The 115,343-nt window shown below is 46.1% G+C and carries 101 protein-coding genes and 1 pseudogene (1 of these 102 running past the window's edge); 52 read left to right on the top strand and 50 right to left on the bottom strand.

What is annotated here, in order from left to right; genetic code table 11:
* From acs to MSG35_RS20430, 3 genes are all read right to left on the bottom strand, one after another.
* A protein-coding gene (acs, locus tag MSG35_RS20440) for an acetate--CoA ligase (RefSeq protein ID WP_009844693.1) crosses the window boundary here: on the bottom strand, nt 1–1,364 show its 5' portion. The gene continues 586 nt to the left of window position 1, outside the view; 1,364 of the gene's 1,950 nt are visible here — the first part of the coding sequence; the start codon lies at nt 1,362–1,364; its stop codon lies beyond the left edge, outside the window.
* Nucleotides 1,365–1,582: 218 nt separating this feature from the next.
* Nucleotides 1,583–2,215, bottom strand: a complete 633-nt coding sequence (locus tag MSG35_RS20435) for a 3'-5' exonuclease (RefSeq protein ID WP_017062708.1) — start codon at nt 2,213–2,215, stop codon at nt 1,583–1,585.
* A gap of 11 nt (nt 2,216–2,226) precedes the next feature.
* Entirely contained in the window at nt 2,227–4,059 is a 1,833-nt protein-coding gene (locus MSG35_RS20430; protein WP_248384906.1) for a DUF294 nucleotidyltransferase-like domain-containing protein, read from the bottom strand.
* Between the two features lie 232 nt (nt 4,060–4,291).
* On the opposite strand from MSG35_RS20430, the gene MSG35_RS20425 reads away from it, so the two are divergent.
* Nucleotides 4,292–5,488, top strand: a complete 1,197-nt coding sequence (locus MSG35_RS20425; protein WP_248384900.1) for a 3-phenylpropionate MFS transporter — start codon at nt 4,292–4,294, stop codon at nt 5,486–5,488.
* 118 nt (nt 5,489–5,606) lie between these two features.
* Complete coding sequence (locus tag MSG35_RS20420) at nt 5,607–9,038, top strand: PAS domain-containing hybrid sensor histidine kinase/response regulator (protein WP_248384899.1); 3,432 nt, start codon at nt 5,607–5,609, stop codon at nt 9,036–9,038.
* An 85-nt stretch (nt 9,039–9,123) separates the two neighbouring features.
* Here MSG35_RS20420 and MSG35_RS20415 read toward each other — a convergent pair whose 3' ends face one another.
* The 4 genes from MSG35_RS20415 to MSG35_RS20400 all read right to left on the bottom strand — a co-directional run bounded on the left by MSG35_RS20415 (nt 9,124) and on the right by MSG35_RS20400 (nt 13,085).
* The gene (locus MSG35_RS20415) at nt 9,124–10,509 is read right to left on the bottom strand and encodes a class II fumarate hydratase (protein WP_248384898.1); all 1,386 of its coding nucleotides are present in this window, start codon (nt 10,507–10,509) and stop codon (nt 9,124–9,126) included.
* Nucleotides 10,510–10,521: 12 nt separating this feature from the next.
* Nucleotides 10,522–10,905 carry a hypothetical protein gene (locus MSG35_RS20410; RefSeq protein WP_009844699.1) on the bottom strand — a complete coding sequence of 128 codons (384 nt, stop codon included), beginning with the start codon at nt 10,903–10,905 and terminating at the stop codon, nt 10,522–10,524.
* 199 nt (nt 10,906–11,104) lie between these two features.
* Nucleotides 11,105–12,808 (bottom strand): sodium:solute symporter family protein, encoded by a 1,704-nt coding sequence (locus MSG35_RS20405; RefSeq protein WP_065677172.1) that lies wholly within the window; start codon nt 12,806–12,808, stop codon nt 11,105–11,107.
* 10 nt (nt 12,809–12,818) lie between these two features.
* A complete protein-coding gene (locus MSG35_RS20400; RefSeq protein WP_010435433.1) occupies nt 12,819–13,085 on the bottom strand; it encodes a DUF4212 domain-containing protein in 267 nt (88 codons plus the stop codon).
* A gap of 413 nt (nt 13,086–13,498) precedes the next feature.
* Between MSG35_RS20400 and MSG35_RS20395 the strand changes: the two genes are divergently transcribed.
* On the top strand, nt 13,499–15,250 hold the full coding sequence (locus MSG35_RS20395; protein ID WP_048612387.1) for a potassium/proton antiporter: 1,752 nt from the start codon (nt 13,499–13,501) through the stop codon (nt 15,248–15,250).
* Here MSG35_RS20395 and MSG35_RS20390 read toward each other — a convergent pair.
* The 11 genes from MSG35_RS20390 to aspA all read right to left on the bottom strand — a co-directional run bounded on the left by MSG35_RS20390 (nt 15,247) and on the right by aspA (nt 29,874).
* Nucleotides 15,247–15,876 carry a response regulator transcription factor gene (locus MSG35_RS20390; protein ID WP_048605445.1) on the bottom strand — a complete coding sequence of 210 codons (630 nt, stop codon included), beginning with the start codon at nt 15,874–15,876 and terminating at the stop codon, nt 15,247–15,249. The genes MSG35_RS20395 and MSG35_RS20390 overlap by 4 nt on opposite strands.
* A 212-nt stretch (nt 15,877–16,088) precedes the next feature.
* Complete coding sequence (locus MSG35_RS20385; protein ID WP_248384897.1) at nt 16,089–17,951, bottom strand: protein-disulfide reductase DsbD; 1,863 nt, start codon at nt 17,949–17,951, stop codon at nt 16,089–16,091.
* Nucleotides 17,952–18,126: 175 nt separating this feature from the next.
* Nucleotides 18,127–18,615, bottom strand: a complete 489-nt coding sequence (locus tag MSG35_RS20380; protein WP_048659199.1) for an arginine repressor — start codon at nt 18,613–18,615, stop codon at nt 18,127–18,129.
* 327 nt (nt 18,616–18,942) lie between these two features.
* The gene (pyrI, locus tag MSG35_RS20375; RefSeq protein WP_248384896.1) at nt 18,943–19,407 is read right to left on the bottom strand and encodes an aspartate carbamoyltransferase regulatory subunit; all 465 of its coding nucleotides are present in this window, start codon (nt 19,405–19,407) and stop codon (nt 18,943–18,945) included.
* Between the two features lie 15 nt (nt 19,408–19,422).
* Entirely contained in the window at nt 19,423–20,352 is a 930-nt protein-coding gene (pyrB, locus tag MSG35_RS20370; RefSeq protein ID WP_017062721.1) for an aspartate carbamoyltransferase, read from the bottom strand.
* A gap of 465 nt (nt 20,353–20,817) precedes the next feature.
* On the bottom strand, nt 20,818–21,828 hold the full coding sequence (locus tag MSG35_RS20365; protein WP_048663019.1) for an ornithine carbamoyltransferase: 1,011 nt from the start codon (nt 21,826–21,828) through the stop codon (nt 20,818–20,820).
* A gap of 148 nt (nt 21,829–21,976) precedes the next feature.
* Entirely contained in the window at nt 21,977–22,888 is a 912-nt protein-coding gene (gene arcC / locus MSG35_RS20360) for a carbamate kinase (protein WP_248384895.1), read from the bottom strand.
* A gap of 72 nt (nt 22,889–22,960) precedes the next feature.
* Nucleotides 22,961–24,184 (bottom strand): arginine deiminase, encoded by a 1,224-nt coding sequence (arcA, locus tag MSG35_RS20355; protein WP_017062724.1) that lies wholly within the window; start codon nt 24,182–24,184, stop codon nt 22,961–22,963.
* An 803-nt stretch (nt 24,185–24,987) separates the two neighbouring features.
* Entirely contained in the window at nt 24,988–26,436 is a 1,449-nt protein-coding gene (locus MSG35_RS20350; RefSeq protein WP_248384894.1) for a YfcC family protein, read from the bottom strand.
* A 510-nt stretch (nt 26,437–26,946) separates the two neighbouring features.
* Nucleotides 26,947–28,254: an anaerobic C4-dicarboxylate transporter gene (locus MSG35_RS20345; RefSeq protein WP_048659195.1), complete on the bottom strand. Its 1,308-nt coding sequence runs from the start codon at nt 28,252–28,254 to the stop codon at nt 26,947–26,949.
* A gap of 180 nt (nt 28,255–28,434) precedes the next feature.
* A complete protein-coding gene (aspA, locus tag MSG35_RS20340) occupies nt 28,435–29,874 on the bottom strand; it encodes an aspartate ammonia-lyase (protein ID WP_248384893.1) in 1,440 nt (479 codons plus the stop codon).
* Nucleotides 29,875–30,158: 284 nt separating this feature from the next.
* On the opposite strand from aspA, the gene MSG35_RS20335 reads away from it, so the two are divergent.
* The gene (locus tag MSG35_RS20335; protein WP_012604974.1) at nt 30,159–30,683 is read left to right on the top strand and encodes an FxsA family protein; all 525 of its coding nucleotides are present in this window, start codon (nt 30,159–30,161) and stop codon (nt 30,681–30,683) included.
* Nucleotides 30,684–30,861: 178 nt separating this feature from the next.
* Here MSG35_RS20335 and trmL read toward each other — a convergent pair whose 3' ends face one another.
* The 4 genes from trmL to MSG35_RS20315 form a co-directional block, all read right to left on the bottom strand.
* A complete protein-coding gene (gene trmL / locus MSG35_RS20330; protein ID WP_009844716.1) occupies nt 30,862–31,341 on the bottom strand; it encodes a tRNA (uridine(34)/cytosine(34)/5-carboxymethylaminomethyluridine(34)-2'-O)-methyltransferase TrmL in 480 nt (159 codons plus the stop codon).
* Between the two features lie 83 nt (nt 31,342–31,424).
* Entirely contained in the window at nt 31,425–32,042 is a 618-nt protein-coding gene (locus MSG35_RS20325; protein WP_248384892.1) for a superoxide dismutase, read from the bottom strand.
* A 76-nt stretch (nt 32,043–32,118) separates the two neighbouring features.
* The gene (cpxA, locus tag MSG35_RS20320) at nt 32,119–33,498 is read right to left on the bottom strand and encodes an envelope stress sensor histidine kinase CpxA (protein WP_248384891.1); all 1,380 of its coding nucleotides are present in this window, start codon (nt 33,496–33,498) and stop codon (nt 32,119–32,121) included.
* A complete protein-coding gene (locus MSG35_RS20315; protein ID WP_017063670.1) occupies nt 33,498–34,187 on the bottom strand; it encodes a response regulator in 690 nt (229 codons plus the stop codon). The genes cpxA and MSG35_RS20315 overlap by 1 nt, the downstream gene beginning before the upstream one ends.
* A 187-nt stretch (nt 34,188–34,374) precedes the next feature.
* Between MSG35_RS20315 and MSG35_RS20310 the strand changes: the two genes are divergently transcribed.
* The 3 genes from MSG35_RS20310 (at nt 34,375) to pfkA (ending at nt 37,238) form a co-directional block, all read left to right on the top strand.
* Nucleotides 34,375–34,884: a CpxP family protein gene (locus tag MSG35_RS20310; RefSeq protein WP_248384890.1), complete on the top strand. Its 510-nt coding sequence runs from the start codon at nt 34,375–34,377 to the stop codon at nt 34,882–34,884.
* 164 nt (nt 34,885–35,048) lie between these two features.
* Complete coding sequence (gene fieF / locus MSG35_RS20305; RefSeq protein WP_048659217.1) at nt 35,049–35,957, top strand: CDF family cation-efflux transporter FieF; 909 nt, start codon at nt 35,049–35,051, stop codon at nt 35,955–35,957.
* A gap of 318 nt (nt 35,958–36,275) precedes the next feature.
* Nucleotides 36,276–37,238, top strand: a complete 963-nt coding sequence (gene pfkA / locus MSG35_RS20300) for a 6-phosphofructokinase (protein WP_017061160.1) — start codon at nt 36,276–36,278, stop codon at nt 37,236–37,238.
* Between the two features lie 150 nt (nt 37,239–37,388).
* On the opposite strand, the gene tpiA is transcribed toward pfkA, so the two are convergent.
* Nucleotides 37,389–38,159: a triose-phosphate isomerase gene (gene tpiA, locus MSG35_RS20295; RefSeq protein WP_017061158.1), complete on the bottom strand. Its 771-nt coding sequence runs from the start codon at nt 38,157–38,159 to the stop codon at nt 37,389–37,391.
* A 249-nt stretch (nt 38,160–38,408) separates the two neighbouring features.
* Between tpiA and MSG35_RS20290 the strand changes: the two genes are divergently transcribed.
* Complete coding sequence (locus MSG35_RS20290) at nt 38,409–38,756, top strand: 5-carboxymethyl-2-hydroxymuconate isomerase (RefSeq protein ID WP_017061157.1); 348 nt, start codon at nt 38,409–38,411, stop codon at nt 38,754–38,756.
* A 45-nt stretch (nt 38,757–38,801) separates the two neighbouring features.
* Nucleotides 38,802–39,230 (top strand): DUF805 domain-containing protein, encoded by a 429-nt coding sequence (locus MSG35_RS20285; protein ID WP_048605424.1) that lies wholly within the window; start codon nt 38,802–38,804, stop codon nt 39,228–39,230.
* 62 nt (nt 39,231–39,292) lie between these two features.
* On the opposite strand, the gene MSG35_RS20280 is transcribed toward MSG35_RS20285, so the two are convergent.
* The 3 genes from MSG35_RS20280 to glpX form a co-directional block, all read right to left on the bottom strand.
* Complete coding sequence (locus tag MSG35_RS20280; RefSeq protein WP_017061155.1) at nt 39,293–39,640, bottom strand: DUF3135 domain-containing protein; 348 nt, start codon at nt 39,638–39,640, stop codon at nt 39,293–39,295.
* A 122-nt stretch (nt 39,641–39,762) separates the two neighbouring features.
* Nucleotides 39,763–40,383, bottom strand: coding sequence for a metalloregulator ArsR/SmtB family transcription factor (locus tag MSG35_RS20275; protein WP_248384889.1), 621 nt, complete (start codon nt 40,381–40,383; stop codon nt 39,763–39,765).
* A gap of 198 nt (nt 40,384–40,581) precedes the next feature.
* Nucleotides 40,582–41,589 (bottom strand): class II fructose-bisphosphatase, encoded by a 1,008-nt coding sequence (gene glpX, locus MSG35_RS20270; protein WP_017061153.1) that lies wholly within the window; start codon nt 41,587–41,589, stop codon nt 40,582–40,584.
* A gap of 324 nt (nt 41,590–41,913) precedes the next feature.
* Here glpX and zapB point away from each other — a divergent pair, with 324 nt between their 5' ends.
* Entirely contained in the window at nt 41,914–42,156 is a 243-nt protein-coding gene (zapB, locus tag MSG35_RS20265) for a cell division protein ZapB (RefSeq protein WP_008219652.1), read from the top strand.
* Nucleotides 42,157–42,266: 110 nt separating this feature from the next.
* On the opposite strand, the gene rraA is transcribed toward zapB, so the two are convergent.
* The 7 genes from rraA to priA all read right to left on the bottom strand — a co-directional run bounded on the left by rraA (nt 42,267) and on the right by priA (nt 50,213).
* Nucleotides 42,267–42,785: a ribonuclease E activity regulator RraA gene (gene rraA / locus MSG35_RS20260; RefSeq protein ID WP_017071322.1), complete on the bottom strand. Its 519-nt coding sequence runs from the start codon at nt 42,783–42,785 to the stop codon at nt 42,267–42,269.
* Nucleotides 42,786–42,858: 73 nt separating this feature from the next.
* On the bottom strand, nt 42,859–43,776 hold the full coding sequence (locus MSG35_RS20255) for a 1,4-dihydroxy-2-naphthoate polyprenyltransferase (RefSeq protein WP_050632401.1): 918 nt from the start codon (nt 43,774–43,776) through the stop codon (nt 42,859–42,861).
* A gap of 155 nt (nt 43,777–43,931) precedes the next feature.
* Nucleotides 43,932–45,272 (bottom strand): HslU--HslV peptidase ATPase subunit, encoded by a 1,341-nt coding sequence (gene hslU / locus MSG35_RS20250; protein ID WP_017061150.1) that lies wholly within the window; start codon nt 45,270–45,272, stop codon nt 43,932–43,934.
* A 58-nt stretch (nt 45,273–45,330) separates the two neighbouring features.
* On the bottom strand, nt 45,331–45,879 hold the full coding sequence (hslV, locus tag MSG35_RS20245; RefSeq protein WP_004729692.1) for an ATP-dependent protease subunit HslV: 549 nt from the start codon (nt 45,877–45,879) through the stop codon (nt 45,331–45,333).
* Nucleotides 45,880–46,104: 225 nt separating this feature from the next.
* Complete coding sequence (locus MSG35_RS20240) at nt 46,105–46,644, bottom strand: SPOR domain-containing protein (protein WP_248384888.1); 540 nt, start codon at nt 46,642–46,644, stop codon at nt 46,105–46,107.
* A 122-nt stretch (nt 46,645–46,766) separates the two neighbouring features.
* Nucleotides 46,767–47,771, bottom strand: coding sequence for a DNA-binding transcriptional regulator CytR (cytR, locus tag MSG35_RS20235; protein ID WP_017103629.1), 1,005 nt, complete (start codon nt 47,769–47,771; stop codon nt 46,767–46,769).
* A gap of 240 nt (nt 47,772–48,011) precedes the next feature.
* Complete coding sequence (priA, locus tag MSG35_RS20230) at nt 48,012–50,213, bottom strand: primosomal protein N' (protein ID WP_248384887.1); 2,202 nt, start codon at nt 50,211–50,213, stop codon at nt 48,012–48,014.
* A gap of 332 nt (nt 50,214–50,545) precedes the next feature.
* Between priA and rpmE the strand changes: the two genes are divergently transcribed.
* Together rpmE and MSG35_RS20220 are read left to right on the top strand one after the other, a co-directional pair.
* Nucleotides 50,546–50,764 carry a 50S ribosomal protein L31 gene (rpmE, locus tag MSG35_RS20225; RefSeq protein ID WP_004737142.1) on the top strand — a complete coding sequence of 73 codons (219 nt, stop codon included), beginning with the start codon at nt 50,546–50,548 and terminating at the stop codon, nt 50,762–50,764.
* 333 nt (nt 50,765–51,097) lie between these two features.
* Complete coding sequence (locus MSG35_RS20220; RefSeq protein WP_017061144.1) at nt 51,098–52,387, top strand: malic enzyme-like NAD(P)-binding protein; 1,290 nt, start codon at nt 51,098–51,100, stop codon at nt 52,385–52,387.
* Between the two features lie 165 nt (nt 52,388–52,552).
* Here MSG35_RS20220 and metJ read toward each other — a convergent pair whose 3' ends face one another.
* Complete coding sequence (gene metJ / locus MSG35_RS20215) at nt 52,553–52,873, bottom strand: met regulon transcriptional regulator MetJ (RefSeq protein WP_004415993.1); 321 nt, start codon at nt 52,871–52,873, stop codon at nt 52,553–52,555.
* A gap of 208 nt (nt 52,874–53,081) precedes the next feature.
* Between metJ and MSG35_RS20210 the strand changes: the two genes are divergently transcribed.
* The 3 genes from MSG35_RS20210 (at nt 53,082) to metF (ending at nt 57,853) form a co-directional block, all read left to right on the top strand.
* On the top strand, nt 53,082–54,263 hold the full coding sequence (locus MSG35_RS20210; protein ID WP_248384886.1) for an O-succinylhomoserine (thiol)-lyase: 1,182 nt from the start codon (nt 53,082–53,084) through the stop codon (nt 54,261–54,263).
* A 2-nt stretch (nt 54,264–54,265) separates the two neighbouring features.
* On the top strand, nt 54,266–56,677 hold the full coding sequence (locus MSG35_RS20205; RefSeq protein ID WP_248384885.1) for a bifunctional aspartate kinase/homoserine dehydrogenase II: 2,412 nt from the start codon (nt 54,266–54,268) through the stop codon (nt 56,675–56,677).
* Between the two features lie 276 nt (nt 56,678–56,953).
* Nucleotides 56,954–57,853 carry a methylenetetrahydrofolate reductase gene (gene metF / locus MSG35_RS20200; RefSeq protein ID WP_004729683.1) on the top strand — a complete coding sequence of 300 codons (900 nt, stop codon included), beginning with the start codon at nt 56,954–56,956 and terminating at the stop codon, nt 57,851–57,853.
* A 159-nt stretch (nt 57,854–58,012) separates the two neighbouring features.
* On the opposite strand, the gene MSG35_RS20195 is transcribed toward metF, so the two are convergent.
* From MSG35_RS20195 to argE, 3 genes are all read right to left on the bottom strand, one after another.
* The gene (locus MSG35_RS20195) at nt 58,013–58,552 is read right to left on the bottom strand and encodes a PadR family transcriptional regulator (RefSeq protein ID WP_017061141.1); all 540 of its coding nucleotides are present in this window, start codon (nt 58,550–58,552) and stop codon (nt 58,013–58,015) included.
* A 349-nt stretch (nt 58,553–58,901) separates the two neighbouring features.
* Nucleotides 58,902–61,538, bottom strand: a complete 2,637-nt coding sequence (gene ppc, locus MSG35_RS20190; protein ID WP_017063683.1) for a phosphoenolpyruvate carboxylase — start codon at nt 61,536–61,538, stop codon at nt 58,902–58,904.
* A 252-nt stretch (nt 61,539–61,790) separates the two neighbouring features.
* Nucleotides 61,791–62,927, bottom strand: a complete 1,137-nt coding sequence (argE, locus tag MSG35_RS20185) for an acetylornithine deacetylase (protein ID WP_004729680.1) — start codon at nt 62,925–62,927, stop codon at nt 61,791–61,793.
* 153 nt (nt 62,928–63,080) lie between these two features.
* Between argE and argC the strand changes: the two genes are divergently transcribed.
* From argC to argH, 4 genes are all read left to right on the top strand, one after another.
* On the top strand, nt 63,081–64,085 hold the full coding sequence (gene argC / locus MSG35_RS20180; protein ID WP_017063685.1) for an N-acetyl-gamma-glutamyl-phosphate reductase: 1,005 nt from the start codon (nt 63,081–63,083) through the stop codon (nt 64,083–64,085).
* 12 nt (nt 64,086–64,097) lie between these two features.
* Nucleotides 64,098–64,886, top strand: coding sequence for an acetylglutamate kinase (argB, locus tag MSG35_RS20175; RefSeq protein WP_017063686.1), 789 nt, complete (start codon nt 64,098–64,100; stop codon nt 64,884–64,886).
* Between the two features lie 113 nt (nt 64,887–64,999).
* On the top strand, nt 65,000–66,211 hold the full coding sequence (locus MSG35_RS20170; protein ID WP_248384884.1) for an argininosuccinate synthase: 1,212 nt from the start codon (nt 65,000–65,002) through the stop codon (nt 66,209–66,211).
* Nucleotides 66,212–66,558: 347 nt separating this feature from the next.
* A complete protein-coding gene (gene argH / locus MSG35_RS20165) occupies nt 66,559–68,433 on the top strand; it encodes an argininosuccinate lyase (RefSeq protein WP_017061136.1) in 1,875 nt (624 codons plus the stop codon).
* 243 nt (nt 68,434–68,676) lie between these two features.
* Here the strand turns inward: argH and MSG35_RS20160 are convergent, their stop codons facing one another.
* Nucleotides 68,677–68,925 carry a DUF3624 domain-containing protein gene (locus MSG35_RS20160; protein WP_029235154.1) on the bottom strand — a complete coding sequence of 83 codons (249 nt, stop codon included), beginning with the start codon at nt 68,923–68,925 and terminating at the stop codon, nt 68,677–68,679.
* A gap of 87 nt (nt 68,926–69,012) precedes the next feature.
* On the opposite strand from MSG35_RS20160, the gene MSG35_RS20155 reads away from it, so the two are divergent.
* Nucleotides 69,013–69,360 carry a RidA family protein gene (locus MSG35_RS20155; protein WP_004729674.1) on the top strand — a complete coding sequence of 116 codons (348 nt, stop codon included), beginning with the start codon at nt 69,013–69,015 and terminating at the stop codon, nt 69,358–69,360.
* 323 nt (nt 69,361–69,683) lie between these two features.
* Here MSG35_RS20155 and MSG35_RS20150 read toward each other — a convergent pair whose 3' ends face one another.
* From MSG35_RS20150 to MSG35_RS20140, 3 genes and pseudogenes are all read right to left on the bottom strand, one after another.
* Entirely contained in the window at nt 69,684–71,150 is a 1,467-nt protein-coding gene (locus MSG35_RS20150; RefSeq protein ID WP_050649579.1) for a dihydrolipoyl dehydrogenase, read from the bottom strand.
* Nucleotides 71,151–71,424: 274 nt separating this feature from the next.
* On the bottom strand, nt 71,425–72,153 hold the full coding sequence (locus MSG35_RS20145; RefSeq protein WP_017061133.1) for a glutathione peroxidase: 729 nt from the start codon (nt 72,151–72,153) through the stop codon (nt 71,425–71,427).
* Between the two features lie 44 nt (nt 72,154–72,197).
* Nucleotides 72,198–72,378: pseudogene (locus tag MSG35_RS20140) on the bottom strand (hypothetical protein).
* Between MSG35_RS20140 and oxyR the strand changes: the two are divergent.
* Nucleotides 72,377–73,270 carry a DNA-binding transcriptional regulator OxyR gene (oxyR, locus tag MSG35_RS20135; protein ID WP_017061132.1) on the top strand — a complete coding sequence of 298 codons (894 nt, stop codon included), beginning with the start codon at nt 72,377–72,379 and terminating at the stop codon, nt 73,268–73,270. The pseudogene MSG35_RS20140 and the gene oxyR overlap by 2 nt on opposite strands.
* Nucleotides 73,271–73,381: 111 nt before the next feature.
* Here the strand turns inward: oxyR and MSG35_RS20130 are convergent, their stop codons facing one another.
* Nucleotides 73,382–75,943 (bottom strand): PBP1A family penicillin-binding protein, encoded by a 2,562-nt coding sequence (locus MSG35_RS20130; RefSeq protein WP_248384883.1) that lies wholly within the window; start codon nt 75,941–75,943, stop codon nt 73,382–73,384.
* 151 nt (nt 75,944–76,094) lie between these two features.
* On the opposite strand from MSG35_RS20130, the gene pilM reads away from it, so the two are divergent.
* From pilM to MSG35_RS20040, 18 genes are all read left to right on the top strand, one after another.
* Entirely contained in the window at nt 76,095–77,120 is a 1,026-nt protein-coding gene (gene pilM / locus MSG35_RS20125) for a type IV pilus assembly protein PilM (RefSeq protein ID WP_248384882.1), read from the top strand.
* Nucleotides 77,104–77,703: a PilN domain-containing protein gene (locus tag MSG35_RS20120; RefSeq protein ID WP_248384881.1), complete on the top strand. Its 600-nt coding sequence runs from the start codon at nt 77,104–77,106 to the stop codon at nt 77,701–77,703. The genes pilM and MSG35_RS20120 overlap by 17 nt, the downstream gene beginning before the upstream one ends.
* Nucleotides 77,696–78,325, top strand: a complete 630-nt coding sequence (pilO, locus tag MSG35_RS20115; RefSeq protein ID WP_248384880.1) for a type 4a pilus biogenesis protein PilO — start codon at nt 77,696–77,698, stop codon at nt 78,323–78,325. The genes MSG35_RS20120 and pilO overlap by 8 nt, the downstream gene beginning before the upstream one ends.
* The gene (locus MSG35_RS20110; protein WP_052880322.1) at nt 78,312–78,830 is read left to right on the top strand and encodes a pilus assembly protein PilP; all 519 of its coding nucleotides are present in this window, start codon (nt 78,312–78,314) and stop codon (nt 78,828–78,830) included. Before pilO ends, MSG35_RS20110 begins: the two co-directional genes overlap by 14 nt.
* A gap of 35 nt (nt 78,831–78,865) precedes the next feature.
* Nucleotides 78,866–80,584, top strand: a complete 1,719-nt coding sequence (locus tag MSG35_RS20105; RefSeq protein ID WP_248384879.1) for a type IV pilus secretin PilQ family protein — start codon at nt 78,866–78,868, stop codon at nt 80,582–80,584.
* Nucleotides 80,585–80,760: 176 nt separating this feature from the next.
* A complete protein-coding gene (gene aroK, locus MSG35_RS20100) occupies nt 80,761–81,279 on the top strand; it encodes a shikimate kinase AroK (RefSeq protein WP_017061125.1) in 519 nt (172 codons plus the stop codon).
* Nucleotides 81,280–81,305: 26 nt separating this feature from the next.
* Nucleotides 81,306–82,394, top strand: a complete 1,089-nt coding sequence (aroB, locus tag MSG35_RS20095; protein ID WP_017061124.1) for a 3-dehydroquinate synthase — start codon at nt 81,306–81,308, stop codon at nt 82,392–82,394.
* A 79-nt stretch (nt 82,395–82,473) separates the two neighbouring features.
* Nucleotides 82,474–83,991, top strand: a complete 1,518-nt coding sequence (locus MSG35_RS20090) for an AAA family ATPase (RefSeq protein WP_248384878.1) — start codon at nt 82,474–82,476, stop codon at nt 83,989–83,991.
* 69 nt (nt 83,992–84,060) lie between these two features.
* Entirely contained in the window at nt 84,061–84,909 is an 849-nt protein-coding gene (locus tag MSG35_RS20085; protein WP_048605377.1) for a Dam family site-specific DNA-(adenine-N6)-methyltransferase, read from the top strand.
* 201 nt (nt 84,910–85,110) lie between these two features.
* The gene (gene rpe, locus MSG35_RS20080; protein WP_248384877.1) at nt 85,111–85,785 is read left to right on the top strand and encodes a ribulose-phosphate 3-epimerase; all 675 of its coding nucleotides are present in this window, start codon (nt 85,111–85,113) and stop codon (nt 85,783–85,785) included.
* Nucleotides 85,786–85,887: 102 nt separating this feature from the next.
* Complete coding sequence (locus MSG35_RS20075; protein WP_017061120.1) at nt 85,888–86,574, top strand: phosphoglycolate phosphatase; 687 nt, start codon at nt 85,888–85,890, stop codon at nt 86,572–86,574.
* A gap of 150 nt (nt 86,575–86,724) precedes the next feature.
* A complete protein-coding gene (trpS, locus tag MSG35_RS20070) occupies nt 86,725–87,741 on the top strand; it encodes a tryptophan--tRNA ligase (RefSeq protein WP_016796005.1) in 1,017 nt (338 codons plus the stop codon).
* Between the two features lie 385 nt (nt 87,742–88,126).
* A complete protein-coding gene (locus MSG35_RS20065) occupies nt 88,127–90,721 on the top strand; it encodes an ExeM/NucH family extracellular endonuclease (protein WP_102582918.1) in 2,595 nt (864 codons plus the stop codon).
* Nucleotides 90,722–90,921: 200 nt separating this feature from the next.
* Entirely contained in the window at nt 90,922–91,500 is a 579-nt protein-coding gene (locus tag MSG35_RS20060) for an aminodeoxychorismate/anthranilate synthase component II (RefSeq protein WP_029405655.1), read from the top strand.
* 464 nt (nt 91,501–91,964) lie between these two features.
* Nucleotides 91,965–93,176 (top strand): aspartate aminotransferase family protein, encoded by a 1,212-nt coding sequence (locus tag MSG35_RS20055; protein ID WP_248384876.1) that lies wholly within the window; start codon nt 91,965–91,967, stop codon nt 93,174–93,176.
* Between the two features lie 107 nt (nt 93,177–93,283).
* Nucleotides 93,284–94,303, top strand: a complete 1,020-nt coding sequence (astA, locus tag MSG35_RS20050; protein ID WP_048612355.1) for an arginine N-succinyltransferase — start codon at nt 93,284–93,286, stop codon at nt 94,301–94,303.
* Between the two features lie 39 nt (nt 94,304–94,342).
* Complete coding sequence (gene astD / locus MSG35_RS20045) at nt 94,343–95,800, top strand: succinylglutamate-semialdehyde dehydrogenase (protein WP_248384875.1); 1,458 nt, start codon at nt 94,343–94,345, stop codon at nt 95,798–95,800.
* 212 nt (nt 95,801–96,012) lie between these two features.
* On the top strand, nt 96,013–96,804 hold the full coding sequence (locus tag MSG35_RS20040; RefSeq protein ID WP_248384874.1) for a DUF1338 domain-containing protein: 792 nt from the start codon (nt 96,013–96,015) through the stop codon (nt 96,802–96,804).
* Between the two features lie 184 nt (nt 96,805–96,988).
* On the opposite strand, the gene crp is transcribed toward MSG35_RS20040, so the two are convergent.
* The 6 genes from crp to MSG35_RS20010 all read right to left on the bottom strand — a co-directional run bounded on the left by crp (nt 96,989) and on the right by MSG35_RS20010 (nt 102,704).
* Nucleotides 96,989–97,621 carry a cAMP-activated global transcriptional regulator CRP gene (crp, locus tag MSG35_RS20035; protein ID WP_004729651.1) on the bottom strand — a complete coding sequence of 211 codons (633 nt, stop codon included), beginning with the start codon at nt 97,619–97,621 and terminating at the stop codon, nt 96,989–96,991.
* 239 nt (nt 97,622–97,860) lie between these two features.
* The gene (locus MSG35_RS20030) at nt 97,861–98,730 is read right to left on the bottom strand and encodes a phosphoribulokinase (RefSeq protein WP_248384873.1); all 870 of its coding nucleotides are present in this window, start codon (nt 98,728–98,730) and stop codon (nt 97,861–97,863) included.
* A gap of 77 nt (nt 98,731–98,807) precedes the next feature.
* Nucleotides 98,808–99,020 carry a YheU family protein gene (locus MSG35_RS20025; protein ID WP_010435208.1) on the bottom strand — a complete coding sequence of 71 codons (213 nt, stop codon included), beginning with the start codon at nt 99,018–99,020 and terminating at the stop codon, nt 98,808–98,810.
* A gap of 95 nt (nt 99,021–99,115) precedes the next feature.
* Nucleotides 99,116–100,108 (bottom strand): hydrolase, encoded by a 993-nt coding sequence (locus MSG35_RS20020; protein ID WP_248384872.1) that lies wholly within the window; start codon nt 100,106–100,108, stop codon nt 99,116–99,118.
* 206 nt (nt 100,109–100,314) lie between these two features.
* Nucleotides 100,315–100,785, bottom strand: coding sequence for a TIGR02444 family protein (locus MSG35_RS20015; RefSeq protein ID WP_048605369.1), 471 nt, complete (start codon nt 100,783–100,785; stop codon nt 100,315–100,317).
* The gene (locus MSG35_RS20010; protein WP_017061112.1) at nt 100,782–102,704 is read right to left on the bottom strand and encodes an ABC transporter ATP-binding protein; all 1,923 of its coding nucleotides are present in this window, start codon (nt 102,702–102,704) and stop codon (nt 100,782–100,784) included. Before MSG35_RS20010 ends, MSG35_RS20015 begins: the two co-directional genes overlap by 4 nt.
* A 174-nt stretch (nt 102,705–102,878) precedes the next feature.
* Here MSG35_RS20010 and kefG point away from each other — a divergent pair, with 174 nt between their 5' ends.
* The 5 genes from kefG (at nt 102,879) to MSG35_RS19985 (ending at nt 107,471) form a co-directional block, all read left to right on the top strand.
* Complete coding sequence (gene kefG, locus MSG35_RS20005) at nt 102,879–103,463, top strand: glutathione-regulated potassium-efflux system ancillary protein KefG (protein ID WP_017061111.1); 585 nt, start codon at nt 102,879–102,881, stop codon at nt 103,461–103,463.
* Nucleotides 103,450–105,246, top strand: a complete 1,797-nt coding sequence (kefB, locus tag MSG35_RS20000; RefSeq protein WP_050647111.1) for a glutathione-regulated potassium-efflux system protein KefB — start codon at nt 103,450–103,452, stop codon at nt 105,244–105,246. The genes kefG and kefB overlap by 14 nt, the downstream gene beginning before the upstream one ends.
* Before the next feature lie 156 nt (nt 105,247–105,402).
* The gene (locus MSG35_RS19995) at nt 105,403–105,603 is read left to right on the top strand and encodes a YheV family putative zinc ribbon protein (protein WP_004737184.1); all 201 of its coding nucleotides are present in this window, start codon (nt 105,403–105,405) and stop codon (nt 105,601–105,603) included.
* 94 nt (nt 105,604–105,697) lie between these two features.
* Nucleotides 105,698–106,288 (top strand): peptidylprolyl isomerase, encoded by a 591-nt coding sequence (gene slyD / locus MSG35_RS19990; RefSeq protein WP_017061108.1) that lies wholly within the window; start codon nt 105,698–105,700, stop codon nt 106,286–106,288.
* 217 nt (nt 106,289–106,505) lie between these two features.
* A complete protein-coding gene (locus MSG35_RS19985) occupies nt 106,506–107,471 on the top strand; it encodes an isoaspartyl peptidase/L-asparaginase (RefSeq protein WP_050052680.1) in 966 nt (321 codons plus the stop codon).
* A 180-nt stretch (nt 107,472–107,651) separates the two neighbouring features.
* Here the strand turns inward: MSG35_RS19985 and MSG35_RS19980 are convergent, their stop codons facing one another.
* Together MSG35_RS19980 and MSG35_RS19975 are read right to left on the bottom strand one after the other, a co-directional pair.
* Complete coding sequence (locus MSG35_RS19980) at nt 107,652–107,879, bottom strand: SlyX family protein (protein WP_009848930.1); 228 nt, start codon at nt 107,877–107,879, stop codon at nt 107,652–107,654.
* A gap of 5 nt (nt 107,880–107,884) precedes the next feature.
* Nucleotides 107,885–108,862 carry a PQQ-binding-like beta-propeller repeat protein gene (locus tag MSG35_RS19975; protein WP_017063707.1) on the bottom strand — a complete coding sequence of 326 codons (978 nt, stop codon included), beginning with the start codon at nt 108,860–108,862 and terminating at the stop codon, nt 107,885–107,887.
* Between the two features lie 131 nt (nt 108,863–108,993).
* Here MSG35_RS19975 and fkpA point away from each other — a divergent pair, with 131 nt between their 5' ends.
* The 8 genes from fkpA to fusA all read left to right on the top strand — a co-directional run bounded on the left by fkpA (nt 108,994) and on the right by fusA (nt 115,118).
* On the top strand, nt 108,994–109,770 hold the full coding sequence (fkpA, locus tag MSG35_RS19970; protein ID WP_017061105.1) for an FKBP-type peptidyl-prolyl cis-trans isomerase: 777 nt from the start codon (nt 108,994–108,996) through the stop codon (nt 109,768–109,770).
* Between the two features lie 205 nt (nt 109,771–109,975).
* A complete protein-coding gene (locus tag MSG35_RS19965) occupies nt 109,976–110,701 on the top strand; it encodes a transcriptional regulator (protein ID WP_004729851.1) in 726 nt (241 codons plus the stop codon).
* The gene (gene tusD, locus MSG35_RS19960; protein ID WP_017063709.1) at nt 110,695–111,084 is read left to right on the top strand and encodes a sulfurtransferase complex subunit TusD; all 390 of its coding nucleotides are present in this window, start codon (nt 110,695–110,697) and stop codon (nt 111,082–111,084) included. Before MSG35_RS19965 ends, tusD begins: the two co-directional genes overlap by 7 nt.
* On the top strand, nt 111,081–111,437 hold the full coding sequence (tusC, locus tag MSG35_RS19955; RefSeq protein ID WP_017063710.1) for a sulfurtransferase complex subunit TusC: 357 nt from the start codon (nt 111,081–111,083) through the stop codon (nt 111,435–111,437). The genes tusD and tusC overlap by 4 nt, the downstream gene beginning before the upstream one ends.
* An 8-nt stretch (nt 111,438–111,445) precedes the next feature.
* Entirely contained in the window at nt 111,446–111,721 is a 276-nt protein-coding gene (tusB, locus tag MSG35_RS19950; RefSeq protein WP_017063711.1) for a sulfurtransferase complex subunit TusB, read from the top strand.
* Between the two features lie 182 nt (nt 111,722–111,903).
* On the top strand, nt 111,904–112,278 hold the full coding sequence (gene rpsL, locus MSG35_RS19945; protein ID WP_004737194.1) for a 30S ribosomal protein S12: 375 nt from the start codon (nt 111,904–111,906) through the stop codon (nt 112,276–112,278).
* Between the two features lie 106 nt (nt 112,279–112,384).
* Nucleotides 112,385–112,855: a 30S ribosomal protein S7 gene (gene rpsG / locus MSG35_RS19940; RefSeq protein WP_010435163.1), complete on the top strand. Its 471-nt coding sequence runs from the start codon at nt 112,385–112,387 to the stop codon at nt 112,853–112,855.
* Between the two features lie 166 nt (nt 112,856–113,021).
* A complete protein-coding gene (gene fusA, locus MSG35_RS19935) occupies nt 113,022–115,118 on the top strand; it encodes an elongation factor G (RefSeq protein WP_017061101.1) in 2,097 nt (698 codons plus the stop codon).
* Nucleotides 115,119–115,343: the final 225 nt, after the last annotated feature.

Here is a 115,343-nt window from a genome sequence, read left to right as displayed (position 1 = left end):
ATGTTACCCATGTTATCAACCAGCGCCGGTTGCACACCGAAGAATGGACGAGTTGCAGAGCCCGGTTTTAGGTCTGTTGCGCCTGGTAGCGGTGCAATCAAGATACCGCCAGTTTCTGTTTGCCACCATGTATCAACAATTGGAGACTGCTCATTACCGATTGTTTTGTAATACCACTCCCACGCCTCTGGGTTGATAGGTTCACCCACTGAGCCCATGATTCTTAGGCTGTCACGAGAAGTACCTTCAACGGCTTCATTTCCTTTCGCCATCAATGCACGAATAGCCGTTGGCGCAGTATAAAGAATATTAACTTGGTGCTTATCGACCACTTCACTCATACGGCTGGTGTTCGGGTAATTTGGCACGCCTTCAAACAGAATCGTTTTTGCGCCATTAGCAAGCGGCCCGTAAACAAGGTATGTGTGGCCAGTAATCCAACCCACATCGGCTGTACACCAGAAAGTCTCGCCTTCTTGGTAATCGAACACGTATTTGAATGTCATCGCTGCATAAACAAGGTAGCCACCTGTAGTGTGCATAACGCCTTTCGGTTTACCTGTTGAGCCTGACGTATAAAGGATGAATAGTGGATCTTCTGCGTTCATCTCTTCTGGTGGGCAATCTGCAGATACATTAGCAATAGCATCATGCCACCACACATCGCGATGTTCGTGCCATGCCACATCACCGCCAGTGCGTTTGAATACAACAACCTTCTCGATGTTTTTCACTTCAGGGTTCGTCAGTGCTTCGTCGACATTCTTTTTCAATGGAACCGCGCGGCCGCCACGCACGCCTTCATCGGCAGTGATAACGACTTTAGAATTTGAATCGATAATACGACCAGACAGTGCTTCTGGTGAGAAACCACCAAATACGACTGTGTGAACCGCACCAATACGGGTACATGCCAGCATGGCTACTGCCGCTTCTGGCACCATTGGCATGTATAAACAAACCACATCACCTTTGCGCACGCCTTGCTCTTTTAGAGCATTTGAAAACAGGCACACTTCTTTGTGTAGTTCATTAAAAGTTAGAGTTTTGTCATCAGCCGGGTCATCGCCTTCCCAGATGATAGCGACTTCATCACCGCGCTCAGCAAGGTGGCGGTCGATACAGTTAGCCGAAACGTTAAGCGTGCCATCTTCAAACCAGCGAATATCAATGTGGCCAGGATCGAAAGAGGTGTTTTTGACCTGTGTGAAAGGTTTGATCCAATCAACGATTTTTCCGTGTTCACCCCAAAAGCCTTCAGGGTCAGAAACAGATTGCTGGTACATGGCTAGGTAAGTGTCATTATCCGCGTGTGTGGTTGATTTAATATTTTCTTTTACCGGATAAACGTGGGCTTCACTCATTGCATCTCTCCTTGTGCCTACATTCCTAATGAACTGGCAACTTCCTTTGTGTTCAGTTTCTAGGTCTATTACAGAACCGTCTGTGTGTTATCACTCTCGGCTAGGACGGCGATTTCCACAATTAGACTTTAGGATGAGACGCTGCTTTTCACTTACAAAATAGCGAGTTAAGTTCATTTTTGAGATGTTGCTCTCTATGTGAAGCGCCAGTGGTTGAATTAAGAATAAGAAGAGTTGAAACGGGGCAGGTCACCATGTTTCAGGCGCACAAAGATCAGCGCAGCGGAGATAGCGTCTTGTAATGCATCATGTTTATTGACCGGGATAGGTAAATCGAGCTGGCGACAGATGGCGTCCATGCTGAGATCAAAATAGGCATTGGGCAGCTGTCTTTCGAGTTTGTCTTGGTAGAGTTGGCTCACTTCGACTAATCGGTTAGGCAGTGGAAATCCAAGCTGTTTTAAACAGGCGCGGTCGAGAATTTTTTTATCATAGCGGATGTGATAGCCGACTAAAGGACGATTTCCAATGAAGTTCAGTAGCTCGATTAAAGCCTGTTTTTCTTCGATGCCGTGCTTTAGATCTTGATGACGAATGCGGTGGATTTTTATTGAATTGCAATCGAGCGATTGAGGGGCGCGCAATCGGACTTCAAAAGGTTGGCTGGTAATGATTCGGTTACCGATGATCTTGGTCGCGGCAATGGTGACTAATTCAGCCTGATTGGGGTCTAGGCTGGTGGTTTCACAATCGAGCGATACATATTCATGATCAATAGGCGCAGTAAACAGAGGCTGATAGAGAGAGCCTTTGAGCTTGTGATGCCAGTAATAGCGAACCAACCTATTCATCGTTCAATCGCCTAATCCCGTATCTGATAGTGGTAGCCGAGCCATTGCTTGAATTTCTTTACTACGTGCAGGCTATGACGAAGCAGATCCCTGTCTGCTCGCTCCATCAGTTTGACGTTAATCTTGTTGCTGCTGTGCTGCTGAGAAAGCCTTTGGGCTAAGCGCCACTTAAAGAATTGCTTGAGTGCTTCACTAAGGTTGTCGGCGGTGCTTTGCTCTAACACCTTCTTGCTGACCAGTTGTTCAATGCGCTCGAAGGTATTGTTTACGGTGACACCATGCTCTAGGCAAAGCGCTCTCACACCATGCACGATAGGGAAAATACCGCCTTGTTTGATATCGAGCCCTGACTTGGATTGCTTCACATTACCAAACAGGGTCAGGGGAACTGAGAAGTTAAGGGCAGGGCGGCAGAACTCCGTCAGAATCAATTCTTGTCCGAGCATCAAATCACTGAGGTGCTGTTTGACTGGTTTTAATAACTCTCTATTCCCCGCCACTGCGTGTGCATCTGCCATGATCGCGATATCCATCACGGTGTCTGGCGTGGCTTTTTTTACCCAACGGGTGAGGGTTTGTTTCCACTCTTGTTCTGAATGCACCCATTTCGGATTGTTGACCATCACGTTGCCCGGACACAGTGGGTAACCCAATTGTTGAAGGGTATGAGTGAGGTCGTTCATGGCACTTTGGCATTGATGCCACTCCAAACCATCTTGAATTATTAGCGCGTTGTCTTGATCGGTTTTGAGAATTTGTTCCCCGCGGCCTTCGGACCCCAACACGATTAGGCAGCAATGATTATGCAGTGCCGGTGGGATCACCAACTCAAAAGCCTTCTCTATGATCTGTTCGTTGACCGCAGAAATCAGCTCCATGATAAAGCGTGTGCGAATCCCATTACTGAGCAAGCTCTCGACCAGTTGACGTTGTTTGTTGGATGCCATTGCCAATTCTTCAACGCTGGTGGCGCGCGCAATACGCAAAGTAAGAACGTGGGAGTGTGTGGAGAATGCACTGAGGATCTGTGTCATATCCACCATGCCGACCGCATTTTTACCATCACAAACCATCAACCTTTTTACTCTATTTCTGGTCATGGTAATCATGGCGTTAAATAAGAAATCGCCTTGGTTCACGTGCATCACCGGAAACGTTGCGATCTCACCAACAGGCGCATCCAGTGGGAAATTATCGAGCATCACAGCATGCAATAAATTGGTTCGAGTGACGATTCCATACAGTAAGGAACATGATGATCCAAAAGCTTTTGGATCATCATGTTCTAAATGAACTAGAGCCGAGTCTAACCCTTGTTCTTTAAGGGTTTGAGTGACTTGGTTGATCGGTTTATTTGGTTCAAGTATCAGTGGTGGGTGGTAGATAGAGTCATCCACTTTGGTCAATATAAACTCGGCAAGATTCTGTTGCTGCTGGGCGGCTTCTATCAAAGCTTTTCGTGTTGATAGGTTACTATCAAAGTAGGCAGCGAATTGGCCATTGGCGTGGTAAAGCTCAAGAAAAATATCGGTGGGCAGCAGATAACTTAATGTATCTTCGAGTGCGATATATTGGTGTTTGGTGTGAGGTTCAAACTGGCTGCGGACATCAAAAATATCGTCATTGGCATAGTGTGCGTAAATCTCGCCATCACTGCTCGCGCGCTCTTCAACAGCCCCTTTGATCAAAATATGCAGGTGTCGGCTCGGCCTTTGAGCTTCCAGTATCACTTCTTGAGAGCGGTAATACACCACGTCTAATGAAGAGCGAAGCTTCAACTGTTCGGCGTCGGACAGGCTATCGAAGGGCGGGTGCTGCATATTAAATTTGTCAGGCATAAGCATCACAAGAAGAAATGGGAGTCTTTAATCAGTCTGACAAAATACCAGCGAAGCTCCAGACGACTTTAGTCTAAATGCGAGTATGGGGATTAATGAGCGTGAAATCTCTTGTTGAAATGCGATATTCAGACCCATTGAATATGGGAATACTATCCCAGTAATAATTCCCTTTTTCATCGTATGCGAGATAGGCATAATTGGTGCTGCCTTTTTCCGCACACTTTATAGGTCATTTATGTTTAGCCCTTCACCCTATGGCTGGATCTCTCAGTATTTTCTTGGTTTCTTTTTTGCGTATGGCGTGTATTTGCCATTTTGGGCGTTGTGGTTTGAAGACCAAGGCGTGTCTGCTGGTGATATTGGCGTATTGATTGGTATCGGCTTTGCGACTCGTTGTGTGGCTAACCTAGTGATTACGCCGCGTATCCATAAAGTGGAACACTTGATGCCAGCGCTACGCTGTTTGAGTTTCGCTGCGCTGCTGTTTGTCGGTTTCCACTTCTTCACCGGTGGCAGCTTTATACTGATGTTGTTGGCAACGGTACTGTTTAACCTCTGTTGTGGACCGATCATTCCTCTTTCTGATGCGATGGCTAACCATTACAGTCGTTTGAAAATGCTCGACTACGGCCGAACTCGCCTTTGGGGTTCAATTGCCTTTATCGCAGGCTCAACGGTTGTTGGCTATTTGGTGGCACAATTTGGCACCGACATGATTTTGTATACTGCACTTGCGGGCGTGTTGTTGTCATTGATTCTGGCGATGAGAAATCCTAACGTGATGTCAGTAACGCAATCTGAGCAACAAGCGGCGCGACCAAAACTAGGTGAACTGCTGCGTGAGTCGTCAGTGGTGAAATTTTTAGCCTTGATGGCGCTGCTGCAAGGTAGTCATGCGGCTTACTACAGTTTTAGTGCGATTTATTGGAAAGAAGCGGGTCACTCAGAAGCGATTATCGGTTACTTGTGGAGCCTAGGTGTTGTTGCTGAGGTGGCAGTATTTGCTCTGAGTAAGCGATTATTCTCAGGCTGGTCACTGCGTACTTTGTTTGTTGTCGCAGCTATTGGGGTGATGGCGCGTTGGGGTATTACCGCATCAACCACTGCGATTTTCGCTCTGGTTATGGTACAGCTACTGCACGGTGTGACCTTTGCGATGGCACACATCGCCGCGATTCAATACATCCAATCTGAAGAACAAAACAAGATGGTTGCGCTACAAGCCCTGTATAACGCGATTCCATTAGGTGCCTTTATTGCATTAATGACTACCTTAAGTGGTTGGGGTTATGAGCTTTGGGGCGCAAATATCTTCTGGGGTATGGCTGCAATGGGTGCACTTGCTCTGTTCATTAAGTTGGATGAAAGAAGTTCAGTGGTTGAGATTAATCAATCAGATTCGGAACAGTCAGAATCTCACAGCAAATGCTGATAATTAGAGTCTAAAGCACAGAATTTAAGCGATGCGATTGAGTTAATCACCCATCCTTAGTTAAATGAAACCTCTCCCTTATGGAGAGGTTTTTTTATAGATGAGAAAAGGGTTTTCAATGCAAGGATGGATAGTAATTCCAGTCTCTTTAGCCTATTTGGGCGTGTTATTTCTGATCGCTTGGTATGGAGACAGGCAGGTTCGTTGGCTATCTCGTTGGCGCCCGTGGATCTATAGCCTTTCAATTGCGGTGTATTGTACCTCGTGGACCTTCTATGGAACGGTCGGGCAGGCGAGTAATAACCCTTGGTCCTTTTTACCCATTTACCTCGCCCCGATTCTGGTCTTTACACTAGGCTGGCGGATCTTGGCGCGACTGATCCTGATTGCGAAGCGGGAGCACATCACTTCCATTGCCGACTTTATCGCGGCTCGTTATGGAAAATCTCAGGGCTTAGCGGTGGCGGTGACGGTTATCGCCGTGGTCGGTATCCTTCCCTATATTGCTCTGCAACTGCGCGGTATTACCATGGGGTTGGATATTGTTGCGCCCAACCTAGCGGCTGACTTTGGTTATCAGGACTATCACGTCTCTTGGTTCGTGGTCGGTGCTTTGGCTATTTTTACCATGCTGTTTGGTACAAGACACATTGATAATACGGAGCATCACCGTGGCATGATGATGGCGGTGGCGTTTGAATCCATTGTTAAGCTCGCGGCATTCTTGATCGTTGGCCTGTTCATCATGTATCTGGCGATGAGCAGCGACAAAATCGACCTGCTTGATGTAGCGGCTTCCACCTACGAATCACCGAATATTCCGACCTTAATTATTCATACCGTTTTGACCATGTTGGCGATTGTCTGTTTGCCACGCCAGTTCCATACCATGGTGGTAGAGAACGAACGTCCTCAAGACCTGCATACCGCTCGCTGGTTGTTTCCGCTTTACCTGATTTTGATGGGACTGTTCGTGCTGCCAATTGCTTGGGCTGGACAAGGGCTACTTACTGGCATGCCAGCGGATACCTACGTGATCAGCGTGCCAATGGCAGAAGGCGCTAATCACATTGCTTTGCTGGCTTTCCTTGGTGGTACGTCTGCGGCAAGTGGCATGGTGATAGTGTCGACCATCGCCTTGGCGATCATGGTGTCGAACGATTTAGTGATGCCACTGTTGCTGCGCCGTATGCGCCTAACCCAAAGGACCCATCGACATTTTTCTGGCCTGCTATTGGTGATTCGCCGCGGGTTAATTTTACTGCTGTTACTGGGTGCTTGGCTGTTTTATCAGGCGCTCGATACCATTCATTCACTGTCAGCGATTGGCTTTCTTTCCTTTGCTGCGATTGCTCAATTCGCGCCCGCACTTATCGGTGGTTTGTACTGGCGCCCGGGTAACCGCAAGGGTGTGTATGTCGGTCTAATGGTTGGCTCGTTGATTTGGCTTATCACCCTAATGAGCCAAACCAGCATGTTGGCAGGCGACAGTGAAAGTAACCTTTTACTGTGGATTATCACGCCACCAGAGTTGCTCAGCAGTTGGGATATCAGCAGTTCAAACTGGGGAATTGTGCTGAGTATTGTGCTCAATACCTTGTGCTATGCCGTGGTTTCGATGTCGACCAGACCAAGCCTAAGTGAGCGCTTACAATCGGCGGCATTTGTTGGTACGCCACTGCCTGAGAACGAGAATATCAGCCTTTATCAGAATCGCGTGACAGTTGCTGAATTAGAGATGCTGGCGTCGCGTTTTGTGGGCCGTAAGCGTGCGAAAAGTGCCTTACACAGCTATTGGCAACAACACGGGCAGCCGCTGCTTCCTAATCAACAAGCACCTGCAAGTCTGATTCGACACGCAGAGCGCGTGCTCGCCGGTGTCTTCGGTGCTTCGTCTGCTAAGTTAGTACTTACTTCCGCTTTGCAGGGAAGAAACATGCAGCTTGAAGAAGTCGCGACCATCGTGGATGAAGCTTCGGAACTGTACGACTTCAGCCGTGGTTTACTGCAAGGAGCGATTGAACATATTGGCCAAGGCATCGCAGTAATAGATAAACAAATGAGGCTGGTGGCGTGGAATCAACGTTACTTAGAGCTGTTTGAATTTCCTGCGGGTTTGATTCAGGTTGGGCGACCCATTTCCGATGTGATTCGCCATAATGCCGAACAGGGTTTGTGTGGTCCGGGTGACCCAGAAGATCACGTTCGTCGCCGTGTTTATCACCTTGAGCAAGGCACTCGACACACCTCTTCTCGTATTCGTCCTGATGGCCGAGTAATTGAGGTGCAAGGTAACCCAATGCCAAGTGGTGGCTTTGTGATGAGCTTTACCGATATCACGGTATTCAGACAAGCAGAGCAAGCGCTAAAAGATGCTAACGAAAGCTTGGAATCGAGAGTTCATGAACGAACTCAAGAACTCGAGAAGCTTAACCATCGCTTGGTAAAGGCGACGCAAATCTCTGACCAAGAATCACAATCTAAGAGTCGTTTTCTAGCCGCGGTAAGCCACGATTTGATGCAGCCACTCAATGCCGCACGTCTATTTGCTTCGTCACTTTCTGAGGTAGCAAAAGAGCAAGAGGTGAAGCAATTATCATCTCACATCGAGAGTGCACTTGGCGCCGCAGAAGATTTGATTGGTGACTTGTTGGATATCTCTCGATTGGAGTCCGGAAAGTTAGAAACCAACATTCACGCGATTGCCGTGCACGATGTGCTAACCAACTTAAATGCGGAATTTAGTGCCTTAGCGAGACAACAGAAAATTGAGTTTAAGATGATTCCATCGTCATTGTTCATTCACTCTGACCCTAAGCTGTTAAGGCGTGTGATTCAGAACTTTTTGACCAATGCGTTCCGCTATAACCCGGAAGGGAAAGTGGTACTGGGTGCGAGAAGAGTGAATGGACAGGTTCGAATCGATGTGTGGGATAACGGAACCGGTATCGATGAAGACAAGCAACAAGAGATCTTTGAAGAGTTTACTCGTGGCAGCCAAGTGCGAGCCGATCAAGGATTGGGGTTAGGGCTGGCTATCTCGAAAGGTATTGCTCATGTGCTTGGCCATCAAATTTCGATGCGCTCATGGCCGGGCCAAGGCAGTGTCTTTTCTATCACCTTAGCTCGAGCGGAAAAAGTGGCTCCAGTTGTGCAAGCTTCGACGCCAATGGCGACCAGTGACATCGAACATCTGAAGATATTGTGTGTCGACAATGAACGAGAAATCTTAGTCGGCATGGAAAACCTGATTGGCCGCTGGGGCTGTGAGGTTAAGACGGCGGTTGATCTGGTCGAAAGTTTGCAGTGCCTAGATGAAGGTTGGCTGCCAGATGTCATTTTCTCAGATTACCGTTTGGATAATGGCAGAACGGGTCTCGAAGTATTACAGCAGTGTCGCTTGCGCCTTGGAGATTCTTTTGAAGGGGTCATCATCAGTGCCGATAGAACCGATGACATGTTGGCAGCGATAAAGGCCAACAGCTTTAGCTTTATTGCCAAGCCAGTGAAGCCACTCAAGTTAAGAGCGGTCTTGAATCGGGTGAGTTAGTTTAATTAACTCTTAGAGATTAAAAAGGCCTCAGGTGAGGCCTTTTTTGTTTCTGTGGATGACTATTCGCTTGTTAATTCAATAACTAACCCGCAATGCCACCCTGTGTCAGTGTGGTTGGATCAAGCAGCTTGCTGAGCTCTTCTCGGCTAAGATCGGTTTCTCTTTCTGCTACATCCAGAATTGGTAGGCCTTCTTTATAAGCTTTCTTGGCAATATCAGCCGCCTTTAAGTAGCCAATCACAGGGTTAAGTGCGGTCACTAGAATTGGGTTCTTTGACAGTGCCAAATCAAGATTGTCTTGGCGTACCGTGAAGGTCGCGATGGCTTTGTCCGCTAAAGCGACTGAGCTATTTGCCAACAGCCCAATGCTTTCTAGAACGTTATGAGCAATCACTGGCAGCATCACATTCAGTTGGAAGTTACCTGATTGTCCAGCTACGGTAATGGTGGTGTCGTTGCCAATGACTTGCGCCGCCGCCATAGCCGCTGCTTCTGGAATTACAGGGTTTACTTTTCCAGGCATGATAGATGAGCCTGGTTGTAGCGCCTGTAATTCAATTTCCCCTAAGCCAGCCAACGGACCAGAGTTCATCCAGCGAAGATCGTTTGAGATCTTCATGATCGCAACTGCTGCAGTTTTGAGCTGACCAGAGAGCGCAACGATCGCGTCTTGACTGCTGAGGTTAAAAAAGAAGTTTTCACTCGAGCTAAAACTGATCTTTGTCGATTGAGACAGGTTACTCGCAAATTTATCGGCAAAGCGTGGGTCAGCATTGATCCCTGTTCCAACCGCAGTGCCACCTTGAGCTAAAGCCTTGATAGCGGGCAGGGTGTTCTCTATTGCTTGCTTAGCGTGTTCTATCTGAAATTTCCAACCACCTAGCTCTTGAGCAAAGGTCATTGGCATCGCATCCATTAGATGGGTGCGACCTGTCTTCACGACCTCCGCAAGTTCCTGCTGTTTGATAGTGAGTGCTTCCGCAAGGTGATTTAGTGCAGGTAATAGCTTATTTTCAGCCATCAAAGCAACGCTTACTTGAATTGCGGTTGGCACCACATCGTTACTGCTTTGGCCCATGTTGACGTGATCATTGGGATTCACGTCGCCTTGCAAGCTTCTTGAAGCAAGCGTAGCAATCACTTCGTTGGCATTCATGTTGGAGCTGGTGCCAGAACCGGTTTGGTAGACATCGATCGGAAATTGGTCGAGGTGTTTACCCTCAATGATCTCTTGGCTGGCTTCGGCTATCGCGTTGGCAATATCACCTTCTAGTAGACCTAACTGAGCATTGGTATCTGCCGCCGCCTGTTTAATTAACGCCAGTGCTTGAATAAAACTGGTCGGCATCTTGTGCGAGCTAAACGCGAAGTTATCCGCTGCACGCTGAGTTTGTGCTTGGTATAGCGCATCGGCAGGGACTTTAACTTCGCCCATGCTGTCTTTTTCAATCCGAAATTGTAGGGTCATGTTCTATCCTTGTTAGCCAAGTGGGGCTTGGACTTGTTGTAGTGTTTGGCTGAGATTCAAAAAACGCGCTTGGCCTTGAGGTTGCTGGCAGTAGTGGCGTTTCAAATAAAATAGTGGTGAGTGAATAGAGTCTAGGCAGATATGACGAAAGGCGAAACTGCGCTCAGGAGACTCAATCGCTTCAATCAAATGAAAGAAAACTTGGCGTAGATACAGCTCGCACAACAAGATGTTTTCTTGAGCGGCATGCTTTTCATAGTAAGCCGAAAGCGTGAGTGCACACTCGATATACTCTCGAATTACAAACGGCTCATGGCCTTGAACTTGTTCTAATGAAGCAAAGCGATCCTGTGCTTTGTAAAACCTCGAATAGAGAACCTGCTGCTCTTTCATCATCTGCATCTCTTTACTTGATGTTAATGATAATTATTATCAAGTGGGATTCTAAAAACAACCCTTTGTTTCTCTTTTTATAAAGTGAGCAGAAAAAGAAAAAGCCGATACACGAAGTATCGGCTTTCTGGAGTCAGTACCTAATCCCTACAATGTAAGCACTGATTCATTTTTTGCTAAACATCTTTGTTAGTGGTTGTGCTTAGTGGTCGTGAGCTTCACCTGCACCTTTCGGGTAACGGATGTTCTCAACCATCTCTTGTACATCTTCAGGAACTTCAGCGGTCACTTTGTTCACTGCAATCGATACTACGAAGTTTAGACACATACCTAGCGTACCGATGCCTTCTGGGCTGATACCAAACCACCAGTTTTCAGGTGTGCTTGCTGCTGGGTTAATGAACTTGAAGTAGATGATGTAGCTTGCTGTGAAGGCAATACCTGACAACATACCTGCAATTGCGCCTTCCTTGTTCATCTTCTTGTAGAAGATACCTAGGATAATCGCTGGGAAGAAGGATGCTGCGGCTAAGCCGAAGGCAAACGCTACTACCTGTGCTACAAAGCCTGGTGGGTTAATACCCAAGTAACCAGCACCGACAATCGCGACCATAGCTGCCAGACGAGCGGCTAAGAGCTCCTGCTTGTCGGTCATGTTTGGTCTGAAGCCTTTCTTCAACAAGTCATGTGAAATCGACGTTGAGATTACCAATAGTAGACCCGCGGCTGTTGATAGTGCGGCTGCTAGGCCACCGGCTGCAAGCAGTGCTACAACCCAGTTTGGTAGTTTCGCTAGCTCTGGAGAAGCCAGTACGATGATGTCACGGTTAATCTTCATCTCGTTGCGCTCATCGCCCGAGTAGAACATTTTGCCATCGCCGTTCTTATCTTCCCAACCTACTAGGCCAGTGCTTTCCCAGTTTTTGTACCAGCTTGGTGCGTCTGCTGCTGCGACACCTTGCATGTCAGGGCCGTTGATTGTTTCGATCATGTTTACACGAGCGAATGCTGCAACACCTGGTGCTGTTGTGTATAGCAGTGAGATGAACAGTAGTGCCCAACCCGCTGAGATACGAGCATCACGTACTTTTGGTACCGTGAAGAAACGAATGATTACGTGTGGAAGACCCGCAGTACCGACCATTAGAGCCGCACAGATGAAGAATACATCTACCATGCTCTTGTTACCTTCGGTATAGGCGGTAAATCCGAGTTCTTCGGTCAGTCCATCCAGTTTATCAAGAAGGTAAACATCTGTGCCTGATAGCGTAGAGCCCATACCAACTTGTGGAAGTGGGTTACCTGTCATCATGATTGAGGTAAAGATTGCTGGAACAAGGAAGGCGAAAATGAGGACACAGAATTGAGCTACCTGCGTATAAGTGATGCCTTTCATGCCACCCAGTACTGCGTAGAAGAACACAATACCCATACCAATGATGATGCCTAGGTTAATATCAACTTCTAGGAAACGAGAGAATACAACGCCCACACCACGCATCTGGCCTGCAACGTACGTAAACGATACGAAGATTGCACAGAATACCGCTACCATACGGGCTGTTTTCGAGTAGTAACGCTCACCGATGAAATCAGGAACCGTAAACTGACCGAACTTACGTAGGTAAGGTGCTAAACACAGTGCAAGTAGTACATAACCACCTGTCCAACCCATTAGGTAAACCGCACCGTCATAACCAACGAATGAGATGATACCTGCCATTGAGATGAATGATGCTGCCGACATCCAGTCAGCGGCGGTCGCCATGCCGTTTGCTACTGGGTGTACACCACCGCCAGCAACGTAGAACTCACTAGTAGACCCTGCACGAGCCCAGATTGCGATACCGATATATACCGCGAAAGTAATACCGACGAGAATAAACGTCCAAGTTTGAATATCCATGTTCTAGCCTCTAGTCTTCCTGTACGTTGTATTTTTTGTCGAGCGCATTCATGCGGACAACGTAAATAAATATCAGCGCCACGAAGGTGTATATCGAACCTTGCTGAGCGAACCAAAATCCTAGCTTGAACCCGCCAAACTGAACGGTATTGAGGGCATCCACAAATAAGATGCCAGCGCCGTAAGACACCGCAAACCAGACCGCGAGCAGTGTTCCCATAATTCCCAAGTTTTCCTTCCAGTAGGCTTGAGCATGTTCCGTAGATTCGAACGCCATTGCCTTCTCCTTTATTCCGTTTTCGTAGAAACCGTTTTTGTAAATGGCTGTGTTAACGTAATGTTACGATTTAGAATGTAGCAAGGATAAGTAAAGGGATCTGTGCAACTTTAGTCGGGACGCGATTAGCGCTAATCCACTGAAATATGGGAGTTGGAAGACATAACCATAGAAAAATGTGATGTTACAATGTTGTTAAATTAGCCTAAGGTCTAACAAAAACGCATGAATTAGTATGCGAGTCATAAAATTTAACAACTAAATGACCGAGAAACGGTATTTAGTCCTGCATATGACACGAAGCGAAACATAAGTTTGTTATAGTATCAGCGGCACTTTTACCGACCGTGCCTTGCTTAACGGCAGAAGATCAACATGCTTAAAGCTCGGGTTTTATTCTTTGGGGGGACGAATTGGACGCAATAACTATTAACCACTTATTTTTAACTGGTGCGGTGCTCATCGCTATCAGTGTGCTTTTTTCGCAAGTGTCCTCTCGCTTGGGCGTTCCTATTCTTTTGATCTTCCTTTTCGTTGGCATGTTAGCCGGTGAAGACGGACCCGGTGGCATCAATTTCGATGATTATTCACTCACTTACTTGGTGAGTAACCTTGCCCTTGCTGTGATCCTGCTGGATGGCGGTATGCGAACCAAGGTGGCGAGTTTTAAGGTCGCTTTTTGGCCGTCGCTCTCGCTCGCGACAATAGGCGTGGCATGTACCGCGACTCTTACTGGTTTGATGGCCGCGTGGCTGTTCGACTTATCATTGATGCAGGGTATCTTGGTTGGCGCGATTGTCGGCTCGACCGATGCGGCTGCGGTATTTTCTCTGCTGAAAGGGCAGAGCCTCAATGAGCGTGTTGGCTCAACCCTAGAAATTGAATCCGGTACCAACGACCCTATGGCGGTGTTCCTGACGGTAACCTTAATTGCGCTGCTGGGCACGCCTGATGCTGAAATGGGGATGAACTTCCTACTGAAAAGTTTCGCGATGCAGTTTGGTATCGGCACCCTTGTTGGCATCGGTGGCGGCTGGCTTCTATGGAGTCTCATCAATCGAGTACAACTGGCTGATGGCCTTTACTCTATTTTGGTACTCAGCGGTGGTGTGGCGCTATTTGCGTTCTCTAACATGCTAGGCGGCAGCGGTATCTTATCGATCTACCTTGTAGGCCTGTTCATTGGTAATCGTCCGACGCGCTCTCGACACTCTATTCTTAATGTTCTTGATGGCATGACGTGGCTAAGCCAGATCGTGATGTTCTTGGTGTTGGGTTTATTGGTGACGCCATCAACGCTGATGGACATTGCTCTGCCTGCGCTAGCACTGGCTTTCGGTATGATTTTGTTTGCTCGTCCGCTGTCGGTTTGGTTGGGTTTACTGCCGTTCAGAAGCTTTACCACCAAAGAACGCTGGTTTGTTTCTTGGGTAGGTTTGCGTGGTGCAGTACCAATCATCTTAGCGGTATTCCCGATGATGGCTGGCCTGCCTAATGCTCAGCTGTATTTCAATATCGCCTTCTTCGTGGTTATGGTTTCGCTGATTGTTCAAGGCGGTAGCTTGATGAAAGTTGCAAGACTCGCTCAAGTGACTTTACCACCGACGCCAACGCCGATTTCTCGTACTGGTATGGAGATTTATCCGACCAGTGAGTGGGAGATGTTTGTCTACAAATTGAAAGACGAGAAGTGGTGTGTCGGCGAGCCGCTTAAGCGTTTATCTATGCCAGAAGGGACGCGTATTACAGCATTGTTTCGACAAGATGCCATGCTCCACCCATCGGGCAGCACTGTGTTGGAAGCGAACGATATCTTATGCGTGCTTGGTCAAGACAAAGATTTGGACAGCTTAAGTTCGTTGTTCAGTGAGGCGCCTCTAGCAGAAGAAGCGGCACGATTCTTTGGTGACTTCTTCTTGGATGTTGAACTATCAGTTGCGGCAGTGAGTGATTGTTATGGTATTGAACTTGGCTCGGAAGAAGAGCGAGAAATGACGCTAAAACAATTGGTTGCTCAAGAGCTTGGCGCACACTCTGTATTGGGCGATAGCTTTGAGTGGCATGACATCACTTGGGTAGTTGCAGAGATAGATGATCATAAAGTCGTCAGGTTGGGCTTATGTTTACCTAAGACGACTTTAGAAGAGGATATCAGTGAAGCTTAATTGTGGACTTCTTGTAGCAAGATAACCGCTTGAGTACGATTTTTCACATCCAGTTTACGGAAGATGGCCGTCATATGTGCTTTGATGGTCGCTTCCGAAACATTCAACTCATACGCGATTTGCTTGTTAAGCAAGCCGTCAGAAAGCATCCCTAATACCTTGTATTGCTGAGGCGTCAGTGTGGAAATCTTTTCTGCAAGGTCGCTACACGCTGCATTATTGGTGATAAGCCCTTCAGGGAAGAACGGGTCGCCATTCAGCACTTGATTCAGTGCACTCACCAACTCACGCATATCACTCGACTTAGGAATAAAGCCAAAGGCACCGTGGCTCTTCACCTGAGTGACCACGCTGGCATCTTCACTGGCAGAGACCACCACAATCGGTAGATCTGGGTATTCAGCGCGAAGTTGAATTAAGCCTGACATGCCGTTTGCACCCGGCATTTTCAGATCGAGCAGTAATAGATCCGGCTCGTCTTCCTTCTTTAGCAGAGTCAGTAAGGCATCGAGAGAATCGGCCTCAAGCAGGTTCGCACCACTGATCGCCATATGAACTGACTGAAACAGGGCGTTGCGAAAGAGAGGGTGGTCATCAGCAATGATGATGGTATAGGTCGAGTCCATGACGTTCATACTTTTAACAATTTAGTTAATATTTATTATCATCCTGATTGAGTATGTGGACAATATCTATGCATTAAAAGTCTGAACCATATCGACTTTTATCCCCGGAATAAGAAAGCGTTACTCTGAATAGCAAAAAAGCCGCACTGCCATCTCGTTACGGAGGGGCGGTGCGGCTTTCGATTCGGCTTATATTTTAGTGAATATTGCGGTTATAGCTGGTGGTTTTGCATGTGTTTTAAGAATACATCGGCAGGCATAAAACCGGTTACACGAGCATTTGGAACATGGTTACCCTCGCCATCCCAGAACTCTATGGTTGGCAATCCGAGTACCTGCAATTGTTTAAGTAGTTCAATGTCTTGAGGCATGTTTCTTGTCACGTCAGCCTGAAGCAGGACGAAATTAGAAAGCTTGTTCTCAACATCAGCTTGGTGGAAGGTGTACTTCTCGAACTCTTTACATGCCACACACCAATCGGCGTAGAAATCGAGCATCACTGGCTTGCCGAGTTTCTTGGCTTCGATGAGCTGGATTTCTAATTCTTCAACCGTATTGACGCGTGCAAATTGGATTTGTTGTTCAACCACAACACTCTTTTCGGCGAACCAGTAATTCAATGCTGGTTGCGCTGAAGCGAATAGTCCGAGCATCGCGATGATACCCACTGCACTTTGCTTCCAGCCGCCGAATGGCAGTGCATTCTTGCTGTGGTAAAGCCAACCAAAGGCGATGAAGCCTAATCCAGACCAAAGTACCGTTGCCCATAATTCAGGGATAATTCGCTCTAGCAGGAAGATAGGTGCTGCCAGCAAGATAAAGCCGAATACGATCTTCACCTTGTCCATCCAGCTGCCTGCTTTCGGCAGAAGCTTATTACCAAACACCGCAACTAAGATCAGCGGGATACCCATACCCATCGCTAACGCATAAAGAGCGATTGCTCCGGTTAATAGGTCGCCACTTTGAGCCACATACAGCAGTGCACCTGACAATGGCGCTGTGGTACAAGGTGAACATACCAAGCCCGAGATAGCCCCCATCGCGAACACGCCCAAGGTATTGCCACCTTGTTGTTTGTTACTTTGGTTGTTGAGCCAAGTTTGAATGCTGCTTGGCAGTTGCAGGTTATAAACGCCAAACATCGACATGGCTAACGCCACGAATAGAACGCTCAACGCAATCAATACGTAAGGGTGTTGCATCGCCGCTTGGAACTGCATACCTGCAGAGGCAACCACTAAACCTAACAGGGTGTAGGTTAGCGCCATACCTTGCACATAGATGAACGACAACATCAGCGCACGACCTTGGCTGAGCTTGCCGCCACCTAAAACGATACCCGTTAGAATTGGGTACATCGGCAGAACACACGGTGTAAAGGCTAAGCCAACACCAAGTGCTAAGAATAATAATGGCGTCCACCAACTGTCACCGAGCTTATCGGCTAGGCTCGCTTCTTTTGAAACGGGTGCACTTGATTGTGGAGTGGTGTTAGTTGCAACGTCTGCTTTTAGAGAAGCTTGTTGCGTTGAAACATCGGTTTCATTGTTTGCAGCCGATGACTCTTGCGATACCGCATTAGCTTGAGAGTCGCCTGAACCAGAACCAAAATCTGTAGCCGCAAATGGTTCAATGTCGATGATTCGAGTTTCGGGTGGATAGCAGAAACCCGCATCCGCACAGCCTTGATATTTAACGATCAGCTGTGAGCCATCTTGGTAACTCTGTAGGGGAACTTGAACGAATAACGGCTGGGTATAAATGCTCACCTCACCAAAGAATTCATCTTGGTGTGGCTTACCATCTTCTAATTCAACGTTACCGATCGCGAGATTTTGCCCAGTGAAAGAGAGGCTATGTTGGTAGAGGTAGTAGCCTTCTTTTACTTGCCAGTCGAGAAGCACCTTGCCGTCTTGCTGGTAGTAATTGAAAGGGAAAGCTTGGTCTACAGGGACAAAACCGTTGTTATTGCCTCCGAAGCTTGGCTCGGCGTTGTCATTTCCAAAAAGCGCCCACGCAGGCTGGGTGAACAGGGAAACACAAACAAAAAGTAATGTGGCAAGTCGTCGCATACTATTTAGTCATCAAATTGGAGTTGAAGGTATCTTAACTCAATCAGACCGTAATAGTTTGTGATTAGTTTCATCGACCAGCAAATATCCGCTAGGGCGGGTGAGCCACTTTGCTAGGCAGTCGAGAGAGGGTTAGCTGCGCAACTGCAGTGAACAGCCCTTGCCAGTAAGACATTTAGGCAACACCTAAGCGTGCTCTTACTACTTGTTCGCAAGCATCAATGTTCATCGTATCTTTTGGAATAATGAGCACAGTGTCATTGCCGCCAACAGTACCGATAATCTCTGTATGTGGGTCGATATCGACTAACCTTGCGACCAACTGCGCACAACCAGGGTTTGTTTTGACGATCACCATCGCTTGGTTGTGAGTAATTAATTCGATTTGCGATGAGATGGAGGCATCGACACGCACAGGCGCGCTTTCAACTGTAATGCAGTAAACCTTTTTACCACAGGCATTCTGAATTTTGACAACGCCAAGCTGTGACAAAATGCGAGAGACAGTCGATTGGCTAATGCCTGTATAACCGATCTCGACCAGTTTCTCGCGCAGTTGATTTTGGGTCGAGAAGCTTTGTTGTTGTAGTAAGCGTTTGCACGCCGCAGTCAGTGTTTTATCTTCAGCTGAATACAAGCAACCGTGCTCAGTGATTTCGTTCATGAACAACTCCTTAAGGTCAACGTGTGGATATCGCTTGTCCATAGCGCAGAACGCACTCCCAAAGCCGTAGAGTACGATTATTAATTAGGCTTACCGATGAATCCCGAAGTAGAGAAGGAAGGGTATGCGAGATGTATGATCATCTATGCATTGAGTTTACCACTAAAGGATAGTTATCTTTTTGAAGGCGATCACCAAACAAAATTCTGGTTAATTGCTTTTATTGCGGAGTTTTATTCTTTGGTTAAATGGATATTTATTCCGTGTTGGGAATAAATATCCATGAATTATTAAGGGTTTTTATTGCGGAGGTAATAGCGCTAAGGGTTAGCGAATTTCACTCATGATCTCGCGAGAGAATACTTTTTCACAGTAGTGACATTTTAGCTGTACGTTTTCGTGTTTTAGCTGCACTTTAAAGCTACTTTCGACAGGTTCACCGTGCGAAATACAGTTGCTATTTGGGCAAGCGAACACACTGTTGATTTGTTCTGGCAGCACAAGTGTTAGCTTGTTGACCACTTTGTACTCTTCAATCTGATTCACAGTCGCTTGTGGAGCGTACAGAGCCAATTGGTTGGCTTGTTCCTTGGTCAGAAAGATGTTCTCAATCTTGATTAGGTCTTTGTTGCCGAGCGCTGATGATGGCAGGTTTAACCCCATCGTGATGCGTTGTTCTGTTTTATGCAGCTTGAACAGTTTGAGAATTTTAATCCCAAGATGAGCAGGGATGTGGTCAATCACGCTGCCTTTACGAATGGCTTCTACTTGTAGTTGAGTTTGTTTAACCATGACTGTATCTCCTGCTTATAAAGTGTCGTTTAGAACTAGGGCTAATAGGGCTTCGCGAGCATACACACCATTTTCAGCTTGCTCGAAGTAGTAAGCGTGTGGCGTTTTATCTACGTCGGTTGTGATTTCGTCGACACGTGGTAGCGGGTGAAGCACCTTCATGTTTTGGCGCGCGTCTTTCAGGGTATCGGCCGTTAGGATGTAAGCCGATTTCATGTGTGCGTATTCCGACGCATCAAAGCGCTCTTTCTGTACGCGAGTCATGTATAAAACATCCAGTTCTGGCACGACTTCTTCAATGCTGCTGTGAGTGCTGTATTGGATCCCCATCTCTTCTAGCTCTTCACAGATGTAATCTGGCATCTCTAATACTTCTGGTGCGATAAAGAAGAAACGTACGTTATTGAATTTTGATAGCGCTTGGGTTAGTGAGTGCACAGTACGGCCATATTTTAGGTCGCCGACGAATGCGACATTGAGGTTATCAAGCGTGCCCTGCGTTTCGTAAATCGAGAACAGATCCAGCAAGGTCTGAGTTGGGTGTTGGTTGGCACCATCGCCGCCATTTACCACCGGAACACCGTTAGAGAATTCAGACGCTAAACGTGCTGCGCCTTCTTGTGGGTGACGCATCACAAAGGCATCCACGTAAGATGAAATAACCTGCACTGAGTCGGCAAGCGTTTCGCCTTTTTTCGCCAGTGATGTGTTACCGCCATTATCAAAGCCGATGACCGTGCCACCAAGGCGTTGAACGGCGGTTTCAAATGAAAGACGAGTTCGAGTTGAAGGCTCAAAGAAGCAGCTCGCAACGACTTTATTTTTCAGCAACTCTGGGTTTGGCTCGGCCTTGAGTCTTGCTGCTGTGTCGACGATAAGCTCTAGTTCATTACGAGTGAGCTCAGGTATGGAGATGATGTGCTTGTTAAATAACGAATGCGCCATAACGGGTCTTCCTTCTATGCATACAGTCAAATTGCGGACAAAAAAAAGCCCCCTAAAAATAGGAGGCTTCGAAACGATCAATAGAGCAAAATAAAAATGACACCAACGCCACTCTTTGGCGTGTGATTTGACAATTATGTGCGACAGAATTGCGGTTCATTTTTTGCTCTCTTTAGACAAATTGCGGAGGATTATACTCAGATAAAAAGACCATGCAATACTTTCTGTAAAGTATTCATTTAATGGATTTTTATGCGAAATTGCGTCCGTTTTTAGCTTTCATTTAAGCCTTTGTCGGAACTGCGAATCTCAGGCTTTTTCAGGTAATAATCCTTTCTAGTACATGAAAAAAAATGCGGGTTTTATCCAAGGTCAAAATCCCAAGAACGCCACCCGCATTTCCCTGTTATTGCACTTAACTTGTCAACGTCTTGCGAACAAGTGAGTGCTTAACTTATTAACTTATTAGCTGCCTAGTGTCGCAACCATTACTGCTTTGATGGTGTGCATGCGGTTTTCAGCTTCGTCGAACACGATAGAGTATTCAGACTCAACCACTTCATCTGTCACTTCAACGCCGTCTTTTAGTTGTGGATATTCAGCAGCAAGTTGTTTGCCTACGGTGGTATCTTCGCCGTGGAAAGCCGGTAGGCAGTGCATGAATTTCACATGTGGGTTGCCAGTCGCTTTGATCATGTCCATGTTGACTTGGTAAGGCATCATTAGGTTAATGCGCTCAGCCCACGCTTCTTTTGCTTCGCCCATCGATACCCAAACATCGGTGTATAGGAAGTCACAACCTTGCACGCCTTCTTGAACATCTTCTGTTAGCGTGATTTTGCCGCCTGTGTGTTCAGCAATTTCACGACATTCAGCTAATAGCTCTTCTTGTGGCCAGAATTGTTTTGGAGCAACAAGGCGAATGTCCATGCCCATTTTCGCAGCGCCAACCATTAGAGAGTTACCCATGTTGTTACGAGCATCACCTAGGTAAGCAAAGCTGATTTCATGCAGTTGTTTACCACGGCCATATTCGGTCATGGTTAGGAAGTCAGCAAGAATTTGTGTTGGGTGGAATTCGTCAGTTAGACCATTCCATACTGGCACGCCAGCGTAAGCGCCTAGCTCTTCAACGATTTCTTGACCGAAGCCGCGATATTCAATGCCATCGTACATGCGGCCAAGAACGCGAGCGGTATCTTTCATTGATTCTTTGTGGCCAATTTGAGAGCCAGATGGGCCTAAGTAAGACACTCGAGCGCCTTGGTCGAATGCCGCTACTTCGAATGCACAGCGAGTACGAGTTGAGGTTTTCTCAAAGATAAGCGCAATGTTTTTGCCAGTCAGTGTTGGCTGTTCGTAACCGTTGTACTTCGCTTTTTTTAGCTCCATAGAAAGATCTAACAAGTGTTGAATTTCGCGTGGAGTGAAATCTAGTAGTTTTAGGAAGTTACGATTGCGTAGGTTAAAAGCCATGATGTATTCCTTCTTAGATTTAGGCGCTTTCTTGTTACAGGGAAAGAAAATTCAAGAAAGCGCGATTCAATTTTTAAGTTAAATTTGTTCGGTTCTGTTTGTTTCGTTTAATTCTGTTTTTACCAGGTTATAGAAGCTTTTTAGTGCGCTAATCTCTGGTGATATTGGTGCCCGCTTGGCCTTGCAGGATTTGCAAACCATCTTCGAGTGCACCAATACCGACGACTTTGCCGCCTTGCTGAATGAATTCGCACGATGCTTCAATTTTTGGCCCCATTGAGCCTGCATCAAATTCGAATTGCGCCAGTTCACTTGGTGTGGTGCTGCGCAATGCGTGTTGAGTCGGTTTGCCCCAATCAAGGTAAACAGCGTCCGCGTCGGTTAAAATAAGCAGTGCATCCGCATCCAGTTGTTTCGCCAAGAAAGCCGCTGACATGTCTTTGTCAATAACCGCTTCCACACCCACTAATTTGCCATTTTCTTTTTTCACTGGGATACCGCCGCCGCCAGTACAAATCACTAAGTGGCCTGCATCGATAAGCTGGGTGATCGCTTCGTGCTCAACAATGCCAGTAGGGCGTGGGCTTGGTACTACGCGACGGAAATGTTGGCCGTCGGGTTTGACGATCCAGTGGAATTTCTCTGCCAATTCACGCGCTTCAGCTTCTTCGTAAATCGGACCAATCGGTTTGGTTGGATCCGCAAATGCAGGATCATTTGGATCAACCGTCATTTGCGTCAACATGCATGAGATGTTGCGGTTAGGCAGGTAGTTCTTGAACTCTTGCATCAGCATGTAGCCGATCATGCCTTGAGTCTCACTGCCCAACACATCTAGCGGGTACGGATTTACTTTTTTGTATTCCAAACCTTGCAGAGCAAGTAAACCAACTTGTGGGCCATTACCGTGTACTAGAACCACGTTGTACACTTTCGCAATTTCAGAGATGGTTTTAACAGCTGTTTCAATATTACGGCGTTGAACATCGGCTTCTAACGGCTCACCGCGACGAAGTAGGGCATTACCACCGAGTGCGACAACAACAGTTTGCTTAGTCATAATTGTGTTCTCTCATTTTGGCCAAGCTGAGATGATTTAAGATCGTTCAACTTGGCCGTTTCGTCTTAGTGATTAGATACCATCACGCTCAATTGGGCAGCTCATGCAGCGTGCGCCACCGCGACCGCGGCCAAGTTCATCGCCTGGAATCGGAAGAACTGTGATGCCTGCTTTGTCGTATTTTTCATTGGTGTATGTGTTGCCTTCGTAGCCAATCACGACGCCAGGTTTAACCGTTAGAACGTTGTTTGCATCGTTCCACTGCTCACGTTCTGCATGGAAGTTGTCACCACCGGTCGTGATTAGGTTTAGCTTGTCTACACCAAGTGCTTTTTCGATAGCCGTTACGAAGTAGCCTTCTTCTTTCACTTTCACTGCGCCAGACTCATCACCAGTTAGGTTCCAACACTGCACGTCTTTACTCACCACTTCAGGGTAAACAGAGAACGTATCTTCGTTCATGTGCGTCATCACGGTGTCTAGGTGCATGCAAGAGCGGTGTTTTGGTAGTTGCATTGCGATAACTTGTTTCGCTTGACCGTGTTTGAATAGGCTAGATGCTAAGTGCTCAACACCTTGTGCTGTTGTACGCTCAGACATACCGATAAGAACGGTGCCGCGACCGATTACAAGAACGTCACCGCCTTCAATCGTTGAGTTGTCGTAGCTGATGTTTTCTTCATCGCCGAAGTATTTAATGAAGTCTTGGCCAGCGAATGTCGGGTGCCAGCGGTAAATAGCGCGAACGTGGTTGGTTTCACGTTGACGAGCAGGTTTTGCCATCGGGTTGATGGATACACCACCGTATACCCAGCAAGATGTGTCACGAGTAAATAGGTGGTTTGGTAGAGGTTCGATAATGAAGTCGGTTGGTGCGTGCATGCCTTGCATCATTGAAGATGATTTCATTGGCATCTCAGCGTAAGACAGACCGCCCGTTAGGATTTTTGCTAGCTCTAGGTTTGGTAAGTCGCCCAAGTAGCAACGCACGTCGTTAGCAAAAGTTTTGCCTAAGCGGTAATCAGAAACTTGATGATTCAAAAGCCAATCTTTCGCTTCTGGCACTGCTAGCGTGTCTGCTAGTAGGTCAGTAAGAAGAAGAACTTCAACACCTTGATCACGTAGCGTTTGAGTAAATGCGTCATGCTCTTTACCTGCACGCTCAACAGCCAGTACGTCATCAAATAGTAAATCGTGACAGTTAGAGGGTGTTAGGTGAGTCAGTGCGCGTCTTGGACGGTGAACTAGAACGCGGCGTAATTGACCTATTTCAGAACCTACATAGAACTTACTCATGATCGTCTCTCTCTTATATATTTGAATTACTTTTATCGCTAAGAGTAATTATTTATTTTCAGTTGAGAAGAATGAATTATTTTATTCATATCTCTTGTCTGGAATTAATATTACGCCTGCTAGTCAGGTATTCTTAGAGATCTATCACAAATCGTTTTTTATCCCGCAGCCCTTTAAAATTAAGGGTTTTAACAAACTTTATGCACTTGCAGTCATGACTAATACATTCTAAATAGTTAGCAGTTAGGGAACTTTATGCACACTTTTTTTACGAAACTTACTAGAATCCAATTTACGAGGGATTATATGCAGAATAGTTTTATTGATAAGAGTGTACTTAGCTTGGAAGTATGCAGTGTTTTTATTTAGATATTTAATTTTGGATGTGGAATTAATTATTTATTAACAAAGTAAATGCGAATAAAGCTGTTGCGATCACATTTTAAAACCGGCTGTTTAAGTGTGGTTTTTGATAAAAAAGGGAATTAACTCTCGTCTATTTATTAGGCTATAAATTACTTTAAATATAATTAACGCTAATAAGTGACTAACTATTTGTTTAAACATCATGGTTGAAAATAGAGTGTTATTTCATCAAGCTAATTTGATGTTTAAAAGTAGGATTGATTCTTCTATTGCGAGTGCTTTGGGTTTGGCTGAGCTTTGCTACGAACAGAAGATACCTTGAATATGACGTGTATGGCTTTGAGGAGCTGTTTCAGTAGCAGAGGGTTACATTGGGAGAGGTCAATAAAAAAGCCGCTAGAAAGCGGCTTTGAGTGAGAAAGTGAGGTGTGTAGGTTTTAGATAAGCGCACCAATACTCAGAACAATGATGCAGAACACCATCAAGATACCGACTAGTGGCATTACCCATTTAACCCAGCGTACATAAGGGACGCGAGCAATCGCCAAGCCACCCATCACCACCGCGGAGGTTGGCGTAATTAGGTTCACCAAGCCAGATGCTGATTGGTACGCAGTGATAACCAGGTCACGACCTACGCCAGCAAAGTCAGCCAGTGGTGCCATGATTGGCATGGTAAGTACCGCCAAGCCAGAGGTCGATGGAACTAAGAACGACAGTAGAATCTCTAAGAAGAACATCACGTTAATGAAGATAACCGAAGAAAGCCCCGTTACCATTTGTTCTGCAGAGAACAGAATGGTATCGGTGATCATACCGCGGTCCATCACCACTACGATACCACGTGCAATACCTATGATAAGCGCAACACCAAGTAGGTCACGGGCACCATCAATAAAGCTGGTGGTAAACTCTTCTTCGCTCATACGAGCCACAATACCGACGATGATGGTTGCTGCTAAGAACATTGCAGAGATCTCTGCCATCCACCACCCAGCAACGGATACACCGTAAATCATTACCGCGAATGAACCACCAAAAATGGTCAGAATCAGTTTACGAGTTGCGGTGAATTCCAGTTTTTCGCCACTTGCGTTGCCAAGGAAGTGCGCTTTGTTCTCTTCGTATTTGTCGTACACAATGGATTTGCTTGGATCGGCTTGAACCATTCTTGCGTAGCGCATCACGTAGGCGACACAGATACCCCAACCAATAATCAACATCGCAATACGCAACGCGATACCGTCGGTAAATGGAATGCCAGAGGCGTTGGCAGCGATCACGGTTGCGAATGGGTTAATGGTTGAACCTAGCACCCCAATCCCTGCGCCAAGTAGTACCGTCGCAGCAGCCACCAGAGGGTCAAAGCGAGCAGCCATCATTACAGGCACCAACAATGTATAGAATGGTAGTGATTCTTCCGCCATGCCGTAGACAGTACCGCCTGCGGCGAACAGTGCCATCAGTATTGGTATCATCAACTCTTCTCGCCCTTCTAATCGGGCGGTAACGCGTTCGATACCGGCATCAATCGCCCCCGTCTTAGTTACTAGTCCTAAGAAGCCACCAATGATTAGGATGAACAGCGAAACGTCGATTGCCGCAGCTTCATAGCTATTGTGGTCGTAGAAGCCGTCAATAGGCGCTAGCAGTACGTCAATCACGCCTTGAGGGTTACCTTCTACCGCTTGATAGGTTCCGGTTACGGGTACTTCTCGGCCTAGCTCTTCATTCATTGCACGGTCGTATTGGCCTGCTGGAACAATCCAGGTAAGCAGTGCGACGAACGCAATTAGAATAAATAGAATGGTGTAGGCAGAAGGGAATTTAAAGTTGGCAAAGAAGCCGCCCTTTTTTTTCTCGCTTGGTATCGTTTGAGTTGTCATGGCTATCTCCTTACATCATCTTAAATAGAAGTGATGTGAATTAGCGACTAATGATTTATAGATTGTAAATATACGGACATTTATAAAGCACTCAACGATATAAAGTTGCTGACTTTAAATTAAGTTTGTTTTTATATTTACTAATCCAAATGAAGTTAGATTTAATTTAGCTGCGGTTATTTTATTCCTTACGTCAGTATTTAAGTTTGGTGCTGTTCACAAAAATAATCGCTAATGAATGGTCAGAAAAATGGCAGAAAAACGGCAAGGTTTTTTGGTTAGTTAGCTTGGATTAATATTCGCTATGGATTAAAGGAAAGCGAGGGGGGATTGATTTGATAGGTGTTGTTTCTAGTTGGGTTGAATAATCTTGGAATTTTATTCAAACTTTATTTTTAGGCGGTTTTTAAAGTTTATAATGGTTATTTGATGTGTATCAAACAACACGTTGAGTAGAAAATAAAAAAGGAAGCCGAAGCTTCCTTTTAAATGTTCAATCATCAGCGAATATTAGATAAACAGACCGCCGAACGCGAAGCCGAGTGCTACCGCTGTACTGATTGTTACCACGCCTGGAATGAAGAATGGGTGGTTGAAAACGTAGTTACCGATACGCGTTGAGCCTGTGTCATCCATCTCAACCGCTGCTAGTAGCGTAGGGTAAGTTGGAAGTACGAACAGCGCACTTACCGCAGCAAAAGAAGCAACGGCTGTTAGTGGTGCTACGCCAATCGCTAGTGCTGCAGGCATCAGTGCAACCGTTGTTGCGCCTTGAGAGTAAAGCAGCATCGAAGCGAAGAACAGAACAAGAGCCAGCATCCATGGGTAGTCAGCCAGTAGAGCGCCTGCTACGTCTTTGATTTCAGCAACGTGTGCGTTTACAAATGTTGAACCTAACCAAGCCACACCAAGTACACATACACATGCCGTCATACCAGAGCGGAATGTTGGCGCTGAAGAAATCTTAGCTGCATCAATCTTAGTGAACAGAACGATAGCCGCTGCTGCTGCCAGCATCACAGACATGATCGCTTCGTTACGACCTAGCGCAGGGTTTTCAATTAGACCAACAGAGCTAGAGATAGCTGCTGCGTAGCACACCACGAAACCAATCGCTGCTAGGAAGATGTACGTTGCTTTCTTCGCTGTTGGCAGAATTTCGCGTTTCTCTTCTGTTGCCAGTTTGATTAGACCTTTCTCAAGACGCTCTTGGTAAACAGGATCGTCTTTCAGTTCACTGCCCATGTAGTTAGCAACAACCGCGCCAACCATACAAGCGATGAAGGTTGTTGGGATACAAACCATCAGTAGCGTTAGGTAATCAACACCAAATGGTGCCAACATTGCTGCGAAAGCCACAACTGCAGCCGAGATTGGCGAAGCTGTGATAGCAATTTGAGAAGCGACAACTGCGATAGACAGTGGACGAGAAGGACGAACACCTTGGCCTTTCGCTACTTCTGCAATAACAGGAAGCGTAGAGAATGCTGTGTGACCAGTACCCGCCATTAATGTCATTACAAAGGTCACAATCGGCGCGTAAAAGGTGATGCGTTCAGGGTGTTTACGCAAAAAGTTTTCGGCAATTTGTACCAACCAGTCCATACCGCCAGCAACTTGCATTGCAGCAATTGCGGTGATAACTGACATGATGATCAAGATTACGTCGATCGGGATGAAAGATTGGCTTGTTGGAACGCCAAGAATAAGTGAAAGGGCAATAACACCAGCACCACCGGCAAAACCAATACCGATACCGCCAATTCTGGCCCCCAAAAAGATAAAGAGCAGGACGACAAACAGTTCTACTGCAATCATAAGTAACACCTCATTTAGATTTTATTATGTGAACATTCGCCGCTGGAATGTTCACATAATAGTTCTATGGTTTAGATTCAATTTGGCAAAAGCGCAACCAACGGAAATCCACAAAATAATCATGGTTAACCGTATTGAAGCCTAAAAAAGGGCCCCGTTTGGAGCCCTTTCTCGCTAACTTTATTCGTAGCGCTTCGCTTTATACTGAGGATGCATCAAATTTTCAACAGAGAAAATGTCATCAAGTTCTTCTTCGGTTAATAAACCGCGCTCTAGAACCACATCACGCACGCTCTTACCTGTCTCAGCACAGATCTTACCAACAATGTCACCCTCGTGGTGGCCAATGTATGGGTTTAGGTAAGTAACGATACCGATAGAGTTAAATACGTGAGATTCACACACTTCTTTGTTTACAGTAATGCCGTCTACACACTTGTCGCGTAGGTTCACACAAGCGTTTGTTAGGATGTCTAGAGACTCAAACATGCTTTGTGCAATAACGGGTTCCATTACGTTCAGTTGCAGTTGACCACCTTCTGCAGCGAAAGAAACCGTGTTGTCGTTACCTAGAACTTTAAAGCAAACTTGGTTTACTACTTCTGGCACAACTGGGTTTACTTTAGCAGGCATGATTGAAGAACCGGCTTGCAGTTCAGGTAGGTTTAGCTCGTTCAGACCAGTACGTGGGCCAGAAGAAAGCAGACGCAAATCGTTACAAATTTTAGACAGTTTCACAGCTAGACGCTTAAGTGCGCCGTGCGTCATTACGTATGCGCCACAGTCAGATGTTGCTTCGATTAAATCTTCAGCCGCTACACACTCTAGGCCTGTTACTTCTGCTAGGTGTTTTACTGCTAGGCCTTGGTAACCCGGTGCTGCGTTCAGACCTGTACCGATAGCCGTTGCGCCTAGGTTTACTTCAAGCAGTAGTTTTGAAGTGTATTCTAGGTTTTTGATTTCTTCATTGATGGTTACAGCCCAAGCGTGGAACTCTTGGCCAACCGTCATTGGAACTGCGTCTTGAAGCTGAGTACGACCCATCTTCAAAATCGTGTTGAATTCTTGGCTCTTAAGCTCGAATGCACCTTTTAGGTATTCGATCGCATCAATCAGTTTACGAACGCTGTTGTAAACAGAGATACGGAAGCCAGTTGGGTAAGCACAGTTTGTAGATTGGCTGCGGTTTACATGGTCGTTCGGGTTGATGAACTCGTATTGGCCTTTTTCTTTGCCCATAAGTTCAAGAGCCACGTTCGCAACAACTTCGTTTGCGTTCATGTTTACAGAAGTACCAGCACCACCTTGGAAAACGTCCGATGGGAACTGATCCATGCACTTACCCGTGTCTAGAATTAGGTCACAAGCTTGGATGATGTATTTAGCCACTTCGCTTGGAATTACACCTAACTCTTTGTTTGCTAAAGCCGCTGCTTTCTTAGTCATCACCATGCCGCGAACGAATTCAGGTACATCTGAGATCGTTACATTTGAGATGTTGAAGTTTTCAACTGCGCGTAGAGTGTGGATGCCGTAGTAAGCATCAGCCGGAACATGACGTTGACCTAATAGATCTTCTTCGAGACGAGTAGCTTGAGGAGCTTCAACTTGAGTAGCCATAACAGGATCCTTAGAGAATTATTCTGATTATATAGTTAGTTATTAGCCTATTCTGTGTGCAAATACTCCGTTCGCTAGAATATTGGGCTGATAAATCCGTCCTGACTTATGTGGCACATGATACTGTACTTAGCGCATAAAAATATTAAGTGGATCACCTTTTTCGGTTTTGTTTCGTCAATATTTTGCAAAGTTATTCTTGGTCAATAAACACGCTTATTTACAGGATAAATTTGAGATTGTTAGGGCTTTCAGCGTAAACTGCAAGTAACAAAGGAGGGCGTGTGTTTCCTATCTTATTATTACTATTTATCTTCGTACCCATCATTGAGATTGGGCTATTTATTCAAGTTGGTGGCTTCTTAGGATTGTGGCCAACTATTGCGTTGGTTTTGATCACTGCATTTGTGGGTGCATCGCTGGTTCGTAGCCAAGGCATTCAGACACTTATGTCTGTGCAAGGTCGTTTGCAACAAGGCGAAATGCCAGCACAACAGATTCTTGAAGGCGTGATGCTTGCAGTTGCCGGTGTATTGCTGCTGACTCCGGGTTTTATGACGGACGCACTCGGTATGTTGGTATTATTGCCAGCACCAAGAGCGATGATTGCCAAGAAAATGATGGAAAAAATGGTGGTGACCAACATGTCTGGTGGTTTCCATGCCGGTGGACAAGCTGGTTTTGGCCAGAGCCCATTTGGACAAGACCCATTCAATCGCGATCCATCTGACCAATCAAAAGACGGCAACACCTTTGAAGGTGAGTTTGAGAAGAAAGACGACGACAACGATCGTAACCGCTTAAACTAATCCGTTGTTTCTATTCTTTGTTTTTCTCTCTTCTTTATATAGAGGGAAAACAGAAAAGGCTCTTACCTTTATCCTTCGCAAGAAAGTGATAATGGTAAGAGCCTTTTTTATTGTCTGTCGCTAGCTGTTACTTACTGTTTACTATCGATAACAGATAAAAGATAAGCTTGGTGTTCGGTTATACCGCGCCTTCAAAACCCATTTGTCGCCATGCTTCAAAAGCAATGATTGCCACTGCGTTAGACAGGTTGAGGCTGCGTGCGTCTGGCATCATTGGAATACGAATACGTTGCTCCATTGGCATGCTTTCAATGAACTCTGCAGGCAGGCCACGAGTCTCAGGGCCAAACATCAGCACATCGCCTTGTTGGAATTTCGCATCAACGTGGTGGCCTGTCGTTTTTGTGGTGCAAGCAAAGATGCGGAAATCACCCTCACGTTCATTCTCAAGATACTCAAGGAAAGCTTCTAGGTTCTTGTGACGCTTAACTCGCGCAAGGTCGTGGTAATCCAATCCAGCACGACGAACCTTCTTCTCTTCAAAATCAAAGCCAAGCGGTTCAATCAGGTGCAGGTTTGCGCCGCAGTTAGCACATAGGCGGATGATGTTACCCGTATTGGGTGCAATTTCTGGTTCGTATAGAGCGATATCAAACATGTTGGTTCACAAGAATAATCAAAGATAGCCCGAGTATACGGTGGCAAGCTGAGTGAGTACAGTTCGCCACCGTCACCATTCGCTTAAGCTTGGTTCGATAGTGCTTGCGCGTAGTTTTCAGATACGGCATTCCAATTCACCACGTTCCACCATGCATTGATGTAATCAGGACGACGGTTTTGGTAGCTGATGTAGTAGGCGTGTTCCCAAACATCGAGCGCAAGGATCGGTTCGCCATCACTCGCCACGGTATCCATCCACGGATTATCTTGGTTCGAGGTTGAGATGATCTTCAGTTGTCCTTGCTCCACCACTAGCCAAGCAAAGCCCGAGCCAAAGGTGTTGATCGCCGCTTGAGCGAACTGATCTTGGAATGTCTCGAAATCTCCGAAGGTACTCTTGATAGCCTCACCAAGCTCGCCTGTCGGTTCACCACCGCCGTCTTGCGACATGCAATTCCAATACAAGATGTGATTGTAGTAGCCGCCGCCATTGTTACGCACGGCAGGGCTGTGCTGGGATATGTTGGCAAAGATCTCGGTCAGAGATTGCTGTTCTAGCTCGCTGCCAGAAACCGCCGCAACAAACTTATCGTAGTAGGTTCTATGGTGCTTGCTGTAATGCACTTCCATCGTCTTAGCGTCAATGTAAGGCTCTAGGGCATCGTAAGCGTAGGGTAAAGCAGGGAAAGTGTGCGACATGGTAAATCCTCCATAATTAGAGGATTTACCATAATGATAATAACAATCATTATCAACTGTGATCTTTGTGGGGGTATTACACCGGTAAGATAGGCAGGGTGATTTCGAGTTGTAGTCCACCGAGCTGGCTACGGCTTGCGGTGATGGTTCCGCTGTGTTGGCGAATCGCACTCTCAGTAATGGTTAACCCAAGCCCAGTGCCGCCAGAATTACGATCACGAGCGGTTGATACACGATAGAAAGGTCTGAAGATAGAATCCAATTCATCATCAGGTACACCATCGCCATTATCGTTCACACAAATCGTCAGCTGATCTTGAACCACATGGAATTGCACATCGACTTGGTCTTTACCGTAGTAGATGGCATTGCGTGTAATGTTATCTAACGCACTCATCAGCAGCTTAGGGTTGCCCGAAATAGAGCGTTCTGGGATCTCCGAGAACGTCAGTTGTTTGCCCATCTGTTCGGCTTCAAACTCTGCGTCTTTTAAGATCTCTTCCCATAGGCTCGAGATAGGCTGAACCTCACGAGTAATATGGCTGTCGACCTGCATACGAGATAGCGTCAGCAGCTCACTGATCATCTGTTCCAAACGCTGTGCTTCCATATCGATACGTTCTAACTCTTGGCTTTCACCTTGTTTACGTATCGCAAGAGCATTAGCCATACGCAGACGAGTCAATGGTGAGCGCAGTTCGTGTGAGATATCAGAGAGCAGGCGCTGTTGCCCCGAAATCATCTGGTTTACGGCTTCGACCATCTGGTTAAAGCTTTCACCGGCTTGTCTGAACTCTGAAGTACCTTTTTCGAGTGTTGGATCGACCTCGAATTGACCTTTCGCCACGCGTTGCGCCGCGCGTTCTAGCCTGCGTGCGGGTTGACTCAATGCCCAAGCTAGCCAAAGCAATAGCGGGGTACTCGCCAGCATAACCGCAAGCAGTAACTGCAGAGGTCTATCAAACAGGCGTAACAAGAATGGCGGTGGTTGAGTCCACTTTATTCCGGCGTACATCAACAACTCTTCACCCGCGAGTTTGATGGGTACTGGACCTGCCACCATGTAGTGTCCGTACAGTTTTTGTTTCGGCACTTCAGGGTTATCTATCGAGGTAACAAAGTTACGGATCGCTTTAAGTTTGTAGTCTGAATGCCTTTTTGAGGTAAGGACTGCGCCCTCAAGATCGGTCAGATAGATGCGAGCGCGAGAATCCTTGCGGCTGCGTGGCGCCTCAAGTTGGAAGACAATCTTGCCCAGATTTGGTTCTTTGGCGTAGCGTTTCTCTGTGATTTTAGCGATACGCTCGAGTTTATCGAGGTGATCTGCGGGCACATCTCGCGCGACTCGAGGGTCTAAATGGGGAAGTGACAGCACCGACAAAAGCACCAGTAACATGGTGAACCAAAAGATAGCAAAGATACGTCCATATAAGCTGGTGATTTTAGGTATACGCATTAATCTTCCTCTACCAATAAGTAGCCACGGCCTCGTAAGGTTTTGATGCGTGATTTGCCGTCAGTGCGTTCGGGAATTTTCTTACGCAGGTTGGAGATGTGCATGTCTATCGCACGGTCAAACGCTGCGAGCCTTTTACCTAACACATCTAGGCTCAATGCTTCTTTGGTGATCACTTGCCCTGGGTTTTGGATAAGGTGGCTCAGTAGTGCAAACTCGGTTGTGGTGAGGTCGATGAGCTCACCATTGCAGTAGGCTTCTTGTTTGCCAGGGAAGACTTCGATGTCTTGATATTGAACTCTATCACTGGCCGCTTTCGGCGCGGTGGCGGTTTGAGTTCGACGCAAGATAGCTCGAATACGCGCTAGCAACTCTCGGTCACTGAAAGGTTTAGGCAGGTAATCATCCGCGCCAAGTTCAAGACCAATCACACGGTCGATCTCTTCGCCTTTTGCGGTCAGCATCAGCACTGGCGTTTCCCAATTTTCTCTTAGTTTCTTTAGTGTCTCCATACCATTAAGACGCGGCATCATCACATCTAAAAGAATCAGGTCAATCTCATCATTGATAGCTTCAAGTCCTGCATAGCCATCATTGGCTTCGGAAACAGTGAAGCCCTCAAAGCTCAGAATGTCTTTGAGTAAGCTGGTTAACTCGGTGTCGTCATCAATAAGAAGAATGTTCGCCATTGGGAAGCCTTAATCGGTTATCTACTATTTACAGGTTAATAATACTGCTAATTATTCGTCAACTTTCACTCTTTACGATTCTTTACGCTTTCTAAACGTCACTTTACGAGGGAAAGACTAATCTATATCTAAGCGCTGAGAAACAGACGCAACACATGACTTATTATACCGAATTGAGGCAACAATTATGAAAATGACTAAGAAACTTGTACTAGCAGCTGCGGCACTTCCACTAATGTTAGGTACAGCAAGTGCGTTCGCATATGGCGGCGGCGATAAAGGCGACCACAAAGGCATGCACGGTAAATGTGGTGGCTTCGACAAAAAAGTGATGCGTCAACTAGACCTGACTGATGCACAAAAAACAGAATTGAAAGAGATGCGCGAAGCGAATCGTGCAGAGATGAAAGAAAAACACGCTGGCAATAAAGCCGATAAAATGGCGAAAATGAAAGCGCACCAAGAGAAAGTTCAAGCATTGGTACTGGCTGACAACTTCGATGAAGCAGCAGCAAACGACCTAGCAAGCCAAATGGTTGAGAAGCAAACTGAGCGTCGTGTAGCAATGCTTAAGAAACAACATCAAATGATGAGCGTACTAACACCTGAGCAAAAGACTCAACTGAAAGAAATCCAACAAGAGCGCATGACTAAGTGTGCTGACAAAATGGAAAAACGCATGAACAAAGACAAGTAATTCATTGCTTGAGAAATCAGCGTTGCATGAAAGTGTTTAGAAAGAAGCGGCCGTGTGCCGCTTTTTTTGATCCTTAAAAATGAATGTTTTACATCATGGCTGTCATATTCAATTGGTTGTTTGCAGGTTATACTTTGTGCTATCAGTCACTTTATAGCCAAGTTATGAAACAAGAATACGCACGTTTAGTTACGCTCGCCGCTTGGGCAGCCACAACCATCGCCACTATTTTATTGATAGTGAAAGTCGCAGCGTGGTGGGTGACAGGTTCTGTGAGTCTGTTGGCTTCCGTCGTGGACTCAATGCTTGATATCGCAGCCTCTGTCGTTAATCTTATCGTGGTTCGCTACTCTCTGCAGCCTGCCGACAAAGAGCACACCTTTGGTCATGGTAAGGCCGAATCCCTTGCTGCATTAGCGCAAGCGATGTTTATTTCAGGCTCAGCATGTTTCCTTATTCTCAATGGTATTGAGCGTTTCTTCCGACCTCATGAACTGAACTCTCCAGAAATTGGTATCTACGTCAGCCTGTTCGCGATAGTGATGACCTTTGGTCTGGTTCGCTTCCAAAAACATGTGGTCAACAAAACGGGTAGCCAAGCTATTGCAGCCGATTCATTGCACTATCAATCAGACCTTTATATGAACGCCGCGATTATGCTAGCACTGGCATTGAGTTGGTTTGGGCTTGGCCAAGCGGATTCTGTATTTGCGGTCGGTATTGGTATCTACATTCTGTACAGCGCTTATCAAATGGCGATGGAAGCGGTTCAATCTCTGCTTGATCATAAGCTGCCTGATGAAGAACTAAAGCAGATAAAAGAGACATCATTGAGCGTGGAAGGCGTGTTAGGTGTGCATCAATTACGAACGCGTCGTTCGGGGCCAATTCGCTTCATTCAACTGCATCTAGAATTAGAAGATAATATCCCACTTATTGAAGCGCATCGCATTTCAGACGAAGTAGAGGCTAAGCTTATCTCCGTGTTCCCTGATGCTGATGTATTAATTCACCAAGACCCGTATTCGGTCGTATTTGGACCAGAGAAGCAGCAGAAATTCCACTCGTGGTAATGCGTGCTAAAAATCAGCGGGCAAATGGTAAGTGAGTGGCTTTTGAACTAGAGTGAGTAAAAATTACTAACTGTTAGGTGATTCAAAAACCACCTTAGTAACAATTAATGTTGATTCTGATGTGAATCAACAAAGTTATTGAGTAAAACTGTAATACTCTTACAGAAGTAGAAATGTTACATAATTTTACGCGATTTGAGTGCTATTCCTGTTGAGGAAATGTAACATAACGCACAAATATAGATTTAAAATCTTGTTGATATACAATCAGCAAGATCAAGAATTGAATAATAGATTCCCAAAAAATCGAGGGTGAGCATGATTAAGAAGATCGGTGTTTTGACCAGTGGTGGTGACGCTCCAGGTATGAACGCAGCAGTTCGCGGCGTTGTTCGTACTGCGTTATCAGTTGGCATTGAAGTTTACGGCATTTACGATGGCTACCAAGGCCTTGTTGAAGACCGTATCGAAAAGCTTGACCGTTCAAGCGTATCTGACGTGATCAACCGTGGTGGTACTTTCTTAGGTTCTGCACGTTTCCCTGAATTTAAAGACGTTGCTGTTCGTGAGAAAGGCATTGAGAACCTTAAGAAGCACGGTATCGAAGCACTTGTTGTTATCGGTGGTGACGGTTCTTACATGGGTGCTAAGAAGCTGACTGAAATGGGTTACCCATGTATTGGTCTTCCAGGCACAATCGATAACGATATCGCGGGTACTGACTACACAATCGGTTACCTAACAGCGCTTAACACTGTTATTGATTCAATCGACCGTCTACGTGACACGTCTTCTTCTCACCAACGTATTTCTATTGTTGAAATCATGGGCCGTCACTGTGGTGACCTTACGCTTATGTCAGCAATCGCGGGTGGTTGTGAGTACATCATTACTCCAGAGACTGGCCTAGATAAAGAACAGCTTATCAGCAACATCCAAGATGGCATTGCTAAGGGTAAGAAGCACGCAATCATCGCTCTAACTGAGCTAATGATGGATGCAAACGAACTGGCTAAAGAGATCGAATCTTCAACTGGTCGTGAAACTCGTGCAACAGTTCTTGGTCACATCCAACGTGGTGGTCGTCCTACTGCATTTGACCGTGTACTTGCTTCTCGCATGGGTAACTACGCTGTTCACCTTCTTCAAGAAGGTCACGGTGGTCGTTGTGTTGGTATCGAGAAAGAAGAACTTGTTCACCACGACATCATCGACTGTATCGAGAACATGCAGAACCCAGACCGTTCTGAGCTGTTCCGCGTTGCAGAAGAGTTGTTCTAAGCCACGCTTAGCGTTCGCTTAAAGAATTTAAAAACCGCTGATTGTTCAGCGGTTTTTTTGTGCCTGCCGTTTGAGGTTTCAGGAATGACAGGCAATAAAAAAGGCCAACCTAAGTTGACCTTTCATCTAATCTAAACGGTGATGTTTAAATTAAGCTTTTGCTTCAGCTGCTGCTTTAGCGATAGCTGCGAAGCTTTTCGCGTCTAGAGCTGCGCCGCCAACTAGAGCACCGTCGATGTCTGGTTGTGCGAAGTAAGCTGCTGCGTTTTCTGGCTTAACAGAACCGCCGTATTGGATTACAACTTTCTTAGCAACTTCTTCAGATTTCTCTGCGATGTGTGCACGGATTTGAGCGTGGATGCGCTGTGCATCTTCAGCTGTAGCTGCTTTACCAGTACCGATAGCCCAGATTGGTTCGTAAGCGATGATAGCGCCTTCAAGAGCTTCAACACCTTGAGTGTTGATAACAGCGTCAAGTTGACGAGCACATACTGCAACAGTTTCGCCTGCTTCGTTTTGTGCTTCAGATTCACCGATACAAAGAACTGGAGTTAGGCCGTTCTCTTTTAGGAATGCGAATTTCTTAGCTACGAACTCATCTGATTCGTTGTGGTATTCACGACGCTCAGAGTGACCGATGATGATGTGAGATGCGCCGAACTCTTTAAGCATTGCTGGAGACATGTCGCCAGTGAATGCACCGCTGTTGTTTAGGTCAGAGTTTTGAGCACCTAGGATGATCGCGCTGCCCGCTTCAGTAAGCGTACGCTCAGCAAGATCAACGAAAAGTGCTGGTGGAGCAACTGCTACGTCTACGCCTGTTACGCCTTCAAGTTCAGCGTTAAGACCGTTTAGTAGATCAACAACCATTTCTTTGCTGCCGTTTAGTTTCCAGTTACCCATAACTACAGGATGACGCATAGGAATATCTCCAAAGTATTTAAATAAATCGAATGTAAAAAAGTAAACTTTATTACGAAATAATATAACAGATTAATATCAACAGATCATGACTGTGGTCATGACTTTCTTGGATCTTACTCAATGGTCAGAGTAGATTTTGAGCATATATCAGTGATCCGGCAGACAGAATAATAGCTAACTTCTCGGATTTTTCATCGTTAGTTGTTATTAAGGGACAAACGATTGCGTTAACAACAGGAAGTAACAATGCCGAATCTAGTTCTAGAGTACTCCAATTCAGTGGATGAGCGAGTAAATATCCAAGGCTTACTGGAAGATCTCCACCAAGTCGCTCTCACATGTGGCTTGTTTGATGTACCGTCAGTGAAGTCTCGTTCACTGCGTTGCCATAATTGGTTGGTCGGTGATGAGGAAGATAGTGTAGACTTTATTCATATCAGCTTTGAGTTACTTTCGGGACGAACGGAAGAGCAAAAGCGAGAATTGTCACGATCGTTAATGCAGATCCTGCAAGAACAAGCGAGTCATGTAAGAAGCTTAACGGTGAATATTCGTGATATGGATAAAAGTTGCTTTCAAAAAGTAATAAACTAACCATTGCTGCTGACTTTTAGCGGCGTATAAATTTGAGTATTTAAGATGTCGATGAAAGAATTACTGCTCTCTTTCAAGGGGAGAATTGGTCGTAAGACTTACTGGATTTGGAATATTTTCTACTATATAGCGATTACCGGTTTTGCTTCTGGTATCTCTGTGTTGTTCCCTGCTTACTCTTATATCCTGCTACCAATCTTCCTATTGATGCTTGTCATCCCAGACCTTGCGGTAACCGCTAAGCGCTGGCATGACCGCAATAAGTCTAATTACTGGCTACTATTGAATGTGCCATTAGTCTTGGGTCGTTTGGCTTCGCCAATGGCTGCAACGACGACAGAGCCAGTATCGCCAATTCATATGGCGGCAACCGTCGCGGCATTAGTGTGTGGTTTGTGGATTCTGATTGAGTGTGGCTTGTTGAAAGGCACAGAAGGCCGTAATGACTACGGCGAAGACCCATGTAAATATTGAACAGCGAATCAATAAGAAGGGAGCATTACGCTCCCTTTTTTCTTTTTAATGCTTTGCTCATTTCAGTACATTTTAGGTTCGGTATTTGGCTTAAAAGGCACGACATTTTCAGGCAGAGATTCTTCAAAGCCGCAGCGCCCTTCGAGTGCATCTTGGAACTTACAGACCTGACAGCGTAGCTCTTGCATGAGTACGACATTGGCATGGTGTGGGTTTTTACAACGGCTAACCACTAAGTCGATGTGACTTTGTTGTGCGCGAAGTCGGTCTTGCATCACGTCTGAAGCCGAGCAGATCATCTGTTCGCACATCTCGTGTTTGAATTGATTGAATGCTTTCGGATCGCTTTTCGCGAGTTGGACAAGTTCATCAAAGGGTGGCAGTTTTTGAGCGGGTTGCGGATGCGCCATCATTCCTTCCTTAGCATTAAGCGTGTTTCATATGCTCTAAGCTTAAGAAAGAAATCTGTACAAATTTTAATCTATTTGTGTTTTCTCAATATTGAGACGGTATTAATCGCTTACCGTTACAATCAAAGTGCGGGTGTTAAGGTGTAAGTACAGCGTCGTTCGCCAGCAATGATGTGTTCTGTACGGCTCACATGGCACTCATCTTTTAGTAACTCAGTAAACACATTGAGCTCAGATTGGCACAGGCTAGGGCAGCGAGTTGCAGCCTTACAGATAGGGCAGTGGTTCTCAATCAAGATGTAGTGATCATCATGCTCTTGAAGCTCAGCCATGTAGCCTTCGTCTTCACGAAGCTGGGTAAGTTTTTTAAGCTTGCTGATGAGTGAATTACAGTCAGACAATGCAGTTTGATACTGCTTGAGTGTGTGTTGTTCACGCTCGGCAGCAACCTTAGCCAGCCCTTCTTTACCAAATAGATTCTCCACAGCATCAATCACTTGAATGGTGAGTTCACCATGTCGGTCTGTAAATTGGCTATGGCCTTGTTGAGTCAGGGACCAGTGGCGAGTCGGGCGACCCACTTTCACTTTTACATCATGAAACGCAAGAATACCGTCATCTTCCAGGCTTTGCAGATGTTGCCTTGCACCCATTGTCGTCATGCCAAATTCTTCTGACAGTTGTTTCGCGGTTACCGCGCCTTGACGCTTAATGGTCTGTAAGATTTTGTCGCTTGTTTTCATACTATCCCTACCTCATGAACCTTACTATTATGAGGCAAGGTGTTTATAAAGCAAACCATTTACTATATTGATAGTAATTTACTCGATAGATAGCGTTTTACTCTATTGGCAGCCATAGTGAGATTCTGCTGCGCTAATAAAACAAAAGGCTGATACTTGGTATCAGCCTTCGAATATTCTGTTTCACCGAGTTTTGGCTTACAGGATATGACCTACTACTTCTGGATCTTTACGCTCTAGGTAGTGGATAGATTTGATGCGGCGAATCGTACGGCAGCGGCCACGGATAAGCAGGGTTTCTGTGGTTGCGATATTGCCTTGACGAGAAATGCCTTCTAGCAAGTCACCCTTAGTGATGCCTGTTGCTGAGAATACAACGTTATCGCTGCGAGCCATGTCTTCCATCTTCAACACGATACCCGCCGTTACGCCCATTTCTGCGCAGCGCTCAAGTTCAAGTTCACCGTGTTTACGGTTCTCTTCTGTGTCGCCTTTTACTTCGTGACGAGGAAGAAGACGACCGTGCATGTCACCGTCAAGTGCGCGAATTACCGCGGCAGAAACTACACCTTCAGGTGCGCCGCCGATGCAGTACATTACGTCAACTTCGCTGTCTGGCATACAGGTTAGGATAGAAGCCGCAACATCACCGTCTGGCACTGCGAATACACGTACGCCCATAGCTTGCATGTCGGCGATAACTTGATCGTGACGTGGCTTAGCCAGTGTCGTTACAACCAGTGTATCCAGTGTTTTGCCCAGAGCCTTCGCAATGTTTTCTAGGTTTTCTGTTAGTGGCAGTTCTAGGTCAATCACGCCTTTAGCGCCAGGGCCAACAACCAACTTTTCCATGTACATATCAGGCGCTTTAAGGAAGCTGCCTTTTTCGCCTGCCGCCAATACAGCCAATGCATTTGATTGGCCCATTGCTGTCATGCGTGTCCCTTCAATTGGGTCAACTGCGATGTCGACAGCGTCGCCGCCCACACCTACGTTTTCGCCGATGTACAGCATAGGTGCATCATCGATCTCACCTTCGCCGATAACAATCTCACCGCTAATTTCGGTTTTGTTTAATAGGCTACGCATTACTTCTACAGCAGCGCCATCTGCAGCGTTTTTATCGCCACGGCCAAGCCACTTGTAACCAGCTAGTGCTGCACCTTCTGTGACACGAGAGAATGACATTGCTAAATCGCGTTTCATGCGGACTCCAAAATTTTCAAAGGGGGAATAGAAATTTCGCGGCGAATTTTACCATATCCAAAAGGAAACGTTTGCCTTTTTGTTTTTTGGAGATTGCTCTCGATCAATTAGCAGTGGAAAACAGTTATTATTCATCAAAATAATCGGTTTGCCGTTGTGGCGATAATCGTTCACGTCAATATTCGGTAAAAAGCGCTGTTTTTTTCATCGAATGGCGCAAAATATCGAATATATTGAGTGTTTATCCTTGCTCTGCTGAGTAGAATGGGGAAATAAGTGGAGTGAACCTTCACCATCAAACGGATAACTTAAAGGTAGGCCAGAATGTCTTTTGAAGTACTAGAGCAGCTAGAAGCAAAAATTCAAACAGCAGTAGATACAATTGCACTTCTTCAAATGGAAGTGGAAGAGCTTAAAGAAGAGAAACAAGCACTAGCAACAGAAGCTGGTGAGCTTAAAGCAAGCCGTCACGAGCTAGAGCAAAAAACTCAGCAAATGCAGGAAGAGCATTCAGCATGGCAAGATCGCATCCGTAACCTTCTTGGTAAAATGGATGAAGTAGAGTAATCGACTCTTCAGATTTAAAAAAACGCCCGCTACTCAGTAGCGGGCGTTTTTGTTTGCGTTCTAATACTTCGTATTCTTATGCTTTGTTTTAGTATTCAAAGCCGAGTGAGTTACTCGACCTCTTCTTCCTCAACATCCAGATCGAGTTCTACATCTAGAGGTTCGGCTGAAAGAATGATACCGGTGTTGTCGGCGTAGAGGTAATCTTCTGGTAAGAAGGTCACGCTACCAAAGTTCACTGGAACGTCTAACTCACCGACACCCTCTTGGCTCGCACCAACAGGGATAGAAGCCAAGGCTTGGATGCCTAGGTTCATGTCTTCAAGCTCATCGACTTCACGAACGCAGCCGTAAACCACAATCCCTTCCCACTCATTGTCTTCGGCAAGTAGGGCAATCTCAGCATCGATCAGCGCTTTACGCAGTGAGCCGCCACCATCGATTAACAACACACGCCCCAGACCGTCTTGCTCTAGTACAGAGCGAATCAAAGCGTTGTCTTCAAAACACTTTAATGTCGTGATCTGTCCTGCGAAGGATGCACGTCCACCGAAGTTGCTGAACATTGGCTCCACGACATCAACTTGATCCAAATATATGTCGCACAGTGCTGAAGTGTTGTATTCCATTAGTATACCTTTTGAACAATGAGCTTACTTTGAGTATATCGGCGCTTGATCCCTTTGCAATGATTAGTCTCATTTAACTCAATAGAGTTTGAGCTACGACAACCCCTGCAAACAATAGGTTAGTGACCAGTGAGCATTTCACAATCACGGGCATCATTGGTGCAATTTGCGCTGGCTTTTCGGTTTCCCAAACAGCTTTGCCATGCTTGTAAACAATAATAATGCTCAGCAAAAACGGCAGGCTGATCCAGACTGGTTTTTCTTGAATAAGCAGGTAGATAGCGAAAGAAGCAAGGGCGAGGCCAAGCAGAGCAAAATGATAATGCTTGGCTTTGCGTTGCCCTAGGCGAACCGCCATGGTGCGCTTACCGCATTCGCTGTCGTTTTCGATATCACGCATGTTGTTGATATTGAGTACCGCAACCGCCATCAAGCCACAGCCCAATGCCGGAAGGAATAGGCTTGGTTCAACATGACCAGTGTGCAAGAAGTAAGTCCCTGAAACGCCTAACAAACCGAAGAAGATAAATACCGATAAGTCGCCAAGGCCGATATAGCCATAAGGTTTATTACCGACGGTGTAAGCGATGGCAGCAACAATGGCTAATACGCCTAACGCAATGAAAGATAAGATACTTTCAATCGAGGTTAAGGCATGAAAAATAAGAATCAGCCCAGCGACCATGGTAAACACGATGTTGAGGATGATCGCTTGCTTCATGGTTTTCGCTGTTACCGCGCCAGATTGCATGGCACGTGTTGGCCCCAGACGATTTTCGTTGTCTGTGCCTTTTACTGCGTCGCCATAGTCATTGGCTAGGTTCGATAAAATCTGTAATAGGGTGGCGGTTAAAAATGCCAGTAGGGCTATCGATAAAGAAAACTGACCACCGGCGAACGCTAAACTACTTCCTGTAAGAATAGAGACAAGTGCGAGAGGCAGAGTTTTTGGTCGTGCGGCATCAAGCCAGATCAGTAGAGATTGTTTCATCGTAGGTCTAATTCTTTGTAAGTCTTCGTTTCATACTGTGATTTGAGTATACGCCCATTTTTCGGGTAATAAAAAGCCCACTCGAAAGTGGGCCTTGAATTCGCTTATTAGCTGCTATTTCTTTGAGATAGAGCAATAAGTTGGAGTTTCGTGTGCTACAGGATGAAGCGGCTTAGGTCTTCGTCTTCAACGAATTCGCCAAGTTTCGATGTTACGTAAGCTTCATCAATCACTAGCTTGCTGCCAGCTTTGTCTGTTGCTTCGAATGAAATCTCATCCATTAGACGCTCCATCACTGTGTGTAGACGACGCGCACCGATGTTCTCAGTGGTTTCGTTTACGCGCCATGCTGCGTCCGCAATCTGGTTGATGCCATCTTCAGTGAACTCAATGTTGACATCTTCTGTTTTCATTAGGGCAATGTATTGCTCTGTTAGAGATGCTTTTGGCTCAGTCAGGATGCGTTTGAAGTCATGTGCTGATAGTGCTTCAAGTTCTACGCGGATTGGCAGACGACCTTGCAGTTCAGGGATCAGGTCAGATGGCTTAGCCACTTGGAATGCGCCTGATGTGATAAACAAGATGTGGTCAGTTTTAACCATGCCGTGCTTGGTTGATACTGTGCTGCCTTCGATAAGAGGCAGTAGGTCACGCTGAACACCTTCGCGAGATACGTCTGGGCCTGAGCTGTCGCCACGCTTACAGATTTTGTCGATCTCATCGATGAATACGATGCCGTTGTTTTCAGCGTTGAAGATCGCGTTCTCTTTCAGCTCTTCTTGGTTCACAAGCTTCGCAGCTTCTTCTTCCGTCAGTGCTTTGAATGCGTCTTTGATTTTCATCTTACGCTTTTTCTTGGTGTCGCCCGCTAGGTTTTGGAACATGCCTTGCAGCTGGTTTGTCATCTCTTCCATGCCTGGAGGTGACATGATTTCAACGCCCATTTGCGGTGCGGCCACATCAACTTCAATCTCTTTGTCATCTAGCTTACCTTCACGCAGTTTCTTGCGGAAAATCTGACGAGTGTTTGAAGAAGTGGTGTCTTCAGTTGATTGCTCGTTCTGACCCCAAGCATCACGCGCTGGTGGTAGAAGGGCATCAAGAATGCGTTCTTCAGCTTGTTCTTCAGCGCGGTATTGTACTTTTTCCATCGCTTGTTGGTGCGTCATCTTGATGGCAACGTCCGTTAGATCACGGATGATGGTTTCAACTTCTTTACCAACGTAACCCACTTCGGTGAACTTAGTCGCTTCTACCTTGATGAAAGGCGCGTTTGCTAATTTCGCTAGGCGGCGAGCGATTTCAGTTTTACCTACACCCGTTGGGCCAATCATCAGGATGTTTTTTGGCGATACTTCAACACGTAGGCTTTCTTCAAGCTGCATACGGCGCCAGCGGTTACGAAGAGCGATAGCCACTGAGCGCTTAGCGTTGTCTTGGCCGATAATGTGGCGATTGAGTTCGTGAACAATTTCGCGAGGAGTCATCTCAGACATGGTTTTTCCTTAATTCTTTAATCACTGTTGAATACAACGTTATTGATGGAAGCGGTCGTTACTCTGGCTTTGGCAGCTCAACGGTGCTTTCTAGTTCTTCAATAGTGTGGTGATGGTTGGTGAAGACACAGATGTCGCCTGCAATGTTCAGCGACTTCTCTGCGATTTCACGCGCATCTAAATCAGTATTTTCTAATAGTGCAGTAGCTGCTGCTTGAGCAAAGTTACCGCCCGAACCGATCGCAATCAGGTCGTTCTCTGGTTGAACTACGTCACCGTTACCTGTGATGATCAGTGAAGCGGTTTCATCCGCTACTGCTAACAGTGCTTCTAACTTACGTAGAGCACGGTCGCTACGCCAATCCTTCGCTAGCTCAACGGCAGCTTTGGTCAGATGGCCTTGGTGCATTTGCAGCTTGCTTTCAAATTTTTCGAATAGCGTGAAAGCATCAGCAGTACCGCCAGCAAAACCTGCCAGTACTTTGTTGTTGTATAGGCGACGTACTTTACGGGCATTGCCCTTCATTACAGTATTGCCTAGAGATACTTGTCCATCACCCGCGATGACGACTTTATTATTACGACGTACAGATACAATGGTAGTCACGAGTAGGGCCTCTTAATATTTCTTATCTTTGGGTATAAAAAGTATATGAGGATGGCGCTCGGATAATTCAAGGAAGGGTGAGTGATGTCGTGCAAACTTATCGGCAGAAGTTGTAACGAAATTTGGTTAAAGGGGAGGGGGATAAAAGAAAACCTCCACAATGGGAGGCTTTCGCTGTTTGGTTTTCGACTTTTACTAAGACACAGACTGACGCTGAACTTAAAACTAATCAGTGTCTTTCCAAATAGCACAAGGTTCGATTTTCGCTCGTTGCAGCTTATGGCGATCGCGCTCTGCGTCACGCTTCAACTTGTATGGACCTAGAACCACACGGTACCAGCTACTGCCATCTTTCTTGCGGATCTCACTCGAGATACCTTGGAAGGCAATATCCAACTTACGTGCTTCTGCCTGCGACGAGGTTTTGTAAGCGCCACACTGCATGATGTAAGGAATCTTCGAAATTTGTTGCTCTTTGGCTTTCACTTCGATTTCGCGGCTTGGCAGCGTTTCAACGTAGTCCCATTTCTCTTCAGGAGGTGGCGGAATCACTTTCGCTGGTTTTGGCTTAGGTTTTGGTTTGGTTGCCACAGGCGTTGGTGCTGGCGGCTCAGGATCATTACTCAATAGGTAAAGTCCGTAACCAAAACCACCGGCAAGGAGGATCGCCAAAAGACCACTGCGCCAAGGTTTACGGCGAGGGGCTTGTTTTTTGGTCGATTTTTTCGTGCCACGACCGCGCTTTACATAATCTCTATTAGCCACAAGACAATTCAATAGTTGCTGATTCTGCCCTCATGGTAATCCAGATTGCGCGAGGATAATAGTGCAGAAATGGAAGCGGCACATCAAAATGTGCCGCAGATTTGTAAGGGTATTTCTGAGGGTTACATTCGAGGTGGCGCTGTACTGCCTCGAACCACCAATTTAGCTTCAAGCAGACGCGAACCTGCTTGCACATCGTTGCCCTTCAGTAGATCAAGCATCATCAACATCGCTTGGCGTCCAATCTCATAACGAGGCTGAGAAATGGTGGTTAGCGGTGGATCGCAGTATTGAGCGAATTGGATGTCATCGAAGCCGACAATCGATAGGTCTTGAGGAACGCGTAAGCCCAGTTTCTTCGCTTCTTGAATCGCACCAATCGCCATCGCATCGTTGTGACAGAAGATAGCGGTTGGTTGTTCAGGCAGTGCTAGCAATTGACGAACCGCTTGAGCGCCCGCTTCAAAGGTGAAGTCACCGACCGTGCTGTAGGCTGGGTTCATTGAGACTCCGGCGCGACGCAGCGCTTGCTGGTAGCCTTGTTGGCGGAACTTACACAGCGTTGCCGATACGGGTCCTGAGATTTGAGCGATGCGTTTATGACCTAACTGAGCTAGGTAGTTAACCGCTTCAAAGGCAGAGGTCAGGTTATCGATGTGTACCGTAGGCAGTTCAAGCTCAGGGGCAAACTCACACGCCATTACCATCGGCGGTAAATTCTTTTGTTCAGGTTTGCTGACATCAAACGGATGGTCAGTACCCAGCAGCAACATGCCGTCGGCTTGTTTGGTGAAAACTAAGTTAACAAACGAAGACTCGCGCTTTTTTTGCTGGCCGCTATCACCCAGTAGAACAAGGTAATCATTTTCTACTGCGGCATCTTCGATACCACGAATGATCTCGGCGAAATAAGGGTCACAGATATCAGGAACAATAGTGATGATGGTTTTTGATTCGTTGCGACGTAAGTTTCTAGCTAATGTATTGGGTGAGTATCCAGCTTCAAGTACTGCTGTTTCCACTCGTTTGCGAGTCGAAACTGAGACTTTCTCAGGGTTCATCAATGCACGTGATACCGTGGCTGTTGAGACGCCTGCTAGCTGGGCAACATCCTTCATTGTCGCCATAAATTAAACCCTCTTTTAAGTTCCTTTGTCGCCTAAGTATCTAAGGCGTGAATAATAAATGTAATCGAATAGATATTATGAAAGTGTTGCTAACACTTTTTTTATTGCAATATTTTATTCGTTTAATCCGTGTAAAGTTACGGCTAGATTAACAAAAATCACATGACTAGTGTGAAGTTGCTCACGAGAAATATGAAATATTTGTGAACAAACTTATCATTAGTTTTAACCCAAGTGGGTTTAGCTCAAATCTTGCGGTTCAATATCTAGTGACCAACGAACTTTTTTCGCAGCAGGTAACATATTGATGGCCGGCTTGGCACTCATTAATAGTTTCTGCATTAACGAGCGCGTCTGAGTTTGTAAGATTAACTGCCAGCGCGATTTGCCTGCTCGCTTTGCCAGTGGAGCTGGGGTTGGCCCTAGCACCATACAATATTGGTCAAACAGTGGGTGCGATTCCAATGTGTGGCGAACCTGACGTAAGAACTCTTCCACCAAGCGGGTGTCATTGGCTTCTGCTCTAAACAGCGTCATAAAGGTATAGGGCGGTAACATTGCCTGCTTACGTTCTGCCAGCGCCGTCTGAGCAAAGTGGTTATAGTCTTTGTGTAGCAAGGCTTGCAACAACCCATGTTCTGGGTGGTGAGTCTGTAAGATCACCTCACCGGGCTTGCTAGCACGACCTGCGCGTCCCGCAACTTGGATGAATAGCTGGGCAAGACGTTCAGACGCTCGGAAGTCACTGCTATATAAAGAGCCATCCACATCCAATAACGCCACAAGTGTCACGTCAGGGAAATGGTGGCCCTTAGCGAGCATCTGCGTGCCGATAAGAATTTGGAATTCACCCTTACGAATCGACTCTAGTGCGCTTTCTAAACTGCCTTTACGGCGGGTGCTGTCGCGGTCAATACGAATGGTTTTGTATTCAGGGAATAGTTGGCCAAGCTGAGCCTCTAACTGCTCGGTACCGACACCCACTGTCACCAAGTTCGCAGACCCACAACCTTGGCAGTTGTGCACGATATGCTGCTGAGAACCACAGTGGTGGCAGCGCATCTCATTACTGTATTGGTGATAGGTGTAGTAAGCATCACAACGTTTACACTCGGCTGTCCAACCACAATCGTGACACATCAATGCGGGAGAAAAACCTCGGCGATTGAGGAACAGCATCACCTGGTTGCCTGCTTTGAGGTGTCTTTGCATCTCTGCAATTAACGACGCAGACAAACCACTTTCTAGATATTCACCTTTAACATCCAACACCTTATTGGTGGTCGGCAGTGCGACACCCGCACGTGAAGTAAGGGTAAGATAACTGTATTTGCCGATCTGAGCGTTGTGCAGTGTTTCAAAGGCCGGAGTCGCCGAGCCTAACACGACTGGAATCTGCGCTTTATGAGCACGCATGATCGCCACATCACGAGCGTGGTAGCGCAGGCTATCTTGTTGCTTATAAGATGCATCGTGCTCTTCATCGACAATGATAATACCTAGGTCAGCAAATGGCGTGAACAGAGCCGAACGGGTACCAATCACGATGCCCGCTATCTTATCGCGCGCCGATAACCAAGCATTCAGTCGCTCAGAATCGTTTAAACCTGAGTGGATAACCTCAACAGGCACATTAAAGCGTCGCTTAAAGCGGTTAATCGTTTGAGGGGTGAGGCCAATCTCGGGCACGAGCACTAACGCTTGTTTTCCTTGGTCGAGAATCGGCTTAATCATATTCAGGTAAACCTCGGTCTTACCTGAGCCAGTAACGCCCTCTAGCAGAAAACAACCGAAGTCGGTCTGGCTATTTACGGTCGCAATCGCGATGGCTTGTTCGGCATTGAGCTTAGGTTTGTCTTGGTCATTCTCAAGTTCAACCGGCCACGGCTGACGCTTTGGCTTTTTCTCTACCGATTCAATCCAACCTTTCTCTTCTAGCGTTTTGAGTACGGAGCTGCCAACTTCTTCATCAATGAACTCTTGATGAGGAACCGGACCGTGCTCAAGCATGTGCATTACTTTGGCTTGCTTGACCGCGCGACCAAAACCTTGCATCAGTTGGTCTTTGCCTGATGGCGTTAACTGCCACTCAACCAGCGTTGCGAAGTCGGCGGCTTTGCCTTTTCTTAGGGCGCTCGGAAGGGCGTTAGCAAAGGTTTCGCCAAGAGGGTACTGATAAAACTGACTGCACCACATTAACAGTGAATAGACAGATTCCGGCCAAACAGGCTGATTGTCTAATAAGGCTTTAATGGGTTTGAGCTTGTCTAGCTCAAATTCAGATTCGTTAACCAGAGCCGTGACAATGCCGGTTAAGGTTTGTCGTCCAAAAGGCACAGAGACTCGTCCACCAATAATCGGAAATAGGTGGCTTGGAATCTTGTAATCGAACTGCTTGTCGAGTGGAACAGGCAGTGCCACGCGGGCAATCATTGGACGCATAAAGGGACGGCTTTATCTGAGTTGACGAGAGCGAACAGTCTAAAGGATAAGGCGGTTAAATTCGAGAAGCAGTTTGGATGAAGGCGGCGAGTTAGCGTATACCGACAACGACAGCCTGAAATCTCAGGCCGATAAAGGAAATAAAGAGAGAATTGGTGAAAAATGTATCAAATCGGTTGATCCTGCCTTATAGATTCATTACTATACTGCGCCTTAAAGGTATGGCTTCATCACTCTTTTGTGTCGATGCGGTGTCTTTATTTCTTTTTTTAAACTACGTGTGGTGTGCGGCTTAGAATCGTATAGCGACACGGCCTACTTGAGGTTATCCCATGAAAGCTGGAATCCACCCAGAATACAAAGCAGTTACTGCAACTTGTTCTTGCGGCAACACATTTGAGTTCAACTCAACGCTAGCAAAAGAATCAATCCACCTAGACGTATGTGACAAATGTCACCCGTTCTACACTGGTAAGCAACGTATCGTAGATACTGGCGGCCGTGTTGATCGCTTCAACAAGCGTTTCGGTGCTCTTTCTAGCAAGAAGTAATTCTCGCTATTTAGACATGAAAAAGGACACTTCGGTGTCCTTTTTTGTTGCCTGCAATTTGAGAAAGCACTGACTTTCATTCAAGCTTCAATCCCGCCTAACGATAAGTTGCCTACCTTTCTATTGCAGGGCAATTCCTTGCGTATCTCTCTGCACCAAAATTCAGCACGAAACTTCAACAAGCGATAGTAATTTCAACTGCTCACTGGTCTTATTAGTAGTGAAATCTCGTTTTTTAATGAGACAGAGGCTCCAACCACCTAGGAACTTTGAAGTACATCCATTAACATGAACAAGATCCCCCAAATAATAATATCCTAGGAACCTACACCTATGTCTGAAGACAGCAGCCAAGCTCAATCCTCTCAAGAATTATCACCTCAAGAACAATTCCGTCAGCAAGCTCTTGATTACCATGAGTTCCCAATTCCAGGCAAAATTGCCGTAGAACTGACGAAGCCTGCAAACTCTGCAGAAGACCTAGCACTTGCATACAGCCCAGGCGTGGCTGAGCCTGTTCGCGAGATCGCACAGAACGTTGATAACGTTTATAAGTACACAGGTAAAGGCAACATGGTTGCAGTTATCTCTAACGGTACAGCGATTCTTGGCCTAGGTAACCTTGGCCCTATTGCCTCTAAACCAGTTATGGAAGGTAAAGCGCTCCTGTTTAAGCGTTTTGCTGGTTTAGATTCTATCGATATTGAAGTAAAACACCGCACAATCGATGAGTTCGTTGATACGGTTGCGAATATCGCAGATACATTCGGCGGTATTAACCTAGAAGACATCAAAGCACCAGACTGTTTTGAGATTGAACGTCGCCTGATTGAACGTTGTGATGTTCCGGTATTCCACGATGACCAACACGGTACAGCGATTGTAACGGCAGCGGGTATGCTGAACGCGATCGAGCTTCAAGGTAAGAAACTTGAAGAGTGTAAGATCGTTTGTTTAGGTGCTGGCGCAGCAGCGGTTGCTTGTATGGAACTACTGATTAAGTGTGGCGCTCAGCGTGAGAAGATCTACATGCTTGACCGTAAAGGTGTGATCCACACTCGTCGTGATGATCTAAACGAATACAAAGAGCTGTTCGCAAATAACACTGACAAGCGCACGCTTGAAGATGTTATCGAAGGCGCTGACCTGTTCTTGGGTGTATCGGGTCCTAACCTACTGCCTGCTGAAGCACTAACGCTGATGGCAGATAAGCCAGTTGTGTTTGCATGTTCAAACCCAGATCCAGAGATCAAGCCTGAGCTTGCACACGAAGTTCGTTCTGACCTAATCATGGGTACAGGCCGTAGTGATTACCCTAACCAAGTAAACAACGTACTTTGTTTCCCATTCATTTTCCGTGGTGCACTAGACGTGCGTGCGAGCGAAATTAATGACGAAATGAAGCTGGCGGCGGTTAAAGCGATTCGTGAACTGGCGAAAGAAGAAGTTCCAGCTGAAGTACTAGCAGCTGCGGGCGAGACTGCACTGGAGTTCGGTAAGGGTTACATCATTCCTAAGCCAATGGACCCACGTCTACTTCCTCGCGTAGCACGAGCAGTTGCGGAAGCGGCTGTTGAATCTGGCGTAGCTCGTATCGAGATGCCTGCTAACTATATGGCATAATAGCTGTTGCTCTATTGAGCGAAAAAGAATAATAAAAAACCGACTCATAGGAGGCGGTTTTTTTATGTCTATCATTCACAGCGCAGTCATAAAAACGCAATGCGTGATGTGATAAATAGGGTCAGCTATAGCGAATCAATAATGAAGGCAGTGACTGAATTGTTTTTATTCTTCGTCAAACGCTTCGAACTCGATACCCATTTCTGTCATTAGTTTTTTCACTTCAGCAGGGATATCGTCAGGACGATCTTTACGAAGGTCTTCATCCGTTGGTAGTGGTTGGCCTGTGTACGCATGTAGAAAGGCTTCGCACAGTAGCTCACTGTTTGTTGCATGGCGTAGGTTATTAATCTGGCGGCGAGTACGCTCGTCAGTAAGAACCTTTAACACTTTTAGAGGGATAGAAACTGTAATTTTCTTTACTTGTTCGCTTTTCTTTCCATGCTCAGCATATGGGCTTATGTATTCACCATTCCAGTCGGCCATTGCGTACCTTCATCACTTTAGTTGTTAGAATAAATTAATAGTGGTGATTTTAGCGGGATTTACTGCCATAAGCAAAGACATATAGACGTCTAGAAGTGTTGACGTCTCACGTTTATGAAAGTAAAGTGAATAACATATATCTAACACAGCCGCAAAATGCCGACAAGCAGCTGTGATTCTCAGACGCAAAACTTGTAAGGAAGCACCTATGAGCAGCCGGAAGCCAGCAACAATCGCAGTACGTACTGGTATCGAGTCAGACACGCAACACCATGCCGTTGTCCCACCCATTTATCTTTCGACTAACTATGGGTTCCCCGCTTTTGGTGAAGTGCCAAAGTACGATTACACCCGTTCTGGTAACCCAAACCGCGGTTTATTAGAGACGGCACTGTTTGAGCTTGAATCAGGCAAAGGCGCGGTTGTGACTAACTGCGGTACTTCGGCGCTTAACTTATGGGTTTCGGCTTTCTTAGGCGGCGATGATCTTATTATTGCACCGCACGACTGCTACGGCGGTACTTACCGTCTGTTTAACACTCGCTCGCTAAAAGGTGATTTTAAAGTTCTATTCGTTGATCAATCGGATCAAGCCGCGCTGGATGCAGCGATCGCGCTTAAGCCAAAGTTGATCTTAATCGAAACCCCATCGAATCCACTGGTTCGTGTGGTTGATATTGCAGAAACTTGCCGTAAAGCGAAAGAGGTTGGTGCTCTGGTTGCTGTCGACAACACGTTTTTGACACCTGTGTTCCAAAAGCCTTTAGAGCTGGGGGCTGATTTTGTTATCCACTCAACCACTAAGTACATCAATGGACACTCAGATGTCATTGGTGGCGTTGTGGTCACTAAGACAGAAGAGCATGCTGAAGAGCTAGCATGGTGGGGCAACTGTATTGGTGCGACCGGCACACCATTTGATAGCTACATGACTTTACGTGGTATTCGTACGCTAGGTGCGCGTATGCGAGTTCACGAAGAAAGCTCACGTGAGATTCTAGCGTCTCTGCAACAACAAGATCTCGTCGGCACTATTTACCACCCAAGCCTTCCTGAACATCCGGGTCATGATATCGCGAAGAAACAACAATCGGGCTTTGGCTCAATGCTCAGCTTTGAGTTTGCGGGCTCATTCGAGGCGCTTAAATACTTTGTTGATAAGTTAGAGCTATTTTCCTTGGCAGAATCATTGGGTGGTGTTGAAAGCCTGATTTGTCACCCTGCGTCGATGACTCACCGTGCGATGGGTGAAGAAGCCTTAGCAGAAGCGGGTGTTTCTCAGCAACTACTGCGTCTATCTGTTGGCCTTGAAGATGCAGAAGACCTAATCGATGACCTCACGCAAGCGTTTGAAAGAACACAGCGCTTTATCGCTGAAGGGGAGGGTTAATAATGGCAACCTTTCGCCAGCTACATAAATTTGGTGGCAGCAGTTTAGCAAACCCTGAATGTTACCAACGCGTGGTCAACATTCTTAGAGAATACTCATCAGCAACTGATTTGGTGGTGGTATCGGCAGCAGGTAAAACAACCAACCGTTTAATTGAGTTCGTTGAAGCGCTCGACAAAGATGGTCGTATTGCCCATGAATGCCTACAAGCACTTCGTCAGTTCCAACTCGATCTGATTGAAGCACTGCTTGAGGGTGAATCAGCCGCACAACTTACTGCAACCATTCAACAAGAATTTACCGCTTTGGGTGAGCTAACGGCTCCCTTGAGCGAAGCACAAAAAGCAAAAGTGCTTGGACACGGTGAGGTTTGGTCTTCACGTCTACTCGCGGCTTTGTTGTGCCAACATGATTTACAAGCCGTTGCTCAAGATGCGCGTGCTTTTTTACGTGCAGAAGTGGGCGCTCAGCCTGAAGTCGACCGCGCACGTTCTTACCCTCTGATTAAAGAAGCTCTGGCGCAGCATGCACATTGCCGCGTGGTGATTACGGGCTTTATGGCTCAGAACTGCGAGGGTGAAACCGTACTGCTTGGTCGCAACGGTTCGGATTACTCAGCGACCGTGATTGGTGCTTTGGCTGAAGTTGAACGCGTGACGATTTGGAGTGATGTGGCGGGCGTTTACAGCGCTGACCCTCGTCTGGTTTCAGATGCGTGTCTATTGCCTCTACTTCGCCTTGATGAAGCCAGCGAATTGGCTCGTCTTGCCGCTCCAGTGCTTCACAGCCGAACGCTACAGCCTGTGGCTCAAAGTGCTATGGATCTCAGCTTACGCTGCAGCTATCAGCCGGAGGCGGGCTCTACACAGATCGAGCGTGTACTGGCATCGGGTCGTGGCGCAAAAATCATTACCTCTTTGGATGAAGTGCTTATCGTGCAACTGACCTTTAGTCACGGCCATGATTTCGACCGTCTAGAGAGTGAAGTGCTTGAAGGGCTTAAGCGTGCTCAACTTGAGCCGCTTGCTTATGAGCTTGAACCGGATCAACACTGTTTGCGTCTTGCCTACACAGAAGAGATCGCTGGTGGTGCATTAGAATATCTCCAAGACCATGCGATTGAAGCTGAGATTAAGCTAAAAGAAGGTTTCTCTCTGATTGCTGCAGTGGGTGCGGGTGTGACTAAGAACCCGAACCATTGCTACGGTTTCTACCAGCAGCTTAAGAGCTCTCCGGTTGAGTTCATCTCAGAAGCGAACTCAGGCTTAAGCTTGGTGGCTGTGATTCGTAAGAGTGAAACATCAAGTCTAGTGAAAGGCATTCATTCTCAACTGTTCCAAGCGCAGAAGCGTGTTGCGATTGCCTTGTGTGGTAAGGGCAATATTGGTTCAAGCTGGTTAAGCCTGTTTGCTGAGCAAAAAGCGGAACTTGAAAAGCGCCGTGGAATGAACTTTGAATTGGTTGCCGTGGTTGATAGCCAAACCTATTGGTTCGACGATCAAGGCATTGATGCGACTTCGGTAGGTAAGCGCTTTGACGACGAAGCGATTGCTAACAATGGTAACGACTGGTTAGAGCGTTTGGGCTCTATTCAAGGTTATGACGAAGCAGTGGTTCTGGATGTGACTGCGAGCCCAGTGCTTGCAGCAAAGTATCTGCAAATCGCACAACAAGGTATTCACCTAATCTCGGCGAACAAGGTGGCAGGTTCTGCATCGAGCGAGTATTACCATCAAGTACAAGATGCTTTCGCTAAGATCAGCCGTCATTGGTTGTACAACGCGACAGTGGGTGCTGGATTGCCGATTAACCACACGGTACGTGACCTACGTGAAAGTGGCGATGACATCATTGCGTTGTCTGGCATTTTCTCGGGCACGTTGTCTTGGTTGTTCCAACAGTTTGATGGCACCGTGCCGTTCAGCGAGTTGGTTGACTTAGCATGGCAACAAGGCCTTACGGAACCTGACCCTCGTGCTGACCTAGATGGCTCAGACGTGATGCGTAAGCTGGTGATTCTGGCGCGTGAATCTGGTTTGGATATCGAACCTGAAAACGTAAAAGTGGAATCGCTCGTACCTGCAGAGCTGCAAGATCTATCTGTGGATGACTTCTTCGACAAAGCTTCTGTACTGAGCGAAGAGCTGGCTGAGCGTTTAGAGAAAGCGCACTCTCAACAGAAAGTTCTGCGTTACGTAGCGCGTTTGGAGAAGAACGGTAAGGCAACCGTAGGCGTTGAAGCACTGTCTAAAGAACATGCTCTGGCGAACTTGTTGCCTTGCGACAACATCTTTGCGATTGAGAGCAAATGGTACAAAGATAATCCATTGGTTATCCGTGGCCCAGGTGCAGGACGTGAAGTCACAGCTGGTGCAATTCAATCTGACCTAAACAGAATGTCTAGCCTGTTCTGATACTCAGATCGGTTGGTTTAGTGTCTAAATGGCATACTATTCACTAAGATAAATAAGGCTGAAAGCACGATGTGTTTTTCAGCCTTTTTTCTACATTATTTCTGCTTTGCGACCCATCTAACGACTTGAGTTTTACTCACGATCTACTTGAGAAAAATTCATAATGGATCTGTTGACATTAAATCGTATTCAATACATTCTACAGACATATAGACGTCTAAACGTCGTTTAAGGATTTGAGTTTTTAGTGGTTGCTTTTGCCACAGGGAGAGTAAGATGGGATACACACACGCTAGTCATATCGACGCTTTAAATCAGAATATCGCTGAGCTTTCTGACAACATCAATGTGTCATTTGAGTTTTTTCCACCGAGCAGTGAGAAGATGGAAGAGACCCTGTGGAACTCTGTTCACCGTCTTAAAACACTTCAACCAAAATTTGTATCGGTAACTTACGGTGCAAACTCGGGCGAACGTGACCGTACCCACTCAATCATTAAAGAAATTAAAAACCAAACTGGCCTAGTGGCTGCACCGCACTTAACGTGTATTGATGCGAGTCGCGAAGAGCTGATTCAAATTGCCGACGATTACTGGGCAAATGGTATCGAGAGTATTGTTGCGCTGCGTGGTGACATTCCAGCAGGCGGCGGCGCGCCAGAGATGTACGCATCTGATTTGGTTGAGCTACTTAAATCTCGCCACGATTTTGATATCTCAGTAGCGGCATTCCCTGAGGTTCACCCTGAAGCAAAAAGCGCTCAATCTGACCTTATTAACCTAAAGCGTAAAGTGGATGCGGGTGCTAACCGTGCAATCACTCAGTTCTTCTTTGATGTAGAAAGCTACCTACGTTTCCGTGACCGTTGTGTTGCGGCTGGTGTGGATGTTGAGATTGTACCGGGCATCTTACCGGTTTCTAACTTCAAGCAAGCGTCTCGCTTTGCAGCGATGAACAACGTAAAAGTACCTGGCTGGATGGCGAAGCAGTTCGAAGGTTTGGATGATGATCCAACCACTCGTCAGTTAGTAGGTGCTAGCCAAGCGATTGATATGGTTCGTACGCTGAGCCGTGAAGGTGTGAAAGATTTCCACTTCTACACGCTAAATCGTGCAGAAATGACTTACGCACTTTGCCATACGCTAGGTGTTCGTCCACAAGTCGCTGCGCTTTAAGCAAAGTCTAAGAAGTAAAGCCTAAGCACTTGTAAAAAGCCTCTGGCAGTAACATTTCAAATCCTATAGATACAAAAAAGGCTTGGACTCATAGAGTTCAAGCCTTTTGCTTTTCTAGCTTCTAGCTTCTAGCTTCTAGCTTCTAGCTTCTAGCTTAACTTAAGCTAGAGCGCCAAGTTCAAGCAGTACTTCTTCAGCCCATACAATCCATGCTTCACGGATAAGTAGGTTACGACGAAGTGTTAGACGCTCAAGGCGTGCTTGCTTGTCTAGTGTTGATGGCGTTGCGTAGTAAGCCGCTTCGATTTCACGGTAGTGAGAAACCAGTTTGCGAGACTCTTCTACTAGCTCAGCAAGTTGTACACGGTAAGCGTCAGAAGGTTGTACAGCACAAGCCATTAGCTTAGCTGAGAACTCGTCACGAACGGTTGGGTGTGCAGTTGGTTGTTCAAACCATTCACCTAGCGCGCCACGGCCAGCATCAGTGATAGAGTAAACTTTACGATCAGGTTTGCCTTCTTGAGGCTCAAGCACGCAAGTTACCTGGTCGTTCTGAGCCATTTTATTTAGCTCGCGGTAAACTTGTTGATGGCTAGCTTTCCAGAAGTAACCAATGCTTGCGGAGAATTCTTTTGTGATATCGTAACCAGTAGCATCGCGTGTACTTAAAACGGTTAGAATTACGTGTGGTAATGACATGTCTGAAATCCAAATGGTAAACAGTAAACAAATACTTAAACAACAAGTGTGCTTCTAATGGCACGTTATATTGGTTATGTCTAAGTAGCACCAACTCATCGGTTGGTTATGTCACCTTACAAAGCCGTTTATCACCTAGGTTGACCAGTTTATTGGTCAAATTGCTGCAGATTATTTTTCTGGAGTGTTTCCGCAGCGGAGCAGTAGTATATCTAAATAATAAGCATAAAGTAGAATACATGGACAAAATAACCCAAAAAACTGACAAAATACTCACTAGTGGTTATTTTGCAAAATAAAAAGGTCGCACGTGGCGACCTTTTGTTCTTTTTATAGTAGGAATCACTAATTAACCTGTGTTTCGCATACCTGCTGCAATGCCTGCAATCGTCACCATTAGCGCTTCTTCGAGCTCTGCTGGTGGTGTTTCACACTTACGAGTACGGTAAAGCAGTTCTGCTTGAAGCATGTTTAGTGGCTCAACGTAGATGTTACGTAGGCGAATCGACTCAAGCCCCCAAGGGTCGCTCTGCATCAAGTTCTCGTTATTTTCTACATTCAGTACCGCTTTGATGTCTTTTTGTAGCTGTTCACGCAGTAACTCACCCAGAGGTAATAGCTCTTCGTCAACAAGACGTTGATCGTAGTACTTCGCAATTTCCATGTTGCACTTCGAGTACACCATTTCCAACATACCCAGACGAGTTGAGAAGAATGGCCATTCACGACACATCTCTTCAAGTAGCGCTTGATGGCCTTGGTCAACTGAGTATTGAATCGCTTCACCAGCACCTAACCATGCAGGAAGTACCAAACGGTTTTGGCTCCAAGAGAAGATCCATGGAATTGCACGTAGGCTTTCTACGCCGCCATTCGGGTTACGTTTCGCAGGGCGAGAACCAAGAGGCAGTTTACCTAGCTCCAGTTCAGGCGTCGCTTGACGGAAGTAAGGTACAAATTTCTCTTCGCCACGAACCACGTTACGGTAAGCCTCACAAGAGACTTGAGATAGCACTTCCATTAGGTCGCGCCACTCTTGTTTAGGCTCAGGTGGCGGTAGAAGGTTCGCTTCTAGAATCGCACTTGCGTATAGGTTGAAGCTGTTTACCGCTACATCTGGCAAGCCAAGCTTAAAGCGGATCATTTCACCTTGCTCAGTTACACGTAAGCCGCCTTTCAAGCTCTTAGGTGGCTGAGAAAGAAGAGCAGCGTGCGCCGGAGCACCACCACGACCAACAGTACCGCCACGACCGTGGAATAGAGTCAGTTCAATGCCTTCTTCGTCGCAAACCTTAACCAGCTTGTCCATCGCATCGTACTGAGCCCAACCTGCAGACATAACGCCGGCATCTTTTGCTGAGTCAGAGTATCCGATCATTACCATTTGGTGGTTCTGGATAAAGCCACGGTACAAGTCGATGCTCATTAGCTGTTTCATTACCGCTTCTGAGTTGTTCAAGTCGTCTAGCGTTTCGAACAGTGGGCATACGTCCATGCGGTACGGGCAACCACACTCTTGCAGCAGCAAGTGAACAGCCAGTACATCCGATGCAGTGCGAGCCATAGAAATCACGTAAGCACCGAAGGCTTCACGAGGTTGAGCAGCAATGACCTTACAGGTGTCCAAAACCTCTTTAACCTGTTCAGATGGCTCCCAATCACGAGGAAGTAGTGGGCGTTTTGAGCTTAATTCATTGGTTAAGAAAGCAATCTTGTCTTGCTCGCTCCACTGGTCGTAGTCGCCAATGCCTAGGTAGCGAGTCAGTTCAGACAGCACATCTGAATGACGTGTACTTTCTTGACGAACATCGAGACGCACTAGGTGTACACCGAATGCTTTTAGGCGGCGCAAGGTATCAAGTAGAGAACCGTCTGCGATTACGCCCATGCCACATTCGTGCAGCGATTGGTAACACGCGTAAAGCGGTGTCCAAAGTTGGTCGATGTTCTGTAGTGTTTCTTTCTTCGGTACTTCAGCATCATGCAGTTTTGCATCAAGCACTTCTAACGTGTTGTTCAGCAGAGTACGTAGGCTCTTTAGGATTGCACGGTAAGCTTCATGCTCATCACCCGCTAGTTCACGAACGGCATCATTACACTTAGTCATCGACAGTTCGGTAATCAGCTCGTTTACGTCACCTAGGTAAAGGTCAGCGGCTTTCCAGCGAGATAGGCGCAGCACTTCTTTGGTGATGGTGTGCGTTACGAATGGGTTACCATCGCGGTCGCCGCCCATCCAAGATGAGAAGTGTACCGGGCGCGCATCAATTGGCAGGCCTTCACCAAGGTAGCCTTTTAGTCGACCGTCCATTTCACGTAGGAAATCTGGTACAGCTTCCCACAGTGAGTTTTCAACAACCGCAAAGCCCCATTTTGCTTCATCAAGTGGCGTAGGGCGTTGCTGACGAATCACATCTGAGTGCCAACCTTGAGCGATAAGTTGCTCTAGGCGACGTTCTGTTTTGACACGTTCTTTGTGTGATAGGTCGCTTAATTCTAATTTAGACAGACACTCGTTGATCTTAACTAGCTTGTTGATCATGGTGCGACGAGTGATTTCTGTTGGGTGTGCAGTCAGAACGAGTTCAATGTTCAGGTCGCGAACGGCTTGAGCAGCATCTAGCTTGCTGATGTCATTCTGGTTTAATTTGGAAAATAGAGATTGCAGCACGTCTGGTTCGCAAACATGCTCCTCACAATGGCGAGAGATGGTGTGGTACTGCTCTGCCATGTTGGTGAGGTTGAGAAATTGGTTAAATGCACGAGCAACAGGAGTGAGTTGTTCGTTCGGCAGGTTTTTGATTTCTTCAACTAGGCTGTCACGGTCAGCTTTGTTGCCTGCGCGGGCGGATTTGGAAAGTTTACGGATAGTCTCCACTTTCTCTAAGATAACGTCACCATGTGCATCTTGGATTGTGTTACCTAGCAAGCGTCCCAGCATGCTTACGTTACTCTTGAGAGCGGCGTATTTCTCGTTCATTGTCATCCTGCCTCGTAAAAAAATTACATCCATTGTTCCTTGTTAAGTACACAATCTAGCGAAAAGTGCTGTATCTAGTCAAATAAAGCATTCTAAGTTTGCAATTATTAGTTTTCGAAATGCGGGAGAAGTAAATTTTCCAATAGTTCGGAATTAAAGTGAAATTTAATTACAAGATCAGGCTGTGTCAGGGATGGCAGAATAAAAGCCACCTTTTTGGGTGGCTTTTATACGAAAATATTGGAAGAAAAGTAATAACTAGAAACAATATTTACGGATCGATTTACTCAGAACATCAATCGTTGGATCGATAAAATCGAAGCTTAGGAACTCATCTGGTTGGTGAGCTTGGTCGATTGAGCCCGGCCCCAGCACTAAGGTTGGGCAAAGTTCTTGAAGGAAAGGTGCCTCAGTACAGTAGTTCACAGTTTGTGATTCAATCTCACAAACGGATTCCATGCCACCGATAAACGGATGGTCGTGTTGGCACTCATAACCCGGAATAGGTTCGTGCAGTGGCGTAATCTCAATTCTACCCGGCCATTTTGCTTCTACTTCTTTAAGTGCGCTGCGCAGCATGTTATCCAAGCCATCTAAGCTGATGCCCGGTAAAGGACGCACATCATAGTGTAGTTCACAGCAACCACAGATACGGTTGGCACTGTCGCCACCGTGAATATGGCCAAGGTTTAGCGTTGGGCTTGGAATTGCGAAACCCGGGTGGTGATACTCTTTAACTAGCTTGTCACGCAGCTGCATTAAAGCGAACAACACTTCATGCATGATCTCGATGGCGTTGACACCTAATGCAGGATCAGAAGAGTGACCTGATTTACCCGTTACTCGCACAGCATTAGCAACATGGCCTTTATGACCACGAATCGGCACAAGGCTGGTTGGCTCACCAATAATGCAGTAATCCGGTTTAAACGGTGCATTTTCAGTGAAATGACGCGCACCCAACATGGTGGTCTCTTCGTCACAGGTTGCCAATACATATAGCGGCTTGGTCTGTTTGCTCCAATCCATCTTCTTTGCCGCTTCATAAACGAAAGCGAAAAAGCCTTTCATATCGGCCGTGCCTAATCCATAGAAGCGATTGTTGTGCTCTGTTAGTGCGTGAGGGTCGAAGTTCCAACGTCCTTCATCAAATGGCACTGTGTCGCTGTGTCCTGCGAGTAGCAAGCCACCTTCGCCCGATCCCATCTTAGCGACCATATTATGCTTGCCGGGTTCGACTTCCACGACTTCAACGCTAAAGCCTACGTCTTTAAACCATTGAGCCATTTTTTCGATCACTTTCTCGTTGCCATGATCCCAGCTTGGATCGGTCGAGCTAATAGAGTCTGTGGAAATTAGGCCTTTGTAGACCTCAAGAAAACTCGGTAATTGCATAATAACTTCACTTCTACTATTGACAGGAAAACCATAAGTCGGTAAAACACATATTAAATCATATTTAATGCATAAGAAATCAAATAAAGCTAAAAATTAAGTATGAATAGTCAAATTTGAAATGTAACTTACCTCAGAAATGGATGTGTTGAGATGTTGAAAACCACGATCATTGGCGCAAGCGGCTACACAGGAGCAGAACTGGCTCTAATGATAAACAGACACCCTGAGCTCACGCTATCAGGTTTATATGTCTCAGCCAATAGTGTAGACGCAGGTAAACCTATTGCGGCACTGCACGGTAAGTTAGCTGGTTTGATTGATATGCCAGTACAACCTTTAACAAATCCGGAAGAAGTAGCTAAACAGTCTGATGTGATTTTCTTAGCAACAGCACACGAGGTCAGTCACGACCTAGCGCCAATCTTTCTAGAGAACGATTGCCAAGTGTTCGACCTATCGGGTGCATTCAGAGTTAAAGGCGAAAACTTCTATCAAGAGTTTTACGGTTTTGAACATCAACACGAACAATGGCTAGACAAAGCGGCTTACGGTTTAGCGGAATGGAACGAACAAGAAATTAAAGAAGCTCAGCTTGTCGCTGTCGCGGGTTGTTACCCAACGGCATCACAACTGGCGATTAAGCCTTTGGTTGAAGCCAAGTTACTGGATGAAAACCAGTGGCCAGTGATTAACGCGACTAGCGGTGTTACTGGTGCAGGCCGCAAGGCGACGATGGTTAACAGCTTCTGCGAAGTAAGCCTGCAAGCTTATGGCGTCTTCAATCACCGTCATCAACCTGAAATGGCTGCACATTTAGGATGTGATGTGATTTTCACTCCACACCTCGGCAACTTTAAGCGCGGTATTTTGGCGACCATCACCATGAAATTGGCTGAAGGCGTGACAGAGCAACAGATACAAGATGCCTTTGAGCAAGCTTACCAAGGTAAACCTGCGGTGAGATTACTCGAAGAGACATTGCCAAGAATTCAAGATGTAGAACAGACGCCTTTCTGCGACTTAGGTTGGAAGGTTCAAGGTCAGCACATCATCGTTGTTTCAGCGATTGATAACTTATTAAAGGGTGCATCTAGCCAAGCGATGCAGTGTTTGAATTTACGTTATGGTTTTGCGCCATTAACTGCGTTAGTGTAAGGAAATCTAGATATGAGCCTTAATAATCAACCATTAATCATAAAGTTAGGTGGCGCTGCGCTATCTTGTGGTGAAACACTTAGCAAGTTATTTGGTGCGATCTCTGCTTACCAACAACAGGCACAACGACCAATCGTGATTGTTCACGGCGGCGGTTACCTTGTTGATGATTTGATGAATAAGTTGAACCTCGAAACCGTTAAGAAAGAAGGGCTACGTGTTACTCCTTATGACCAGATCCCTGTGATCGCTGGTGCACTAGCAGGCACGGCCAACAAACTACTTCAAGGTCAGGCAATTAAAGACGGTATCAATGCCGTTGGTTTGAGCCTTGCAGATGGTGGTTTATGCAAAGTGAGTGAACTGAACCCTGAACTGGGCGCGGTAGGAAAAGCGGAGCCGGGCGACTCAACCGTTCTGCAAGCGATTCTTAATGCGGGCGCACTGCCAATCATCAGCTCAATTGGTCTAACTGAACAAGGCCAACTGATGAACGTCAATGCCGACCAAGCTGCGGTTGCCGTTGCTGGCGCACTTGATGCTGAACTGGTTCTTCTTTCTGATGTAAGTGGTGTGTTGGATGGCAAAGGCCACCTCATTCCAAGCCTTAACCAACAACAAGCCGATGATCTTATTGCCGGCAAAGTGATTACCGACGGCATGATCGTTAAGGTTCAAGCTGCACTAGAGGCCGCTAACGACCTTGGACGACCAATCGAAGTTGCCACTTGGCGATACCCAGAAAAGCTAACACAACTGTTTTCAGGTAAAAGCATAGGAACACAGTTTTTACCTCAGTAGGTCTCACAACGAGTCACTACTTAAAGAATTTAGACAAATTAAATAAACATATAATTATGAAGTCATTTCCAACGCTGACCGCCATGTGCAGTATGGAAACTAGGAGAAAGAAAATGAGCAAAGTTAACGTAAAGAAAGTTGTAGTAGCCTACTCTGGCGGTCTAGACACATCAGTAATCATTCCATGGTTGAAAGAGAACTATGACTGTGAAGTAGTTGCGTTTGTTGCGGATGTTGGTCAAGGCGATGAAGAGTTGATTGGTATCGAAGAGAAAGCAAAAGCTTCTGGTGCATCTGAGTGTTACATCGCAGACCTTAAAGAAGAGATGGTTGCTGACTACATCTACCCAACGCTGAAAACAGGCGCTTACTACGAAGGTAAATACCTACTAGGTACGTCGATGGCTCGTCCAATCATCGCGAAAGCACAGGTTGAAGTAGCACGTAAAGTAGGTGCAGACGCACTGTGTCACGGTTGTACTGGTAAAGGTAATGACCAAGTTCGTTTTGAAGGCGCATTTGCTGCACTAGCACCAGACCTACACGTAATTGCACCATGGCGTGAATGGGATCTAGTGAGTCGTGAAGAGTGTCTAGATTACCTAGCAGAGCGCAACATCCCTTGTACGGCTTCTCTTACTAAGATTTACTCGCGTGATGCAAACGCATGGCACATCTCAACAGAAGGCGGCGTTCTAGAAAACACATGGAATGCACCTAACGAAGATTGCTGGGCTTGGACTGTAGACCCTGAGCAAGCGCCAAACGAATCTGAAACAGTGACACTTAAAGTTGAAAAAGGCGAAGTGGTTGCGGTTGATGGCGAAACAATGACGCCATACAACGCACTGGTTTACCTAAACGAGAAGGGTGCTAAGTACGGTGTTGGTCGTATCGATATCGTAGAGAACCGTCTTGTTGGCATGAAGTCACGTGGTTGTTACGAAACTCCGGGTGGCACAATTATGATGGAAGCACTGCGTGCAGTAGAGCAACTGGTTCTTGATAAAGCGGCATTTGAATTCCGTGAAGAGCTCGGTGTTAAGGCTTCTCACCTTGTATACGATGGTCGTTGGTTCACTCCGCTATGTAAGTCAATTCTTGCTGCGACAGAAGAGTTAGCACAAGACGTGAATGGTGAAGTGGTTATCAAACTTTACAAAGGCCATGCAACGGTGACTCAGAAGCGTTCTGACAACAGCCTGTACTCAGAAGAGTTTGCAACCTTTGGTGAAGATGAAGTTTACGACCAAAGTCATGCTGAAGGCTTCATTCGTCTTTACTCGCTATCAAGCCGTATCCGTGCTCTGAATAGCCAAAAGTAATCCTAACAATGAGTTAGTGAACTAACCTTTAGCGAAAGGTTGAAGGTCAGTAAACAGACATTATTATGCAAAGCCCATTCACTATTGATTAGTGAGTGGGCTTTTTACTTTCTATTTGCCTAATAAATCAGCTTCGGTTTTTCCTATCGGATGGCATATAATTCGCGCTCCACGCTAAAAATAATCAATGGATTGAACTGTTGGTGAATAAATATGTGAAAATAATGAATTAATACTTTATTTTCATTTTGAATTGCCGTAAGTTTAAACCATCAGAAAAATACTGAATCTTAATCAGAATTATCATTTGCAAAAACAGTGAGCACTGTGCAATTAGGAGATACACAATGGCATTATGGGGCGGTAGATTTACCCAAGCAGCAGACACCCGGTTCAAAGATTTTAACGATTCTCTTCGTTTTGATTACCGATTGGCTGAGCAAGACATTGTGGGCTCAATTGCCTGGTCTAAAGCTCTACTGTCGGTCAACGTATTAACAGAAGAAGAGCAACAGAAGCTTGAGTTAGCGCTGAATGAGCTAAAACTTGAGGTGATGGAAGATCCTGAACAGATTCTACGTTCTGATGCAGAAGATATTCACAGCTGGGTTGAGCAACAACTTATCGGCAAAGTCGGTGACTTGGGCAAAAAGCTTCACACTGGCCGTTCTCGTAATGACCAAGTGGCGACAGACCTTAAACTATGGTGTCGTCAACAAGGTAACCAACTGCTACTGGCATTGGATCGCCTACAAAGCCAAATGGTGAACGTTGCTTCTCAGCATCAAGAAACCGTGCTTCCTGGCTACACTCACTTACAACGCGCTCAGCCGGTAACTTTTGCTCACTGGTGCTTGGCTTACGTTGAAATGCTTGAGCGTGACTATTCACGTTTGAATGATGCGATTAAGCGTCTAGATACATGTCCGCTGGGTTCTGGTGCCCTTGCTGGAACAGCTTACCCGATGGACCGTGAAGAGTTAGCTCACAACTTAGGTTTCCGTCGTGCAACGCGCAACTCTCTAGATTCAGTTTCTGATCGTGACCATGTGATGGAGCTAATGTCGATTGCTTCTATCTCTATGCTTCACCTTTCGCGTCTTGCAGAAGATATGATTTTCTACAACTCAGGTGAATCAAACTTCATCGAGTTAGCGGATACCGTGACGTCAGGTTCATCTCTGATGCCACAAAAGAAAAACCCAGATGCGCTAGAGCTTATCCGTGGCAAAACTGGCCGTGTTTACGGTTCATTAGCGGCAATGATGATGACAGTAAAAGCTCTGCCTTTGGCGTACAACAAAGACATGCAAGAAGATAAAGAAGGTCTGTTCGACGCTTTAGATACTTGGAATGATTGTATGGAAATGGCAGCACTCTGTTTTGACGGTATTAAAGTGAACGGCGAACGTACACTTGAAGCCGCGAAACAAGGCTACGCGAACTCAACTGAATTGGCTGATTACCTAGTAGCGAAAGGGATTCCTTTCCGTGAAGCTCACCACATTGTCGGTGTAACAGTAGTAGCGGCGATTGCGAAAGGCTGCGCATTAGAAGAATTAACCATCGCAGAGATGAAAGAGTTCTCTGAGGTGATTGAGGAGGATGTGTATGACATCCTGACTATTGAATCGTGTCTTGAAAAACGTAGCGCGCTAGGCGGTGTATCTCCACAGCAAGTGGCTTACGCGGTTGACCAAGCTGAGAAGCGTTTATCACAGCGTGACACTTCCATCGTCAAGGTTCGTCCTGCTCGTCTGACGGATATTGAAGCGTTGGAAGGCATGGTGGCCTACTGGGCGAACATGGGTGAAAACCTACCTCGTTCTCGTAATGAACTGGTGCGTGATATTGGCTCGTTTGCGGTCGCAGAGCATCATGGTGAGGTGACAGGTTGTGCATCACTCTATGTGTATGACTCTGGCTTAGCGGAGATTCGCTCGCTCGGTGTTGAGGCTGGCTGGCAAGGTCAAGGGCAGGGTACCGCAATTGTGCAGCACTTGGTTGAGAAAGCGCGACAAATGGCCATCAAGAAGGTGTTTGTGCTGACGCGTACACCAGAGTTCTTCATGAAGCATGATTTCTTACCAACATCGAAATCTCTACTGCCTGAGAAGGTACTGAAAGATTGTGACCAGTGTCCTCGTCAACATGCATGTGATGAAGTGGCGTTGGAAGTGAACTTGGTAGAGCAGATTATTGCTAAGGTTAATGTTGCATAAGGCATTGATTTTATAACCCCTAAAAAAAAGATCGAAAATATGATCTTTTTTGGGAACAAACTAAGAAAAGCCCGGTCTATTAAAGTACCACTGCTTTTTCTTAGAATTTTCTAAGAAAGCCCTAGAATCGATTGGTTCTGGGGCTTTTTTCTATCTGCTGTTTGGGAAATGATGATGGCTTGCTAAGTCGGGTCATTTAATTGGGCATCTAGCCTTTATCACTTATCTAGCAAAGTCTCTCTGTTAACGCTTTTTGTTCCTTAAAGGCAGCACGACAAACTTCATTATCCAATGTAACGACAGCAACCCACTGAACGCAAAAGCGGCCATCATCAACGCGATGGCATTGATGGTTTTTGGGTCTTCTTTGAAAAACAACCACCATGCTCCCCAACTTAAAATCGACAACACCATCAGCTGATTCATACAGCGCTGGCAGCGGCCGAGTTTGTTACGGATTTTTTCACTTTTATTGCAATGAATGCATGTCATCTTGGGTTTGATTCGCGTTATGCTTGTTGCCTTGATAATAACACGTCACAAGATATTGGATCACGGTGACACAGAGAGAGAAAGTCGATGATTGAGCGCCAAGAAACCAAACAACGCATGAGCCGTATTGTTAAACACAACGGCACTATCTACTTATGTGGCCAAGTGTGTGCTGATGCAACCAAAGACATCACTGAGCAAACACAGACGATGCTGGATAAAGTGGAAGCCCTACTTGAGCAAGCAGGCAGCGACAAAGAGCACATGCTGTCAGCAACGATTTACTTGAAAGACATGAAAGACTTCCAAGAAATGAACGCAGTTTGGGATGCATGGGTTCCAGAAGGCCACGCTCCAGCTCGCGCATGTGTGACAGGCGACATGGCTCGCGAAGCGCTACTTGTTGAGATCTCTGTGATTGCTGCTGAGAAGTAATTGCTTAAAGCTTTTAGTGACGCAATGGCTTCAAGAGATTCCAGATACCTCGTCCCTCGGTTCTGGAATGACGAGTTTAGTTTTGGTTTAGCTGATGCGTCACTTTGATTTGCTTCAGTTTAGACGCGTTTTGAAAAGCACCGTTATTCTGGTTAGCTTCGCCTAGACGTGTATGAAAATTGCTGTCATTCCCGAGAGCGACGAAGGAGCGTAATCGGGAATCTATAGTTTACTCGTTGCCAAAAACAAAAAGGAAAGCCAATGGCTTTCCTTTTTAGTATCTAACGTTTGTTAACTGCTAATTGACTGGCGCTAGTCTGAGATTAACAGCCCGGGCCACAATCCAGACAGTGTTTCACCATCTCTGGACCTAGGTGCAGTTTCGCATTCAGGTCACGTAGCGCTGTTCGTACACCTTCTTCGATTACTGGGTGGTAGAACGGCATGTCTAGCATCTCAGAAACCGTCATCTTGTTCTGGTGTGCCCATGCTAACAAGTGAGCCAAGTGTTCTGCGTTTGGTCCCATCATCTCAGCACCAAGGAAGCGGCCTGTACCTTGCTCGCCGTATACGTGCAGAATACCTTTGTTGCGCAGCATCACTCGAGAACGACCTTGGTTTTCGAAAGACACTTCACCCGTTGCGAAACAGCCACATGTGCCTAAGCGTGTGGTGATCTCTTTGTAGGTTTCACCAACCATCGCGATTTGCGGGTCAGAGAATACTGCCGAGATTTTAGAGCGGCGTAAGCCTGCACGAATCTCTGGGAAGCGACCTGCATTGTCACCCGCAATACGCGCTTGGTCTGCTGCTTCATGCAGTAGAGGCAGTTGGTTACTCGCATCACCAGCGATAAATACTGATGGTAGCGATGTTTGTAGCGTGTAGTGGTCTGCGATTGGCACACCACGTTCATCAAGTTCTAGAGACGTATTCTCTAAACCAAGCTTGTCAGTGTTAGGGCGACGACCTGTTGCTGCCAGTACGTATTCAACGACGTTAGTTTCTAATTCACCTTGTTTATTGATGAACTGGATTTCGACACGAGCTTCACCCGATTCAGTGGTAATGCGCTTCATGCTTTCGATTTTCACGTCGGCATCTAGATAGAACTCTTCATTGAAGGCTTTATCTGCGTAAGCCATGACCTCTGGGTCGGTCACTGGGCCAACTTGACCACCTAAACCGAACAGTTTGGTCTTCACACCTAAGCGGTGCAGTGACTGACCAAGCTCAAGACCAATAACGCCAGGGCCAAATACTGCAACCGATTCTGGTAAATCATCCCAGCTGAACACGTCGTCGTTAATGATCAGACGGTCACCAAGCTCATTCCAAACCGCTGGATATGCAGGGCGAGAACCGGTCGCGATAACAATACGTTTAGCGGTGACAACCGTGTGGTCATCAATTTGTAGTGTGTTGTCGTCTAAAAATTTTGCGTAGCCAGAGATCTTGTCTTGCTCTGGGATTTCATCAACACCTTCTAAAACAAAACCAACAAAACGGTCACGCTCAAACTTCACTCTGTCCATAACTTCACGGCCGTTAATCACGATATCACCTTGTGGGTGAACGCCAAAAGCCGGAGCTTTCTCGATTTGGTGTACGCTTTCCGCAGCTGCAATAAGCAGTTTAGATGGCATACAACCAACACGAGCACAGGTTGTACCGTAAGGTCCGCCTTCAATCATCACGACACTGTCAGTGTGTGCTTTTGCAGCGCGGTAAGAACCTAAACCTGCCGTACCGCCCCCGATAACTGCTACATCTACATTGACTTGTTTCATAATAATTTTCTCGCAATGGCTAAATTTGGTTTGAACGAACCCCTCCAACTCTGGTGATTTCTTGAGAGTCAGGATAGCGGGTCAGTTTTGTGATTCTGTTTTATTAGGTTTAGCTTGTGACTCTGCTTTTATTGCTAACTATAGGTTAGTAAAAGACAGGCGAGTCACCAGCTATATTCTTTTTCTCAAAACTCAGGTAAGAGTGTTTGGAATAGCTAACCCACAAGAGGGTGGGTTAGCTGATACTTCTAAGCCTATATCGGCGATGAAGCGATTAGCCTAGGAAAGTTTCTAGTTCTTCGCTACCACCGATGTGTTTGCCACCGATGAATACTTGAGGAACCGTTGTACGACCAGAGATTGCACGTAGGCTGACTGTTGTTGCATCTTTACCTAGAACCACTTCTTCGTAGTTCAGGCCTTTGTCGATTAGGTTCTGTTTTGCTTTCATACAGAAAGGACAGCCTGGCTTAGTGAATACTGTGATTGACTCTTGCTCTTTGTGCTCAGGAGCAAGGTAGTTAAGCATAGTATCAGCATCAGAAACCTTGAACGGGTCGCCTGGTACGTCTTCTTCGATGAACATTTTTTCTACCACGCCGTTTTTAACCAGCATGCTGTAGCGCCATGAACGTTTGCCGAAGCCGATGTCGTTTTTCTCAACTAGCATACCCATGCCATCTGTGAAATCACCGTTACCATCTGGGATGAATGTGATGTTTTCCGCTTCTTGGTCTGCTTTCCAAGCGTTCATTACGAATGTGTCGTTTACTGAAACACACAGAATGTCATCAACACCGTTCTCTTTGAATACTGAGTGTAGCTCGTTGTAACGAGGTAGGTGGCTTGAAGAACATGTTGGTGTAAACGCACCTGGTAGGCTGAATACGATAACTGTCTTGTCTTTGAATAGCTCTTCAGTCGTTACGTTAACCCATGCATCACCTTGGCGAGTTGGGAATGTTACTTGAGGGATTGATTGACCTTCTTTAGATGCAAACATATTGATTTCCTTAAATAGTATTTTTAATTTTGTTCTATCAGAGCTTAACGTTTTTCTTCGCTCTGTTTCGTTTCGTTGAGCCCATTATTAGATAAATCCTTTGATAGCTCTAATCGTTTGATGTTATGGTTTTGATAGGTAAATTCTATCAAGAGCATTTTTTCTTTTAAATGTTTCTATTAGAACCCTTGTTCTTATTAAAACCTGAGGTAAGAGACTGATCATGAACATTCGTGACTTTGAATACTTGGTGGCGCTCGCAGAGCATAAACACTTCCGAAAAGCGGCAGAAGCGTGCTTTGTCAGTCAGCCGACACTAAGCGGTCAAATACGCAAACTAGAAGATGAAATTGGACTTCAGTTAACCGAGCGTAGTCCAAGGAAGGTAATATTTACAGAATCAGGGTTACAACTTGTTGAACAAGCCAAGCGTATTCTCAATGAAGTGAAAACTTTTAAAGATATGGCGAGTGGACACGGTGAAGCGATGACGGGGCCAATGCACATTGGTTTTATTCCAACTGTTGGTCCTTACATCTTGCCTAAGATTGTTCCTCATCTAAAAGAGAGCTTCCCAGATCTTGAGCTTTACCTGCATGAAGCTCAGACTCATCAATTAGTGAGCCAACTTGAAGATGGTAAGCTTGATTGCTTGGTACTGGCTGCGGTTGATGAAACGGCGGTGTTCAAAGAGATTGATGTGTATGACGAGCCGTTAAGTGTTGCCGTTCCATGTGACCACGAGTGGGCTCAGCAAGACACTGTCGATATGCTGCAGCTAAATGGGCAAACCGTACTGGCGCTAGGTGACGGTCACTGTTTAAGAGACCAAGCCTTGGGCTTCTGTTTTGCTGCGGGTGCGAAAGATGACGAACGTTTTAAGGCAACTAGCTTAGAAACGCTGCGTAACATGGTCGCGGCGGGAGCGGGCATTACCTTGCTACCTCAGCTATCGGTGCCAAAGGAAAAGCAGAAAGATGGTGTGTGTTACGTGCCAGCGGTGAATCCAACACCTTCACGTAGAATTGTCGTGGCTTACCGTCCGGGTTCTCCATTGAAGGGACGTTTCGAGCAATTGGCTGAGACGATTCGAACTCAACTGGAGAAGACGGCTTAGCGCTTGAATTTAGAGCCTAGTCTGGTCAGATATAGATATAAAAAAAGGGTTGATATGAATGCATATCAACCCTTTTTATTGGTTCATGTTACTAGGTTCTACAAATCCTAGTTAGAACAGCTCTTCTATTGCTTCACCTGATGAGGTTGAGTAGATGTCATCATTGAAACGTTCAGTGATGTACTCGGTTGGCTCAGTGCCTTTCTCGAAGTACTCGAACATTGATGAGCTATCGAACTTGTTGGTCAGTAAGCCAGTTTCACGGTCGATACGAACACGAACGATGTTCTCAGGAATCTCTTTACGCTCAGCAGGAACACCCGCTAACGCCGTACCCATAAAATCAACCCATGCAGGTTCTGCTGTTTTCGCGCCAGCTTCTGCACCAGTAATCTGATTCTTACCAAGGTTTGAGTTCGCTTTAGTTCTGCCTAGGTTTCGGTTGTGGTTATCAAAACCAACCCATACCGTAGCCACCATGCCAGGACCGTAACCGCTGTACCAAGTATCTTTCGAATCGTTGGTGGTACCCGTTTTGCCGCCAATGTCACGACGCTTCAACGGCTGTGCACGCCAACCAGTACCGTTCCAACCAGTACCTGCGCTCCAATCACCACCCCCCCAGATGTTGCTGTACATCATTTCACGAACAAGGAATGCGTTCTGTTCAGAGATAACTTGAGGTGCGTATTGTACTTTGGCATCCACATCTTGCTCTGCAAACTCATCAGCCATTGGGTCTGAGGTCATTTGCTGTTGGCAATCGTCTTTACAAACCACTTTTGGTGTCGCTTCAAATTCAGTCTCACCAAATGGTGTCTCAATGCGGCTGATGTAGAAAGGTTCAACGTAGTAGCCGCCATTAGCGAATACTGAGTAACCTTGAGCTACTTTCATTGGCGTTAAGCTACCCGCACCCAGAGCAATGGTCTCTGAACGAGGCACTTCGTCAATATCAAAACCAAATCGAGTTAGGTAGTTACGAGTATCATCTAGGCCAACTTCACGCAGTACACGTACCGCCATTACGTTTTTCGATTGAGCTAAGCCAATACGTAAACGAGTCGGGCCAACGTAGGTTGGTGGTGAGTTCTTTGGTCGCCATGCCGTACCTTGGCTCTTATCCCATTGGTTAATCGGTGCATCGTTGATCAGTGAAGCCAGTGTTAAGCCTTTCTCAATCGCTGCTGAATAGATAAATGGTTTGATACCAGAACCTACCTGACGAATAGATTGCGTCGCACGGTTGAACTTGTTGTGGACAAAGTTAAAGCCACCCACCATCGACAATACTGCGCCGTTGTTCGGGTTCATTGCCACAAACGCAGTGTTTGCATTTGGCACTTGGCTTAGACGCCAAACAACAGGTGTTTCCGATTCTGCTGTCGCTGACTCTTCTGTCGGCTCTTCAGAGACTTCGTCACCTGTTACGGCTTCATGGCGAACCCAGATTTGCTCACCAACCGCCAGAATCTCTTTCGCTTGAGAAGGCGCTGGTCCTTGGCGGTTATCCGTTAGGAATTTACGCGCCCAGTTCATGCCTTGCCATTCGATAGTGCCTTCACCTTGGTTCTTAACCCAAATTTGAGCACTTTTCGAATCAACCGCGGTAACAACAGCAGGGACTAGGTCACCATAGGTTGGTTGAGACTTAAGGTGTTTAACGATTTGTTCTTGATCCCACGCTGATTGCGCAGTCTGCCACAATACTTTTTCAGCACCACGGTAGCCGTGACGCTCATCGTAGCCAAGTAGGTTCTTAATTGCGGCTTGATTCGCTGCTTTTTGCAGTTTCGAATCAACGGTCGTGTAGACCTTCATGCCTGATGTATAAGCTTCTTCACCATAGCGTTCCACCATCCAAGCACGTGCAACTTCAGCAACATATGGCGCGCTCAGTTCGATCTCTGCACCGTGGTATTTCGAGATAAGCTCTTCGCTACGAGCGTCATCGAACTCTGCTTGAGTGATGTATTTCTCGTCTAACATACGACGCAATACAACGTTACGACGGTTAGTCGCGCGCTCAACAGAGTAAATAGGGTTCATTGTCGAAGGTGCTTTTGGCATACCCGCAAGGGTCGCAATTTCACTCAGCGTTAGATCAGGAAGATCTTTACCGAAGTAAACACGTGCTGCCGCGCCAAAACCATACGAACGGTGACCAAGGAAGATCTTGTTAACGTAAAGTTCCATGATCTCTTCTTTACTAAGAAGCTGCTCAATGTGGATCGCAATGAAGATCTCTTTGATCTTACGCATGATCTTTTTCTCATTAGATAAGAAGAAGTTACGCGCAAGCTGTTGAGTAATGGTACTCGCACCTTGTTTTGCTGAACCCGACATGGCAACTACGAGTGCTGCACGTGTGATACCGATTGGATCAATACCTGGGTGTTCATAGAAACGGCTATCTTCGGTGGCAATCAGAGCCTCAACTAAGTGGCGAGGAATCTCGTCATAAGTGACTGGATTACGACGCTTTTCACCAAATTGAGAGATCAACTTACCGTCTTGACTGAAGACTTGCATCGGCGTTTGGAGTTCTACGTCGCGCAAAGTGGCAACATCAGGCAACTCTGGTTTTACGTAAAAATAAAACCCGAAAATTGTACTGACTCCAAGAATCATGCAAATCAATGTAAATATGAATAATCGCTTTATGAACTTCACCGGATAATCCCTGATTAGTTAAGGCTGATAAGCAGCAAACCCTTGTACTCTAGGCTAAAAACTTAGCTTTCGTTTATTAACGCTTATTTAACTAATAATCACAACCCCTAGATAATCAACGAAATGCTTGGCACTTCAGGAGCTAGGTCACATGGGTTCATCATTAATTACAGGTATAGATATAAATCATCACAGCATCAAAGCCGTGGTACTAAAACCCGTGGGGGAGTTGTATGCCCTAGTGGGATACAAAGAGCTGCCGATTTCGGACGACATTTTTACAGCTAACCATACTTTGGAGTATCAGAAAACTGTTAAGAAACTTAAAGAACTTAGGAAAGGACTGCCTTTTGGCTGTCGCAACGTCGCCATTTCGGTACCTGATAACACAGTGATCAGCAAAGTACTGCAAATAGAGAGTGAGTTAGAAGACAGAGAGAAAGAGTTTTCTATCTATCAAACCTTCGCCCATCAATCTCCCTTTCCTATCGAGGAGCTGAGTTTAGATTTTGTAAAGCTGGAAGACAAACGATTTGGTAAAGGTTCGACAAGCAGTTATCAGGTATACGCCACTCGTAAGGAAGTGGTGGATAGCCGAGCGGATGCATTAACTAAGGCTGGCTTTAAACCTGTGGTGGTGGATACGCAGGCGCATGGGCTACTTAATATCTGGCAATTGGCCTCGCGTCTGTATCCTGATAAGAAAAACTGGTTGCTGGTGGATGTTGGAATCGACCAAACCTCGCTAGGGGTTATCCCGCAGAATTCGGCGCCTTTCTATAAAGACATCGCCTTTGGCACTCAAGATCTTCGCAGCTCAGATGACCCGAGTGATATCGAGAGCGTGTTCGGTACTATGGAAGAGACACATCAATTCATTGTTAACCTGATTGAGAAGCTCAAGCGTCAATTGCAGCTCTATTCCTCGGGAAATGCGCAGCAACCTATCTCAGGGATCTGGCTGATGGGTGAGGGTGCCAGCATTCCTATGGTAACCGAAGAGCTAGAACGTCATTTTCAGATGAGCTGCGAGTCATTGAATCCTTTGTCTCTGTTTGAGAATAAGGTCGCCAAGAGACGCCGACTGCCGATGGACTGGCAACACTTTGGTATCGCGGCGGGTATGGCGATGAGTGGACTCAAGTGGCAGGGAGAGAAGCATGTTGCATCAAATTAACCTGCTGCCGTGGCGTGATGAGATTCGTGCTCAGCACAAGAAGCGTTTTATCCATCTGGTCATTCTTGGCGTCATCATTGCGCTTATAGGGCAATGGGCGGTTGGTCACTATTTTCACGACCAACAAGCCAAGCAGCAAGCTCGCCTCAATTACCTCAATCAGTACATTGCTGAGCTCGACCGACAAATTCAGTCGTTAAAAGTCGCAGAGCAAGAACACAAAGCCATTCTGACTCGACTTGATGTGGTTGAGTCGCTGCAGCTTGGCCGCAATAAGACCACCGACTTTATGAACTTGATGCCGGAGCTGATTCCAGAGGGTGTGTATGTCGACAAGATAAAGATGAATGGTCAGGAGATTGAAATGTCGGGCATCAGCGACAGTACTGCTCGTCTCGCCACCATGTTGGACAACCTCGAACGTTCAGATTCTCTGAAAGGGGTCGAGATGCACTCTATCGTTCATAACCGCAAGCGCTTCAATAAAGAGTTTCAGACCTTCAAGGTCTCTTTTGTGTTTAGCCCTGTGTCTTTAGAAAGCACAACCGCAAGCAGAAAAGAGAAGGGGGCGCATCATGGCTAGTTTTCAAAATAGGATTAGTTGGCAAAACAGGATGAGCTTGCAAGATCTCGATGTTGATGAGATCACCGAATGGCCATTGTTGCCTCAGCTTCTCGTGATTCTGGTGTTGATGGTGTTAATCCAAGGTGTTGGTACTTGGCTGTATCTGCTGCCGCTCGACGAGGAACTGCAACAAATGAAGCAACAGGAGCAGACCTTAAAAACGACCTTGAGGATAAAGGCGAATAAGGTTGCAGCCTTGCCTAAGTTGCAGAGCCAGTTGGATGAGCTAACTAGTCGTTACGATTATCTATTAGAGCAGCTGCCAGTTCAAAAGGAGTTAGCGAGCATGCTGGCCTCCGTGAATGAGCTCGGCTTGGATAACTCGCTGACCTTCACACGAATCGATTGGGGGCAAAAGCAGAATAAGGAGTTTCTCTATCGATTGCCTCTCAATATAGAGCTGACAGGTGACTATCACGAGATTGGGGACTTCTCTGCTGCTATCGCCAAGCTGCCGCGCATCATCAGCTTTGATGATGTGAATTGGCAGCGAGTCAGCCAAGAAAGTAGCACGCTGCATTTTAGGGTTCGAGCTTATACCTACCAGTTTAAATCGGAGGTCAATGATGAAACCCAATAGCGCGTTTTACTCAATCGTATTGATGCTTGCGTTGTCAGGCTGCAAAGCTAATCAAGACTCACTGCAAGACTTTGTCGCGCAGGTTGAAGCCAAGGCGAGAAAAGACGTCGAGCAACTTGTCCCAGCAACTGAATTCACGGCGGCGACTTATCAACGCCGTGCTTTTCGTCCTCCCTTTGAACTGCCTAAAGAAGCCATTGTGCAAAACCAACCCTTGGTCAAGAAAGACTGTTGGCAACCCAGCGCCCGTTCTCGTAATGGCAAGTTAGAGAAGTACCCGCTGAGTAAGCTTCGTTTAAGAGGCGTGATGGGCAGTGGATCAAGCGTGTTCGGCTTAGTGCAAACACCCAAAGGCAACGTGGTAAACATCAAGAAAGGCCAGTTTATCGGCTTAAACAATGGCCGAGTTACTAAGGTGACGAGCCAATACGTTCAGATTAATGAAACTCTTCCAGATGGCTTAGGTTGTTGGCATAAGCGCAACGTTAGGCTGGCTCTGAAGTAAACCAATGTCACATGATGTGGATATGAGATGTAAATATGATTAAAGGAATAAGTGGATTAGTGAGCAAGGCTCTACAAGGTTTTGCTGTGTCTGTGATGTTGGTTGTTAGCGTGCTCAGCCATGCCGAGAGCTTACCGAACAAATTGGAGAATATTGATTTTAGGGTCAATAAGGATAAAGACGCCGTCATCATTATTGAGCTGGCGACCAGCACAGCAGTGGTGGATGTTCAACGAGCTCAGGAAGGGTTAAGTATCGAGCTAATCAATACTCAAGTTGATGATGACAAGCTCTACCTGCTGGATGTGAAGGATTTCGCTACCTTGGTTGAAGGCATTGAAGTCTATAAAGAGACACCAAGCACTCGGCTTCTAGCGACGATTAGCAATGACTATCAGTATGAATACAACCTAAAGGGGCGCTTTATTGAGGTGGTGATCAGCAAACCGGTGCTCGATGAAGCGACCAAAGAAAAAAGCGTTCTAGAGAAAGAGGGCAAGCTGATATCGATTAACTTCCAGGATATCCCGGTACGAAATGTCCTGCAACTGATTGCCGATTACAACGACTTCAATCTCGTGGTGTCTGATTCGGTAGCCGGAAACCTGACGTTACGCTTAGATGGCGTACCTTGGCAGCAAGTTCTCGACATTATCTTGCAAGTTAAAGGCTTGGATAAGCGTGTTGATGGCAATGTTATCTTGGTCGCGCCGAAAGCGGAGCTCGACCTTCGAGAGCAACAAGCGTTAGAGAAATCGCGCTTAGAAGAGGAGTTAGGGCAGCTTAAATCGGAAATCATCAAGATTAACTTTGCTAAGGCCACCGACATTGCTGACATGATTGGCGGTGAAGGTGCGGTCAGCATGTTGTCCGATCGTGGTTCAATTACCATTGATGAGCGCACCAACTCACTGCTTATTCGTGAATTGGAAGAAAACATTGCCGTGATCAGAGGCATCATTGAATCGCTAGACATTCCCGTGAAGCAAGTACAGATAGAGGCGCGTATTGTCACTGTTACCGAGGGTAACCTAGATGAGCTTGGCGTGCGCTGGGGCGTTTCCTCAACCAACGGAAGCTTCACCGTTGGCGGTTCAATCGAAGGCAACCACCCATCAGCGATCACGCCGTATGACGACGATAGCGGCAGCAGCGTGATTGATGACTATCTCAACGTCAATTTAGGGGCAACATCGCCGAACGCCTCGAGTATTGCATTTCAGGTGGCCAAGCTGGGCTCAGATACCTTGCTTGATCTTGAACTGTCGGCACTGCAACAAGAGTCGAAAGCTGAAATCATTTCCAGCCCACGCTTAATCACCACCAATAAAAAGCCCGCTTATATTGAGCAAGGTACTGAAATTCCTTACTTAGAGTCATCTTCAAGTGGCGCTACGTCGGTCGCATTTAAGAAAGCGGTATTGAGTCTTAAGGTGACACCGCAGATCACACCCGACAATCGTTTGGTATTGGATTTGAGCGTGACTCAAGATAGGCCTGGGCAAGTGGTAAAAACCGGAACCGGTGAAGCAGTCGCAATTGACACGCAAAGGATAGGGACGCAAGTGCTTGTTAATAATGGTGAAACTGTCGTGCTTGGTGGGATATTTCAGCACAGCGTGAGCAGTACAGTGGATAAAGTTCCTCTGTTGGGAGACCTGCCAGTTTTGGGTGCATTGTTCCGTCGTAGCTATGAAAATGTGGGTAAAAGTGAACTACTTATTTTTGTCACACCCAAAGTTGTGATTCAGTAATGAACAATTAGATTAAAAATAAAGTTGCATTAGTGGCACCTAACCTTGATAATTTCGGGTCTTATCACGAATTATCTGTGAGGAATCGGTGCCACGGGCCTTTTAATTTCAGTACTTGTACTGACCTACCTTGTGGCGATGTCATTGAATTAACGTTGTAAATTACTGCTAAAAACATGGCTGAGAAACGCAATATTTTTCTTGTTGGCCCAATGGGCGCCGGCAAAAGTACAATTGGTAGACACCTAGCTTCCCAACTTCATATGGAGTTTCTAGACTCTGACACTGTGATCGAAGAGCGCACTGGCGCAGACATCGCATGGGTTTTTGATGTTGAGGGCGAAGAAGGTTTCCGTAAGCGCGAAGAATCTGTAATCAATGATCTGACAGAAGAACAAGGTATTGTTCTTGCGACAGGTGGTGGTTCAGTGTTGAGCAAAGAAAACCGTAACCGTCTATCTGCACGAGGCATTGTTGTATACCTAGAGACAACAATTGAAAAGCAACTTGCTCGCACTAACCGCGACAAGAAACGCCCTCTACTTCAAACAGACAACCCGCGTGATGTGCTAGAAGATCTAGCTGTATCTCGCAACGCACTATACGAAGAAGTGGCGGACTACACAGTTCGTACTGACGACCAAAGTGCAAAAGTGGTAGCCAACCAGATCGTAAAAATGCTAGAAGAACGTTAAGTTCATTTTTTTCGGAGAGCAAACCCATGGAACGGATTACGGTCAATCTAGCTGAGCGTAGCTACCCTATCTCTATTGGCGCCGGGTTATTTGAAGACCCGGCGTACCTTTCTTTTTTATCAGGCAAACAGAAAGTTGTTGTTATCAGTAATGTGACAGTAGCGCCTCTTTATGCAGATAAAATTTTATCGCTATTGGATCAAGTAGGCTGTCAGACATCTCTTCTCGAGCTGCCAGACGGTGAACAGTACAAAACCCTTGAAACGTTCAATTCAGTGATGAGCTACATGCTTGAAGGAAATTACAGCCGCGATGTGGTGGTGATTGCTTTAGGTGGTGGTGTAATCGGTGACTTGGTCGGTTTTGCTGCCTCTTGTTACCAGCGCGGTATTGATTTCATTCAAATCCCGACGACCCTTCTTTCTCAAGTGGACTCTTCTGTTGGTGGTAAAACCGCAGTAAACCATCCTCTTGGTAAGAATATGATCGGCGCTTTTTACCAACCGAAATCTGTGATCATCGATACTAACTGTTTATCAACGCTTCCAGAGCGTGAGTTTGCAGCTGGCATTGCTGAGGTGATCAAATACGGCATCATTTACGATGAAGCCTTCTTTGATTGGTTGGAGCAGAATCTAGAGAAACTTTATCAACTTGATGAAGAAGCACTGATTACCGCGATTGCTCGTTGTTGTGCAATTAAGGCTGAAGTGGTGGCTCTAGATGAAAAAGAGTCAGGAATCAGAGCGTTATTGAACCTAGGTCATACATTTGGTCATGCGATTGAAGCAGAACTAGGCTATGGTAATTGGCTACATGGTGAAGCTGTGTCGTCAGGCACTGTAATGGCAGCTAAAACAGCTCAATTACAGGGACTGATCTCTCAGCAGCAACTTGAGCGAATTATTTCTATACTCAAGAATGCGAAACTACCAATCCATACGCCAGAAAGCATGTCTTTTGAAGACTTTATGAAGCACATGATGCGCGATAAAAAAGTGCTGTCTGGTCAGTTGCGTTTGGTATTACCAACAAGTATTGGTACTGCTGAAGTGGTTGCTGATGTGCCTCAAGACATCATTAAACAAGCGATCGATTTCTGCCGTACTCTTTAAATTTGGTTGTGAGGTTGCCTAGCTAAACTCTAGGCAACTGAAGCGTTTTACTGATCGATCTTATCAGTAGGGATCCCCAATGAGTTTGGCTCATGAATTAAGAGTATTAGAGTTAGAATCTCAAGTTGAGCTGCTAGAGCGCTTACAGCTTTTGACTAACTTTGGTTCAAACCTTGTGACGGTGGCTGGCAAAGCTGGCTCTGGCCGATCTTGGTTAGCTCAGCGTTATCTTGAAGCATGGTCGACAGAAAAAAATCAGTGTTTACTGCTTTGTCATCCAAGCCAAGACGATCAACAACGCCGTGCGCTTATTCTTAGCCAAATTGTTTCTGACCCCCTGTTTAATCAACATGATTCTTTATCGGATAGCCTGACAAGGCTACTGGATGGAGAACCGTGTAATGTGGTTATCGTCGTTGATGATGCCCAACGACTTTCTGAGCTATTGGTATCCGAATTATGGATGTTGGTACTGGAAGCTCAATCAAACCCTCAATGGACGATCAATATCGTTCTCTTCTCGGAACCTGGCCACTTAGATACGTTATTAACGCGTTTGAGTTACGGTCAGCAACACAAGCCTATCGATCTTGAGATCGATGACCTTTCGCAACCAGAAGCTGAACATTTCTTTGAATCACTGGTGATTCGATATGTTGATGATGAGTCTGAAACTCGCGTGCGACGTGCGTTTAATAAAGCGCAACCTCTGCCCGGTGAGTTAATGGCTTTAGGAGAATTGAAAGTGGAAAAAAGGATTATTATTCGCTCAATTATTGGCTCACCCATCAATATCTCGATTGTGGTGGCCTTGCTGTTGATTTTAATTGGTGGTGGTTATTGGTGGATGTTCAGTCAACCAACACCAGACGATAAAGCGCAGTCTCTTATCGCACCGATTGAACAGACGGCTATTCCAACCTTTGAAGTGGAAAGCGGCACTGAACAAACTGGTGTTGATGGATCTATTGATTCTGAAGCTGAAACCGACATGAGTTACCAAGGTGCCGATGATGATAGTTCGTCTCTGCCACCGACTGTCGTTGAAGATACCGCGAGTGTTGGAGAAGTCGAACAAGATCAGCAGCGTGTTGTGATCACCTCTGATGTGGTTGATGCCTTGCTTGATGATAAACCTGAAAGCGCTGATACCAGTACGATTGATGCTGCTGTTGAAGAAAACACAGGTGCAGCGGTGAGTTCGCAGTCAGATGCAGACAAAGTGGAGTCACAGCCTTCAACCGATGAAACAGCAGACCTAACCCAGTCCACACCACCGACGCAGAAAATCACATTCTCATTTTCTCGCGAAGAGTTACAAGCTATCTCTCCGCGAGCTTATACTTTGCAGTTGAGTGCGATGACCTCATTGGACGACGTCCAATCTTTCATTGAAGAGTATGACCTTGAGAACAAGGTTCGTATTTACCCAACACTTCGCAACGACACCAAGTGGTTTATTATCACTTATCAAGATTACCCAACGATTCAAGTGGCGAGAGACGCGGTAAGTGCGTTATCAAAACCCCTTCAACAGTTGGAACCTTGGGCAAAATCGATGAATCAAGTGCATCGAGAGATAGAACGTGCGAAATAACCCTGAGCTTAGCCTCAAAATATGTTACATTCCGCAGCCTTATTTTTGAGTTGATAGATAGAGCAGTAAATGAAAAAGCAGCGTGCCTTTCTAAAATGGGCTGGTGGTAAATATGGCCTAGTTGAAGACATCCAACGTCACCTGCCACCTGCTCGTAAATTGGTAGAACCGTTTGTCGGTGCCGGCTCAGTATTTCTGAATACTGACTTTGAACAGTACCTGCTTGCAGATATCAATCCCGATCTTATCAACCTGTACAACCTGCTTAAAACCGATCCTGAAACTTATATCACGGAAGCGAAGCGCTGGTTCTGTCCTGAGAACAACCGTAAAGAAGCCTTCTTAGATATTCGCGCTGAGTTCAATGGTACAGATAACGTCATGTATCGTTCGTTGGCTTTCTTGTATATGAACCGATTTGGCTTCAATGGCCTATGTCGTTACAACAAGAAGGGCGGTTTTAACGTTCCATTTGGTTCTTATAAAAAACCTTACTTCCCAGAAGCTGAGCTGGAATTTTTTGCCGAGAAAGCGAAAAAAGCCACCTTCGTCTGTGAGGGATACCATGAAACCTTTAGCCGCGCGCGCAAAGGCTGTGTGGTTTACTGCGATCCTCCATACGCACCACTGTCGAACACGGCAAACTTTACCTCTTACGCAGGTAATGGCTTTAGCTTAGATGACCAAGCTGCACTGGCGGATGTTGCTGAAAAAGCAGCGATGGAACGCGGTATTCCTGTTTTGATTTCAAACCACGATACGACGTTAACTCGTCGCTTATATCATGGTGCGGAGTTGAACGTGGTTAAGGTGAAACGTACCATCAGCCGTAATGGCGCTGGCCGTAATAAAGTTGATGAGCTATTGGCGCTTTTCCATAAAGAGAAAAACCAGCAGCACGCATCAGCGGAACAGTAATGGTCAGAATATCCGCCAAACTCATTAAATTGAGTGACCAACGGATACTTTCTTAAACTAATCTTTCGAACTGCTAGGATCTGCTTAGGTGCTTAGGTAGAATTGCACACCAAATAGTCTTGGGATTGAGTCTTGTATTTGTGTATGAGATGTCACCAAGGCGGTGATATTCGCAATTTACTCACTCTTAAGAGGTTTGGTATGAAAGATTTTCTAATCGCTCCATCGATTTTGTCTGCAGATTTTGCTCGTCTTGGTGAAGACGTAGAAAAAGTACTCGCAGCTGGTGCTGATGTTGTGCACTTCGATGTGATGGACAACCACTACGTACCTAACCTGACTTTTGGCGCGCCTATCTGTAAAGCGCTGCGCGACTACGGTATTACGGCTCCTATCGATGTTCACCTTATGGTTAAACCAGTGGACAGCATCGTGCCTGAGTTTGCTAAAGCCGGCGCATCAATGATTACCTTCCACGTTGAAGCATCAGAGCACATCGATCGCACTCTACAGCTAATCAAAGAGCACGGCTGTAAAGCGGGTGTAGTTCTTAACCCTGCAACGCCGCTTTCTTGCCTAGATTACATCCTAGGCAAAGTAGACATGATTCTACTGATGTCTGTGAACCCAGGCTTCGGCGGTCAATCTTTCATTCCTCACACGCTAGATAAACTACGTGCTGTTCGTAAGCTAATTGACGAATCAGGCCGTGACATTCGCCTTGAGATTGATGGCGGCGTGAAGGTGGATAACATCCGTGAAATCGCAGAAGCGGGCGCAGATATGTTCGTTGCGGGTTCAGCTATCTTCAATCAACCAGATTACAAAGAAGTGATTGATGAGATGCGTGCAGAGCTTGCAAAAGTAAACGCATAATCGTAAAACTACAGATAGATTGAATATTAAGGGGCTAATTTGCCCCTTTTTTACGTCTTATAGCTCAACTCATAAGACGAACATAATAAATAGGAAAGTAAGATGTCATTAAGCTCAATAAAACTGATCGCCTTTGATTTGGATGGAACCTTGTTAGACAGCGTGCCTGATTTGGCCGTTGCTGCAGACCAAGCTTGTCAGGAGTTGGGCTTCCCTTCAGTGAGTGAAGAACAAGTTCGCGACTACGTAGGTAATGGTGCTGATGTTCTTATCGGACGCTCACTCAGCCGTAACCTGACGGTTGACCCAAGCCTAGAGCCAGAACTACTAAAAAAAGCGCGCATCCTGTTTGATGATTTCTACGAGCAAGGCGGTCACAAGCTCAGCCACCTTTACCCATCGGTTAAAGAGACGTTGGCTGAGCTGGATAAAGCGGGTTTCACTATGGCGCTGGTCACCAACAAGCCTTCGAAGTTTGTACCAGACGTTCTGGCGCAACACGGTATTGATAAGTACTTTGTTGATGTGTTGGGTGGCGACTCTTTCCCAGAGAAAAAACCGAACCCAGTCGCGCTGAACTGGTTGCTAGAAAAGCACAATGTTAAAGCGGAAGAGATGCTGATGGTTGGCGATTCAAGCAACGACATTAAGGCGGCTAAGAATGCAGGCTGTCACTCGTTTGGTCTGACTTACGGTTATAACCACGGCGAGCCGATTTCAGCATCAAACCCTGACTATGTCGCGGATAACGTCGCGCAATTACTAGATGTCGTTCTAGTTTCAGCATAAAGCGGACAAAAGTTAGCTAACCTACTAGCAAAATACTTATCAATGAGTACACTGGATGAGCCGTACAGAAGAGCTGTGCGGCTTTTCTATATTTAAGTTAAGAAGCTAAGCGTTCAATAAACTTAGCGAATAAGCAAAGGAATTAAAACCATGAGCAAGCCCATCGTATTGAGTGGTGTTCAACCATCTGGTGAACTAAGTATCGGTAACTACTTGGGTGCTCTACGTCAATGGCAACAGATGCAAGATGATTACGATTGCCAATACTGTGTTGTAGACCTTCACGCAATTACGGTTCGCCAAGACCCGAAAGCACTGCATGAAGCGACTCTAGACGCACTAGCAATCTGTCTTGCTGTCGGTGTTGATCCAAAGAAGAGCACGCTATTTGTTCAGTCACACGTACCAGAGCATGCTCAACTTGGTTGGCTTCTTAACTGTTACACGCAAATGGGTGAACTGAGCCGTATGACTCAGTTTAAAGATAAGTCTGCACGTCACTCAAACGACGTAAACGTAGGCCTATACGACTACCCAGTGTTGATGGCTGCAGACATCCTGCTTTACGGTGCTCACCAAGTTCCTGTAGGTAGCGACCAGAAACAACACTTAGAGCTAGCGCGTGATATCGCAACTCGCTTTAACAACATCTACGGTCCTGAAACGCCAATCTTCCAAGTACCAGAACCTTACATTCCAACAGTGAATGCACGTGTAATGAGCCTACAAGATGCGACGAAGAAGATGTCTAAGTCAGATGATAACCGTAAGAACGTGATTACTCTGCTAGAAGAGCCTAAGTCGATCATCAAGAAGATCAACAAAGCGCAAACCGATGCAGAAACACCACCACGCATTGCTCACGATTGGGAAAACAAAGCGGGTATCTCTAACCTAATGGGTCTTTACTCGGCAGCGACGGGTAAAACGTTCGAAGAGATCGAAGCGCAGTACCAAGGCGTTGAAATGTACGGTCCATTCAAGAAAGACGTAGGCGCAGCATTAGTTGAGATGCTTGAGCCTATTCAAGCTGAATACCACCGCATCCGTGCTGACCGTGCTTACATGGACGCAGTAATGAAAGCCGGTGCTGAAAAAGCCTCTGAGCGTGCTGCAGTGACACTGAAAAAAGCATACGAAGCAGTAGGTTTTGTTACTCGTCCATAGGGTGAACTAACACAACTCACTTGAGAATTTGAGCCCAAAGTAGCTTCTGTTTACTTTGGGCTTTTTAATGCCCATTCCATTTACCTTCCTCGAAAACCCCTTGTTTGAATTGATAATTTACGCAGTATCTGACTGGCATATCCATCATGTTAATGCTGTGAAGGTGATCTTATTCAGCACTTCTGGGCTTTATAAATTCATACTCATTTCTATATATGTTGGAAATATATAACGTGCCAAATAATTGATGATTCCAAAGTGATAAGTTCCTCATTTTCTTGCCAACTGACTTATTCCTTTCATAAATAAACCTGATAGTTACCACAAAATACATGACTGCCCATAGATGGCAGTGACTATAACTCGATGAACTCAGGTGAAACGGATGGCTCTTTTACACAAACCTTCATTGCTAGCAGTGGCAATTGGTAGCTTGTTAACTACAAGCGCACACGCTGATTTGTTTATTTCACAATATGTGGAAGGCGGCAGCTATAACAAAGCGGTTGAGATCGCCAATAACGGCGATAGCAGCATTAGTTTAGATGGTTACTCATTGGCGAAATCTGCCAATGGCAACGGATCATGGGGTGCCACTTTACCTTTAGATGGCCACGTTTTAGCACCCGGTGAAGTACTCGTGGTCGCACATTCTAGTGCGAGTGATGAGATTAAAGCTCAAGCTGACATCATTAATGCCTCTATCGCCAATCATAACGGTGACGACCCGCTGGCTATCTTGAATTCAGACGGCTCGGTACATGATGTTGTTGGTTTGATGGGCGATGTGGACTGGGGCAAAGATGTTACTTTGGTTCGTGCGACACAAACACCTTCTGCGACGTTTGATGCTTCACAATGGGTATCGCTACCCAAAGACAGCATTGAAGGCCTAGGTTCACTAGACAGTGTTGAACTGCCAGAAGCGTTCACTTGTACACAAGATGGCTCTGACCCAGTATTCACCACCATTCAAGAAATCCAAGGTGAAGGCGCAACATCGCCATTCATCGATGGCTACCCGTACATCACCGACGATGAGTACTTCGTCAAAGGTGTGGTAAGTGCGGTAACAACAGGCCTAACCAAAGGCTTCTACTTGCAAGCACTTGAGGATGATTTCAACTCAAGCACTTCTGAAGGCCTATTTATTCATACCAACCAGTCGAGCTCAGAACTGGCTGCGGGCGACGTTGTGTGTGTGAAAGGCAAGGTTCAAGAATACTACAGCCACACTCAGCTAAAAGTTGAAAACAACCAATGGCTAAAACAGGGCGAGCAGCAGGCACCTGAAGCAACGGCGATAGAAGCGCTAGACAGTGATGAGAACTTCGCTGCAACGCTAGAACGTTACGAAGGCATGTTGGTGAAAACAACCGAAGCACTAGACATGCGTGTGACACGTACCTTTGGTTATGACTACGCCGGTCGTCGTAACAACATGGTACTGGCGCATGAGCGTATTAACATGCAGCCAAACCAGCTTTTCGCCGCGGGATCTGACGAAGCGAAGCAGCAAACTGAAGACAACGCTGATCGTCGTCTTTTCGTTGAAACCGATCAAAAAGCAGCTGATGGACAAGTCCCTTTTTATCCAGATTTTGGCCGCACTGATATCGACCAAGATGGCTCGACCGAAGACTACATCCGCATTGATGACACCATTGTTGGTCTAGAAGGTGTGTTGACTTACAGCTACGGTGAGTACCGTTTAATTGCGACCAACCAGATCTCGGCTGAAAACTTCGTTCGTAACGATCCGCGTACCGACAAACCAGACATGGATGAAGGCGACCTACGTATCGCGACCTTCAACGTATTGAACTACTTTAACTCTCCATTTGGTGGCGACGCGAATCAGCACGGTAATAACCGTGGCGCGAACACCATCACTGAGTTTGAAATGCAGCAAGAGAAGATTGTGAACGCGATTCTTCGCTTAGATGCAGACATTATTGGCTTGATGGAAATTGAGAACAACGGCTTTGGTGAAGGTTCAGCGATTCAACAACTTGTGAACCAACTGAATGATCGTATTGAGCGTAAGAAAGACCGTTATACCTTTGTGGCTGTCGACTCGAACGAAGATGGCGTAACCAACGAGATGGACTCGATTGGTACTGACGTAATCACAACGGGTGTTATCTACCGTAAGAAGGTGGTGAAGCTTAAAGACAGCCGTGTTATCGCGATGCCAAGCCAACAAGCACCTGAGGTGTTAGACGATTCAGGCAAGGTGATTGAAGACGGTAAGAACTACCAACGTGACTCATTGGCGCCAACCTTTAAAGTTAAAGGCACCAAAGAGAAACTTACCGTAGCGATCAACCACTTTAAATCGAAAGGCTCTAAGTGTTGGGAAGATGCAGCACCAGTTGAACAGGGCGGCCAAGGTGGCGTTGATGCCGATAAGCAAGGTTCATGTGAGAACTTCCGTGTTGCTGCGGCAGTTGCATTGGGTGAAGCGCTAGACGGCATCAAAGGCCATAAAGTGATTCTGGGGGATATGAACTCGTACGGCATGGAAGATCCAATGCTGGTGCTAACCGATTACTCGGAAGAGAAATACGGTAAGCAGATCAAAGCAGCTCGTAATACCTACATTGATGGTGTTGAGCAGTTTGGTGATAGAGGTGCGGTGATTATGAAGAACTACGGTTATATCAATGCTGTGGCTCAAAAGCACCCAGACAGCTGGAGCTACTCATACAATGATGAAGTTGGCGCTCTGGACCACCTGCTGATCAGCGACAGCCTGAAAGATAGGGTTGTCGATGCTACCGATTGGCACATTAACGGTGGCGAATCGACGTTGTTTGACTACAACGAAGAGTACAAAGGCGACCTACCTAAGTACCAAGATCACTTCCGTTCATCGGATCATGATCCTGCAGTTCTTGAGCTGCGAGTAGGTGGCTCATTTGGCTTCGGTGCTCTGATGTCACTATTTGGCTTAGCAATGTGGCGTCGTCGCAAATAGCTCAATCACAAATAGATAGGCTTGCTATACAAGTAAGCCAATTCAGATAACTTAGCGCTATCTGTAAACAATTAAGGTCAACTTAGGTTGGCCTTAATTATTGGCGAAATGCAGTTTCCACTTGCCTTTCGCCATGGGTATTGCACAATACCGCCCCTATATCTCCCAATCCTTTAGTATTTAGCAAACGATTTCGACCCATGTTACTTATCATCGATAACTACGACTCTTTTACCTATAACTTGTATCAGTATTTCTGTGAGTTAGGGGTAACTGTAAAAGTTGTTCGCAACGATGAGATTGATATTGCAGGCATCGAAGCGCTAAATCCTAGCCATCTTGTTATCTCGCCGGGTCCATGTACGCCCGATGATGCGGGAATTTCGCTACAGGTGATTGAACACTTCGTTGGTAAGCTGCCGATCTTAGGTGTGTGTCTTGGTCATCAAGCCATTGCTCAAGTCTTTGGTGGTGAAGTGGTGAGAGCCAGACAAGTGATGCACGGTAAAACCTCGTCGATCCGCCATAACGGTAAGAGTGTTTTTCAAGGTCTCAATAACCCTCTGACTGTGACTCGTTACCACTCTTTAGTGGTGAAAAACGGCACATTACCAGATTGTTTTGAGCTGACGTCTTGGACAGAATTTGAAGATGGCAGCATGGATGAGATCATGGGTTATCAACATAAAACCTTGCCGATTGATGCCGTCCAATTTCACCCTGAATCGATTAAAACAGAGCAAGGACACCAGCTTCTCGCTAACTTCCTAGCACGCTGAGTGTTTAAATTTGACCCTTTCTCCGTCTAAATAAGCCAGTTAAACGTATTCCACTACCCGTTAAGCGTTTAAATTCGGGCGCTACGCGTCTTCATCCCTCTGACGCCGATCACTTTTTATAACATTTCTCCCTCGTCAGGCTAAGTTTTTAGCCTATGCAAAATTATTCGCGTTATTTCGTCTCGAACCCAATATACCGCAATGCCAGTAAGGCTTTGCTGTTGCTGGTTATACGTTTAGGTAAAAAAAGCTTCATAAAACAGATTAATTGATGCATAAATAGTCATAGGTAGTGACGTTTAGCTGGTTGTAAGGGATGGCTAAAGAATAATCTACTATTGAAAAGGTTAATTAAATGTAAATATAATGCTGCAGCGGGATTATGGCGAGACAAAATATCTTTGTCTCACTTATGAACCATTACGCTTATTTGCGAAGCTTGCGGTATCGAGAAGGAATGTACGATGACAGTGGAAAATAAAGTAGAACGTAGTCTGTTTAATGAGGTGATGGTGCCTTGTTATAACCCAATGGAAATGATCCCAGTAAAAGGGGAAGGCGCACGCGTTTGGGACCAACAAGGCCGAGAGTATATCGACTTTGCTGGTGGTATCGCTGTGAGCTGTTTGGGTCACTGTCACCCAGCAATGGTTAATGCTGTTACCGAGCAAGCAAACAAGATTTGGCATCTAAGTAACGTGATGACCAACGAACCTGCACTGCGTCTAGCGAAAAAACTAACAGATGTATGTTTTGCAGAAAAAGTATTCTTTGCAAACTCTGGCGCGGAAGCGAACGAAGCAGCTCTAAAGCTAGCTCGTCGTTGGGCGGCGGATGTTCACGGTCCTGAGAAATCTGAAATCATTGCATTCAAACAAGGTTTCCACGGTCGTACTTTCTTTACTGTAACGGTTGGTGGTCAAGAAGCTTACTCTGATGGTTTCGGTCCTAAACCGGGCGATGTTACTCACCTGCCTTACAACGATATTGCAGCATTAGAAGCGCACATCTCTGATCGCACTTGTGCAATCATGATGGAACCTCTGCAAGGCGAGGGCGGTATCATCTCGCCAACTTCTGAATTCGTGAACATAGTTCGTGAACTGTGTGACAAACATAATGCACTGCTTATCTTTGATGAAGTGCAAACAGGTAATGGCCGTACTGGTAATTTTTACGCTTACCAAGGCCTAGGTGTGACACCAGATATCTTGAGCACGGCTAAATCACTGGGTGGCGGTTTCCCTATCGGTGCAATGCTGACGACTTCTGAACTGGCGACACACCTAAAAGTCGGTACGCACGGTTCTACATACGGTGGTAACCCACTGGCGTGTGCTGTTGCAGAAGCGGTTGTTGATGTGGTTAGCCAACCTGAAACATTAGCTGGCGTGAAAGAGCGTGAAGCATTGTTCCGTGATGGTCTTACTAAGATTAACGACAAGTACCAAATCTTCAGTGAAGTTCGTGGTAAAGGCCTACTACTAGGTGCTGCGCTTAACGAAGAGTGGCAAGGCCGTGCACGTGACGTATTGGTAGCAGCAGGCGAACAAGGCTTGATGGTACTGGTTGCGGGTGCAAACGTGGTTCGTTTCACGCCATCACTGGTTATTACTACACAAGAAATTGAAGAAGGCTTATCGAAACTAGACAAAGCAATCGCTACGCTAGTTTAGCCTGAGCGGCGTCATAGGAATGATCGCCAATAGAGCGATCCCATGACGTTCTGCTAAAGGCCCAAGCTTCTGGTTTTGGGCCTATTTTGCATCTGGAGGGAATATTGATGCTAGTTGTTCGCCCAATAAAATTATCTGATTACGATGCGCTGCATACCTGCGCGGTTGAATCTGGTCACGGATTCACATCTCTTCCGGTTAACGAAGAACTGTTAACTAACCGTATTACTCACTCTGAATACAGCTTTGCCAAACAAGACGTGACTGAACCCGGTGATGAAGGCTACCTAATGGTTGGCTTTGATACCGAAACCGGTGAGGTTGCAGGTACCACGGGTATCGAAGCTTCAATCGGCTGGGATGTCCCGTTCTACTCGTACCACATCAGTAAAGTGGTTCACTCATCGCAGAAGCTTGGCGTAAATAACGTCGTTAAACTGCTGACTTTCGGTAATAACTACACCGGATGCAGTGAGATCTGCACACTGTTCTTGCGCCCGGCATTCCGTGGTGGATTGAATGGTCGTCTGATGTCTAAGTGTCGTTTCTTGATCATGTCTGAGCACCCAGAGCGTTTCTCGAAAACGATTTTTGCTGAGATGCGTGGTGTATCGGATGCAGAAGGTAACTCTCCTTTCTGGCAATGGCTGCAAGAGCACTTCTTCTCTATTGATTTCACGCTTGCCGATTACCTAACCGGTATTGGTAAAAAAGGCTTCATTGCAGACCTAATGCCGAAGCTACCTATCTACGTGAACCTACTGAGCAAAGAAGCTCAAGCGGTAATCGGAGAGGTACATGACAATACGCGTCCTGCACTTAAGTTGCTGGAACGTGAAGGTTTCACCAACCGTGGTTATGTCGACATCTTTGATGCAGGCCCAACGGTTGAGTGTGATCTAAGAAACATCGAATCTGTGCGTTACTCAATTCGAGCGCAGGTTCAAATTGCAGAGCACTCTAGCTCTAAAGACTTCCTAATTGGTAATACCTCGTTTGAGAACTTCCGCGCAGTAGCCGCGAAAGGTGCGTATGACCAAGCAAGCGACACAGTGATTTTATCATCTGAAGTAGCAAGCGCTCTTGAAGTAAAAGAAGGCGAATTCGTTCGCATGTTGGCTCAGTAAGAGCGGCGATTATCTGTCGAAGATTTTAAGGATAGAAGTATGACTCAGTGGATAGCAGGACAGTGGGTGGCAGGTCAAGGTGACGCCATGACATCAGTAAGCCCATACAACAATGAAGTAGTGTGGCAGGGTGATAGCGCAACACCAGCACAGGTTGAATCTGCAGTAGCAGCAGCTCGTGAAGCCTTCTTGGTTTGGAAAAAACTGAGCTTTGCAGAGCGTGAAGCGATTGTGTTGAACTTTGCTGAGAAAGTTAAAGAGAACAGCGAAGAGATCGCGCAAATTATCGCAAAAGAGACGGGTAAACCGATTTGGGAAACTCGCACTGAAGCGGGCGCAATGGCGGGCAAGATTGCTATTTCTATCCGTGCTTACCACGAGCGTACTGGTGAAGCTTCACGTGAAGCGGCGGGCAACCAGATTGTACTTCGTCACCGTCCATTAGGCGTGATGGCGGTATTTGGTCCTTATAACTTCCCAGGTCACCTACCAAACGGTCATATTGTTCCGGCGCTGCTATCGGGTAATACCGTGGTATTTAAGCCTTCAGAGCAGACACCTTGGACGGGTGAGTTTGCGATGAAGCTATGGCAAGAAGCGGGTCTTCCTGCTGGCGTAATCAACCTAGTACAAGGCGCTAAAGAGACAGGTATCGCACTAGCCGATGCTAAAGGTCTTGATGGCGTGCTGTTCACAGGTAGTGCAAATACCGGTCATATCCTTCACCGTCAATTCGCGGGCCAACCGGGTAAGATGCTAGCGCTAGAGATGGGTGGTAATAACCCTATGGTGATCAGTGACCAATTTGGTGATGCTGACGCGACGGTTTATACCATTATTCAATCGGCTTTCATCAGTGCGGGTCAACGTTGTACATGTGCACGTCGCTTGTATGTTCCCGTTGGAGAGAAGGGCGATCAACTGCTGGATAAGCTCGTTGCTGCTACCTTGAAGATTCGTGTTGATCAGCCATTCGCTGAGCCAGCACCCTTCATGGGCCCACAAATCTCTGTCGCTGCGGCTAAGTTCATTCTGGACGCGCAAGCTAATCTGCAATCGCTAGGTGGTGTCAGCCTAGTCGAAGCAAAAGCGGGTCAAGCGGCGTTTGTTTCTCCGGGTATTATCGATGCAACCAACATTGCTGAATTGCCAGATGAAGAGTACTTCGGTCCATTACTGCAAGTGGTTCGTTACCAGTCACTAGAGCAAGCGGTTGAACTGGCTAATGATACACGTTTTGGTTTGTCTGCGGGTCTTGTATCAACAGATGATTCTGAATGGGAATACTTCGTTGACCATATCCGTGCGGGTATTGTTAACCGTAACCGTCAGCTAACAGGCGCAAGTGGTGATGCACCGTTTGGTGGTCCGGGTGCTTCAGGCAACCTACGCCCAAGTGCTTACTATGCGGCGGACTACTGTGCTTATCCTATGGCTTCAATGGAAGGCGGTGAAACTCAACTTCCAGCAACGTTTAGCCCAGGTATTGAGCTTTAATTTAGGCTAATGAGCACTAGTCTCATGCGTTAAGTTTGAAATAGGAAGTGGTGTTATCGCTTCCTTTTTCTATCACGTCCGACACCTAGATTGGGCGGTAGATAATAATAGAAAAAGTATGTCACAGGCTGATGGCTGCTGACTCTGTGTCTCAGCCTCTCCCTTTCTAATCCAAATTACTAGCTTGCTAGAACCTCTGACAAGGAGTCACCATGACGCCCGATCTACTCTTTAAATCACTTTGGGACGATTACATACACAGGCTTTGTCCATCGGCAGAGAAAGTACATCACTTGCTGAAAGAAGACGAAGCGCTGATTAATGATCACATTGCACTGCGTACTTTCAATGTTGCTCCTTTGGGTATTGAAACACTAGCGAAGCCTTTCCTAGAGTTAGGCTATAAAGCGTGTGGCGACTACTTGTTTGAGAGCAAGAAGTTGGTGGCTAAGCATTACGAGCACCCAGATCCAAAACAACCAAAAGTGTTCATTAGTGAGTTGAAGGTAGAAGAGTGTTCAAGTGACCTGCAGCAGATCGTTGCTAAGTTGGTTGAGCAAGTGGATGCAAGCAAGCTTCAAGGTCATGAGTTCTTGTTTGGCGGTCGTCTTTGGGATTTGAGCTTCGCGGATTTCCAAGTGCTGGTAAAAGAGAGTGAATACGCGTCTTGGCTAGCGGCTCATGGATATGGAGCTAACCACTTTACGGTGAGTGTGAATCAGCTAAATAACTTCGATGAAGTGCAGGCGGTGAATGACTATCTGAGCGAGTCGGGCTTCACTATCAATGCATCTGGCGGTCAGGTTAAAGGCTCTCCAGAGGTCTTATTAGAGCAATCATCAACAATGGCAGACAAAGTCCCAGTTTCATTTATTGAAGGCAATGAGATGATTCCTGGCGGCTTCTATGAGTTCGCTAAGCGTTATGCGATGGTCAATGGTGAGCTTTACACAGGTTTTGTTGCAGCATCAGCTGACAAAATCTTTGAAAGCACCAACGGTTAAAGAAAGATACGAGAACGGATTTTGTCCTAGAGATGCGAGTACGCTTCGCTTCGAGACAGTTTGTGCTTGGAAGCTGTAGGTGTTTTATTCGCATCTAGCATCTGCTCTCTAGACCTTTAGAAAACAAAAAAGCCACCAAATTCGCATTTGGTGGCTTTCAAATTTTTGGCTCAGTTAATCGAGATTAACGAGTGCCGTATACCACGATAGTTTTACCGTGTGCAGAAATTAGGTTCTGCTCTTCTAGCATCTTCAAGATACGACCAACTGTCTCACGAGAACAACCAACGATCTGGCCAATCTCTTGACGAGTGATCTTGATTTGCATGCCGTCAGGGTGAGTCATTGCATCTGGCTGTTTCGCTAGGTTTAGTAGCGTTTGAGCGATACGACCTGTTACGTCAAGGAACGCTAAGTCACCAACCTTTTGGCTAGTTACTTGTAGACGGTTTGCCATTTGCGCTGAAAGGCGCATTAGGATATCTGGGTTCACTTGGATAAGTTGACGGAATTTCTTGAAAGAAATTTCAGCTACTTCACAAGGAGATTTAGCACGAACCCAAGCTGTACGCTCTTGGTCTTCTTCGAACAAGCCAAGCTCACCGATGAAGTCGCCTTGGTTTAGGTAAGAAAGAATCATTTCCTTACCTTCTTCGTCTTTGATAAGAACTGCCACAGAACCTTTAACGATGTAGTACAAGGTTTCTGCCTTTTCACCAGCATGAATCAAAGTACTTTTTGATGGGTACTTATGAATATGACAGTGTGAAAGGAACCACTCTAATGTTGGATCGGTTTGAGGTTTACCTAGAACCATAATATCTCACTTCCTCTGCAGGGTATGCTTGCCGCTTTCCGTATTTTAGCTAAGCCTGGATTGACTTGTAGGATAAGAGCACTCGTTGAGTGCTGCAAGCTATCTTGTGTTTCGTTTAAGAATAGTATCCTTTTTCAGGTACTATTTCTTGATTTTAATCGTGACCAAGCTACGATTTTTTACGCAAAATTGTGCACATGATCACGGTATGAAAAGTAATCAACCAGAATGTCGTTTTGTTAACCTATTTTTCCGGTTTCGATGAGTTGTTGCAGGATTGGCCTCACAATGAGCTCCATAGCAAAACTCATCTTGCCGCCTGGTACCACTAGCGTGTTATGACGAGACATAAACGAGCCATCAATCATAGCCAGAAGGTAGGGGAAATCGACGTTTTTGATACCACGCAAACGTATAACTACGAAGCTTTCGTCTAAACTTGGAATCCCTTTGGCGTTGAGTGGGTTCGATGTATCTACGGTTGGAACACGCTGAAAGTTGATGTGAGTACGCGAAAATTGCGGGGTAATGTAGTTAAGGTAATCATCCATTGAACGAACAATGGAGTCCATTACGGCTTCGCGTGAGTGGCCACGATCGCGGGTGTCACGAACGAACTTTTGAATCCACTCTAGGTTTACGATAGGTACCATGCCGATCAGCAAATCGACGTGTTGAGAAACGTTAATGTCGCCATCAACCACACCGCCGTGCAGGCCTTCATAAAACATCACATCGGAATTTTCAGGGATCTCTTGCCATGGCGTAAAGGTGCCCGGCATTTGATTGTAAGGCACGGCTTCATCGAAGGTGTGTAGGTAGTTACGTACTTTACCTGTGCCTTCGTTACCGTATTTACGGAAGAACTCTTCTAACGCACCAAAGTCGTTGGCTTGTGGACCAAAGTAGCTGATGTGCTTACCTTGCTCGCGCGCTTTACGGATCTCGACATCCATCTCTGGGCGAGTGAAGCGATGGAAACTATCCCCTTCAACCCAAGCAGCCTTCACGTCCATCATATTGAACATTTTACGGAAGGCTTCTGAGGTGGTGGTGGTGCCGGCTCCTGATGAACCCGTCACCGCAATAATTGGATGTTTAGCGGACATGACAACCCTTGTCTTTTGAGTAACTTACTTGTTAGCAATCGTTTACCACTATAACACGGCTCCTTTATGAGCGCAGCTTAGAAGCGTTTTGTGACCTGAATATCAACGGTTTCATGGAGCTCAGAAAACACGATGCTGACTTCTCCTGAAGCTAATTGATGTTTCACTTGGTCAATCTTGTTTTGCAGTGAAACCTCTACGTCGCCGTAGTCTGTGCCTTCACGCAGCACGAACTCTTTGATGAGGTTTTCCAGTGTCTCTGGCGCAATGTCTTGCCATGGGATGATCATAAATACTTCTCTCTTTTATGTTCATAAATAGGTTTATTGATGTAGAAATGCGTGTGCTTAGTAATGTTTTGCTTCTATTTACTAAGGCTCGGTCATTATGCCGAATCTTGGATACTTTCATAGTAGGCAGGCAAGGCTTCTTCTAACCAAAACCTTGGCTTGAGTGTGCTACCAGTAATAAACCCAACATGCCCGCCTTTTTGAAACAGTCGATAATCGATGTTATCGGGCAGAACGAACTTTGGGATCACATCATCGGTCATGAAAGGGTCGTCTTTGGCATGAATGATCTGGGTCGGTAGTTTGATCTTATTGAGTTTAGGCAGCGCAGAACATTGAGCATAATAATCTTGGGCATTTTTGAAGCCGTGCAGAGGCGCAGTGATTCGTTCATCAAACTCATACAGTTTGGTGATGTTCTTGATGGCTTCAGCGGTGATGCCAAGTTTTTCCTGTAGCAGGTTAACCTTTTTTAGCGCATTCGATTTTAGAGAGTTGAGTAGGTACTTCTTATAGAGCTTGGAGAAACCACGCTCAATGCGACTAGAGCAACACGCTAAGTCAAAAGGAGCAGATACGATGGTCGCCGCCGACAGCAATGGGTCGTCTGCGTACTCAGCCAAATAGTTCGCCAGCATGTTCCCACCCAAAGATATGCCAACCGCAACCTTAGGGTTATTCGGAAACTGGGCGTGCAGGTGTCTTAGGAAAAAACGCGCATCTTCGACTTCACCTGAATGGTAAGCGCGAGCCAGGCGATTGGGTTTTCCGCTGCAGCCTCTAAAGTGCATCATCACGGACAACCAACCATCTTTAGCAAACGCATTCATTAATCCATTGGCATAAGGGCTCTCAAAGCTACCTTCTAAACCGTGGAATAGAACGAATATCGGCTTGCTACTGCGATCATCCTTATTTGAGGTGTCACCGTCTGGTGATTCGCTCCAAGCAAGATCAAGAAAGTCACCATCGGGTGTTTCTAAGGTTTGCCAGTGAGGATGAAACAGCGCCTGCTTCCTAATAAACCGTGGCACTAAGGTTTGTAAGTGCGGATTAGAGAGACCAGCGGCTGCGGTAAATATTGTCATAAAAACGATCCATGCTTCTTTTATGGGCTTTGGTAAATGTCGAATTTGTAACGGAACGCCCACGTTTTTATTTGAGCTTGGTTGATTCTTGGCATAAGCGCAAGGCTTTCACTTATACGAGATTCAAAAACAGGCTGTAGGTAACCGGTTGAATAATATCAAGGTTAAGCTTGGATCTTGATTGAATAAAAAGGAAAGAGAACGAGCTAGGGCTGAGGTGCTGGTTCAGAAAAAGCGTCGTAGAGGTTTTCTGCCCCTAATAAACGACAGTACTGAAAAGCGAGCGGTGATTGCTGATTAGCGTACAGTTGTAGGGAGTTAATACAGTCGACAAGATCGGATTGTTGTTGCTTCTCAAGCTGTAACTCAAACTGCAAGGCTTCACGGTATAGCGAGTCGACAACGTGTGCTTTGAGGTGTTTACGTAGCTCTCGATAACTATGAAGCAGGGTTTCAGAGCGGCTCAAACACTGTTGAACTTTATGCCACTCTTCTTCTGCAAAAGACAATTGCTGCTCATCAAGCCATTTGAGAAGCAGCAGTAGATTGACGTTGCCGTGGAACTGGTTTTGCAAAGCTAGGCACGCATCCTTTACACCGCGCACACTGTAATACTGAAGGCTAAATTGCCATAGTCGTTCCAGTGTTAGTGATATTGGGGCGTGCTCTGGGCTCATAAGCTATCCATATCCTGTTCCATCTGCTCAAGCTCTTCTTGAGTGGACATCCAATCCATTTCAACTTCTTCTAGCTGTGACTTACTGCTCGCTTGGAGAGCGAGTACTTTATTCAGTTTAGCCTTATTTTCAGCTTCATACAGTGAAGTGTCGGATAATTCTTGCTCAGCTTCTTCAAGAGCCTGCGTTAATTTATCCATCTGCTTTTCAAATTGAGTCAGCTTTTTACGAAGTGGTGCCGTCAGTTTACGGAACTCGGCTTCTTTACGTTTCTGCTCTTTTTTCGCTGCTGCACTGTTGGCGCCGTCTTTGGCTGGTGCCAATGCTTGTGCTTCTTTGCGCTCAACTTTCTGCTGTTCGGTTAGCCACTTGTAGTAATCGCTTAAGTCACCATCAAACGGTGCTACTTGGCGGTCGTGTACAAGGTATAAATCATCGGTAGTCGCACGCAGTAGGTAACGGTCGTGCGATACGATAACCATTGCGCCTTCAAACGTCTGCAGGGCAAAAGTCAGCGCTTGACGCATGTCGAGATCCAAGTGGTTGGTTGGTTCATCGAGTAGCAACAGGTTCGGCTTTTGCCATACCAGTAGCGCTAATACCAAACGCGCTTTTTCGCCACCCGAAAATGGCGCCACCTTGTCGAGTGCTTTTTCACCTTGGAAGCCAAAGCTACCTAGGTAGTCACGCAGTTGTTGCTCGGTGTGCTTAGGGGCAATCTGCATCATGTGTTGCAGTGGTGTTTCTTCAGGGTGCAGAGTCTCTAATTGGTGCTGTGCAAAGTAACCAATCTTAACGCCTTGCGAATAACTCAGTTCACCGCCTTGCTGTTTCAGTTCGCCAGAAAGCAGTTTAATCAGTGTTGATTTACCAGCACCATTTCGACCAAGTAGACCAATACGGCTGCCCGGCACTAGATTCAAGCGAATCTTCTCTAGAATCAGGTTGTCATCGTAACCCGCAGAGACTTCGTCCATCATCATGATTGGGTTTGGTAGTGCGTCTGGTTCTCTAAACTCAAAGCTGAATGGGTTATCAAACTGAGCAGGCAGCACTTGTTCCATTTTCTCTAACGCTTTAATACGGCTTTGCGCTTGGCGAGCCTTTGACGCTTTATAACGGAAACGGTCAATGTAGCTCTGCATGTGAGACATCTGTTTCTGCTGCTTTTGGTACATCGCTTGTTGCAGAATCAGTTTTTGCGCTCGTTGGGTTTCGAACGATGAGTAGTTACCCGTGTACTCATTGAGCTGTTGATTTTCAACGTGCACGATGCGGTTGACGATAGGGTCTAAGAAGTCTCTATCGTGCGAGATAAGTACTAGTGTGCCAGGGTAGCTTTGTAACCAACGTTCTAGCCACATTACTGCGTCTAAATCCAAGTGGTTGGTAGGTTCATCGAGTAGCAATAGGTCACTGCGACACAGTAGGGCTTGCGCTAGGTTCAAACGCATACGCCAACCACCTGAGAATTGAGTCAGGTTCCATGTCATTTGTTCTTGGCTAAAGCCTAGGCCGTCCAGTAACTCGGCAGCACGTGCCTTGATGCTGTAACCACCAATGGTTTCAATCTTGCCATGGATCTCTGCTACCAATGTGCCGTTGTCGGCTTGTTCAGCTTTCTCTAGTTGATCTTCAAGGCCGCGGTATTCACGATCGCCATCAATCACGTATTCAATTGCTGTTCTTTCTAATGCAGGTGTTTCTTGAGCAACCCAAGCCATTTCCCAATGGGCTGGTTTACTGAATGAGCCAGCATCAATAGACAGTTCGTCCTTAATTAAGGCGAACAGCGTAGATTTACCACAACCGTTTTTACCAACCAAACCGATCTTGTCGCCAGGGTGAAAAGTCGCAGATGCTTGGTCGAGGAGTGGCTTACCGCCGCGTAGCAATTGAATATCAGAGAAAGTAATCATAATTGAAGTAGCATAGAAATTAGAGGTGAACAGACGCCTGCATAGTAGGCTGAAACCAGATAAAAGTCGATCACAATGCAATTTGCGTTATGATGTCAATAACATATTAATAACTTTTGCTTAAATTCTTGTGGCCTTGCCACCGTTTAGCCCTCAAAGGAATGTTTCAAAGGAATGAGTAATACTCCCTCGACAGACAAAGTCGTGCCAAAGGTGTTGATCATCTACGCGCACCCAGAGCCGCAAACCTCTATTGCTAATCAGATGATGGTTAAGAAGGTAGAGTCGCTCGGTCATGTCAAAGTTCATGATCTCTACGCCATCTACCCTGACTTCTTTATCGATGTGCCTTATGAGCATGAATTGCTTCTTCAGTATGATGTGATCGTGTTTCAACATCCTCTGTTTATGTATTCCTGCCCTTCATTGTTAAAAGAGTGGTTTGATCGCGTGTTAGGCAAGGGTTTTGCGTTTGGTGAGCAAAGTGCGCTTAAAGGCAAACACTGGCGCAGTGTGATTACTACCGGTGGTAAAGAAGAGGCGTTTGGTGCCGCAGGCTATAATAAATATCCATTACAAGAGATCTTGCAACCATTCGAGCTCACCGCTGCTTTGTGTCAGATGAATTGGATATCCCCTTTGGTTTTACACTGGGCACGAAATGTCACCGATATGACGCGTTACCAACACGCCGAAGCGTATCGAAACTGGTTGCGAGACCCGCTACAAGATATAGGAGCAGATGATGGCTCTGACTAATGATTTTCTACAAAGTAGCGTTATATTTTTAGCGGCTGCTGTGGTTGCGGTTCCTATCGCACAGCGCGCCGGTTTGGGTTCAGTACTCGGTTACTTATTAGCGGGTGTGGCAATTGGCCCATGGGGACTTGGCCTAATCAGTGATGTAGAAGCGATTCTGCACTTCTCCGAATTCGGGGTGGTACTGCTGCTCTTCCTGATTGGTCTCGAACTTAACCCGAAAAAATTGTGGCAGATGCGAGCCCCCATTCTTGGGTTAGGTGGCGCGCAAGTGCTGATCACCACTCTGATTATTACCGCCATCGCCTGTCTCTTTGGATTAACCTGGCAAACCAGCCTAGTGATAGGTATGGGCTTGGCGCTGTCTTCCACCGCGATTGCCTTGCGGGTTATTGAAGAGCGAGAGCTTGGTGGCAAAGAAGCAGGGCAGTCAGGCTTTGCAGTACTGCTTTTCCAAGATATCGCCGTTATTCCAATGCTAGCGATGTTGCCTTTGCTTGCGGGCAATACCGGCGGTAGCTGGGCTGACATGTTATGGATGTTGGGTGGCGTGATTGGTCTGCTGGTCGGTGGCCACTTCTTGTTGAGACCACTGTTCCGATATGTAGTCATGAGTGGAGTACGCGAGTTGTTCACCGTCGCGGCGCTGTTACTTGTGATTGGTATTGCTGTAATCATGCAACAGATTGGCTTGTCGATGGCATTAGGTACCTTCCTTGCGGGCGTGCTTCTTGCTGAAAGTGAATATCGACACGAGCTTGAGATCGCGATTGACCCATTCAAAGGGTTATTGCTTGGTCTGTTCTTTATCTCGGTTGGTATGGCGGTAAACCTAGGTTTATTGGCAGAAAGCCCATTCGCGATACTGATTGCTGTATTGGCCCTAGTGGTGTTGAAAGGCCTAGTGCTGTACGCGTTGGCTCGTATCTTTGGTACTCAGGCTAAAGCGCGTAGTCGTATGGCGATGATTCTCAGTCAAGGTGGTGAGTTCGCTTTCGTTATTTTTACTGCGGCGAGTGCTCAAGGCATCTTAAGTGGCGAACAAGTGTCGTTCTTACTGGTAGTGGTGAGTCTATCTATGGTGACTACGCCATTGATGCTTAAGCTGCAAGATAAGTTCTTTGCTCGTCAACTGAACCAAATCAGCGAAAGTGCGATGTCTTCGGATGTGGTCGATCGCAGCCCTCGAGTGATCATTGCTGGCTTTGGTCGTTTCGGTCAGATCATTGGTCGCTTGATGTACGCCAATAAGATTCGTATTACCGTTCTTGAGAGTGATGCCAGCCAAATCCATATCCTGAGAAAGTTTGGCTACAAAGTATTTTACGGAGACTCGACTCACCTAGAGCTATTACGCGCAGCCGGTGCTGATAAAGCAGAAGCGATTGTGCTGTGTACGGACTCCCCTGATGAAATCATGAAAACCGTCGATTTATGTAAGCAGCACTTCCCACGCTTAAAGATCTTGGCGCGTGCACGAAGCCGTGTTGAAGCGTATCAATTACTTAACCACGGTGTGAGTAACTACTCTCGTGAAACCTTCCTTGGAGCATTGGATTTAGGTCGTCAAACATTGACTGAACTTGGCATGCATCCATATAAAGCGAAGCGAGCAGAAGCACACTTTAGAAAGTTGGATAATGGTATGCTGAAAGAGCTGTTGCCTCAGCATAACGAAGATGCCGAGTTAGCCCAAAGAGCGAAAGAGGCTCGTAAAGAGCTTGAAGAGATCTTTGGACACGAGATGGAAAACGATCACCAATCTCGAAACTATTGGCAGTAGCTTGAAGTGATAACTCATGCTTGAGCTTAGAAATGAAGCTTGGGCATAGAAATCACAGACTAAAGAACCAATCTAATAATAAACGCGGTCTCTGCTTAACTTCTCAATAAAGTGGGTGGGAAGAACTGCGAATCCAGAGTAGTAAAGGATATGAACGTGAAACAGAAAAAACGCTTTATCGCAGGGGCAAGCTGCCCAAGTTGCAACACTCAAGACACACTCCGTTGGTGGATTGAAAACAATATCGAGCTGGTGGAATGTGTCGATTGTGACTTCTCAGAACAGCGTAAACCGAAAACTGTAGAGAAATCTGAACACGCGAATCAAGAAATGATCGGTATTTTTAAGCCAGAATGATTGAGTTTCGTTAATTGATCCCCATAATATCCCGGTACAGAATTTTTCCTAAGCTCAACTGTTCGAGCTTAGTCCAAACCTCCTTGGAGCTCTCATGAAAATTGAAAAGAACGTAGTAGTTAGTGTTGCATATCAAGTGAAACTTGAAGATGGCGTAGTAGTTGACCAATCAACTGCAGAAGCTCCACTAGATTACCTTCACGGTCACAACAACCTAATTACAGGTCTTGAAAAAGAGCTTGAAGGCAAAGTAGCTGGCGACAAGTTCTCTGCAACTGTTACTCCAGAAGACGCATACGGCGAACACAATGACGCACTAGTTCAACGTGTTCCTGCTGACGTATTCCAAGGTGTTGAGCAAATCGAAGTTGGCATGCGTTTCCTAGCGGATACTGACCAAGGTCCAATCCCAGTAGAAGTTACTGAAGTAGATGGCGACGAAGTTGTTGTTGATGGTAACCACATGCTAGCTGGCCAAACTCTAACGTTTGACGTTGAAGTTGTAGCGGTTCGTGAAGCGACTGAAGAAGAAGTTCAACACGGTCACGTACACCAAGAAGGCGGCTGTGGCGGTCACGACCACGATCATGACCACGAAGGCGGTTGCTGTGGTGGCGAAGGCCATGACCACGGTGAAGAGAAAAAAGACGGCTGCTGCGGCGGCGGTAGCTGTGGTTCTCACTAATACCGAATTAACGGTTTAGTTTAAGAATCTTGAAAGCCTCCCTTGTGGAGGCTTTTTACGTTTAAGAGCCTCGCTTTTTGACCTCGCTTTTCTCTACCAAACTAAGTGTCCGCAAATCTAAGCATTCGTAAAAGTTTGGTTTTCGCTATCAGACATAGAACCATGGATGTGGTATTGATAGCACAATATTATAAGACGACGTCAGTGGAGAGTTTGTATGTCACAGCCTTTTTCAATTGCCATTCATGGTGGTGCAGGAACCATCTTGCGCGAGCAAATGAGCGATGAATTAAAAGCGGGTATTACCGAGGCTTTGGAAAAATCGGTTTTGGCTGGTTATCAAATATTGCAATCGGGTGGTGATGCTCTGGACGCGGTGGTTGCGTCAGTCAAGGTGATGGAAGACAGCCCGCACTTTAATGCCGGTAAGGGCTCTGTTTTGACGCATGATGAATTTGTTGAGATGGACGCTTCTGTGATGCACGGCCGCGAAATGGATGCGGGTGCTATTGCAGGCGTTCGCCATATCAAAAATCCAATTGAGCTTGCGCGTGATGTGATGCTGAAAAGCGACCATGTGTTGCTGATTGGTGAAGGTGCCGAGAAGTTTGCGTTTGAGCATGAGTACACCTTCACCGAGCAAGACTACTTCTTTACTGAGCGCCGCTATGACCAACTTCAGTCGATGAAAGAGAAAGGCATCTTTGCTCTGTCTGAAGCGAAATATGATGAACAGCAAGCTGAGAAATACCCCGACGACAAAAAGTACGGCACGGTCGGTGCAGTCGCATTAGACCAAGCGGGTAACTTAGCAGCAGCAACCAGTACCGGTGGCGTGACCAATAAGAAATACGGCCGTGTGGGGGATTCTCCGATTATTGGGGCGGGAACCATCGCTGAAAATGGCAACGTTGCTGTTTCAACAACCGGGATGGGCGAGTTCTTCCTACGTAAAATGGTCGCCAGTGATGTCGCAGCACGAATGCGTTACCTGAAAGAAGATGTGCACACCGCTTGTGAAACGATCATTCAAGGTGAATTGAAAACTATGGGTGGAGAAGGTGGCTTGATCGCTATTGATGGCCAAGGCGATATTCATTTTGGTATGAACAGCTCTGGGATGTATCGTGCAAGCGTTGATACTCAAGGTCGTGTTGAAGTGAAGATTTATGCCGATGATTAAATTGGTATCGGCTTAATTGGCTTTAGCTTATTCACTGAGATGGAATAAACAAAAGGGCGACAGATAAGTATCTGTCGCCCTTTTAGTTTTCTATGTCCCGTCCTGAAATGTGTTTACACATTGAGGACGAGAAACTAGCGATATGCGTCGCTAGAATCAATTCGTTATTTTGAACCGCACTTAATAGTGTGGAGGTGGCGTCTCTTCTGATGCGTCAGCTAGATTAGAGCCATCCATATTTTTCACTTTGCCAACCACGAACTTCATCTGGTCTTGCATTCTCGTGATCAACATTTGTTGTTGGCTAAGCGCTTCATTGAGTTCTTCAATGGTTTGTTCTTGGAAAGCTAACTGACACTCTAGGTCATTTACGCGGCTTTCTAGTTGTTCAACTCGCTTTTCTGTCATCGTTCTTAATCCACATTCCAAGCTTGGGCAATGCCCGCAGAGGTGCCCGATATCACACGGTTCTTATCATCAAAGGCTGCATCATACACTACCGCACGAGGAGGGCGAGCATCTTTTAGTGGCTCAGCATCGTGGCGAGAAATTCGTTTGCCATCCTGAGTATTCCACACACTCACTTGGCTGGATGGCGTGCCCGTCACCAACATGCTGCCGTCATCAGAAAAACGAGCACTCGAGAAAATCAACTGTCGAGACCAGCTTTGTAGTTGTGCTTGAGGTTCACCCGTTTCAAGATCCCAAATCATCGCTTGATTGCCGCCGTCAGAAGTAAAAGCCAGCTCGCCATCGCGTTGTAGCGCGACTCGTACTACTCTTTGTTCATGCTCAAAGGTGCGCAATACCAAGCCCGACTCGGTATCCCAAAGGTAGGCTTTGTAGTCGTTACCACCGGATAAGGCGTAGCGTCCATTGGATGAAAGGGACACAGAATTCACTTTTTCTCGGTGAGCGAGGAACTCCAGACGGCGTCCGGTGACTAAGTCCACATAGATGGCTTTGCCATTAGAAAGGCCAAGCAGTACTTTTTCACCATTGCTAGAGATATCGACATCGCGAATCAAGCCGTCGGAGATAGACCAGAGCCCTTGTGCTTGAGTCCAAGATAGGTCCCAAACGGCGAAGTTCATTTGGCTCGCGGTGATGGCAAAACGGCCATTGTCCGAGATACGGATACGTGATACTTGGTTTTCTAACTGGTCTTGTGGGCCAAGTTGAGCCAACTCTTGGTCTTCGGCGAGATCCCAAAGGAGCAGCTGCTTTTGCTGAGAGTAGAGCAGGGCGAAGCGTCCATCTCTGCTGAGTGCAAAGCTGGTGGCACCATTGGGCTCAATTTCCCAACGCTGCTCATCATCTTGGAAGAAAAAGCAACCATTTAACAAGGTGATGACAATTGTACATAGCAATGAGTGGAAAAATATTCGCATCACATCTAATAATCCGGTTTGTGTCGAAAGACATATGACTAGTATATTGTTATAACTAACGTATTCACACCAATCTAATCATTAGATTTGTGCACAATAACCAATGGCTTGGCCATTAATTGGAGAATTCAATGAAATCAGTTTTAAAAGTATCACTGCTTGCCGCAACGGTTATGCTAGCAGTTGGTTGTCAGAAAGAAGAACCAAAGGCAGAAGCTCCACAGGTAGAAGAAGTTAAAGTTGAAGCAGTAAACTTTAAAACAGAAGATGACAAAGCGGCTTACGCAATCGGTGTATCTTTCGCTAACTACCTAAGCACAAGCATTGATAAGCCAAGCGAGCTAGGTATCAACCTAGACAAAGATATGGTTCTTCAAGGTATCGAAGACGTATTCGCAGAGAAAACAGCACTCAACGAAGAAGAAACTCGCGCAGCTCTTGAAGCTCTAGACAAGCGTGTTGCTGAAACGATGCAAGCACAAGCGGCAGAAAAATCTGCAGAAGTGAAGAAAGCCGGTGATGACTTCCGCGCTGAGTTCGCTAAAACTGAAGGCGTTAAGCAAACTGAATCAGGTCTACTTTACCAAGTAATGACTGCTGGTGAAGGTGCTTCTCCAAAAGACACTGATACGGTTCAAGTACACTACAAAGGTACGCTAACAGACGGTACTCAGTTCGATAGCTCTTACGATCGTGGCGAACCAGCAACATTCCCACTAAACCGCGTAATCCCAGGCTGGACTGAAGGCGTACAACTGATGCAAGTTGGTTCTAAGTACAAGTTCGTTATCCCGCCAGAGCTAGCATACGGTGAGCAAGACACACCGACTATCCCTGCTAACTCAACGCTAGTATTCGAAGTAGAACTACTAAACATCGATAACGCTGAAGCAGCTCCTGCACAGTAATATCGGTTAAAAGCCTCGTACTAAAATACGTTGATTGAATAAAAAGCCTAACTTTGAGTTAGGCTTTTTTTATGATTTGAAGATGAGTATTTGATTTTTAAACTTGTTCTAAATCACTAGTTGCAATGTTAGCTAGGTGTGCAATTAAAATTTTCTGATAAACTTACATAAATTTGTTGATTTTTCACACGAAGGTAAGGAATAAGTGACTACTACAGAAACAGTCAATGCAGATGTGTTACTTGAAATGGAATCAGTCCACGTTATGCCATTCAGTGAACACGATAAAATCATTCTAAGATCTTATGAGGCCGTTGTTGACGGTATTGCGAGCCTTATTGGTCCGTTTTGTGAAATCGTTTTGCACTCTTTAGAAGACCTCAATACTTCTGCGATTAAAATTGCCAACGGCGAAAATACAGGTCGTCAGGTTGGTTCGCCGATCACCGATCTTGCATTGAAGATGCTAAAAGATATTGAAGGTTCTAAACGTAACTTCTCACGTTCATACTTCACTCGCGCTAAAGGCGGAGTGTTGATGAAGTCGATCACGGTTGCTATCCGCAACGGTGAAGACCGAGTGATTGGCCTACTGTGTATTAACGTGAATCTAGACGCGCCATTCTCACAAGTACTGCAATCGTTCATGCCTACGCAAGACGCAGACGAAGCCGCATCATCGGTTAACTTCGCTAGTGACGTTGAAGAACTTGTCGACCAAACGGTTGAACGCACCATTGAAGAAATTAACGCTGACAAATCGGTATCGAACAATACTAAGAACCGTCAGATCGTGATGGAGCTGTACGACAAAGGTATTTTCGATATTAAAGACGCGATCAACCGCGTTGCTGAGCGACTGAACATCTCTAAGCACACCGTGTACCTATACATCCGCCAACGTAAAACAGAGGATGAAGAGGGTTGCTAAGCTATACACTCCTAGTGAATGGGCCAGTCTATGGCTCACAGTCAGCAAGAAGTGCCTACCAGTTTGCCGTGGCTCTGATTAAACAGGGCCACAAACTTCACAGTGTGTTCTTCTATCAAGATGGCGTGAGTAACGGCTCAGACCTTACCGTACCGGCTAACGATGAATTTGATTTAGCTTCTGCTTGGCAAAAGCTGGCTGATGAACACGATGTTAGCCTTGAAACCTGTGTGGCAGCTGCGCTAAGACGCGGAGTGATTAGCTCTGAAGAAGCAGAGCAACATCAACTAAGTGCCTCTAACCTAGCCACTGGATTTACTCAAGCCGGATTAGGGAGCTTATCGGAAGCGCTACTAACGCAAGATAGGGTTGTGCAGTTTTGAGAAAGTTAGCCTTTATATTTAACAGTTTCCCTCATACGACCGCTGCGGGTAGAGAAGGGTTAGACGCCCTGCTTGCTGCGTCCGCATACAGTGAAGACATCGCCGTGTTCTTTGTTGGCGATGGCGTGACACAGCTTCTCAAAGCGCAGCAGCCCGACGAAACACTATCGCGTGACTACATCTCTGCATTCAAACTTATGGACCTGTACGACATCGAACAGGTGTATGTGTGTCAGCGTAGTCTGAGTCAGTTTGGTCTTTCAGCAGACAACCTGCTGATCGATGTGACCACCGTTGAAGCCGACGAGTTAACGCAGAAGTTAGCTCAGTGCCAACAGATACTGACTTTCTAGGGGACGCTATGCTTCATATTGTAAAATCAGTCGACAAACTTAAACTCGCATTGACCTATTCTCAGCCACAAGATCAGTATCTTTTGGTGGAAGATGCGGTGTATGTTTGCCTTCCCAATCATGAGTTATTCACTCAAATCTGCGCAGTAGAGCAGGTGTCGGTGTTAAAACCAGATCTCGATAGCCGAGGTTTACAACTACTTGTCTCAAGTACCATTGATCAAGTTGACTTCGATGGCTTCGTTAAACTGACGGTTTTGAACGACAAATCAGTCACTTGGTAGCTGTGTTTTATCAGTTTGGTTAAAAGTAGACCATCCTGAGCTCTAGACGGCTAAAAAAGATCTGTATATTTCTTGACACACCTCCCACTGCTGAATAGAATTTTGCGTCCCTAATTACGACTTGTGATTAGGGATAGATTTTTCACAAAGCTTACTTTCAAGTAAATTTCAGGAGCTAGTTAATGGCAACTATTAACCAGTTGGTTCGCAAACCTCGTGTAAAGCAAGTTGTTAAAAGCAACGTGCCTGCACTAGAAGCGTGCCCACAAAAACGTGGTGTATGTACTCGTGTTTACACTACTACACCTAAAAAACCTAACTCGGCACTACGTAAAGTATGTCGTGTACGTCTAACTAACGGTTTCGAAGTAACTTCGTACATCGGCGGTGAAGGCCACAACCTACAAGAGCACAGTGTTGTACTAATCCGTGGCGGTCGTGTAAAAGACCTTCCGGGTGTTCGTTACCACACTGTTCGCGGCGCACTTGACTGTGCTGGCGTTAACGACCGTAAACAAGGTCGTTCTAAGTACGGTGTGAAACGTCCTAAGTCTTAATTGATTCTCTTTTTAAAAAGAAATCGTTAAGTAAGGCCAAACACTATTTTATTTATTATTCTGAAAAGTTTTGGAAAAAACCTGAAGAAGACAACGGAGAATATCCATGCCACGTCGTCGCGTAATAGGTCAGCGTAAGATCCTTCCAGATCCTAAGTTCAAATCTGAATTGCTGGCAAAATTCGTTAACATCCTTATGGTTGACGGAAAGAAATCTACTGCAGAAAAAATCGTTTACACTGCACTAGATTCAATGGCTGAGAAGTCTGGTAAAGACCACTTAGCTGTATTTGAAGAAGCTCTTGAAAATGTTCGCCCAGCGGTAGAAGTTAAATCTCGCCGTGTAGGTGGTTCAACTTACCAAGTACCTGTAGAAGTTCGTCCGGTTCGCCGTAACGCTCTTGCTATGCGTTGGGTAGTTGAAGCTGCGCGTAAGCGTGGTGAAAAATCTATGGCTCAACGCCTAGCTGCTGAAATGCTAGACGCGTCTGAGAACAAAGGTACTGCGGTTAAGAAACGTGAAGACGTTCACCGCATGGCTGACGCAAACAAAGCGTTCGCACATTACCGTTGGTAATACCTTTTTAGTGCTGCAAGGTTCCTTGCAGCACTTCTTTAGTTCCTATGCTTATGCTAGGAACTATTGCTATTTCTAGGGCAAGCAATTTTTAGCGAAGCATCGCTTTTAAGGCATAATCTAGACATAGCAATAGTCCCTAAGTCTCTAATAAGAGGATTCAACCGTGGCTCGTAAAACTCCTATAGAGCAATACCGTAATATCGGTATCGTTGCTCACGTAGATGCAGGTAAAACAACCACAAGTGAACGTATTCTGTTCTATACCGGTCTTTCTCACAAAATCGGCGAAGTTCACGATGGTGCAGCAACCATGGACTGGATGGAGCAAGAGCAAGAGCGCGGTATTACGATCACTTCAGCAGCAACCACTACGTTTTGGCGTGGTATGGAAGCTCAGTTCTCGGACCACCGTATCAACATCATCGACACTCCTGGACACGTTGACTTCACAATCGAAGTAGAACGTTCTTTGCGTGTACTTGATGGTGCAGTTGTTGTGTTCTGTGGCTCATCTGGTGTTGAACCTCAGTCAGAGACAGTATGGCGTCAAGCTGATAAGTACCAAGTTCCGCGTATGGTTTTCGTTAATAAAATGGACCGTACCGGCGCAGATTTCTTGCGCGTAGTTGAACAGATCAAGGACCGCCTAGGCGCAACTCCTGTTCCAATTCAACTGAACATTGGTGCTGAAGAAAACTTCCAAGGCGTTGTCGATCTTATCAAGATGAAGGCAATTAACTGGAACGAAGCTGATCAAGGCATGACTTTCACGTACGAAGATATTCCTGCAGACATGCAAGAAATGGCTGAAGAATATCGTACAGAACTTGTTGAAGCTGCTGCAGAAGCAAATGAAGAGCTGATGGATAAGTACCTTGAAGAAGGTGAACTAACAGAAGCTGAAATCAAACAAGGTCTTCGTACTCGTACCCTTAATAATGAAATCGTACTTGCTACTTGTGGTAGTGCATTCAAAAACAAAGGTGTACAAGCTGTTCTAGATGCAGTTGTTGATTTCCTTCCTTCTCCAGTCGATGTACCTGCAATTAAAGGCATCGATGAAGACGAGAACGAAGCAGAGCGTCACGCGGACGACAAAGAACCGTTCTCAGCGCTAGCATTCAAGATCGCAACAGACCCATTCGTTGGTACTTTAACTTTCATCCGTGTTTACTCTGGTGTTGTTGAAAGCGGTAAAACAGCTTACAACTCTGTGAAGAAACAACGTGAACGCTTAGGTCGCATTGTTCAAATGCACTCAAACAAGCGTGAAGAAGTAAAAGAAGTACGAGCAGGTGACATCGCTGCCATCATTGGCCTGAAAGATGTGACTACTGGTGAAACCCTTTGTGACCAGAACCATAAGATTGTTCTTGAGCGCATGGAGTTCCCAGATCCAGTTATTCAGATCGTTGTAGAGCCAAGCTCTCAAGCTGATCAAGATAAAATGACTATCGCTCTAGGTAAACTAGCAGCGGAAGACCCATCGTTCCGCGTTGATATGGATGCGGAAACTGGCCAGACTCTGATTTCTGGTATGGGTGAACTACACTTAGATATCATCGTTGACCGTATGAAGCGCGAATTTAGCGTGAACTGCAACGTTGGTAACCCGCAAGTGGCTTACCGTGAGACTATTCGTGGTACAGCGAAAGCGGAAGGTAAATTTATCCGTGAACATGGTGGTAAAGGTCAGTACGGTCACGTATGGCTGAAACTGGAACCATCAGAAGCTGGCGAAGGCTTTGTCTTTGTGGATGAAATTGCCAATGGTATCGTACCGAAAGAGTTTATCGCTTCAGTTGCTAAAGGCGTTGAAGAGCAGATGAACAATGGTGTGCTTGCTGGCTATCCAGTTTTGGATATCAAAGCTACACTATATGATGGTTCTTACCATGAAACAGATTCAAGTGAGATGGCGTTTACAATCGCTGCCTCTATGGCTTTCAGAACGGGTGCACTTGAAGCGCAACCGGTTCTGCTTGAGCCTATGATGAAAGTTGAAGTAACTACTCCAGAAGACTGGATGGGTGACGTTGTTGGCGATATTAACCGTCGTCGCGGCATCATCGAAGGTATGGACGAGGGGACAGCTGGCCTGAAGATAATTCGTGCACAAGTTCCGTTGTCTGTCATGTTCGGTTACGCAACTGATTTACGTTCTGCGACACAAGGTCGTGCTTCTTACTCTATGGAGTTTAGTGAGTACGCTGAAGTGCCTAACAATGTTGCAAAAGCAATCATTGCAGAGCGTGGTTAAACAAAAGGAAGGCATTTTTTTTCATTTTTTGAAAGAACAATGCGTCCAAATATTGCGCTAACGAGAGTTGGCGCATAAAATAGCAATTTCTGGCGCGTCTCGCTCAATAATGAACGTGGCGAATCATAACTAGGAAGGAACACGATTGTGTCTAAAGAAAAATTTGAACGTACGAAACCGCACGTAAACGTTGGTACTATCGGCCACGTTGACCACGGTAAAACA

This window comes from Vibrio sp. 1CM23M, from assembly GCF_023161755.1.
In the GTDB taxonomy this organism is placed as follows: domain Bacteria; phylum Pseudomonadota; class Gammaproteobacteria; order Enterobacterales; family Vibrionaceae; genus Vibrio; species Vibrio coralliirubri.
The sequence above is the reverse complement of the archived record's forward strand: the minus strand, read 5'-3'. Positions and strand labels throughout refer to the sequence as shown.

Bases quoted from the DNA above. Each gene is read 5' to 3' on its own strand.
- MSG35_RS20435 (WP_017062708.1), bottom strand. From the start codon at position 2,215: ATGAATAGGTTGGTTCGCTATTACTGGCATCACAAGCTCAAAGGCTCT.
- MSG35_RS20430 (WP_248384906.1), bottom strand. From the start codon at position 4,059: ATGCTTATGCCTGACAAATTTAATATGCAGCACCCGCCCTTCGATAGC.
- MSG35_RS20425 (WP_248384900.1), top strand. From the start codon at position 4,292: ATGTTTAGCCCTTCACCCTATGGCTGGATCTCTCAGTATTTTCTTGGT.
- MSG35_RS20420 (WP_248384899.1), top strand. From the start codon at position 5,607: ATGCAAGGATGGATAGTAATTCCAGTCTCTTTAGCCTATTTGGGCGTG.
- MSG35_RS20415 (WP_248384898.1), bottom strand. From the start codon at position 10,509: ATGACCCTACAATTTCGGATTGAAAAAGACAGCATGGGCGAAGTTAAA.
- MSG35_RS20410 (WP_009844699.1), bottom strand. From the start codon at position 10,905: ATGATGAAAGAGCAGCAGGTTCTCTATTCGAGGTTTTACAAAGCACAG.
- MSG35_RS20405 (WP_065677172.1), bottom strand. From the start codon at position 12,808: ATGGATATTCAAACTTGGACGTTTATTCTCGTCGGTATTACTTTCGCG.
- MSG35_RS20400 (WP_010435433.1), bottom strand. From the start codon at position 13,085: ATGGCGTTCGAATCTACGGAACATGCTCAAGCCTACTGGAAGGAAAAC.
- MSG35_RS20390 (WP_048605445.1), bottom strand. From the start codon at position 15,876: ATGGACTCGACCTATACCATCATCATTGCTGATGACCACCCTCTCTTT.
- MSG35_RS20385 (WP_248384897.1), bottom strand. From the start codon at position 17,951: ATGCGACGACTTGCCACATTACTTTTTGTTTGTGTTTCCCTGTTCACC.
- MSG35_RS20380 (WP_048659199.1), bottom strand. From the start codon at position 18,615: ATGAACGAAATCACTGAGCACGGTTGCTTGTATTCAGCTGAAGATAAA.
- pyrI (WP_248384896.1), bottom strand. From the start codon at position 19,407: ATGGTTAAACAAACTCAACTACAAGTAGAAGCCATTCGTAAAGGCAGC.
- pyrB (WP_017062721.1), bottom strand. From the start codon at position 20,352: ATGGCGCATTCGTTATTTAACAAGCACATCATCTCCATACCTGAGCTC.
- MSG35_RS20365 (WP_048663019.1), bottom strand. From the start codon at position 21,828: ATGGCTTTTAACCTACGCAATCGTAACTTCCTAAAACTACTAGATTTC.
- arcC (WP_248384895.1), bottom strand. From the start codon at position 22,888: ATGACTAAGCAAACTGTTGTTGTCGCACTCGGTGGTAATGCCCTACTT.
- arcA (WP_017062724.1), bottom strand. From the start codon at position 24,184: ATGAGTAAGTTCTATGTAGGTTCTGAAATAGGTCAATTACGCCGCGTT.
- MSG35_RS20350 (WP_248384894.1), bottom strand. From the start codon at position 26,436: ATGACAACTCAAACGATACCAAGCGAGAAAAAAAAGGGCGGCTTCTTT.
- MSG35_RS20345 (WP_048659195.1), bottom strand. From the start codon at position 28,254: ATGATTGCAGTAGAACTGTTTGTCGTCCTGCTCTTTATCTTTTTGGGG.
- aspA (WP_248384893.1), bottom strand. From the start codon at position 29,874: ATGGCTACTCAAGTTGAAGCTCCTCAAGCTACTCGTCTCGAAGAAGAT.
- trmL (WP_009844716.1), bottom strand. From the start codon at position 31,341: ATGTTTGATATCGCTCTATACGAACCAGAAATTGCACCCAATACGGGT.
- MSG35_RS20325 (WP_248384892.1), bottom strand. From the start codon at position 32,042: ATGTCGCACACTTTCCCTGCTTTACCCTACGCTTACGATGCCCTAGAG.
- cpxA (WP_248384891.1), bottom strand. From the start codon at position 33,498: ATGCGTATACCTAAAATCACCAGCTTATATGGACGTATCTTTGCTATC.
- MSG35_RS20315 (WP_017063670.1), bottom strand. From the start codon at position 34,187: ATGGCGAACATTCTTCTTATTGATGACGACACCGAGTTAACCAGCTTA.
- MSG35_RS20310 (WP_248384890.1), top strand. From the start codon at position 34,375: ATGAAAATGACTAAGAAACTTGTACTAGCAGCTGCGGCACTTCCACTA.
- fieF (WP_048659217.1), top strand. From the start codon at position 35,049: ATGAAACAAGAATACGCACGTTTAGTTACGCTCGCCGCTTGGGCAGCC.
- pfkA (WP_017061160.1), top strand. From the start codon at position 36,276: ATGATTAAGAAGATCGGTGTTTTGACCAGTGGTGGTGACGCTCCAGGT.
- tpiA (WP_017061158.1), bottom strand. From the start codon at position 38,159: ATGCGTCATCCTGTAGTTATGGGTAACTGGAAACTAAACGGCAGCAAA.
- MSG35_RS20290 (WP_017061157.1), top strand. From the start codon at position 38,409: ATGCCGAATCTAGTTCTAGAGTACTCCAATTCAGTGGATGAGCGAGTA.
- MSG35_RS20285 (WP_048605424.1), top strand. From the start codon at position 38,802: ATGTCGATGAAAGAATTACTGCTCTCTTTCAAGGGGAGAATTGGTCGT.
- MSG35_RS20280 (WP_017061155.1), bottom strand. From the start codon at position 39,640: ATGGCGCATCCGCAACCCGCTCAAAAACTGCCACCCTTTGATGAACTT.
- MSG35_RS20275 (WP_248384889.1), bottom strand. From the start codon at position 40,383: ATGAAAACAAGCGACAAAATCTTACAGACCATTAAGCGTCAAGGCGCG.
- glpX (WP_017061153.1), bottom strand. From the start codon at position 41,589: ATGAAACGCGATTTAGCAATGTCATTCTCTCGTGTCACAGAAGGTGCA.
- zapB (WP_008219652.1), top strand. From the start codon at position 41,914: ATGTCTTTTGAAGTACTAGAGCAGCTAGAAGCAAAAATTCAAACAGCA.
- rraA (WP_017071322.1), bottom strand. From the start codon at position 42,785: ATGGAATACAACACTTCAGCACTGTGCGACATATATTTGGATCAAGTT.
- MSG35_RS20255 (WP_050632401.1), bottom strand. From the start codon at position 43,776: ATGAAACAATCTCTACTGATCTGGCTTGATGCCGCACGACCAAAAACT.
- hslU (WP_017061150.1), bottom strand. From the start codon at position 45,272: ATGTCTGAGATGACTCCTCGCGAAATTGTTCACGAACTCAATCGCCAC.
- cytR (WP_017103629.1), bottom strand. From the start codon at position 47,771: ATGGCGACAATGAAGGATGTTGCCCAGCTAGCAGGCGTCTCAACAGCC.
- priA (WP_248384887.1), bottom strand. From the start codon at position 50,213: ATGCGTCCAATGATTGCCCGCGTGGCACTGCCTGTTCCACTCGACAAG.
- rpmE (WP_004737142.1), top strand. From the start codon at position 50,546: ATGAAAGCTGGAATCCACCCAGAATACAAAGCAGTTACTGCAACTTGT.
- MSG35_RS20220 (WP_017061144.1), top strand. From the start codon at position 51,098: ATGTCTGAAGACAGCAGCCAAGCTCAATCCTCTCAAGAATTATCACCT.
- metJ (WP_004415993.1), bottom strand. From the start codon at position 52,873: ATGGCCGACTGGAATGGTGAATACATAAGCCCATATGCTGAGCATGGA.
- MSG35_RS20210 (WP_248384886.1), top strand. From the start codon at position 53,082: ATGAGCAGCCGGAAGCCAGCAACAATCGCAGTACGTACTGGTATCGAG.
- MSG35_RS20205 (WP_248384885.1), top strand. From the start codon at position 54,266: ATGGCAACCTTTCGCCAGCTACATAAATTTGGTGGCAGCAGTTTAGCA.
- metF (WP_004729683.1), top strand. From the start codon at position 56,954: ATGGGATACACACACGCTAGTCATATCGACGCTTTAAATCAGAATATC.
- MSG35_RS20195 (WP_017061141.1), bottom strand. From the start codon at position 58,552: ATGTCATTACCACACGTAATTCTAACCGTTTTAAGTACACGCGATGCT.
- ppc (WP_017063683.1), bottom strand. From the start codon at position 61,538: ATGACAATGAACGAGAAATACGCCGCTCTCAAGAGTAACGTAAGCATG.
- argE (WP_004729680.1), bottom strand. From the start codon at position 62,927: ATGCAATTACCGAGTTTTCTTGAGGTCTACAAAGGCCTAATTTCCACA.
- argC (WP_017063685.1), top strand. From the start codon at position 63,081: ATGTTGAAAACCACGATCATTGGCGCAAGCGGCTACACAGGAGCAGAA.
- argB (WP_017063686.1), top strand. From the start codon at position 64,098: ATGAGCCTTAATAATCAACCATTAATCATAAAGTTAGGTGGCGCTGCG.
- MSG35_RS20170 (WP_248384884.1), top strand. From the start codon at position 65,000: ATGAGCAAAGTTAACGTAAAGAAAGTTGTAGTAGCCTACTCTGGCGGT.
- argH (WP_017061136.1), top strand. From the start codon at position 66,559: ATGGCATTATGGGGCGGTAGATTTACCCAAGCAGCAGACACCCGGTTC.
- MSG35_RS20160 (WP_029235154.1), bottom strand. From the start codon at position 68,925: ATGACATGCATTCATTGCAATAAAAGTGAAAAAATCCGTAACAAACTC.
- MSG35_RS20155 (WP_004729674.1), top strand. From the start codon at position 69,013: ATGATTGAGCGCCAAGAAACCAAACAACGCATGAGCCGTATTGTTAAA.
- MSG35_RS20150 (WP_050649579.1), bottom strand. From the start codon at position 71,150: ATGAAACAAGTCAATGTAGATGTAGCAGTTATCGGGGGCGGTACGGCA.
- MSG35_RS20145 (WP_017061133.1), bottom strand. From the start codon at position 72,153: ATGTTTGCATCTAAAGAAGGTCAATCAATCCCTCAAGTAACATTCCCA.
- oxyR (WP_017061132.1), top strand. From the start codon at position 72,377: ATGAACATTCGTGACTTTGAATACTTGGTGGCGCTCGCAGAGCATAAA.
- pilM (WP_248384882.1), top strand. From the start codon at position 76,095: ATGGGTTCATCATTAATTACAGGTATAGATATAAATCATCACAGCATC.
- MSG35_RS20120 (WP_248384881.1), top strand. From the start codon at position 77,104: ATGTTGCATCAAATTAACCTGCTGCCGTGGCGTGATGAGATTCGTGCT.
- pilO (WP_248384880.1), top strand. From the start codon at position 77,696: ATGGCTAGTTTTCAAAATAGGATTAGTTGGCAAAACAGGATGAGCTTG.
- MSG35_RS20110 (WP_052880322.1), top strand. From the start codon at position 78,312: ATGAAACCCAATAGCGCGTTTTACTCAATCGTATTGATGCTTGCGTTG.
- MSG35_RS20105 (WP_248384879.1), top strand. From the start codon at position 78,866: ATGATTAAAGGAATAAGTGGATTAGTGAGCAAGGCTCTACAAGGTTTT.
- aroK (WP_017061125.1), top strand. From the start codon at position 80,761: ATGGCTGAGAAACGCAATATTTTTCTTGTTGGCCCAATGGGCGCCGGC.
- aroB (WP_017061124.1), top strand. From the start codon at position 81,306: ATGGAACGGATTACGGTCAATCTAGCTGAGCGTAGCTACCCTATCTCT.
- MSG35_RS20090 (WP_248384878.1), top strand. From the start codon at position 82,474: ATGAGTTTGGCTCATGAATTAAGAGTATTAGAGTTAGAATCTCAAGTT.
- MSG35_RS20085 (WP_048605377.1), top strand. From the start codon at position 84,061: ATGAAAAAGCAGCGTGCCTTTCTAAAATGGGCTGGTGGTAAATATGGC.
- rpe (WP_248384877.1), top strand. From the start codon at position 85,111: ATGAAAGATTTTCTAATCGCTCCATCGATTTTGTCTGCAGATTTTGCT.
- MSG35_RS20075 (WP_017061120.1), top strand. From the start codon at position 85,888: ATGTCATTAAGCTCAATAAAACTGATCGCCTTTGATTTGGATGGAACC.
- trpS (WP_016796005.1), top strand. From the start codon at position 86,725: ATGAGCAAGCCCATCGTATTGAGTGGTGTTCAACCATCTGGTGAACTA.
- MSG35_RS20065 (WP_102582918.1), top strand. From the start codon at position 88,127: ATGGCTCTTTTACACAAACCTTCATTGCTAGCAGTGGCAATTGGTAGC.
- MSG35_RS20060 (WP_029405655.1), top strand. From the start codon at position 90,922: ATGTTACTTATCATCGATAACTACGACTCTTTTACCTATAACTTGTAT.
- MSG35_RS20055 (WP_248384876.1), top strand. From the start codon at position 91,965: ATGACAGTGGAAAATAAAGTAGAACGTAGTCTGTTTAATGAGGTGATG.
- astA (WP_048612355.1), top strand. From the start codon at position 93,284: ATGCTAGTTGTTCGCCCAATAAAATTATCTGATTACGATGCGCTGCAT.
- astD (WP_248384875.1), top strand. From the start codon at position 94,343: ATGACTCAGTGGATAGCAGGACAGTGGGTGGCAGGTCAAGGTGACGCC.
- MSG35_RS20040 (WP_248384874.1), top strand. From the start codon at position 96,013: ATGACGCCCGATCTACTCTTTAAATCACTTTGGGACGATTACATACAC.
- crp (WP_004729651.1), bottom strand. From the start codon at position 97,621: ATGGTTCTAGGTAAACCTCAAACCGATCCAACATTAGAGTGGTTCCTT.
- MSG35_RS20030 (WP_248384873.1), bottom strand. From the start codon at position 98,730: ATGTCCGCTAAACATCCAATTATTGCGGTGACGGGTTCATCAGGAGCC.
- MSG35_RS20025 (WP_010435208.1), bottom strand. From the start codon at position 99,020: ATGATCATCCCATGGCAAGACATTGCGCCAGAGACACTGGAAAACCTC.
- MSG35_RS20020 (WP_248384872.1), bottom strand. From the start codon at position 100,108: ATGACAATATTTACCGCAGCCGCTGGTCTCTCTAATCCGCACTTACAA.
- MSG35_RS20015 (WP_048605369.1), bottom strand. From the start codon at position 100,785: ATGAGCCCAGAGCACGCCCCAATATCACTAACACTGGAACGACTATGG.
- MSG35_RS20010 (WP_017061112.1), bottom strand. From the start codon at position 102,704: ATGATTACTTTCTCTGATATTCAATTGCTACGCGGCGGTAAGCCACTC.
- kefG (WP_017061111.1), top strand. From the start codon at position 102,879: ATGAGTAATACTCCCTCGACAGACAAAGTCGTGCCAAAGGTGTTGATC.
- kefB (WP_050647111.1), top strand. From the start codon at position 103,450: ATGGCTCTGACTAATGATTTTCTACAAAGTAGCGTTATATTTTTAGCG.
- slyD (WP_017061108.1), top strand. From the start codon at position 105,698: ATGAAAATTGAAAAGAACGTAGTAGTTAGTGTTGCATATCAAGTGAAA.
- MSG35_RS19985 (WP_050052680.1), top strand. From the start codon at position 106,506: ATGTCACAGCCTTTTTCAATTGCCATTCATGGTGGTGCAGGAACCATC.
- MSG35_RS19980 (WP_009848930.1), bottom strand. From the start codon at position 107,879: ATGACAGAAAAGCGAGTTGAACAACTAGAAAGCCGCGTAAATGACCTA.
- MSG35_RS19975 (WP_017063707.1), bottom strand. From the start codon at position 108,862: ATGCGAATATTTTTCCACTCATTGCTATGTACAATTGTCATCACCTTG.
- fkpA (WP_017061105.1), top strand. From the start codon at position 108,994: ATGAAATCAGTTTTAAAAGTATCACTGCTTGCCGCAACGGTTATGCTA.
- tusB (WP_017063711.1), top strand. From the start codon at position 111,446: ATGCTTCATATTGTAAAATCAGTCGACAAACTTAAACTCGCATTGACC.
- rpsL (WP_004737194.1), top strand. From the start codon at position 111,904: ATGGCAACTATTAACCAGTTGGTTCGCAAACCTCGTGTAAAGCAAGTT.
- rpsG (WP_010435163.1), top strand. From the start codon at position 112,385: ATGCCACGTCGTCGCGTAATAGGTCAGCGTAAGATCCTTCCAGATCCT.